The sequence below is a fragment of the Halomonas sp. C22 genome, from assembly GCF_007655045.1.
GTDB lineage: Bacteria > Pseudomonadota > Gammaproteobacteria > Pseudomonadales > Halomonadaceae > Vreelandella > Vreelandella hamiltonii.
This window is the reverse complement of sequence record NZ_VBVC01000001.1, coordinates 226,649-340,062: the sequence shown is the minus strand read 5'-3', so window position 1 is coordinate 340,062 and position 113,414 is coordinate 226,649. Positions and strand designations below refer to the sequence as shown.

106 protein-coding genes (2 of these 106 running past the window's edge) are annotated in these 113,414 nt (G+C 59.9%); 48 read left to right on the top strand and 58 right to left on the bottom strand.

Going from position 1 to position 113,414, the window contains the following annotated elements; translation table 11 throughout:
* Together FEU76_RS01620 and FEU76_RS01615 are read right to left on the bottom strand one after the other, a co-directional pair.
* A protein-coding gene (locus FEU76_RS01620) for a DUF294 nucleotidyltransferase-like domain-containing protein (RefSeq protein ID WP_144979809.1) crosses the window boundary here: on the bottom strand, nt 1-1,707 show its 5' portion. The gene continues 204 nt to the left of window position 1, outside the view; 1,707 of the gene's 1,911 nt are visible here — the first part of the coding sequence; the start codon lies at nt 1,705-1,707; the stop codon falls past the left edge of the window.
* A gap of 229 nt (nt 1,708-1,936) precedes the next feature.
* Nucleotides 1,937-2,326, bottom strand: coding sequence for a DUF4168 domain-containing protein (locus FEU76_RS01615; RefSeq protein WP_039175645.1), 390 nt, complete (start codon nt 2,324-2,326; stop codon nt 1,937-1,939).
* Between the two features lie 146 nt (nt 2,327-2,472).
* On the opposite strand from FEU76_RS01615, the gene FEU76_RS01610 reads away from it, so the two are divergent.
* Both FEU76_RS01610 and FEU76_RS01605 read left to right on the top strand, forming a co-directional pair.
* Nucleotides 2,473-3,396, top strand: a complete 924-nt coding sequence (locus tag FEU76_RS01610) for a DMT family transporter (RefSeq protein ID WP_052196320.1) — start codon at nt 2,473-2,475, stop codon at nt 3,394-3,396.
* Between the two features lie 37 nt (nt 3,397-3,433).
* On the top strand, nt 3,434-4,201 hold the full coding sequence (locus tag FEU76_RS01605) for an EAL domain-containing protein (RefSeq protein ID WP_446718789.1): 768 nt from the start codon (nt 3,434-3,436) through the stop codon (nt 4,199-4,201).
* Nucleotides 4,202-4,208: 7 nt separating this feature from the next.
* On the opposite strand, the gene mtgA is transcribed toward FEU76_RS01605, so the two are convergent.
* From mtgA to FEU76_RS01590, 3 genes are all read right to left on the bottom strand, one after another.
* Complete coding sequence (mtgA, locus tag FEU76_RS01600; protein ID WP_039175641.1) at nt 4,209-4,925, bottom strand: monofunctional biosynthetic peptidoglycan transglycosylase; 717 nt, start codon at nt 4,923-4,925, stop codon at nt 4,209-4,211.
* Between the two features lie 12 nt (nt 4,926-4,937).
* The gene (gene fghA / locus FEU76_RS01595; RefSeq protein ID WP_016916326.1) at nt 4,938-5,792 is read right to left on the bottom strand and encodes an S-formylglutathione hydrolase; all 855 of its coding nucleotides are present in this window, start codon (nt 5,790-5,792) and stop codon (nt 4,938-4,940) included.
* Nucleotides 5,793-5,864: 72 nt separating this feature from the next.
* Nucleotides 5,865-6,974, bottom strand: coding sequence for an S-(hydroxymethyl)glutathione dehydrogenase/class III alcohol dehydrogenase (locus FEU76_RS01590; protein WP_144979806.1), 1,110 nt, complete (start codon nt 6,972-6,974; stop codon nt 5,865-5,867).
* Between the two features lie 208 nt (nt 6,975-7,182).
* Between FEU76_RS01590 and FEU76_RS01585 the strand changes: the two genes are divergently transcribed.
* Complete coding sequence (locus FEU76_RS01585; RefSeq protein ID WP_039175636.1) at nt 7,183-8,070, top strand: LysR family transcriptional regulator; 888 nt, start codon at nt 7,183-7,185, stop codon at nt 8,068-8,070.
* Nucleotides 8,071-8,084: 14 nt separating this feature from the next.
* On the opposite strand, the gene FEU76_RS01580 is transcribed toward FEU76_RS01585, so the two are convergent.
* Nucleotides 8,085-9,452, bottom strand: coding sequence for an L-serine ammonia-lyase (locus FEU76_RS01580; RefSeq protein ID WP_039175634.1), 1,368 nt, complete (start codon nt 9,450-9,452; stop codon nt 8,085-8,087).
* A 183-nt stretch (nt 9,453-9,635) separates the two neighbouring features.
* Here FEU76_RS01580 and FEU76_RS01575 point away from each other — a divergent pair, with 183 nt between their 5' ends.
* Complete coding sequence (locus FEU76_RS01575) at nt 9,636-10,277, top strand: hypothetical protein (RefSeq protein WP_144979803.1); 642 nt, start codon at nt 9,636-9,638, stop codon at nt 10,275-10,277.
* A 179-nt stretch (nt 10,278-10,456) separates the two neighbouring features.
* Nucleotides 10,457-12,028: an AbgT family transporter gene (locus FEU76_RS01570; RefSeq protein ID WP_039175630.1), complete on the top strand. Its 1,572-nt coding sequence runs from the start codon at nt 10,457-10,459 to the stop codon at nt 12,026-12,028.
* 100 nt (nt 12,029-12,128) lie between these two features.
* Here the strand turns inward: FEU76_RS01570 and rpoD are convergent, their stop codons facing one another.
* The 3 genes from rpoD to rpsU all read right to left on the bottom strand — a co-directional run bounded on the left by rpoD (nt 12,129) and on the right by rpsU (nt 16,466).
* Nucleotides 12,129-13,985 carry an RNA polymerase sigma factor RpoD gene (gene rpoD, locus FEU76_RS01565; protein ID WP_144979800.1) on the bottom strand — a complete coding sequence of 619 codons (1,857 nt, stop codon included), beginning with the start codon at nt 13,983-13,985 and terminating at the stop codon, nt 12,129-12,131.
* A 230-nt stretch (nt 13,986-14,215) separates the two neighbouring features.
* On the bottom strand, nt 14,216-16,063 hold the full coding sequence (gene dnaG, locus FEU76_RS01560; RefSeq protein WP_144979797.1) for a DNA primase: 1,848 nt from the start codon (nt 16,061-16,063) through the stop codon (nt 14,216-14,218).
* Nucleotides 16,064-16,250: 187 nt separating this feature from the next.
* On the bottom strand, nt 16,251-16,466 hold the full coding sequence (rpsU, locus tag FEU76_RS01555; RefSeq protein ID WP_016416934.1) for a 30S ribosomal protein S21: 216 nt from the start codon (nt 16,464-16,466) through the stop codon (nt 16,251-16,253).
* Between the two features lie 200 nt (nt 16,467-16,666).
* Here rpsU and tsaD point away from each other — a divergent pair, with 200 nt between their 5' ends.
* A complete protein-coding gene (tsaD, locus tag FEU76_RS01550; protein WP_144979794.1) occupies nt 16,667-17,722 on the top strand; it encodes a tRNA (adenosine(37)-N6)-threonylcarbamoyltransferase complex transferase subunit TsaD in 1,056 nt (351 codons plus the stop codon).
* A gap of 9 nt (nt 17,723-17,731) precedes the next feature.
* Here the strand turns inward: tsaD and FEU76_RS01545 are convergent, their stop codons facing one another.
* Nucleotides 17,732-18,301: a glycerol-3-phosphate acyltransferase gene (locus FEU76_RS01545; protein WP_039175619.1), complete on the bottom strand. Its 570-nt coding sequence runs from the start codon at nt 18,299-18,301 to the stop codon at nt 17,732-17,734.
* A 104-nt stretch (nt 18,302-18,405) separates the two neighbouring features.
* Here FEU76_RS01545 and folB point away from each other — a divergent pair, with 104 nt between their 5' ends.
* Both folB and folK read left to right on the top strand, forming a co-directional pair.
* Nucleotides 18,406-18,786, top strand: a complete 381-nt coding sequence (folB, locus tag FEU76_RS01540; RefSeq protein ID WP_039175618.1) for a dihydroneopterin aldolase — start codon at nt 18,406-18,408, stop codon at nt 18,784-18,786.
* Entirely contained in the window at nt 18,783-19,328 is a 546-nt protein-coding gene (gene folK, locus FEU76_RS01535; protein ID WP_144979791.1) for a 2-amino-4-hydroxy-6-hydroxymethyldihydropteridine diphosphokinase, read from the top strand. The genes folB and folK overlap by 4 nt, the downstream gene beginning before the upstream one ends.
* Here the strand turns inward: folK and FEU76_RS01530 are convergent.
* The gene (locus FEU76_RS01530) at nt 19,325-20,443 is read right to left on the bottom strand and encodes a polynucleotide adenylyltransferase (protein ID WP_096921361.1); all 1,119 of its coding nucleotides are present in this window, start codon (nt 20,441-20,443) and stop codon (nt 19,325-19,327) included. The genes folK and FEU76_RS01530 overlap by 4 nt on opposite strands.
* Nucleotides 20,443-21,258, bottom strand: a complete 816-nt coding sequence (locus FEU76_RS01525) for a symmetrical bis(5'-nucleosyl)-tetraphosphatase (protein ID WP_144979788.1) — start codon at nt 21,256-21,258, stop codon at nt 20,443-20,445. Before FEU76_RS01525 ends, FEU76_RS01530 begins: the two co-directional genes overlap by 1 nt.
* A 201-nt stretch (nt 21,259-21,459) precedes the next feature.
* On the opposite strand from FEU76_RS01525, the gene FEU76_RS18525 reads away from it, so the two are divergent.
* Together FEU76_RS18525 and FEU76_RS01520 are read left to right on the top strand one after the other, a co-directional pair.
* On the top strand, nt 21,460-21,636 hold the full coding sequence (locus tag FEU76_RS18525; protein ID WP_186299072.1) for a hypothetical protein: 177 nt from the start codon (nt 21,460-21,462) through the stop codon (nt 21,634-21,636).
* Nucleotides 21,636-23,099 carry a GMC oxidoreductase gene (locus FEU76_RS01520; protein WP_144979785.1) on the top strand — a complete coding sequence of 488 codons (1,464 nt, stop codon included), beginning with the start codon at nt 21,636-21,638 and terminating at the stop codon, nt 23,097-23,099. The genes FEU76_RS18525 and FEU76_RS01520 overlap by 1 nt, the downstream gene beginning before the upstream one ends.
* Before the next feature lie 15 nt (nt 23,100-23,114).
* Here FEU76_RS01520 and apaG read toward each other — a convergent pair whose 3' ends face one another.
* The 5 genes from apaG to FEU76_RS01495 are packed head-to-tail and all read right to left on the bottom strand — an operon-like array spanning nt 23,115 to nt 28,906.
* Complete coding sequence (gene apaG / locus FEU76_RS01515; protein ID WP_144979781.1) at nt 23,115-23,492, bottom strand: Co2+/Mg2+ efflux protein ApaG; 378 nt, start codon at nt 23,490-23,492, stop codon at nt 23,115-23,117.
* Entirely contained in the window at nt 23,489-24,316 is an 828-nt protein-coding gene (gene rsmA / locus FEU76_RS01510) for a 16S rRNA (adenine(1518)-N(6)/adenine(1519)-N(6))-dimethyltransferase RsmA (RefSeq protein WP_039175608.1), read from the bottom strand. The genes apaG and rsmA overlap by 4 nt, the downstream gene beginning before the upstream one ends.
* Before the next feature lie 26 nt (nt 24,317-24,342).
* On the bottom strand, nt 24,343-25,386 hold the full coding sequence (gene pdxA / locus FEU76_RS01505; protein WP_039175605.1) for a 4-hydroxythreonine-4-phosphate dehydrogenase PdxA: 1,044 nt from the start codon (nt 25,384-25,386) through the stop codon (nt 24,343-24,345).
* On the bottom strand, nt 25,386-26,423 hold the full coding sequence (locus tag FEU76_RS01500; RefSeq protein WP_096921365.1) for a peptidylprolyl isomerase: 1,038 nt from the start codon (nt 26,421-26,423) through the stop codon (nt 25,386-25,388). The genes pdxA and FEU76_RS01500 overlap by 1 nt, the downstream gene beginning before the upstream one ends.
* 35 nt (nt 26,424-26,458) lie before the next feature.
* Nucleotides 26,459-28,906 carry an LPS-assembly protein LptD gene (locus tag FEU76_RS01495; RefSeq protein WP_096921366.1) on the bottom strand — a complete coding sequence of 816 codons (2,448 nt, stop codon included), beginning with the start codon at nt 28,904-28,906 and terminating at the stop codon, nt 26,459-26,461.
* 70 nt (nt 28,907-28,976) lie between these two features.
* Between FEU76_RS01495 and FEU76_RS01490 the strand changes: the two genes are divergently transcribed.
* From FEU76_RS01490 to speD, 4 genes are all read left to right on the top strand, one after another.
* The gene (locus tag FEU76_RS01490) at nt 28,977-29,987 is read left to right on the top strand and encodes an aminoglycoside phosphotransferase family protein (RefSeq protein WP_144979778.1); all 1,011 of its coding nucleotides are present in this window, start codon (nt 28,977-28,979) and stop codon (nt 29,985-29,987) included.
* Nucleotides 29,984-30,640: an N-acetylmuramate alpha-1-phosphate uridylyltransferase MurU gene (murU, locus tag FEU76_RS01485; RefSeq protein ID WP_144979775.1), complete on the top strand. Its 657-nt coding sequence runs from the start codon at nt 29,984-29,986 to the stop codon at nt 30,638-30,640. Before FEU76_RS01490 ends, murU begins: the two co-directional genes overlap by 4 nt.
* A 110-nt stretch (nt 30,641-30,750) precedes the next feature.
* Entirely contained in the window at nt 30,751-31,170 is a 420-nt protein-coding gene (locus FEU76_RS01480; RefSeq protein ID WP_144979772.1) for an OsmC family protein, read from the top strand.
* 228 nt (nt 31,171-31,398) lie between these two features.
* On the top strand, nt 31,399-32,193 hold the full coding sequence (gene speD / locus FEU76_RS01475) for an adenosylmethionine decarboxylase (RefSeq protein ID WP_016916304.1): 795 nt from the start codon (nt 31,399-31,401) through the stop codon (nt 32,191-32,193).
* Between the two features lie 93 nt (nt 32,194-32,286).
* Here speD and lpxL read toward each other — a convergent pair whose 3' ends face one another.
* From lpxL to FEU76_RS01415, 12 genes are all read right to left on the bottom strand, one after another.
* Nucleotides 32,287-33,198, bottom strand: coding sequence for an LpxL/LpxP family Kdo(2)-lipid IV(A) lauroyl/palmitoleoyl acyltransferase (lpxL, locus tag FEU76_RS01470; protein WP_039175592.1), 912 nt, complete (start codon nt 33,196-33,198; stop codon nt 32,287-32,289).
* A gap of 12 nt (nt 33,199-33,210) precedes the next feature.
* Complete coding sequence (gene alr, locus FEU76_RS01465) at nt 33,211-34,311, bottom strand: alanine racemase (RefSeq protein WP_144979769.1); 1,101 nt, start codon at nt 34,309-34,311, stop codon at nt 33,211-33,213.
* Between the two features lie 200 nt (nt 34,312-34,511).
* Entirely contained in the window at nt 34,512-35,486 is a 975-nt protein-coding gene (gene rpoS, locus FEU76_RS01460; RefSeq protein ID WP_039176022.1) for an RNA polymerase sigma factor RpoS, read from the bottom strand.
* A gap of 152 nt (nt 35,487-35,638) precedes the next feature.
* Entirely contained in the window at nt 35,639-36,673 is a 1,035-nt protein-coding gene (locus tag FEU76_RS01455) for a peptidoglycan DD-metalloendopeptidase family protein (RefSeq protein ID WP_039175589.1), read from the bottom strand.
* 56 nt (nt 36,674-36,729) lie between these two features.
* Complete coding sequence (locus FEU76_RS01450; protein ID WP_446718791.1) at nt 36,730-37,641, bottom strand: DUF368 domain-containing protein; 912 nt, start codon at nt 37,639-37,641, stop codon at nt 36,730-36,732.
* Nucleotides 37,642-37,679: 38 nt separating this feature from the next.
* Nucleotides 37,680-38,357 (bottom strand): protein-L-isoaspartate(D-aspartate) O-methyltransferase, encoded by a 678-nt coding sequence (locus FEU76_RS01445; RefSeq protein ID WP_039175586.1) that lies wholly within the window; start codon nt 38,355-38,357, stop codon nt 37,680-37,682.
* Nucleotides 38,344-39,090, bottom strand: a complete 747-nt coding sequence (gene surE / locus FEU76_RS01440) for a 5'/3'-nucleotidase SurE (RefSeq protein ID WP_144979766.1) — start codon at nt 39,088-39,090, stop codon at nt 38,344-38,346. Before surE ends, FEU76_RS01445 begins: the two co-directional genes overlap by 14 nt.
* Before the next feature lie 21 nt (nt 39,091-39,111).
* Nucleotides 39,112-40,152: a tRNA pseudouridine(13) synthase TruD gene (truD, locus tag FEU76_RS01435; protein ID WP_144979763.1), complete on the bottom strand. Its 1,041-nt coding sequence runs from the start codon at nt 40,150-40,152 to the stop codon at nt 39,112-39,114.
* Nucleotides 40,145-40,633: a 2-C-methyl-D-erythritol 2,4-cyclodiphosphate synthase gene (gene ispF, locus FEU76_RS01430; protein WP_039175581.1), complete on the bottom strand. Its 489-nt coding sequence runs from the start codon at nt 40,631-40,633 to the stop codon at nt 40,145-40,147. The genes truD and ispF overlap by 8 nt, the downstream gene beginning before the upstream one ends.
* Nucleotides 40,633-41,358 carry a 2-C-methyl-D-erythritol 4-phosphate cytidylyltransferase gene (ispD, locus tag FEU76_RS01425; RefSeq protein WP_144979760.1) on the bottom strand — a complete coding sequence of 242 codons (726 nt, stop codon included), beginning with the start codon at nt 41,356-41,358 and terminating at the stop codon, nt 40,633-40,635. Before ispD ends, ispF begins: the two co-directional genes overlap by 1 nt.
* The gene (gene ftsB / locus FEU76_RS01420) at nt 41,355-41,720 is read right to left on the bottom strand and encodes a cell division protein FtsB (protein ID WP_016916293.1); all 366 of its coding nucleotides are present in this window, start codon (nt 41,718-41,720) and stop codon (nt 41,355-41,357) included. The genes ispD and ftsB overlap by 4 nt, the downstream gene beginning before the upstream one ends.
* Nucleotides 41,721-41,764: 44 nt before the next feature.
* On the bottom strand, nt 41,765-42,937 hold the full coding sequence (locus FEU76_RS01415) for a GNAT family N-acetyltransferase (RefSeq protein WP_144979758.1): 1,173 nt from the start codon (nt 42,935-42,937) through the stop codon (nt 41,765-41,767).
* Between the two features lie 144 nt (nt 42,938-43,081).
* On the opposite strand from FEU76_RS01415, the gene FEU76_RS01410 reads away from it, so the two are divergent.
* The 4 genes from FEU76_RS01410 to FEU76_RS01395 all read left to right on the top strand — a co-directional run bounded on the left by FEU76_RS01410 (nt 43,082) and on the right by FEU76_RS01395 (nt 49,750).
* On the top strand, nt 43,082-44,437 hold the full coding sequence (locus FEU76_RS01410; RefSeq protein WP_144979755.1) for an aldehyde dehydrogenase family protein: 1,356 nt from the start codon (nt 43,082-43,084) through the stop codon (nt 44,435-44,437).
* A 72-nt stretch (nt 44,438-44,509) separates the two neighbouring features.
* Nucleotides 44,510-47,131, top strand: coding sequence for a GAF domain-containing protein (locus FEU76_RS01405; protein ID WP_144979752.1), 2,622 nt, complete (start codon nt 44,510-44,512; stop codon nt 47,129-47,131).
* Nucleotides 47,128-48,897: an EAL domain-containing response regulator gene (locus FEU76_RS01400; protein ID WP_039175575.1), complete on the top strand. Its 1,770-nt coding sequence runs from the start codon at nt 47,128-47,130 to the stop codon at nt 48,895-48,897. The genes FEU76_RS01405 and FEU76_RS01400 overlap by 4 nt, the downstream gene beginning before the upstream one ends.
* On the top strand, nt 48,887-49,750 hold the full coding sequence (locus FEU76_RS01395; RefSeq protein WP_039175574.1) for a MurR/RpiR family transcriptional regulator: 864 nt from the start codon (nt 48,887-48,889) through the stop codon (nt 49,748-49,750). Before FEU76_RS01400 ends, FEU76_RS01395 begins: the two co-directional genes overlap by 11 nt.
* 8 nt (nt 49,751-49,758) lie before the next feature.
* On the opposite strand, the gene FEU76_RS01390 is transcribed toward FEU76_RS01395, so the two are convergent.
* Nucleotides 49,759-50,118 carry a RidA family protein gene (locus FEU76_RS01390; RefSeq protein ID WP_039175573.1) on the bottom strand — a complete coding sequence of 120 codons (360 nt, stop codon included), beginning with the start codon at nt 50,116-50,118 and terminating at the stop codon, nt 49,759-49,761.
* A gap of 99 nt (nt 50,119-50,217) precedes the next feature.
* The gene (locus tag FEU76_RS01385) at nt 50,218-50,694 is read right to left on the bottom strand and encodes an Lrp/AsnC family transcriptional regulator (protein WP_039175572.1); all 477 of its coding nucleotides are present in this window, start codon (nt 50,692-50,694) and stop codon (nt 50,218-50,220) included.
* Between the two features lie 219 nt (nt 50,695-50,913).
* On the opposite strand from FEU76_RS01385, the gene FEU76_RS01380 reads away from it, so the two are divergent.
* From FEU76_RS01380 to FEU76_RS01365, 4 genes are all read left to right on the top strand, one after another.
* The gene (locus FEU76_RS01380; protein WP_144979749.1) at nt 50,914-52,608 is read left to right on the top strand and encodes a 2-isopropylmalate synthase; all 1,695 of its coding nucleotides are present in this window, start codon (nt 50,914-50,916) and stop codon (nt 52,606-52,608) included.
* Between the two features lie 117 nt (nt 52,609-52,725).
* Nucleotides 52,726-53,109, top strand: coding sequence for a fluoride efflux transporter CrcB (gene crcB, locus FEU76_RS01375; protein ID WP_144979746.1), 384 nt, complete (start codon nt 52,726-52,728; stop codon nt 53,107-53,109).
* Complete coding sequence (gene crcB, locus FEU76_RS01370) at nt 53,106-53,498, top strand: fluoride efflux transporter CrcB (protein WP_144979743.1); 393 nt, start codon at nt 53,106-53,108, stop codon at nt 53,496-53,498. Before crcB (FEU76_RS01375) ends, crcB (FEU76_RS01370) begins: the two co-directional genes overlap by 4 nt.
* Nucleotides 53,495-54,466, top strand: coding sequence for an arsenic resistance protein (locus FEU76_RS01365; protein ID WP_144979740.1), 972 nt, complete (start codon nt 53,495-53,497; stop codon nt 54,464-54,466). Before crcB (FEU76_RS01370) ends, FEU76_RS01365 begins: the two co-directional genes overlap by 4 nt.
* A 9-nt stretch (nt 54,467-54,475) precedes the next feature.
* Here FEU76_RS01365 and FEU76_RS01360 read toward each other — a convergent pair whose 3' ends face one another.
* Nucleotides 54,476-55,966 (bottom strand): SulP family inorganic anion transporter, encoded by a 1,491-nt coding sequence (locus FEU76_RS01360; protein ID WP_144979737.1) that lies wholly within the window; start codon nt 55,964-55,966, stop codon nt 54,476-54,478.
* A 494-nt stretch (nt 55,967-56,460) separates the two neighbouring features.
* Here FEU76_RS01360 and FEU76_RS01355 point away from each other — a divergent pair, with 494 nt between their 5' ends.
* The gene (locus tag FEU76_RS01355) at nt 56,461-57,474 is read left to right on the top strand and encodes an isocitrate dehydrogenase (RefSeq protein ID WP_144979734.1); all 1,014 of its coding nucleotides are present in this window, start codon (nt 56,461-56,463) and stop codon (nt 57,472-57,474) included.
* 131 nt (nt 57,475-57,605) lie between these two features.
* The gene (locus tag FEU76_RS01350; protein WP_144979730.1) at nt 57,606-58,874 is read left to right on the top strand and encodes a PAS domain-containing methyl-accepting chemotaxis protein; all 1,269 of its coding nucleotides are present in this window, start codon (nt 57,606-57,608) and stop codon (nt 58,872-58,874) included.
* Between the two features lie 39 nt (nt 58,875-58,913).
* Here the strand turns inward: FEU76_RS01350 and FEU76_RS01345 are convergent, their stop codons facing one another.
* From FEU76_RS01345 to FEU76_RS01335, 3 genes are all read right to left on the bottom strand, one after another.
* Complete coding sequence (locus FEU76_RS01345; RefSeq protein ID WP_039175565.1) at nt 58,914-59,564, bottom strand: peroxiredoxin; 651 nt, start codon at nt 59,562-59,564, stop codon at nt 58,914-58,916.
* 125 nt (nt 59,565-59,689) lie between these two features.
* Nucleotides 59,690-60,697, bottom strand: coding sequence for a CNNM domain-containing protein (locus FEU76_RS01340; protein ID WP_144979727.1), 1,008 nt, complete (start codon nt 60,695-60,697; stop codon nt 59,690-59,692).
* A 120-nt stretch (nt 60,698-60,817) separates the two neighbouring features.
* The gene (locus FEU76_RS01335; RefSeq protein WP_144979724.1) at nt 60,818-61,924 is read right to left on the bottom strand and encodes a CobW family GTP-binding protein; all 1,107 of its coding nucleotides are present in this window, start codon (nt 61,922-61,924) and stop codon (nt 60,818-60,820) included.
* A 123-nt stretch (nt 61,925-62,047) separates the two neighbouring features.
* On the opposite strand from FEU76_RS01335, the gene FEU76_RS01330 reads away from it, so the two are divergent.
* A complete protein-coding gene (locus FEU76_RS01330) occupies nt 62,048-62,701 on the top strand; it encodes a DUF1826 domain-containing protein (RefSeq protein WP_016916278.1) in 654 nt (217 codons plus the stop codon).
* Between the two features lie 108 nt (nt 62,702-62,809).
* Here the strand turns inward: FEU76_RS01330 and FEU76_RS01325 are convergent, their stop codons facing one another.
* From FEU76_RS01325 to FEU76_RS01315, 3 genes are all read right to left on the bottom strand, one after another.
* Entirely contained in the window at nt 62,810-63,490 is a 681-nt protein-coding gene (locus FEU76_RS01325) for a Fe2+-dependent dioxygenase (RefSeq protein WP_144979721.1), read from the bottom strand.
* Between the two features lie 11 nt (nt 63,491-63,501).
* On the bottom strand, nt 63,502-65,847 hold the full coding sequence (locus FEU76_RS01320; protein ID WP_222114771.1) for a TonB-dependent receptor: 2,346 nt from the start codon (nt 65,845-65,847) through the stop codon (nt 63,502-63,504).
* Nucleotides 65,848-66,090: 243 nt separating this feature from the next.
* A complete protein-coding gene (locus FEU76_RS01315; RefSeq protein WP_144979718.1) occupies nt 66,091-68,028 on the bottom strand; it encodes a diguanylate cyclase in 1,938 nt (645 codons plus the stop codon).
* Nucleotides 68,029-68,384: 356 nt separating this feature from the next.
* On the opposite strand from FEU76_RS01315, the gene FEU76_RS01310 reads away from it, so the two are divergent.
* Nucleotides 68,385-69,656: a PAS domain-containing methyl-accepting chemotaxis protein gene (locus FEU76_RS01310; RefSeq protein ID WP_144979715.1), complete on the top strand. Its 1,272-nt coding sequence runs from the start codon at nt 68,385-68,387 to the stop codon at nt 69,654-69,656.
* A 35-nt stretch (nt 69,657-69,691) separates the two neighbouring features.
* Here the strand turns inward: FEU76_RS01310 and FEU76_RS01305 are convergent, their stop codons facing one another.
* Nucleotides 69,692-70,264, bottom strand: coding sequence for a TetR/AcrR family transcriptional regulator (locus FEU76_RS01305; protein ID WP_157779945.1), 573 nt, complete (start codon nt 70,262-70,264; stop codon nt 69,692-69,694).
* A gap of 151 nt (nt 70,265-70,415) precedes the next feature.
* Nucleotides 70,416-71,372: a sulfurtransferase gene (locus FEU76_RS01300; RefSeq protein ID WP_144979712.1), complete on the bottom strand. Its 957-nt coding sequence runs from the start codon at nt 71,370-71,372 to the stop codon at nt 70,416-70,418.
* A gap of 191 nt (nt 71,373-71,563) precedes the next feature.
* Between FEU76_RS01300 and FEU76_RS01295 the strand changes: the two genes are divergently transcribed.
* From FEU76_RS01295 to FEU76_RS01285, 3 genes are all read left to right on the top strand, one after another.
* Nucleotides 71,564-73,879, top strand: a complete 2,316-nt coding sequence (locus FEU76_RS01295) for a PqqD family peptide modification chaperone (protein WP_144979709.1) — start codon at nt 71,564-71,566, stop codon at nt 73,877-73,879.
* Between the two features lie 54 nt (nt 73,880-73,933).
* Nucleotides 73,934-74,182 carry a hypothetical protein gene (locus FEU76_RS01290; protein ID WP_144979706.1) on the top strand — a complete coding sequence of 83 codons (249 nt, stop codon included), beginning with the start codon at nt 73,934-73,936 and terminating at the stop codon, nt 74,180-74,182.
* Between the two features lie 73 nt (nt 74,183-74,255).
* The gene (locus FEU76_RS01285; protein ID WP_144979703.1) at nt 74,256-74,813 is read left to right on the top strand and encodes a DinB family protein; all 558 of its coding nucleotides are present in this window, start codon (nt 74,256-74,258) and stop codon (nt 74,811-74,813) included.
* 71 nt (nt 74,814-74,884) lie between these two features.
* Here FEU76_RS01285 and FEU76_RS01280 read toward each other — a convergent pair whose 3' ends face one another.
* The 3 genes from FEU76_RS01280 to FEU76_RS01270 form a co-directional block, all read right to left on the bottom strand.
* Nucleotides 74,885-75,964: a L,D-transpeptidase family protein gene (locus tag FEU76_RS01280; protein WP_144979700.1), complete on the bottom strand. Its 1,080-nt coding sequence runs from the start codon at nt 75,962-75,964 to the stop codon at nt 74,885-74,887.
* Nucleotides 75,961-76,758, bottom strand: coding sequence for a prolipoprotein diacylglyceryl transferase (lgt, locus tag FEU76_RS01275; RefSeq protein ID WP_144979697.1), 798 nt, complete (start codon nt 76,756-76,758; stop codon nt 75,961-75,963). Before lgt ends, FEU76_RS01280 begins: the two co-directional genes overlap by 4 nt.
* Before the next feature lie 602 nt (nt 76,759-77,360).
* Nucleotides 77,361-78,053, bottom strand: a complete 693-nt coding sequence (locus FEU76_RS01270; protein ID WP_144979694.1) for a c-type cytochrome — start codon at nt 78,051-78,053, stop codon at nt 77,361-77,363.
* Nucleotides 78,054-78,247: 194 nt separating this feature from the next.
* On the opposite strand from FEU76_RS01270, the gene FEU76_RS01265 reads away from it, so the two are divergent.
* The 4 genes from FEU76_RS01265 to FEU76_RS01250 all read left to right on the top strand — a co-directional run bounded on the left by FEU76_RS01265 (nt 78,248) and on the right by FEU76_RS01250 (nt 80,203).
* On the top strand, nt 78,248-78,802 hold the full coding sequence (locus tag FEU76_RS01265) for a carboxymuconolactone decarboxylase family protein (RefSeq protein WP_039175545.1): 555 nt from the start codon (nt 78,248-78,250) through the stop codon (nt 78,800-78,802).
* A 63-nt stretch (nt 78,803-78,865) separates the two neighbouring features.
* Entirely contained in the window at nt 78,866-79,432 is a 567-nt protein-coding gene (locus FEU76_RS01260; RefSeq protein ID WP_039175543.1) for a sigma-70 family RNA polymerase sigma factor, read from the top strand.
* Nucleotides 79,429-79,884, top strand: a complete 456-nt coding sequence (locus FEU76_RS01255; protein ID WP_039175542.1) for a thioredoxin domain-containing protein — start codon at nt 79,429-79,431, stop codon at nt 79,882-79,884. The genes FEU76_RS01260 and FEU76_RS01255 overlap by 4 nt, the downstream gene beginning before the upstream one ends.
* A gap of 109 nt (nt 79,885-79,993) precedes the next feature.
* Nucleotides 79,994-80,203, top strand: coding sequence for a zf-HC2 domain-containing protein (locus FEU76_RS01250; protein ID WP_313955424.1), 210 nt, complete (start codon nt 79,994-79,996; stop codon nt 80,201-80,203).
* Between the two features lie 216 nt (nt 80,204-80,419).
* On the opposite strand, the gene FEU76_RS01245 is transcribed toward FEU76_RS01250, so the two are convergent.
* The 5 genes from FEU76_RS01245 to FEU76_RS01225 form a co-directional block, all read right to left on the bottom strand.
* A complete protein-coding gene (locus FEU76_RS01245) occupies nt 80,420-80,887 on the bottom strand; it encodes an S-ribosylhomocysteine lyase (protein WP_039175540.1) in 468 nt (155 codons plus the stop codon).
* Nucleotides 80,888-80,938: 51 nt separating this feature from the next.
* On the bottom strand, nt 80,939-81,289 hold the full coding sequence (locus FEU76_RS01240) for a putative quinol monooxygenase (RefSeq protein WP_016916271.1): 351 nt from the start codon (nt 81,287-81,289) through the stop codon (nt 80,939-80,941).
* Nucleotides 81,290-81,350: 61 nt separating this feature from the next.
* Complete coding sequence (locus FEU76_RS01235; RefSeq protein WP_096921391.1) at nt 81,351-82,028, bottom strand: haloacid dehalogenase type II; 678 nt, start codon at nt 82,026-82,028, stop codon at nt 81,351-81,353.
* A 140-nt stretch (nt 82,029-82,168) separates the two neighbouring features.
* Nucleotides 82,169-83,602: an aspartate aminotransferase family protein gene (locus FEU76_RS01230; protein WP_144979688.1), complete on the bottom strand. Its 1,434-nt coding sequence runs from the start codon at nt 83,600-83,602 to the stop codon at nt 82,169-82,171.
* Nucleotides 83,603-83,788: 186 nt separating this feature from the next.
* Nucleotides 83,789-85,285: an NAD-dependent succinate-semialdehyde dehydrogenase gene (locus tag FEU76_RS01225; protein WP_096921392.1), complete on the bottom strand. Its 1,497-nt coding sequence runs from the start codon at nt 85,283-85,285 to the stop codon at nt 83,789-83,791.
* Between the two features lie 365 nt (nt 85,286-85,650).
* Between FEU76_RS01225 and FEU76_RS01220 the strand changes: the two genes are divergently transcribed.
* On the top strand, nt 85,651-86,871 hold the full coding sequence (locus tag FEU76_RS01220; protein WP_144979685.1) for a GGDEF domain-containing protein: 1,221 nt from the start codon (nt 85,651-85,653) through the stop codon (nt 86,869-86,871).
* Here the strand turns inward: FEU76_RS01220 and FEU76_RS01215 are convergent.
* The 3 genes from FEU76_RS01215 to doeA are packed head-to-tail and all read right to left on the bottom strand — an operon-like array spanning nt 86,866 to nt 89,615.
* A complete protein-coding gene (locus FEU76_RS01215) occupies nt 86,866-87,348 on the bottom strand; it encodes an Lrp/AsnC family transcriptional regulator (protein WP_096921394.1) in 483 nt (160 codons plus the stop codon). The genes FEU76_RS01220 and FEU76_RS01215 overlap by 6 nt on opposite strands.
* A gap of 8 nt (nt 87,349-87,356) precedes the next feature.
* Nucleotides 87,357-88,388 (bottom strand): N(2)-acetyl-L-2,4-diaminobutanoate deacetylase DoeB, encoded by a 1,032-nt coding sequence (gene doeB, locus FEU76_RS01210; RefSeq protein ID WP_039175530.1) that lies wholly within the window; start codon nt 88,386-88,388, stop codon nt 87,357-87,359.
* 27 nt (nt 88,389-88,415) lie between these two features.
* The gene (gene doeA, locus FEU76_RS01205) at nt 88,416-89,615 is read right to left on the bottom strand and encodes an ectoine hydrolase DoeA (RefSeq protein ID WP_039175528.1); all 1,200 of its coding nucleotides are present in this window, start codon (nt 89,613-89,615) and stop codon (nt 88,416-88,418) included.
* Nucleotides 89,616-89,911: 296 nt separating this feature from the next.
* Between doeA and FEU76_RS01200 the strand changes: the two genes are divergently transcribed.
* The 4 genes from FEU76_RS01200 (at nt 89,912) to FEU76_RS01185 (ending at nt 93,926) form a co-directional block, all read left to right on the top strand.
* Nucleotides 89,912-90,847, top strand: coding sequence for a 2-hydroxyacid dehydrogenase (locus tag FEU76_RS01200; RefSeq protein WP_039175527.1), 936 nt, complete (start codon nt 89,912-89,914; stop codon nt 90,845-90,847).
* 127 nt (nt 90,848-90,974) lie between these two features.
* Complete coding sequence (locus FEU76_RS01195; protein WP_446718788.1) at nt 90,975-91,691, top strand: hypothetical protein; 717 nt, start codon at nt 90,975-90,977, stop codon at nt 91,689-91,691.
* Nucleotides 91,692-92,624, top strand: a complete 933-nt coding sequence (locus FEU76_RS01190; RefSeq protein ID WP_096921398.1) for a lysine exporter LysO family protein — start codon at nt 91,692-91,694, stop codon at nt 92,622-92,624.
* Nucleotides 92,625-92,696: 72 nt separating this feature from the next.
* Nucleotides 92,697-93,926: a nucleoside recognition domain-containing protein gene (locus FEU76_RS01185; protein ID WP_144979679.1), complete on the top strand. Its 1,230-nt coding sequence runs from the start codon at nt 92,697-92,699 to the stop codon at nt 93,924-93,926.
* 1 nt (nt 93,927) lies between these two features.
* On the opposite strand, the gene FEU76_RS01180 is transcribed toward FEU76_RS01185, so the two are convergent.
* The gene (locus tag FEU76_RS01180; RefSeq protein WP_144979676.1) at nt 93,928-94,941 is read right to left on the bottom strand and encodes an asparaginase; all 1,014 of its coding nucleotides are present in this window, start codon (nt 94,939-94,941) and stop codon (nt 93,928-93,930) included.
* A 33-nt stretch (nt 94,942-94,974) separates the two neighbouring features.
* Nucleotides 94,975-96,438: an alanine/glycine:cation symporter family protein gene (locus tag FEU76_RS01175; RefSeq protein ID WP_039175516.1), complete on the bottom strand. Its 1,464-nt coding sequence runs from the start codon at nt 96,436-96,438 to the stop codon at nt 94,975-94,977.
* Between the two features lie 324 nt (nt 96,439-96,762).
* Here FEU76_RS01175 and FEU76_RS01170 point away from each other — a divergent pair, with 324 nt between their 5' ends.
* Together FEU76_RS01170 and FEU76_RS01165 are read left to right on the top strand one after the other, a co-directional pair.
* Nucleotides 96,763-96,972, top strand: a complete 210-nt coding sequence (locus FEU76_RS01170; RefSeq protein WP_144979673.1) for a type II toxin-antitoxin system VapB family antitoxin — start codon at nt 96,763-96,765, stop codon at nt 96,970-96,972.
* Entirely contained in the window at nt 96,969-97,349 is a 381-nt protein-coding gene (locus FEU76_RS01165) for a type II toxin-antitoxin system VapC family toxin (RefSeq protein WP_144979670.1), read from the top strand. Before FEU76_RS01170 ends, FEU76_RS01165 begins: the two co-directional genes overlap by 4 nt.
* A 207-nt stretch (nt 97,350-97,556) precedes the next feature.
* Here FEU76_RS01165 and FEU76_RS01160 read toward each other — a convergent pair whose 3' ends face one another.
* The 3 genes from FEU76_RS01160 to FEU76_RS01150 form a co-directional block, all read right to left on the bottom strand.
* Entirely contained in the window at nt 97,557-99,749 is a 2,193-nt protein-coding gene (locus FEU76_RS01160; RefSeq protein WP_144979667.1) for an OsmC domain/YcaO domain-containing protein, read from the bottom strand.
* 108 nt (nt 99,750-99,857) lie between these two features.
* Complete coding sequence (locus tag FEU76_RS01155) at nt 99,858-100,742, bottom strand: alpha/beta fold hydrolase (RefSeq protein WP_144979664.1); 885 nt, start codon at nt 100,740-100,742, stop codon at nt 99,858-99,860.
* Nucleotides 100,743-100,772: 30 nt separating this feature from the next.
* On the bottom strand, nt 100,773-101,657 hold the full coding sequence (locus tag FEU76_RS01150) for a LysR family transcriptional regulator (protein WP_144979661.1): 885 nt from the start codon (nt 101,655-101,657) through the stop codon (nt 100,773-100,775).
* A gap of 119 nt (nt 101,658-101,776) precedes the next feature.
* Here FEU76_RS01150 and FEU76_RS01145 point away from each other — a divergent pair, with 119 nt between their 5' ends.
* The gene (locus tag FEU76_RS01145; RefSeq protein WP_144979658.1) at nt 101,777-102,787 is read left to right on the top strand and encodes a zinc-binding alcohol dehydrogenase family protein; all 1,011 of its coding nucleotides are present in this window, start codon (nt 101,777-101,779) and stop codon (nt 102,785-102,787) included.
* 106 nt (nt 102,788-102,893) lie between these two features.
* Nucleotides 102,894-103,697 (top strand): helix-turn-helix domain-containing protein, encoded by an 804-nt coding sequence (locus FEU76_RS01140; RefSeq protein ID WP_039175504.1) that lies wholly within the window; start codon nt 102,894-102,896, stop codon nt 103,695-103,697.
* On the opposite strand, the gene FEU76_RS01135 is transcribed toward FEU76_RS01140, so the two are convergent.
* On the bottom strand, nt 103,694-104,296 hold the full coding sequence (locus tag FEU76_RS01135) for a TetR/AcrR family transcriptional regulator (RefSeq protein WP_144979655.1): 603 nt from the start codon (nt 104,294-104,296) through the stop codon (nt 103,694-103,696). The two genes, FEU76_RS01140 and FEU76_RS01135, sit on opposite strands and share 4 nt — an antisense overlap.
* A 191-nt stretch (nt 104,297-104,487) precedes the next feature.
* On the opposite strand from FEU76_RS01135, the gene FEU76_RS01130 reads away from it, so the two are divergent.
* From FEU76_RS01130 to FEU76_RS01105, 6 genes are read left to right on the top strand one after another with little or no spacing between them, the layout of a single operon-like run.
* Nucleotides 104,488-105,693, top strand: coding sequence for an efflux RND transporter periplasmic adaptor subunit (locus FEU76_RS01130; RefSeq protein ID WP_144979652.1), 1,206 nt, complete (start codon nt 104,488-104,490; stop codon nt 105,691-105,693).
* Nucleotides 105,690-108,791: an efflux RND transporter permease subunit gene (locus FEU76_RS01125; RefSeq protein ID WP_144979649.1), complete on the top strand. Its 3,102-nt coding sequence runs from the start codon at nt 105,690-105,692 to the stop codon at nt 108,789-108,791. Before FEU76_RS01130 ends, FEU76_RS01125 begins: the two co-directional genes overlap by 4 nt.
* Nucleotides 108,788-110,218: an ATP-binding protein gene (locus FEU76_RS01120; RefSeq protein WP_096921408.1), complete on the top strand. Its 1,431-nt coding sequence runs from the start codon at nt 108,788-108,790 to the stop codon at nt 110,216-110,218. Before FEU76_RS01125 ends, FEU76_RS01120 begins: the two co-directional genes overlap by 4 nt.
* Before the next feature lie 13 nt (nt 110,219-110,231).
* Nucleotides 110,232-110,936 carry a response regulator gene (locus tag FEU76_RS01115; RefSeq protein ID WP_016916247.1) on the top strand — a complete coding sequence of 235 codons (705 nt, stop codon included), beginning with the start codon at nt 110,232-110,234 and terminating at the stop codon, nt 110,934-110,936.
* A gap of 50 nt (nt 110,937-110,986) precedes the next feature.
* Nucleotides 110,987-111,670 (top strand): response regulator transcription factor, encoded by a 684-nt coding sequence (locus tag FEU76_RS01110; protein ID WP_039175495.1) that lies wholly within the window; start codon nt 110,987-110,989, stop codon nt 111,668-111,670.
* Nucleotides 111,667-113,082: a sensor histidine kinase gene (locus FEU76_RS01105; RefSeq protein WP_144979646.1), complete on the top strand. Its 1,416-nt coding sequence runs from the start codon at nt 111,667-111,669 to the stop codon at nt 113,080-113,082. Before FEU76_RS01110 ends, FEU76_RS01105 begins: the two co-directional genes overlap by 4 nt.
* Here the strand turns inward: FEU76_RS01105 and FEU76_RS01100 are convergent.
* A protein-coding gene (locus tag FEU76_RS01100; protein ID WP_227407639.1) for an AbrB family transcriptional regulator crosses the window boundary here: on the bottom strand, nt 113,024-113,414 show its end. Its footprint extends 581 nt past the window's final position; 391 of the gene's 972 nt are visible here — the last part of the coding sequence; the start codon falls outside the window, past its right edge — the gene reads right to left on this strand; it ends in the stop codon at nt 113,024-113,026. The genes FEU76_RS01105 and FEU76_RS01100 overlap by 59 nt on opposite strands.

Here is a 113,414-nt window from a genome sequence, read left to right as displayed (position 1 = left end):
ATAGCTCAGCTTGTCGCTGACCCCGGTGGCCAACAGCTGGGTCTGGCTGATGTCGTTCAGCCGCTGAAAAGAGTTCTGCGCTTTGGAGCCACAGGCCAGCGCATGCACACGAATCAGGTCTACCATGGGCGCCGTACCACGCCGCTTGAGGTTGATGGAGTTGTTGTGCTTGCCATCCTTTTCCATCACGAACGTGCGGAAAAAGCCCAGCGGGGGCGTACGGTTCAAGGCATTACGCGCCATGGCGGCCAGAAACAGCGGCGACTGGGGTGCCGTCTGGGCGATCAGGTCCTGAAGCGCTTCCACGTAGTGTTCTTCGCCATAGATACTGTCCAGGTCGAAAAAGATCGAGCTGTGCAGCAACCTCTCCGGAGTTGGGTTGGCCATCCAGTCCTGGAAGTAGCGTTTCCACACGCTCAGCGGCTGGCGCCACTGGCGGTTGGTGGCCATGACATCGCCTTTGCAATAGGTGTAGCCACAGGCGGCCAATCCATCGCTGACAAAGGCTGCCAGCGCCTGGAAATACGCGTCGTGCTCGTCCGGGTCGAAATCATCGGACAAGATCAGCGCATTGTCCTGGTCCGTCACGATGCTCTGCTCGTTACGCGCCATGGACCCATTGACCATGAAGCAGTAAGGCACCGGGGGTGGCCCCAGCGACTCTTCGGCCAACTCCAGCAAACGGCGGGTAAAACTGCGCCCGATGGTCGATAGCGCGCTGCCCACCATCTGTGAATTGGCCCCCTCCTGCACCATCCGTGCAAAGGCAGCGCGAACATCGGGCAACAGCTTGGCCAACCCTTGGGCGCTGGACTGGTTGAAAATATTGCTGACCAGATAAAGCCCGCTATGGGTCTCGTAGCGAATGATATCGGAAAGATGCACCACACCTACCGGGCGCTGGCGATACAGCACCGGCAAGTGATGCACGTTACTGCGCAGCATCACCAGCATGGCCTCGTAGACCGTGGCATCCGACTGGACGGTAATCAACCGCTCTGATACCACATCGCCCACGGGCGTGGAGGGCGCCAGCCCTTCAGCCACTACCCGCGTGCGGAAATCGCTGTCGGTGAGAATGCCGCACATCTGCCAGGTCTTGCCTTCGCTGTCCTGAAAGCTGTAGCGAGGATGATTGCTCCCCTCATCGATCACCAGTACGGCCGATGCCTGGGCAGCGCTGATCTGCTGTGCCGCCTGCTGAACGTTAGTGGTGGACTCCACCATCACCGGATAACGTGTCACCAGCTTGCGTATGCGCGTGACCATCATGTCGTTGGACTTTTTCTGCTGCTCGGCAGCGGTCTCCAACCGAGGCCGCTCCAGCTCCACGAAGTCGGCAAACTCATCGTCTTCCTCACAGAGCCGCTGGAAAACGTCGTTGGGTATGAAATAGATCAACGTATCTTCGATGGCCTTGGCAGGAAAGCGCACCTTGTGGTTACGCAGCAGGCTGAAATGACCGAAGATGTCTCCTTCTGCCAGGCGATTGTAGAGTTCGCCCTGCCGCCGATACACTTCTACTGCCCCACTGCGGATATAGCACAGCTCATCGAGGGTGGCGTCCAGCTCGAGAATGTCGCTACCCGTCTTGAAGTAACTCACCTCCACCCGGGCGGCAATGGCGTCCAGTAGCTCATCGGACAGCCCATCGAATGGCGGGAACTGTCCCATGTGCTGGCGGATTTCCAGAAGCTCCACGTCCATACGCTCTCCTGCAGAGGCTCAAAGGGTTAATGATCAGCCATTTAGTGTGGCGTGTGCGTCGGTAGAGGACAACCTTTCAGCCTGGGTGAACCACGCAAAAAAAAGCCCAGCGCGTTGGCGCTGGGCTTTTGGACCACAGAACAGGCAGGTACTTCGCACGTTAAGGAAAATCTGGCACTATCCTGCAGGTCTCGATGGTTCACCACCGCCAGAGGCGGTGGCAACAGGCTTATGACTGGCTAGCCATTTCCTGTACACGCTGCATCATTTCCGGATCCTGCTGGATGGATTGACCGATAGCATTGAACGTGTCGACGTCCAGACCGCTGTCTTCGACCACTTCGATCATGCGGTCATTGGCTTCAGCGCGAACTTCCTGTTGGGCAGCTTCGTCTTCTGCTTCCTGCAGACGCTGTGTGTACTCCTGAGAGATCACGGCGATTTCTTGAGAAGCATCGGCGAACTGCTGTAGCTGCTGATCAGAAAAATCCTGTGCAGGCGCCTGCTGAGTCGCCATCGGATCTTGTGCCGGGTCCTGGGCTTGCTGGGCGTGGGCAGTGCCCGCCATCAGGCCAGTGGCAAGGAGAGCAGCAGAGAACAAAGCAGTCATACGTTGCATGGTAAGAAACCTCATTGGCGCGTTATGAATGTGCACAGTGTGACGCGTGGTTCAGGCACAGGTTCAATCTTTTATGTAAAAACACGTTACAAGAAGAACAGAAAGTAACAACAACAGATAAACAACACGCTGGCAATAGGAGCTTTATGTCTAGCCATTTCAAGGCCTTGCAAAACATGCACGGCCATTCGCTCGCGCTGGCCGCCATGCCTGGGCTCTTCGTGCTGTTATGGAGCACGGGGTTCATTGGTGCCAAGTTTGGCCTGCCCTACGCCGAACCCTTCACGTTTTTGTTTATCCGCTTCGTGTTGACGCTGCTGCTGCTCGTACCGCTGACCTTGCTGATGCGCATTCCATGGCCGAGTTCACCAAGGCTATGGATGCATATCGGGATATCGGGCCTGCTCGTGCATGCCACCTATCTTGGCGGCGTATTCTATGGCATTTACCTGGGAATGCCAGCGGGTCTGGCGGCCTTGCTGGTCGGCTTGCAGCCATTGTTGACCGCCGCCTGTGCAGGCCCACTGCTGGGCGAACGCCTGGGCGCGCGACAATGGCTGGGCCTGGCACTGGGGCTGGTAGGCATCTGCCTGGTGCTGGGCAGCAAGCTGGAGTTTGGCAGTTCGCTGTTCAGCGGTTTTGGCATGGGGGCACTGGTCAGTGTACTGGCCGCATTGCTGGGTATTTCACTGGGCACGCTGTACCAGAAACGCTACTGCACCAGCATGCCGCTGCTGTCGGGTGCAGTGATTCAGTACCTGGCTGCAGGCACCCTGCTGGGCTTGGGCGCGCTGTTGTTCGAGACCCGCTCCGTAGCGTGGAGCACGACCTTCCTGCTGACGCTGGGCTGGCTCGTGCTGATTCTGTCAATTGCCGCTATCCTGTTATTGATGGCCTTGATAAAAAAGGGGGAGGCTTCCCGCGTGGCAAGCCTCTTTTATCTGGTGCCTCCCGTGACCGCGCTGCAGGCGTGGTGGTTATTTGATGAGCGGCTGCCACTGATGGGGCTCATCGGCATGGTCATTGCCATCGCTGGGGTGGTGATGGTCGTCAAATCCGCCAGCAAATAACCCTAATAATTTTGATCGTTCCAGGGCTTGGAAGAACATGACAGCACAACCTCATTGCGCCAGGATAAACGGCGTCTGCAACCGCTGCGACACACCGGTACCTTTCGCGTTTACCATGGCCTTTCAGCCCATCGTGGACGTAGCACGTCGTGAAGTGATCTATTACGAAGCGCTGGTACGAGGCATCAACGGTGAGTCCGCCTTTTCCATTCTGGAGCAGGTGACCGACGACCTGTTGTATCGCTTTGACCAGGCATGTCGGGTCAAAGCCATCGAGTTGGCCAGTGAGCTGGGGATGGCGGCGCGTCTCTCGATCAACTTTCTTCCCAATGCCGTCTACGAACCCGAAGCCTGTATTCAATCTACCCTGGAGACATCACGCCGGGTGGGCTGGCCCACCGAACGGCTGAACTTCGAAATCACCGAAACCGAACGGGTGGTCGACCGAACACACCTGCGCAACATCATCGATAGCTATCGCCGCATGGGGTTCACCACGTCGCTGGATGATTTTGGCAACGGCTATGCCAACCTGGACCTGTTGACCGATCTGCGACCGGATACGCTGAAGGTAGACCGAGAGCTGGTCATGGGCTGCGACGGCAATCCACGGCGGCAGGCCATTCTCAAGAGCCTGGTCGCCCTGGCGCGCACTCTGGGCACCCAACTGGTGGCCGAAGGGGTCGAGACACGGGCGGAGTCACGCTGCCTGCTGGCCTTGGGCATTTCGGTACAGCAGGGGTATTACTTCGCCAGGCCACAGGTAGGCGTGCTGGCCAGCGTGGCTGACGAGCAATACGATTGAAGAAGGTTCAAAGCCGTTCGAGGTAAGCCGTGCCGCCCAGATTACGCATCTGTTGGCGGATCCACTGGCCGCGGCGCTCGACCTGGGCGTCGGGTCGCGATGCGCTGCGAGTGCGCGGGCTAGGCAGGATGGCCGCCAGCAGGCTGGCCTGGCGCTCGGTCAAGGCACTTCCGGAAGCACCAAAGTAGTGGTCGGCGGCAGCTTCCAGCCCAAACACCCCGGTATCCCACTCGGCCACGTTCAGGTACACCTCCAGAATCCGCTGCTTGCTCCAGAAGGTTTCGATCAGCAGGGTGAACCAGGCTTCCAGCCCTTTGCGCAGCCAGCTGCGCCCACTCCATAGGAAAACGTTCTTGGCCGTTTGCTGGCTGAGCGTACTGGCTCCCCGCAGCCTCGAGCCATCGCGGCTGGCCTCCCAGGCACGACGCAGCTCCACCACATCGAAACCACGATGAATCGGGAAGCGTTGGTCCTCGGCGGCAATCACCGCCAGCTTGGCGTTATTCGAGAGATTGTCCCAGCTACGCCACTGGCGCTGGATGGTGATGGGTTCGCGATGGACCCAGCTTTGTACCTTGCGCTCCACCATCACCATGGAACCCGGCGGCGGCACGAAGCGAAACAGCCACACCAAGGCCACTGAGAGCAGCACAAAGGCCAGCGCGCCACGCCAAACAAGACGCCAAAGCAGACGAAGAACTCGGCGCAGCGCGCGATTGACCATGTCTCGGTACCCTTAACGTTTCATGAGGTGTTCCGCATGATAGCGCAAATGGTCCTCGATGAACGAGGCGATGAAGAAGTAACTATGATCGTAGCCTGGCTGACGGCGCAGCGTTAGCGGGTGATCATGCTCGGCGCAGACGGCTTCCAGACGCTCGGGCATCAGCTGCTCTTCCAGGAACTGATCGGCTTCTCCTTGATCGATGAACAACCGTTGCCGGGAAGCGCCATTGGCCACCAGCTCGCAGGCATCGTACTGGCGCCAGCGGGTCTGATCTTCCCCAAGGTAGCTGGTGAAGGCTTTTTGCCCCCAAGGGCAGTTCATCGGGTTCACGATCGGCGCAAAGGCCGATACCGAACGGAAGCGCCCCGGATGACGCAGCGCCAGAATCAATGCACCATGCCCTCCCATGGAGTGCCCGCTGATCGACTCGCGACCATTGACCGGAAAATGCTGACGCACCACGGACGGCAGCTCTTCGACCACGTAATCGTACATGCGGTAGTGAGGCTTCCAGGGCGCCTGGGTGGCGTTCACGTAGAAACCTGCGCCGGACCCCAGATCGTAGCTTTCATGCTCGCCGGGCAACTCCGTGCCGCGCGGGCTGGTATCCGGGCACACGATCGCCACGCCCAGCTCTGCCGCAATGCGATGCGCGCCGGCTTTCTGCATGAAGTTTTCGTCATTGCAGGTCAACCCCGACAGCCACCACAGCAGGGGCACCCGCTCGTTTTCGGCTTGTGGCGGCAGGTACACCGCAAAGACCATGTCGCAGTCCAGGGCTCGGGAGTAGTGGCGGTAGCGCTTGTGCCAACCGCCAAAACTGCGGTTTGCCGACACCAGTTCCAACGTTTCACTCATGCTCATGGGCAGGCTCCTTAAACAGTGAAACGCGGCGGGTTGCCCCGGCCGCGTTCTTTCAGGCTGCTTTCATCATACTCAGTAATGCAGAACGGTACGAATGCTCTTGCCGGCATGGAGCAGGTCGAAGGCTTCGTTGATCTTCTCGAAGGGCATGTCATGGGTAATGAAGTCGTCGATGTTCAGCTCGCCGTTCATATAACGGTCTACATAACCCGGCAGCTCGCTACGCCCTTTCACACCGCCAAACGCAGAGCCTTTCCATACCCGGCCGGTAACCAGTTGGAAGGGACGCGTGGAGATCTCTTCACCGGCACCCGCCACGCCAATGATGATCGACTCACCCCAGCCCTTGTGGCAGCACTCGAGGGCAGAACGCATCACGTTGACATTGCCGATGCACTCGAAGGAGTAGTCCACGCCACCGTCGGTCATGTCGACGATCACTTGCTGGATCGGGTCGCTGTAGTCTTTCGGGTTGACGAAGTCCGTCGCCCCGAACTGCTTGGCCAGCTCGAACTTGTCCGGATTGACATCAATGGCGATGATCTTGGCGGCCTTGGCCATCACGGCACCCTGGATCACCGCCAGGCCGATCGCCCCGAGGCCAAACACGGCAATGGTGGAGCCCGGCTCGACCTTGGCCGTGTTCAACACGGCACCAATCCCTGTGGTGACACCGCAGCCCAGCAGGCAGATCTTGTCCAGCGGCGCTTCCTTGGAAACCACGGCCAGCGAGACTTCCGGCAGCACGGTGTACTCACTGAAGGTGGAGGTGCCCATGTAGTGGTGCAGCATCTTGCCTTCCAGCGAGAAGCGCGATGTGCCATCGGGCATGACCCCTTTACCTTGGGTAGCGCGCACGCTGCCACACAGGTTGGTCTTGCCGGACAGGCAGAATTTGCACTTGCCGCACTCAGCGGTATACAGCGGAATGACGTGGTCGCCCGGCTTCAGGCTGGTCACGCCTTCGCCCACTTCCTGCACGATACCCGCACCTTCGTGGCCCAGTACCGCCGGGAAGTTACCTTCCGGGTCGGCGCCCGACAAGGTATAGGCATCGGTATGGCAGACGCTGGTGGCCGCCATCTTCACCAGCACCTCGCCCGCCTTGGGGCCTTCCACATCGATGTCGACCAGTTCGAGCGGCTTGCCCGCTTCGAGTGCAACCGCAGCACGTGATTTCATGCAAATCTCCCCGAGGTGTTGCGCAGCGACGTTCACTGCCTGGGCGCAACAGCGCTCGATAAAGTGGATGGATAAACGTGCTTGCAGTGTAGGCCAGCTAGGCGAAAGGGATAAAGCGGGATACACTCACAAGATTATTGCCACTGAGCAACAATCGCGTTACTCATTCGCTGCCACCCTTCACCGCCAGATGCACATGAGGAGCGCCATGCAGCGCTGGGATCGTATCGAAGCGTTCGTGGAAGTCGTACGGCTCGGCACCTTTTCGGCCGCGGCTCGCCACTTGAAGGTGTCCACCTCGCATATCAGTCGGCTGGTCAGCCAGTTGGAGAATCAGCTGGGCGTTCAGCTGCTGTATCGCACCACACGGCAGATTCGGCTGACCGATGCCGGGGCCTTGTACGTGGAGCACTGCCGCCATTTGTTCGATGGGCTGCGTGATGCCGAGCAGGCGATCAGCGAGCTGCAGGCCAAACCCCATGGGCTACTGAAACTGACCTCGGCAACGACCTTCGGCGAGCGCTACGTTGCCCCGCTGGTCAATGATTTCCAGCGCCTGCACCCTCAGCTCGAAGTACACATGCACTTCACCAATCGCCCGGTGGAGTTGATCGAAGAGGGTTTCGACATCGCCATTCGCATGGGGGTACTGAAAGACTCCAGCCTGATTGCTCGGCGGCTGTGCGAACGCCGCGAATACGTGGTGGGCTCACAGGCCTATTTTCGTCAGGCACCCCGCCCCCACACGCTGGGCGAGCTGAGCCAACACCGCTGCCTACTGGGGTCGCGCCCCAACTGGCTGTTCGAAGTGAACGGCCAGCGGCGAGAGGTCAAGGTGGAGGGATGCTGGAGCGGCAACTCGGGGCCTGCCCTGCTGGATGCGGCCCTGAAAGGGCTGGGCCTGGCTCAGTTGCCGGATTACTACGTCGCTCCGCATCTGGCCAGTGGTGAACTGATCTCGGTGCTGGAACCCTTCCAGCACCACGATACGGCGGTGTGGGCGGTCTACCCGCGCCACCGCCACTTGTCACCCAAGATTCGTCAACTGGTGGACTATCTGGTGGCCAATATCGGCCGCACCCTGCCCCAGGCCTGACACGCGCTGCCGGATTAACACTCGATGGCGTTGACCGCGAGCCCTCCCTTGGAGGTCTCCTTGTATTTGTCCTGCATGTCGCGTCCGGTATCGCGCATGGTCTTGATCACTTTATCCAGCGAGACGAAGTGGTCGCCATCACCATGCAGCGCCATGCGGGCGGCATTGATGGCCTTGACCGACGCAATGGCATTGCGCTCGATACAAGGGACCTGCACCAGCCCCGCCACCGGGTCACAGGTCAGCCCCAGGTTATGTTCCAGGCCAATTTCCGCAGCGTTTTCTACCTGCCGCGGCGTACCGCCCAGCACTTCGGCCAGCCCGGCCGCCGCCATGGCGCACGCCGAGCCGACCTCTCCCTGGCAGCCCACCTCCGCCCCGGAGATCGAGGCATTCTTCTTGCACAGTATGCCCATGGCGCCCGCCGCCAACAGAAAATCGACCACGTCGGCATCGCAGGCGTCGGGTTCGAACTTCAGGTAATAGGCCAGCACCGCCGGAACGATACCGGCAGCCCCATTGGTGGGCGCCGTGACCATCCGCTTGCCGGCCGCGTTCTCTTCATTGACGGCCAGCGCAAACAGGTTGACCCAATCCATCACGCTGAAACTGCTGACGATCAGGCGCTGCTGGGCGGGCGGCGAAAGCAGTTGCTGATGCAGGGCGTTGGCGCGACGGCGCACGTTCAGCCCGCCAGGCAACCGCCCGGTGGCTTTCAATCCGTTCTCGATGCTGTCACGCATGGCGTGCCAGATCTTCAGCAGTTCGGTACGGATGGTGTCTTCGCTGCGCCAGGCTTTCTCGTTTTCCAGCATCAGCTGGCTGATACGCAAATCATTCGCCTGGCACAGTGCCAATAGCTCGTTACCCGATTCGAACGGATAAGGCAGCGCCGTCTTGTCCTCATCCAGCCCGCCCTGATCGGCACAGGCCTGGTCGACATAGAAGCCGCCGCCCAGCGAGTAGTAAGTGTTGGTCGCGATGACCCGCTCTTGCTGGTAGGCCGTGATCACCATGGCATTGGGATGAAAGGCCAGACAGGTCTCGTCCCACTCGATGTCTCGCGCACGGTCGAAGGGCAGCGAATGCCCATTGGGCAGCGTCAGTGGCGTCCCGTCGTCCAGCGCCGCCAGGCGTCCGGCAATGCTGTCGGGCTCGATGGACTCGGGCATTTCACCCATCAGGCCCATCACCACCGCATTGTCGGTGCCGTGGCCTACCCCAGTCGCGGCCAACGACCCGTGCAGCCGCACCACCAGCCGTGACACTGGCGCTTCCGGCAACGCCATCACGAAATCCCGCGCCGCGCGCATGGGCCCCACGGTATGCGAGCTGGACGGGCCAATGCCTATCCGAAACAGATCAAAGACGCTAATGGCCATGGTGACATCCGCCCCTCAACGGTCGTTATTGCTTTCATGTCGTTACTTTGCAGTGTAACCCGCCATTCGTCGAGATATTCCTGGCACGTTCGACGTGTCAGCACAGAAAAGTGACGATATAATGAACATCCATTCATGTATGTTTGTTGTTTGACTGATCTCGCCTGACGTAGAGGAACCGTGATGCCACCCTCCTGGCCTATTGATTTTCGCACTGCGCTGCTGCGCGCGACACTCTATATACTCTTCATCGGAGGCATCGCCCAAGGCGCGTATCTGGAAGCGTTGTATCTGCCTACCGTGCGCTATACCGAGCTGGGGTTCACCGAGCTGACCCAGACCTTCATTCTGATCAGTTGCTGCACCCTGCTCCTCTACGTACGCCATGTGCTGAAAGTATGGCCCACGGTGACCCTTCTGCTGCTGGCCTTCCTCGCTGCCTCGCTGGTGCGTGAGCAGGACTACTTTCTCGATGAGTACGTCGCACGGCATACCTGGAAAATCCTGGTCGCCATGATCATCCTCCCCTCACTGGCCTGGGTCGTGTACCAGCGCCAGCATTTTCTGGAGGAGTTTCGCCACTTCAGCAATAGCTTTGCCTTTGGGCTGTTTGCAGGCGGCGTACTGGTTACTTATGTATTTTCACGTCTTTATGGCAGGCAAGTGTTTTGGCGCGCCGTATTGGAGGAGCAATACGTCCGGGTTTTCAAGGATGTGGCAGAAGAAGTGGTCGAGCTGCTGGGCTATAGCCTGATTCTGTTTGCCATGATCGAGCTGCTCCTGCTGGCCCGACGCCTGCACCTTGCTCGCCAGAAAAGCGCCTGACACCCTGCCAATAGGTTCTTTTTGCCGTCTTTGAGAGCACCGCCAGAGACGGCATTTCATTTTTTACATCCCGCTATACGTAAAGCCATTTGCGCCCCCTTGACCATCCACGTAGTGTCGTCCCCCACACCGCTTTGGGCAATTTTGCTAAAAAACAACCAACTGACGACACAAACGTTATGAATACACCAAACAATCGTGAAAATACGCTAAAACGCGGGGCGTTCACTCGCTTCCTGGATAGCGTCGAATGGCTGGGCAACTTGCTGCCTCACCCGGTGACACTGTTCGCCATCCTGTGTGTGCTGGTGGTGGTCGGCAGCGGCATTGCGGGGGCGCTAGGGGTATCGGTAGCCGACCCACGCCCAGCCAATGAAGGCGAGTGGATTGCCGTCAATTCATTGCTCAACGCCGAGGGCCTGCGCCGTCTGGTCACCGAAATGGTGACCAACTTCACCAGTTTTGCGCCCTTGGGTACCGTGCTGGTGGCCATGCTGGGGGTGGGTGTGGCCGAGCACTCGGGCCTGCTGTCGGCCAGCATGCGCGCGCTGGTACTCAACCGCTCACCGCGTATCGTCACCTATGCCGTGGTATTTGCGGGCATCATGTCGAACATGGCAGCCGAGCTTGGCTATGTGGTGCTGATTCCGCTGGCGGCGATGATCTTTCATTCGCTGGGCAGACATCCGCTGGCCGGTCTGGCAGCCGCGTTTTGTGGCGTCTCCGGCGGCTACAGCGCCAACCTCTTGATCGGCACCGTCGACCCGCTGCTCTCGGGCATCACCCAGGAAGCCGCTCGTCTGCTGGACCCGGCGTATATCGTCGGGGCCGAAGCCAACTGGTTCTTCATGTTTGCCAGCACCTTTTTCGTCACCCTGATTGGCGGCCTGGTCACGGAGCGCATCGTCGAGCCGAAGCTGGGCAAGTTCGATACGGCCTATGCCGACAGCGATATCGATCAGCAGCGTATGGAGGGCCTGTCCGACACCGAAAAGCGGGCACTGAAGGGCACCGGCCTGGCCACTCTGGCACTCATCGCCCTGGTGGCCATCATGGTGGTGCCTGAAGGCGGCATTCTGCGCGACCCCGAGACCGGGCTGATCAGCGGCTCCCCCTTCCTGCGCGGCATCGTGGTGATCGTGGCCGTTTCGTTCAGCGTGCTGGGCTTCATCTATGGTCGCCTGGCAGGCACCATGCACAATGACCGCGACGTGGTGAACGCCATGGCCAAGAGCATGAGCAGCCTGGGCCTCTATATCGTGCTGGTCTTTTTTGCCGCTCAGTTCGTGGCGCTGTTCAACTGGAGCAACTTTGGCACGGTGACCGCCATTGCCGGAGCCGACCTGCTGGAGTCTCTGGGGCTGCGCGGGCCTGGACTATTTGCGCTGTTCATCATCATGTGCGCCTTCATCAACCTGTCGCTGGGCAGCGCCTCGGCGCAGTGGGCCGTGACGGCACCCATCTTCGTGCCCATGCTGATGCTGATGGGCTACGCCCCGGAAGTGATTCAGGCCGCCTACCGGATCGGCGACTCGGTCACCAACCTTATCACCCCGATGATGAGCTATTTTGGGCTGATTCTGGCCGTGGCGACCCGCTACCGCAAGGATATGGGCATTGGCACTCTGGTAGCGCTCATGCTGCCTTATACCCTGTTCATGCTGATCGGCTGGAGCCTTCTGTTCTTCCTCTGGGTATTCGTACTGGGTCTGCCCGTAGGACCGGGCTCCGCGACTCACTACACCCTGTAAAGGCTTCAACAAAAGCGGCAAGGTGCTACTGGCACCTTGCCCAACAGCCGCCCACAAAAAAGCCCGCCGTGTTTCCACGGCGGGCTTTTTCGAGCGACGCTTACTCGTCCAGGAAGGAACGCAGCGGCTCGGAACGGCTGGGATGACGCAGCTTGCGAAGCGCCTTGGCTTCGATCTGGCGGATCCGCTCTCGGGTCACGTCGAACTGCTTGCCGACTTCTTCCAGGGTGTGATCGGTATTCATGTCGATACCGAAACGCATGCGCAGCACCTTCGCTTCGCGAGCGGTCAAACCACCGAGGACGTTACGGGTCGCTTCGATCAGGCCTTCGCCGGTCGCCATATCGATGGGCAGCAGCATGGTGCTGTCCTCGATGAAGTCGCCCAGGTGAGAGTCATCGTCATCACCAATCGGCGTCTCCATGGAGATCGGCTCCTTGGCGATCTTGAGCACCTTGCGCACCTTGTCTTCCGGCATTTCAAGACGCTCGCCCAGCTCTTCAGGCGTCGGCTCGCGGCCCATTTCCTGCAGCATCTGACGAGAGACACGATTGAGCTTATTGATGGTCTCGATCATATGGACCGGAATACGAATGGTCCGCGCCTGATCCGCGATGGAGCGCGTAATGGCCTGACGAATCCACCATGTCGCGTAGGTGGAGAACTTGTAGCCACGGCGATACTCGAACTTGTCCACCGCCTTCATCAGACCGATATTGCCTTCCTGAATCAGATCCAGGAACTGCAGGCCACGGTTGGTGTACTTCTTGGCGATCGAGATCACCAGACGCAGGTTGGCCTCGACCATCTCTTTCTTGGCCCGGCGCGCCTTCGCTTCACCGATGGAGAGCTTGCGGTTGACTTCCTTCAGGTCCGCCACCGTCAGCTGCACCATGTCTTCCTCGAACGCAATCTTGCGCTGAGAACGTGCGATGTCGGCACGCAGTGGCTCAAGACGGTCGGCATACTTGGGCTGCGCTTCCTGGAAAGCGTCCAGCCACGACGAATCCGACTCATGCCCCGGGAAGGACTTGATGAAGGTCTTGCGCGGCACCTTGGCTTTCTTGACGCACAGCTGCATGACCGCCTTTTCCTGGGCACGCACCTGCTCCACGCTGATGCGGATCTGCCCCACCAGACGCTCGAAGTGCTTGGGCACCAGTTTGATGGGCGAGAACAGCTCGGCCAGACGTGCCTGCTCGGCCTTCAGCTCGCTACTGCCACGGCCAAACTTGGCCAGCGCCGCTTCGACGGCAGCATTCTGCTCACGAATCTGCTCGAAACGCGCCTTGGCTTCTTCTGGGTCCGGGCCACCTTCGCTGGCGGTGGTGTCCTCGTCATCGTCGTCATCGTCGCTGTCGATATCGTCGTCATCGCTCATCTCGGTATCGACTTCCGGCTCGGGGGCTTCCGCTTCAGCCACCCCGGGAATACCTTCATCGGGGTCGATGAAGCCGGAGAACAGGTCGGAAAGGCGCCCTGGCGCCTCCTCGTCCTGGGTCGCGTCGTAGGCTTCGAGGATGGAGGCAACGGCACCGGGCAGGTACGCAAGCGCCGACATGACTTCCCGCGTGCCCTCTTCGATCCGCTTGGCGATTTCGATTTCGCCTTCACGGGTCAGCAGCTCCACCGTACCCATCTCACGCATGTACATGCGGACAGGGTCAGTGGTGCGACCGACGTCGCTTTCCACGGCGGCGAGTGCCGCAACGGCCTCTTCCGCAGCGGATTCGTCCGCGGAGTGATCCGACATCATCAAAGTGTCTTCATCTGGCGCTTCTTCAACGACACTGATACCCATGTCGTTGATCATGCCAATGATGTCTTCCACTTGATCCGGGTCGGCGATATCCTCGGGTAGATGGTCGTTGACCTCGGCATAGGTCAGGTAGCCCTGTTCCTTGCCGCGCGCGATCAACTCCTTCAGACGTGACTGCTGCTGCGCATTTCCAGCCATAGAAACCCTATCTCGACGAAGAAGAATGAAACACCTGGGGCGCTGAATCGATTAAACTCAACAAGCCGAACAGTATAGCGTAAATAGCTGGATTTTTTCCAGCGAAACGTATTTTCGCGATCATTCAGGTGTGTTAGGTTGTTCGGTTAGCCAATACTTGGCGGCATAACCTCTATGTGGCCCTGAAGTTCGAGATTTCAACCCCTCACCTCTTGCAACCACCTTGTGCATTAGCGGCCCTGGGTCAATTCCATCACCAACCCGGCCAACCGCTGCCGCTGCTCCTTATCCAGCTTTTGCCCTGAGCGCTCCAGCGCCAGCAAGGCATCGTACTCTTCCTGCGGCGAACGCTTGCGCTGCTTCTCGACCAGGTGTTCGACCAGTCCGGTCAGCTCGTCCTCGCGGGTCGCCCTGGGAATCAGCAGCTCACGCGCGGCCAGCTCTGCCAGCACGCGCCCTTCATCACTGCCCTGAAAGTGCGCCAGTACCACCTGCGGGCTGCGGTAGCGTCCGGCGCGGAGCAGGGCAATCAGGTCACGGCACAGCGATGCCTGAGGATCCTGGCCAGGCAGCCAATCCTGCGCTTCCGGCAGAACGGCCACCAGCGTCGGTTCATGCAGCAACAGCTGCACGATACGCCCTACGGTGGAGAGCGCCCGCGAGGTGCTCGCCTGACGCAATGGCCGACCACCGCGCGGGCGAACCTGCTCTTCCGGCGCCGCCTGCGCATCGACCGGCTCCCACTGCGGCGACACCCTGGAGGCTGCTGCCACGCGTTTGTCCAGCAACCCCTGCAACTGCGCCTGGGACAGCCCACTTCGCTTGGCGAGCGTCTCCAGCAGCAGCGACTTCAGCATGCCTTCCGGGACCTTCTGCAGCGCCTCCAGCACGTGACTGGCGAAGCGCTCGAGCCCTTCCACGGTCTGCAAGTCGCGCCCTTGGGCAGCCTGCTCGAACAGAAACTCCGACAGCGGCATGGCACAGGTCACGCGGTCTTCGAAGGCCTCGCGACCCTCGCGGCGTACCAGCGAATCCGGGTCATCCCCTTCCGGCAAGAACAGAAACCGTGCCTCGCGGCCATCGATCATCTGCGGCAGCGCGGTTTCCAGCGCACGGCTGGCTGCCTGACGCCCGGCGCGGTCACCGTCGAAACAGAACACCACGCGACTGACCAGGCGGAACAGGCGCGTCAGGTGGTCTTCGGTGGTGGCGGTGCCCAGCGTGGCCACGGCGTTATGAATGCCGTACTGCGCCAGCGCCACCACGTCCATGTAACCTTCGACCATCACCAGCTGTTCCAGCTTGCTGGTCGCCTGACGCGCTTCGTACAAGCCGTACAGCTCGCGCCCCTTGTGGAAGACGGGCGTCTCCGGCGAGTTGAGGTATTTGGGCTGCTCATCCCCCATGACCCGACCGCCAAAGGCGATGGTCCGACCGCGCAAATCGCGTATCGGAAACATCACTCGGTCGCGGAAGCGATCATAAGTGCGCCCAGTGTCCTCGCGGTGAATCAGCAGACCGTACTCGATCTGCACCGACTCACCGATGCCCTTGGCGCTCAGATGCTGCTTCAGCGCCTCCCACCCGCCGGGGGCATAGCCAATCCCATAGGTGGTCATCACGTCTGGCGAAAGGCCACGCCCCTGCAAGTAGCGCTGGGCCGCCTGCCCCTCCTGCATCTTCAATCGCTCGCGATAGAAGCTGGCCGCCACCTCGAGAAGATTGACACCTTCCTTGCGTTTTTTCTCCCGCTGCTGGGCACGCGGGTCGTCCGCCCCTTCCCTGGGCACGTCCAGCCCCAGCCGCCCGGCCAGCTGCTCGACCGCCTCGGGAAAGGGCAGCTTGTCGTATTCCATCAAAAAGCGTAGCGCATTACCGTGGGCACCACAGCCAAAGCAGTGATAGAACTGCTTGTCGGCACTGACGGTAAACGAAGGTGTTTTTTCCTGATGGAAAGGACACAGGCCGGAAAAATTACGGCCCGCTTTCTTGAGCTGTACGCGCTCCCCCACCACCTCGACCACGTCGACGCGGCCAAGCAGATCGTCGATAAATCGCTGTGGAATTTGACCTGCCATGGGCTGAGGGCATCCTCGCGCAACACGCTTGTGGGCGGGTCTAACGTCATCAGGCCACGCGCCTGATCACCTTAAACCGCGTAAAACAGACAACACGAAACGAAAAACAAACGGCCACCTGGTGGCGGCCGCTTGGCATCCCTCTTGAGACAACCAGCCAACTGCTCTGGCTCTCTCCAGGTACGGATCAATAGAGCCGTTCGAAACGCTTACGCTCACGCTGCAACTTCTTGGCGTGACGTTTTACGGCAGCTGCCGCTTTGCGCTTGCGCTCAGCAGTCGGCTTCTCGTAGTGCTCGCGACGACGTACTTCAGACAGAACGCCAGCTTTTTCGCAAGAACGCTTGAAGCGACGCAGGGCGACGTCAAACGGCTCGTTATCACGTACTTTTACAGAAGGCATTAAGCACTCACCTACCTTAAGGAGTCTTGAGTTCGGATAGTACGCACACCGAACAAGACGGTGTACGACCCAGTTTTACAGCGCACAGTAGTCTAGTCGTGGTTGGCCATCTTTGCAAATGCTTACGCCCAGCGGGCGCTACAATGCTAGACTAGCCGGTTTCGAGTACCTGCCTTTTCAATCAGATGAGTGCTTTTGCCATGCGTGTACTGGGCATCGAGACATCCTGCGACGAAACCGGCGTCGCCATTTACGACACGGCCTACACCGGCGGCCAGGGTCTGCTGGCCGATGCCCTGTACAGCCAGATCGCCATGCACGCCGAATATGGCGGCGTGGTGCCCGAACTGGCCTCTCGGGATCACACACGCAAGCTGCTGCCGCTGATCGAACAGGTATTGAAAGAGGCCGATCTTTCCCGCCACGACTTGGACGGCATCGCCTATACGGCGGGCCCGGGATTGGTGGGTGCGCTGATGGTCGGTGCCAGCACCGCACATGGCATGGCCAGGGCGCTGAACATTCCCGTACTGGGGGTGCATCACATGGAAGGCCACCTGCTGGCGCCCATGCTGGAGGAGGAGGCTCCTGCCTTTCCCTTCGTGGCCCTGCTGGTCTCCGGCGGCCACACCCAGCTGGTGGAAGTACAGGGGCTGGGTTGCTATCGACTCCTGGGCGAATCGGTAGACGATGCGGCCGGTGAGGCCTTCGACAAGGCCGCCAAGATGCTGGGCCTGGCGTACCCAGGCGGCCCGCTGGTGGCCAAACTGGCCGAACAGGGCGACCCTAAGCGCTTTCGCTTCCCGCGCCCCATGACCGACCGCCCCGGGCTCGACTTCAGCTTTTCAGGCCTGAAGACCCACACCTTGACGACGATTCGCCAGCTGGAAGCCGCAGGCGAGCTGGACGAACAGGCCAAAGCCGACGTGGCACGCGCCTTCGAAGAGGCCGTCGTGGATACGCTGGTCATCAAGTGCCGCCGAGCCCTGGACGAGACCGGCCTGAAACGCATCGTGATGGCGGGTGGTGTGAGTGCCAATACGCGGCTGCGCGAGCGCCTGGCCCTGGAGACCCAAAAGCGCCAGGCTCGGGCCTATTACCCACGTGGGCGCTTCTGCACCGACAATGGTGCCATGATTGCCTATGTGGGCGCCCAGCGTCTGGCGGCAGGAGAGCGCGACGACAGCGGTATCATGCAGGCTACACCACGCTGGCCACTGGACACGCTGACAGCGCCCCTCAGCACCACCCGATAAGCCGTTGGCCTATTTGCGCAGCGGGGGCTCTTCCCCCTGCCGCCAGCGACGAATATTGAGCACATGACGGGTCAGCACCAGCAGGCTGAACCCGCCCACCACGATCATATAGTCAGGCGCCAGCCAGGCGCACAGCAGGGGCGCCAACAGCGCGCTCGCAACCGACGCCAGCGCGGCGGTACCCAACCGCCATGCCATCAACGCCCAGATGGCAGCGCTGAGCAGCGCGACGCTGGGCACCAGCACCAGCAACACCCCGAAGGCGCTGGCGACGGCCTTGCCGCCTCGAAACCCATACCAGAGCGGGAAGCTGTGGCCCAGCAGCACCGCCAGCCCTACCAGACCCTGCCACATAATCGGCAAGGCCAGCCACTTGGCAGCCAAGACCACCGGCACCGCCTTCAAGGCATCCAACGCCAGGGTGGCCGCCGCCAGCCGAGGGCCATACAGCCGTAACACGTTGGAAAACCCGGGGTTACAGGAACCGCAAAAGCGCGGATCGGCCACGCCTGCCCAACGGCAGACGCTCACCGCCGCCAGCCAACTGCCGCTCAAGTACCCCATGACGATCCACAGCATCCCCTGCTCACCCTGCCCCTCATCAGCCAGCGCCGCCGCCTGAACTGTCGTTTATGGTCGTCCTCAAGTACAATCGCCCGCTTGTCGACGCTGGGGAATGGCCTGTGGACCGCATATTGATTGAAGCACTCACCGTAGAAACCGTGATTGGCGTATACGATTGGGAGCGCACCATCACGCAATCGCTTAGCCTGGATCTCTCCCTGGCCACGGACATCCGGCCTGCCGCCGCCACCGATGATTTGCGCCTGACTCTCGATTATGCCGCGATCTGCCAGCGAATCCAGCAGTTCGCCGACGAGCATCAGTTTGCGCTGGTCGAAACCTTTGCCGAGCGGCTGGCCGCCAGTTTGCAGCACGAGTTCCCGATCAGCTGGCTGCACATGCGTGTGCGCAAGCCCGGCGCGGTGCCTCAAGCAGCCAGTGTCGGGTTGGAAATCACCCGTGGCAGCCTGCCAAAAAACCGCAAGGATAGCGACCCATGAACCTGGTGACACTGAGCCTGGGCAGCAATATCGACCCGGAAAAGCACATCCGCCTGTGCCTGGATGCCCTGGCAGAGACGTTTGGCGAACTGCAGATATCGCGCATTTTCGAGAGCGAACCCGTCGGCTTCAAGGATAGCCGCAATTTCTACAACCTGGTGGTGGCGTTCCATAGCGACTGGTCCGTGGCCAGACTGCAGGCTTGGTCCAAAGCATTGGAAATGGCCCACGGGCGGACGCCCGACATGGTCAAGTGCAGCCCGCGTGCTCTGGATATCGATCTGCTGACCGTGGGGGACGCCTGCGGCGTGATAGATGATGTGGCCCTGCCGCGGGCTGAAATCACCCAGAACGCGTTCGTACTGCAACCCTTGGCCGAGCTGCTGCCCGACGAACGGCACCCCCGCTGTCATACGCCTTATGCCACGCTGTGGCAGCGTTTCACCTTGGGTCGTCAGCGGCTGTGGGCCATCGACTTTCAGTGGCAGGGGCGCTTCGTTTCCCAGGCCGACCCCTTGCCGCGCAAGCTCCACGCGCGCTAAAGCGCTGCGGCCACGGCCTCGCGCCGCCGTTGACGCAGCGCTTCTCCCAAGGCTGCCCCTCGATAGCCTTCCCCCATCAACACCTGAGGGCTGACCGCGCAGGCGGCTTGCCAGGCCGCCTCCAGAACGGGGCGCAAGGCCGGCGCAAGCCGCTCCAGCAACTGCAATTGCGCGCTGACCTGGGCAGGCTTGCGCCAGCCATCCAGACGCTCCAGCCAGCACAGCACTTTCTCGGCTTCCAGCGGGGCTGCCAGCAGCGCCTTGGTCGAGGCGGCATGGCGTGCCAGCTGCGCAACGCTATTGGGCAACTTCAAACGCACGGCCAGGGCTTCGCGCTGTGGCTCACTCAGCACCGACACCAGCAGCGCATAGCGCCAGTGCGCCAGCGGCGGCTCGCGCTGTTCGGGAGCTGCCTGCATGGCCTCCAGGGCCTGGGCCAGACACGCCTTCGCTGCCAGCTCAGGCCACCACGCCGCCAACGCATCACACGCGGCCAGGGTCGTGAAATAGCACTCGGGGCTGGGTTCGGCCAGCGCCTTCTCGGTCTCGACCCACACGCGCTCGGCTGCCAGATGCGCCAGCTCTCCGCTGCGGCTGACCGCGCGCATCAGGGCCAGGGTATCCGGCGCAACGGCAAAGCCCATGGAGGCATAGCGGGCTAAAAAACGCGCAGTACGCAGTACGCGCAAGGGGTCTTCACTGAAGGCGGGGGAGACATGGCGAAGCCAGCGTTGCTCGATGTCCCGCTGTCCGTGATAAGGGTCGGTCAAATGCCCATCCGCCGCCTGGGCGATGGCATTGATGGTCAGATCCCGACGGGAGAGATCCTCTTCCAACGTCACGTCGGGGCTGGCGTGCACCTCGAACCCGCCATACCCGTGGCCCGACTTGCGCTCGGTACGCGCCAGCGCGTACTCCTCCTGGGTAGCCGGGTGCAGGAACACCGGAAAATCGCGCCCGACGGGTTTGAATCCACGCTGCTGCATCATTTCGGGGGTTGCCCCCACCACCACCCAGTCGTGATCCACCACGGGCCACCCCAACAGCTCGTCCCGCACGGCCCCACCCACGCGGTAGACCTCCAGCCCTTGGGTGTATGCATCCAGCTGAAACATCAGCGGCCTCCCTGCTGGCTGGGCACACTGACACGCTGGCCGCTCTCCAGCACCAGCGCGCTCAGAGAACCACCCCACACGCACCCGGTATCGATCCCGTGCACATCCACCTTCGCGCCAGGGGTACGCCCCTCCAACGCCGCCCAGTGGCCAAACAGCAGGCGCAGATCGTCGGCACGGGGAAACTGGAACCAGGGCGCAAAGCCCGCAGGCGCGCTCTCCAGCCCCTCCTTGGCAGCAAAATCGAGCCGCTCCTGGGCATCGATGAAGCGCATCCGAGTGAACACATTGACGATACAGCGCAGCCTGTCCATGCCCTCGAGCTGGTCGTGGAAGCGATCAGGCTGATTGCCGAACAGTTGGCTCAGGAAAGCTCCCGCCTGCTCGCTGCCCAGCGCTGCTTGTACTTCTCCGCTCAGCGCCAGCGCCTGTTCGGCACTCCAACTGGGCAGCAGCCCGGCGTGGGTCATCAGCGTGTTATCGGCCTGTACCGCAAGAGGAAGGCTTTGCAGCCAGTCCAGCAAATCGTCACGGTGGGGCGAAGACAGAATGTCGTCCAGCGTGTCGTGGCGCTTGAGCTTGCCGCCCCCCCGTGCCACCACCAGCAGGTGGAAATCGTGGTTCCCCAGCACGCTGCGTGCGGCGCTGCCCAGCGCTTTCACTTCCTGCAGGCAGGCCAGGGAGCCAGGCCCCCGGTTGATCAAATCGCCCACCAGCCAGAGCGTATCGCGGGCGGGATCAAAGCTGATTTTATCCAGCAAGGCGACAAACTCGGCATGACATCCATGCAGGTCGCCAATGATATAAGTGCTCATGGGTAAAGGCCTGTTGACTGATTCAATGTTGGCGTCGCGGGGCCGTATCGGTGACCACGCATAAACCGCTGGAGCAATCGCCGTGCATATCCCACTATAACGTTAGCGACTCGGCAACCCCTGGCAGGCCTATCTGACAAGCCCTGACAACCACCGGGGGTGCGATTCGCGCACGACTGGCCACCACAAGGATGCCCCGCCATGCCTGCCTCTGCCTTGCCCGACGACGCGCCCCTGCGTCTTACCCGGCGCGATGCGCTCAAGACCTTCACCCTGATCACGGGCGGCACGTTGGTCGCGCTAGCCTACTCACCGCTTTTGCAGGCCCGGCCGGTAAAGCAGGTGAATGGCTGGCTGCTGCATGAGGATGATCGCTAATGTATGTGGCGTTCGAAACCCTTGCGGCCCAGACCGCGCCCCCTGCCCCGCCCTATGACCTGTGTATCGTGGGGGCAGGCGCTGCGGGCATCAGCATCGCGGTGACGCTGGCCCAGCGTGGCCACCGCATTCTGCTATGCGAAGGGGGCGGAGCCTCGTACAGCGAACGCTCCCAGGAGATCTACCGAGGCGAGGTGGTGGGCGACGCCTACCCGGCGCTCGACGGTGCCCGTTTACGTTACCTGGGTGGCTCCACCAATCACTGGGGTGGCGTTTGCCGCCCCCTCGACCGCCACGATTTCGTCGCCAAGCCTGCCGCCCCCGAGACGGGCTGGCCCATCACCCATGACGCGCTGGCCCCCTACTACGCTCCGGCAGCCACACTGCTCGACCTGACACCGCCGCCAAATGACAGCCCGCTGGTCGGCTCCGGCTTCGAGCGCATTCATTTTTCACTGGGCAACCCGGTACGCCTGAAAGACAAGTATGCGCCTGCCTTGAACGCCGCCCCTACGCTGGACTACTGCCTGGATGCCAACCTGACGGGCATCGAGCAGGAGGCAGGCCATGTACGGAGCATCACGCTGCGCAGCTTTGCCGGTCAGCAGTGCCAGGTGCGGGCGCGCTATTTCGTGCTGGCCTGCGGCGGCATCGACAACGCTCGGCTGCTGCTGTGGCTGAACCAGCAGACCCAAGGGGCGCTGATTCGCGATGCCACGACGCTGGGTCGCTACTGGATGGAGCATCCCCATGCATCGGTGGGTCAGGCGCTGCTGTTCAACCCCCAGGCGGTGGGCATCGACCCCGAATACAACGTGTTCCTTTCGCCTACGCCCACGGCCCTGCGTCAGCGTGGGCTCCTCAACTGCGGGCTGCGGCTCCACCGCATGAGCCCGGAAGGCACGCAGCAGCTCATCGACACGCTATCGCTCACGGCTCCGGCGCTGGGGCAACAGATTGCCGCTCGGCATGCACGCGGTGAACGTATGCATGGCGTCATTCTGCGAGCCGCCTGGGAGCAGGAGCCCCGTTTCGACAACCGAGTGGCGTTGAGCGAAGAACACGACGAATTTGGCATACCGCGCAGCCGCCTGTTCTGGCGGCAGTCCGCGCTGGATTACCACACCATCCGCGACAGCCTGATGCTGTTCGGCGAGTACCTGATCGACCAGGACATTGGCCGCTTGCAGTTGGCCGACTGGCTGGCCTCGCCTACGGTGCAGTTCCCTGTTGAAGGCGAGCTGGCCGGTCGCCACCACATGGGCGGGACGCGCATGAGCCATCGAGCCGAGCAAGGGATCGTGAACAGCGACTGCCGACTGTTCGATCAGCGCAATCTGTATATTGCGGGTTCCAGCGTCTTCCCAAGCGTCGGCCATGCCAACCCGACCCTGACCATCGTCCAGCTGGCACTGAGGCTATGCGACCATCTGCATGCCCAACTGACCCCACCCGCGGCCTGAGCCGAGAGTGAGGCGTCAATGCAGCTGGCGGGGCACCGCTAACCGAAAAGGCGAGACGGGCACATCGAACGCCCGCTGGGTGTAGGTGTTCAACAAGGTGTAAGCACCCTCCATGACACCTACCGGGGTTTGCAGTATCGCTCGGCTGGTATAGCGGAACCGTTGCCCCGGGCCAATCAGCGGCTGCTGACCCACCACGCCCTTGCCGCGCACTTCCTGGCTCTCGCCATTGCCCTGGGTGATTTTCCAGTAGCGTGCCATCAGCTGCACGCTATGGGGGCTTTGGTTGTGCACCGTCACGGTATAGCTGAATACGTAGCGGGCCTCGCTGGCACTCGACTCGGCGTCCTGAAACTCTGGCGTGACGCTGACCTCGATCTCCAGCCCGCTCACGCGTCACCACTCCGCTGTTCCACGTCCTCATTGGCGGCCACATGATTGGCGATGGTCACGTATTCCGCCACGGTCAGGGTTTGCGGGCGCCGGGCAGGGTCGATGCCCAACGCTTCCAGGGCCTCTGCACTGACCCGCCCCTTCAGGTTGTTGCGCAGCGTCTTGCGGCGCTGCCCAAAGGCCAGCTTGACCAGCTCGAAAAGCAGGGCCGGATCATCGGCCACCTGGGGTAGCGATGCATGGGGCGTCAGCCGCACGATGGCGGAATCGACCTTGGGGCGGGGCACGAAGGCTTCCGGTGGCACGATGAACAGCTGGTCCACCTGACAGTAATACTGCGCCATCACCGAGAGCCGCCCCCAATCGGTACTGCCGGGCTCGGCCGCCAGGCGCTCCACCACCTCTTTTTGCAGCATGAAGTGCATATCGGCGATGGCTGACCCCATGGTCAGCAGGTGCACGATCAGCGGCGTCGAAATGTTGTAAGGCAGATTCCCCACCACGCGCAGCGGCTGACCGTCGCCCTTGAGGGCGGCAAAATCGAACTTCAGTGCGTCGCCTTCGTGAATCACGAATTCGGGGTAGTTGAAAAACTGCACCCGCAACCCCGGAATCAGATCTCTATCCAGCTCGATGACTTCCAGCTTGCCGGTCGCTTCCAGCAAGGGAGCAGTGAGCGCGCCCTGGCCGGGACCGATTTCGACCAGCCGATCGCCTTCACGCGGCCCGATGGCACGGACAATCCGTGAAATGATCCCGAGATCACGGAGAAAGTTTTGACCGAAGCGTTTACGAGCACGGTGCTGCTGGGGCACTTGAGACATCTAACAGTGTTCCTTGGAGGGTTGATTCATGGGGCGGCCTGAGAGGAGGCACGCTGGGTGGCCAGCCGCTGGGCGAGTGCCACCGCCACGCCCAGGCTGGAGGGGTTGGCAATACCGCGGCCTGCCAGGTCCAGCGCCGTGCCATGGTCTACCGAGGTGCGTACCAGCGGCAGCCCCAGGGTGATGTTGGCAGCCTGACCAAAGCCTGCGTATTTTAGCACTGCCAGGCCCTGGTCGTGATACATCGCCAGTACCGCATCGACCCCCGCCAGATGGCGTGGGGTAAACAGGGTATCGGCCGGAAACGGGCCTTCCACGTTCAGGCCCTCGGCACGCAGCGCCTGCAGGGTGGGCGTGATGATTTCCAGCTCTTCGCGGCCCAGGTGGCCATCTTCACCCGCATGGGGGTTGAGCCCACACACCGCCACCCGAGGCTGGGCAATGCCGAATTGACGCTGCAGGTCCGCCACCAGTAGACGGCTGATGCGCGCAATACGCTCACCGGTGATGGCATCCGCCACATCGCGCAGCGGTAGATGGGTGGTCACCAGAGCAACCCGCAGGTCGCTTTCGCCCTGCCACTGTGGCGACGTGGCGTGCAACGCAGCGTCCGTGGCCAACAGCATGACCACCTCATCCACGCCGCAGGCGTCCCGCAGCCACTCGGTGTGGCCCGTGAAGTGCGGGTAGCCACCTTCGATGATCACGCCCTTGTGCAGCGGGGCAGTCACCATGGCCGCCGCGTGTCCGGCCAGGCAGGCATCCACTGCCGTCTGCAGGGTGTCCAGCACATAGCCTGCATTGGCAGGGTCCAGCACGCCGGGCGTGGCCGGTGCGCGCAAGGCGACCGGCCACACCACCAGGCGCCCTGGCGAGGAGACCTGCTGGCTGCCCGGCTCGGCGACCACGATCTCCACCGTGAGCGCGAGCAACGCCGCCCGCTGGGCGAGCAGCGTCGGGTCACCTACCGCCACGGTGTTGTTCAGACGCCCCTGGGCCGCCAGCATCAGCGTCAGCTCGGGGCCGATACCGGCGGGCTCCCCGGTGGTGATCAGCAGCGGCAGCGACATTACAGGCGAATGTCCACGAAGGCCTGTTCGCGAATTTCACGCTGCCATACTTCCAGCTCTTCATTGGCACGACGCTGGAAGATGGCCTGGCGCACCTGCTCGCGACGGCTCTCTTCGGTCACGTCCTGACGGCGACGCTCCAGCACTTCGATCACGTGGTAGCCAAACTGCGAGCGCACCGGCTCGGACAGCTGGTTGGGGCCGAGCGAGTTCATGGCCTCTTCGAAGGCAGGCACCGTCTGGCCGGGGCGCACCCAGCCCAGGTCGCCGCCGTTCATGCCGCTTCCCCGGTCATCGCTGAGTTCACGGGCAACGGTGGCAAAGTCTTCGCCCTGCTGCAGGCGCTGGCGAGCCTGCTCTGCACGGCTACGCGCTTGCGCTTCGTCACGGGTGGGCGTCAGCTCGACCAGCACGTGGCGCGCGCGGGTCTCTTCGATGAACGACTGGCCCTGCTGAGAGGGCTGCTGCTCGAGAAAACGTTCCACTTCCCGGTCCGACACGGAAACCCGCTGGCTGATCTGACGCTGCTGCACCTGGCGCATCAGCATTTCGCGCCGTACTTCCTCACGCACGCTGGCCAGACTCATGCCATCGGCTTCCACGGCATCGGCAAACTGGTCCAGGCTCATGCCATTGGACTCGGCAATGGTACGCAGCTGACGGTTAAGCTCGGTGTCGTCCACGCTCAGGTTGGCACGGCTGGCCATCTGCAGCTGAATTTCGTCCATCACCATGCGCTCCAGCACCTGCTGGGCCAACTGGCTGCGGGGCGGCAGTTGCCCGCCTTGAGCGGCCGCCTGCTGTTCGATTTGCGCGATGCGGTCGTTCAGCTCGCTGCGCATGATGACACCATCGTTGACAACGGCCACGACGCTATCCAGCGGCTGACGCTGCGCGGATTCGAAGCTCTGGGCCTGAACGCTCAACGGTACCAGGGCAGCACCGGCACCCAGGCACAGGGTCATCATGGTGCCCGCCGAAAGCAATCTTGCCCGCTGGGAGAGCTTGCGGGTCCGCAGGGTCTTTCTGATCGTCATAAAAAGTCTCTTTCAGTCGCCATTCAAGGTGATCGTTAAAGGGGTGTGGGGCGGTAGCCAGGGATCGCCTGCTCAAAGTAGCTGTCGGCCTGTTGACCAACACCGCCAAGACCACGGAAGACAAAGCGCAAGAACAGCCCACGGTCACTAAAGTCGTCTTCCACTCTGGCGGTATCGTTGTCGTCTATCCACTCCCGCCAGACAAGCTGTACGCCGTAGCAGCAGTCGTTCCACTGCAAGCCCGCCAACTGCTCCAGAGGACGATCGTTGGTTTGATCGTGCAGGTAGCGGCCAATCAAATCAATCCTTGGGCTGGCTTTCCAGGCCAGCGACAGGTCCCACTCTTCACGACTGTAGTCGCGGAAGCCGTCGTCGCCGGGCACCACGGAAGGATCGAACCCTTCGATCTCCCAGCGGTAGCCAAGGTTCACTACGTGGCCGTCCGGATGGCGATAACGTACATCGACACTGGAGCGTTCGGTCTGCTCACGCTCGTCGTCGTAGAGCCATTCATAGCCCGTGCTCCAGCGGTCGTTGATCTGCCAGTCCAGACGGGTCACCAGCGGCGAGCGGTCTCGCGTGGCCTGATAGCGGCTCAGCGGATTGGCATTGGGAGCATCCTCCGGTCGCGGCGGCAGCGTGCTCGGGTCACCGTCACTGTCGATACGCCGCTCGGCAAAGTAGAGGCTCTGGCCAACGCCCAGCGTCAAGCGATCACGCCCGGCGCTGTCTTCGATCAACCGAGACTGCACGCCCAACGAGACGCGATTCAGATCACCGACCCGGTCAGCCCCCGAGAAGCGGTGCGGGGACCAGAGCTGATCCCAGGAGAATGCCCGTTCACGGCTATCGAAGTCCGGCAGCTGGGTCTGGTTGGTACGCGGCACGTAGGCGTAGTTGATACGGGGCTCGAGAGTCTGGCGATAGTCACGCCCGCCCAGCTCAAGCTCACGCTCGAAGACCAGCCCACCGTCGATGGAGGTGATGGCGACGCTACGCGAGGGCGACGTATCGCGGTCCGTGATACGGTCGCCGTAATCCAGTTCGTAGGCGGTATGCCACAGCTCGCTGCGCGGTTCGATATAGCCCCAGGGCTGCTCATAGCGCCAGCCCACGCTGGGGGTCAGGTGCAAGCGGGTACCAATGGCGGCTTCCCGCTCGGGGACCCGCCGTTCGTCCACGTCACGCCAAAAATAGGTCGCGTTGGAGCGCCACTGGGTATAAAACCCGCTGCCCAGCTGCCAGTCCGAGTTGGCGGTCAGGCTGGGCAGACGGTAGAAAGGGCGATCGGTATCGCTGAGCGGGTCTTCCAGGCGCTGAAACCCCTGGGCCCTGGCGTCCAGCTGCCAGCGCTCGCCGCGGTAGTCCACCTGCGCCAGGCGCTCCATGCTGACCCGGTCACCGCTGCCGAACTCACCCCCAAAGTCGTCGAAATAGCGCCCATCGCTGGCCGCTCCGTAGCGCAATTGATAGTCGCTACGCGGGGCCAAGGCACCGGCGTGCTGCGCATCGATGTACCAGCGCTCTTCGCCTTCGAAGCGATTGTCTCCGGTGCTGCTGCCACCATCGCTGCCCAGGAAACCACCCTCCACGATCCCCTGGCTTTGCTCGAACAGGTAGCGATACTCGCCATTGAGCAGCAGCCCACGGTCCGACATCCAGCGCGGTGTAATGGTGGCGTCATGGTTAGGCGCAATGTTCCAGTAAAACGGCTGAGCATAGTCAAAGCCGTCACTGGAGAAGCTCAGCGTGGGCGACAGCAGCCCCGTGTGGCGGCGGTCATCGATGGGAAAACGCAGCCAGGGCCAGTAGAAAATCGGCACGTCCTTGACCTGCAGGCGCGCGTGGCGTGCCGTGCCGAATCCGGTGGCCTGGTTCAACTGGATATCGCTACCCACCAGCTGCCAGCTGTTGGCACCCGGATCACAGGTAGTGAAGGTGGCATCGCGCAGGCGATACTGCTCTTCTCCGGTTTGCTCCAGTTGACTGGCCTGACCGCGCAGGTGCTGGTCATAGAGCACGTAATGGCTATTGCGCAGCGAGGCGCGATCTTCGTTGAGCATCAGCGTGGCCTGTTCACCACGCACCATGGCCTGACCGTCGCGGATGACCAGATCACCTTCGGCATCGACGCGCTGGCGGTCCGCCGGGAGAAATACCTGATCGGCCTGCAGTTCGGTATTGCCACGACGCAAGACCACATCGCCGCGCAGCAACGCTTCGCCATCCGCGGCATAATCCGCTTCATCGGTTTCCACCGAGAGCGTTTCCGGGTTCTCTTGCGCGGACAAACGATAGTCGGGCATCACATAGCGCCCACGACACAGCTGTTGACGTGCTTCGTCCTGCCCCCAGGGCTGCCAGTCCAGCGCGTCAGCCGACAGCGGCTGGCCCTGAGCCACCGCTGACAGCGAGGCACCGGCGAGCACACTGCCCAACAGCGTTTGCGCAACCGGAGTGGTGCGCGAGATTCGCTTGCCCATGTTCGTTATCCTTGGCATCCAGAATCGGTATTATACAGCCCGCATCATGCCCGACCAGCAAGGAGCTTGCATGTCCTCTTCCAGGATCGACGCCCTCACCCAGTGGGCAGCGCAGCATCATGGCCTCGCGCCCGCGCATATTCAATTGGCACCGGCGGGCGGCGACGCCAGTTTTCGGCGCTATTTTCGCCTCACGCTCCCCGATGGCAGCACACGCATCGTCATGGACGCGCCGCCCGCCCAAGAGGACTCGGCGCCTTTCGTGGCCATCGGCAAACGCTGGCATGCCGCCGGGCTAGCGGTCCCCTGCATCTATGCCAGCGACCTCGACGAAGGATTCCTGCTGCTGGAGGATCTGGGCGATACCCCGCTTCAGGACACCTTCACGGACCCTGACAGCACCCGTCAGCGCCACCTGGAAGCCATGGCGCTGATCGCTCAGTTGCAGAATCGCGCCGACCCTGCGGCGCTACCCGCCTACGATGAGGCGCTGCTGGGGCGTGAACTCGACCTGTTCCCCGAATGGTGCCTGGAACGTTGGCTAGGGCTGGCCGCCCCCGAGTCGTGGCCCGCGCTGCGTCAGGCGTTGATCCATAGCGCGCTGGCACAGCCCGTGGTCAGCGTACATCGGGACTTCGATGCCATGAACCTCATGTGCCAGGATCAGCAACTGACGATGATCGACTTTCAGGATGCCGTGGCTGGCCCGCTCAGCTACGACCTGATCTCGCTGCTGCGGGGGCGTTACTGTCGTTTCAGCGCCAGCCAGTTTGCCGAGCTGGTATCGCTATTCTACCAGCAGGCTCGCCAGGAGGGGCGACTGCCCCGCACTACCTCGGAAGCGGAATTTCTGGCCCAGTGCCATGCCATGGCGGCCCAGCGTTCGCTCAAGGTACTGGGCATCTTCTGCCGATTGACGCTACGCGACGCCAAGCAGGGCTACCTGGCCCGCCTACCCCACTTCCTCGCTCACCTGGAAGACAGCCTGGCAGCCCTGCCTGCCCATCAGGGGTTTGCCGAGTGGGTCAGCAGCGAGCTGCGCCCCGCCATCATGCAGCGCCTGGCGGAGCAGAGCACATGAAGGCCATGATCCTGGCTGCAGGCCTTGGCAAGCGCATGCGCCCGCTTACCGACCACTGCCCCAAGCCGCTGCTGCCCGTCGCGGGCAAGCCGTTGATCGTGCATCACATCGAACGCCTGCGGCAGGCGGGCATTCATGAGTTGGTCATCAATGTCAGCTATCGTGCCGAGCAGATCATGGCCGCCCTTGGCGACGGCAGCGCCCATCAGGTATCCATCCAGTGGAGCCACGAGCCATCTCCGCTGGAAACCGGCGGCGGTATTCGCCAGGCACTGCCGCTGTTGGGAGAATCTCCTTTTCTGTTGATCAACGGGGATGTGTGGTGCGACTACCTGCCGGATGCTGCCGCGCTGGCCGCCGAGGATCTGGCGCATCTGGTGCTGGTGGACAACCCGGTGCAACACCCTGACGGCGACTTCGCGCTGCATCAGGGCCGGGTGGCGAGCGCTGGAGCGCCACGCCTGACCTTTGCGGGCATCAGCCTGCTGCGCCCCGCTCTGGTGGCCAGCGAGCCGCCAGGGGCGTTTGCCCTGGCGCCGCTGCTGCGTCAGGCCATGGCCGAAGGGCGTGTCTCGGGCGAGCATTTCGCTGGCCACTGGGTAGACGTGGGTACGCCAGAGCGTCTGGCGGTGCTGGAACGACACCTTGCCTGACGGGTTTGCGATAGAGGACGTGCAGGCGACATGGAGAGAAGCCGTGCGTCTGCGCCTGGAAATGTTATGCTGCGCGACCTACCTTTCGTCGCCAGCATGAGGAGAGCAACGTGAAAGCACGGGTAACATGGACCGATGGACGCCAGTTCGTGGCGGAATCTGGCAGCGGGCACAGCGTTGTGATCGACGGCCCGCCTGACCACGGTGGCCGAAATACGGGGCCTCGCCCAATGGAAATGCTGCTGATGGGCATGGGCAGCTGTACCGCTTTTGATATTCTCAACATTCTCGACAAGGCACGGGCAGAGGTCACCGACTGCGTGGCCGAGCTGGATGCCGAGCGCGCCGATGAAGTCCCCGCCGTCTTCACCAAGATCCACGTCCACTTCGTGGTCACTGGTCGCAGCCTGAAAGAGAAGCAGGTCCAGCGTGCCGTGGAGCTGTCGGCCGAGAAGTACTGCAGCGCCTCGATCATGCTGGTCAAAGGCGGTGTCGACATCACTCACTCCTATGAGATCCGCGAAGCTTGAGCCGTCATGGGTCGGCTGGCCACGCGGGTGACGCTGCAGCATCAAAAAAAATGGCGTGGCTGGATGCAAGCCACGCCCTGGGCGGGCATAATACGCCCGCTTGTTTTTCCCTTTACTGCGTAGTGCGGGGTCGTCTTCACGGCGGCTGCGTTAGCACGGTGACAAGTGTTTATCGGTTCCGGCGCTGGCTCGTCGGGGTGTCCTCATCTGCCATAGGGAGGTTCGGAAGTGTCAGATAATCTCCGACTCCACGGGTTCAACAACCTGACCAGCTCTTTGAGCTTCAATATTTACGACATCTGTTACGCCAAAACCGAAGAGCAGCGTGCGGCTTATATCGACTATATCGATGAGCTTTACAACGCCGAACGTTTGACGCAGATCCTGAAAGACGTCACCAACATCATTGGCGCTCATGTACTGAACATCTCGCGTCAGGATTATGAGCCCCATGGCGCGAGTGTGACCATTCTGATTGCCGAGCACGAGCTGGATGACCCGACGCCAGGGCAAACCGAGCCAGGACCTGGCCCGCTGCCGGAAACGGTCGTGGCCCACCTGGACAAAAGCCATGTGACGGTACACAGCTACCCCGAGTCGCACCCCGACAACGGCATCAGCACCTTCCGTCTGGATATCGATGTATCCACCTGTGGGCATATCAGCCCATTGAAAGCGCTGAACTACCTGATCCACAGCTTCGACTCCGACATCGTCACCATGGACTACCGCGTGCGCGGTTTCACCCGTGACGTCGATGGCAAGAAGCTGTTCATCGATCACGACATCACCTCGATTCAGGACTATCTGGCAGAAGATACCAAGCAGGCCTACCAGATGATCGATGTGAACGTGTATCAGGAAAACATGTTCCACACCAAGATGCTGCTCAAGGACTTCGAGCTGGACAACTACCTGTTCGGCACGTCGCGCCGCGACATCACCTTCGAAGAAGCCCGCGATATCGAAGGCCGTCTGCGCAAAGAGATGCTGGAAATCTTCTACTCGCGCAATCTCGACTGAGGTTGCGGGCAAAAGATTCCTTCAGCACAACGCAAAGCCGCCCTTTCGGGCGGCTTTTTTCATGCTCGTTCAGTGCGCCAACCCCAGGCCGCGCTAGTAAAACCCGGCGTCGCCTTCAGGGCGCGTCTTGAAGCGCCGGTGCAGCCACAAGTACTGCTCGGGGTGCTTGCGAATGGCCCGTTCGATGAATTCGTTCACTCGGGTGGCATCGGCCACTTCGTCGCCGCTGGGGAAGCCTTCGAAGGCGGGCAGACATTCGATGGTGTAGGTACGGTTGTCCGGGTTGCGGTGAAACATCAGCGGTACCACCGGCGCTCCGGTCATGCGGGCGATCTTGGCCGTGAGGCGAATGGTGGCCGCCTGCTGCCCAAACAGCGGAGCGAAGACGCTGACATCGCGACCGAAATCCTGGTCCGGGGAGTACCATACGATATGCCCCGCCTTGATCCGCCGCACCACGCCACGCAGGTCGTGACGGTCGATGGCCTGGCCGAAAATGCGCGAGCGTGCCCGGGTCATGAAGCGTTCGAACAGCGGGTTGTTATGGGGGCGATAGACCACGTCCGCCGGGAAAAACAGCGAGTGCAGCGCGCCACCCAGATCCAGCGTCGAGAAGTGAATACCGACCACCAGCACGCCCTTGCCCTGAGCTTTGGCATGGGCCAGGTGCTCCTGGCCATGATAGGCCACGCGATGACGCAGGCCTTCGGCATCGCGACACCAGCCGGTGGCGGTTTCCACCAGCCCGATACCGTTGGCAATGAAGGTTTCCTTGACCAGCTGGCGCTGCTGCTCGGCGCTTTTCTCGGGAAAGCAGAGCGCCAGATTGGTGGCCGTGATGTGCCGCCGACGCTTGGCAAGCCGCCACGCCAGCAGGCCTATCATCTTGCCTACCCAAAGCTTGACCCGCCAGGGTAACCAGGCCGCCACGTACATGGCACCAATGGCCAGCCAGGTAGGCCAGTAGCGGGGGTGCGCAAAGGAGCGCGGATAAGATTTCGACATACGAATAACCGTTTAGACGTTGGCACCATGGTACTGCCGAGGCGCTCTGGGCAGCACGCCGGTCAGCAAGGTATAGCTGATGGTATCGCAGTGGCGGGCCACTTCGTCCACCGACAGCACGCTGCCCTGGGTAGCGCGCCCCCACAGCACGACTTCGCTACCGATGGCGGCGTCGGGCACCTCGGTGACATCCACCGTGAGCATGTCCATGGAGACTTTACCGGCGATGGGGCAGCGCTGGCCGTTGACCAGTACCGGCGTGCCATCCACGGCATGGCGATCATAGCCATCCCCATACCCTGCGGCGACGACGGCAATTTTCGAGGGGCGTGGGGCCTTCCAGCGTCCGCTGTAGCCCACTGGTTCGCCGACGGCCAGCTCACGCAGGGCGATGATTTCCGAGCGCAGCGTCATCACCGGGCGCAGCTGGCGGGTCAGCTCGCTGGCCACTTCCAGGGGGTCACTGCCATACAGCATGATACCCGGCCGATTCCAGTCGCCATGGGCGACTGGCCGAGCCAGGGTGGCAGGTGAATTGGCCAGGCAAAGCGGTGCTTTCAGCGTTGCCGCCAGGGCCTGCAAGACGCCCATCTGGTGTTCGAAGTAGCTGGCATCCTGGGCATCGGCGTTGGCGAAGTGGCTCATCAGATGCAGTGCCGTAACCTGTGGGGCACTGTGCAGACGCTGCCATACCGCAGTCGCCTCCTGAGGAGAGAACCCCAGCCGGTGCATGCCGGAATCGACCTTCAACCAGACGGGAATCGGCCGCTGCGGGGCATAGGCCAAAAGCGCCTCTACCTGCCAATGGCTGTGCACGCTGATCCACAGGCCATGATGGTCGACCAGCGCCAGCTCGTCAGCGGTAAAGATACCTTCCAACAGGATGATGGGGGCCTTGATGCCGCCTTCACGCAGGCTCAGTGCTTCTTCGATACAGGCCACCGCAAACGCAGGCACCTCGGCTTCCAGGGCGTTGGCACAGGCCAGCGCACCGTGGCCATAGGCATCGGCCTTGATGACGGCGACCGAGCGGCTCTGAGGCGCGCAGCGGCAGGCCAGCTGGTAATTGTGACGCAGCGCGTCCAGGTCAATATGGGCCACTAACGGGCGCATGGCTATCTCACTTATCAGAGCGCTCGTACGACAGCGCGGTGCTGATAATCCGCACGGCTAGCGAACGGATATGGGTTTAGCGGGCGTTACCCGATTGCCAGACAGGCTGGCTATCAAAAACAGCGCACCGAGTGAAATGCTCGGTGCGCTGTAGACTAGCATGTCGAACGTGCTGGCCGGGCCAAGTGGCTTCGACGAGGCTACGCCTCGAAAATCGAATCCAGAGAAAGCCCCTGTTTTTCCAGCGAGCGTCGCAACTTCTTTAACGCTTCTACCTGGATCTGACGAACACGCTCGCGGGTCAGACCGATTTCGGCACCCACTTCCTCCAGCGTGGCGGCTTCATGCCCACGCAGGCCAAAGCGACGCACCACCACCTCGCGCTGTTTCTCGCTGAGCTCGTCCAGCCAGTGGTCGACATGCTCGCGCACGTCTCCATCCACCAGGCATGCTTCCGGACCCAGCACATCATCGTCGGTGAGGGTATCGATGAGTGGCTTGTCGCTCTCGCCGCCCATTGGGTAGTCCACCGAGGAAACACGTTCGTTGAGCCCCAGCATCTTCTTGACGGTCTCGACCGGCTTGTCGAGATGCTCGGCAATCTCTTCTGCGGTGGCTTCGTGGTCGAGCTTCTGGGTCAACTCACGGGCGGCACGCAGATAGATGTTCAGCTCCTTGACCACATGAATCGGCAGACGAATGGTGCGCGTCTGGTTCATCAAAGCGCGTTCGATGGTTTGCCGAATCCACCAGGTGGCATAAGTGGAGAAGCGAAAACCCCGCTCGGGGTCGAACTTTTCCACCGCGCGGATCAGCCCGAGGTTGCCCTCTTCGATCAAATCCAGCAGCGTCAAACCTCGATTCAAATAGCGTCGGGCAATCTTGACCACCAACCGCAGGTTGGACTCGATCATCCGCGAGCGCCCCAAGGCATCACCCTTGCGCGCCAGACGTCCGTAATAGACCTCTTCTTCCGGCGTCAATAGCGGCGAAAAGCCGATTTCATTGAGGTAGATCTGGGTAGCATCCAGACTCTGAGTGGATTGGCGATCGTCTCGACCAAGCGCTTTCTCGAACTCTTCCTCCTCAGCCGTGGCATCGTCATCAGCCTCGTCCAGCGCCTCCTCAACCTCGTCGAGGTCGATCTCCTGTAGGTCCTTCTCCAGCATACTCATGGTCATACCCCCGTTGTCTCGCCTATCCGCCATTCGAAAAAGTCAGGGTGGTCGCACTTCCTGTGCGCGTGCACCTTATTGTTATATGACGCCTTAGTTAGCTGTCCGGGTTACCTTGATCGAGCTAATACGTTACCTTCAGAGCATGATGCCTAGCGAGCTGGCAAATAGTCGAGCGGATTCTGTGGCTGGCCATCGCGGCGCACCTCAAAATGCAGCTTGACGCTATCGGCGTCGCTATCGCCCATGGTGGCAATGACCTCACCCGCCTCGACGACATCATTCTCTTTGACACTCAAACTGTCGTTGTGTGCATAGGCGCTGAGATATTGATCGTTGTGCTTCAACAATATCAGGTTACCGTAGCCGCGCACACCGCTGCCCGCGTACACCACGATGCCAGGTCCTGCTGCTCGCACAGGTTGCCCCTTTTGCCCCGCGATATCAATCCCGGCGGTGATACTGCCGCCTTGGCCAAACTCGCCGGTCACTCGACCATCGGTGGGCCAGCGCCAGTCGACGTTATCGACAGGCGTGAAGGTGCGCGACGAACGATCCTGGCGAGCGGCCTGGGCGGGTTGTGCCGCAGGCGTTGGCTCTGGCGTCGCTGCGGGCGCAGGCTCTGGAGCCGGTTCGGGCTCGGGCTCGACGGCAGGTGCCGAGGGCGGCTCAGCAGCGACCGACTCGGGCGGCTCTGGCGAGGCAGGCGGGGGCGTATTGGCAGCCACCTGCTGCGCGGCTTCCACGGCGCGGGGTTCGGCCGTCAAGCGCTGGTTACGCTCGATGGCGCTCTCATCGGGCAGCAGCCAGTCCAGCTCCTGCTCGTTACTGGCAACGGCCGTGGCCTGGGGCTGCAGCCCGGTGGCCACTACGCCACGGGAAGCCGTGGCAGGCGCCTGGCTGGGTGCCGTGCTGGCACCCGCGCCTTCGCGCAGGGCGATGGTCTGCCCCGGCTGAATCTGATAAGGCGGGCTGATGTTGTTCAAGGCCGCCAACTGGCGGTAATCCAGGTTGTGCTGCCAAGCAATACCGTACAGAGTATCGCCTGCCTTGACGGTGTACTGAGGGGTATTTTCAACCACGCGACGGGCTTCACTCAAATCGCGTACCTGTGGCGCACCCTGCTGTTGGTTGGCACAGCCGCTGATCGCCAGCGCCAACACCGACACGATAAAAACCTTACGCATGCAATCCCTACTCCTTTTCAATGCCGTGCGCTCACACTCGATGATTCGATTCCCGCTCAATGGCTCGGGGTTGTTGAGCGTGAGGAATGCGTCACTGCGCGACGATTCAATAATACGACCAGCAGTGCTCCAAAGACCATCAACGATACGACACCAGCGACCTGCGCGGACTCGCCGGTCAGCACGGCGTAGTCGCTGGGTAACAGATAGCGATAGGCCAGCGGTATCATTTGTCCATCCGAGCCCAGCTGGTAGCGTAACAGCTCGCGCCAGGGCCAGAGAACCGGCAACGAACCGACGATGAACCCCAGCAACAGCTGCAAGGTTGCCCCATGATAGCGTTTCAATAGCCATGACAGTAGCCGTGAGGACAGGGCAAGTCCCAGCAGGCAACCCATGCCGAACAGGATGATGATACCCAGATCGAAGCTGCGAATCGCGCCCATGATGGTGCCGTAGAGGCCCATGGTGAGCAATAGAAAACTCCCCGACACGCCCGGCAGCAGCATGGCGCTGATGGCGATGGCGCCTGCGACCACCACGACCATCGCTTCATTACCGATCATCAACACCAGGGGCATCATGCCCGGCAGCAGTTGAGCCAGCAGCAACCCCAGAGTGAGCGGCAGCAGATAGGCTATTTTCCAGCGCTCCCCCGCCTGCCCGACGACCAGCCCCGAGGCCGCCACCAGCCCGAAAAAGAAGCCTTGCAGCAGCAGTGGATGGGCCTCCATGAGCCACAGCGCCAAGTGCGCGACGCTGAACAGGCTGATGGCGACACCGGCCAGCAAAGGCATCAGGAAGGCCAGATTGAGGTGGACATAAAGCCCACGCAGCCCACCGCGCCGCCAGGCCCCCAGGGCGCTGGGGCCAAATTGCTTGATGGTGTTGATCAGTTCTTCATAGATACCGGTAATGAACGCAATGGTGCCACCGGACACCCCGGGAACGGCATCGGCGGCTCCCATGCCAGCGCCTTTGAAAAACAGTCCTATCGTTCGACGCTTCAATCCACGACTCCTTGCAACAGGGGAACAAAGCGCACGGGTTCGAGCCGGCGCTTTTCAAATGCACAGCCAATGCGCTTGACCTGAGTCAGCCACTGGCTGCCGTCGGACTCTTCCAGCGGCGCAATCAATACGCCTTCTGGCGTCAACTGCTCGAGCAGTACCTGAGGCAGCGTTTGCGCACAGGCAGTGAGCAAAATCACATCGAAAGGGGCGGCTTCCGGCCACCCTTCGCCCCCATCGGCCACGGCCAGCGTCGCCGGGGCATCCAGCCGCCATAGTCGTTCGGCGGCACGCTCGTGCAGCGCGTGGATGCGCTCGACGGAGTAAAGGGTGTCGACCAGGCGAGACAGAATCAGCGTTTGATAGCCAGAGCCCGTCCCGACTTCCAGAACACGCCGGGGCGATGCCTTCAAGACCAGCTCGGTCATGCGCGCCACGGTCAAAGGCTGCGACAGGGTCTGCCCAAAACCAATCGGCAGCGCGGTGTCTTCATAGGCACGGTGTGCCAGCGCTTCGTCCACGAACAAATGACGTGGCTCACGGGCCATCACCTCCAGCACCCGCGCATCATGCACGCCCTGCTGCTGCAGGCGTTCGATCATGCGATCTCGGGTGCGCTGAGAGGTCATGCCACGACCTCTCAACTCGCCGGGGGATAGATCAGGCAAAGGCATCCAACCAGTCCTGTACATCGCGGCGCGCCGGATGGCGCGTCAGGTCAGTTTGCAACGGGGTGATCGAGACATAGCCCGCCTCGACCGCCGCAAAATCGGTATCCTCGCCATCATCGGCGTTGGCCGCCACGGGGGCAATCCAGTAGCGCGTGCGACCACGGGGGTCTTGTACCGGAACGGGCTTCTCGGCAGGACCACGATACCCCAAGCGGGTCACCTTGAAGCCTTTGATGGCTTCCCAGGGCAGATCAGGTACGTTGACGTTGAGCAGCGTACGCGGCGGCAACGAAAGGCGGTCGGCGGCCCCCACCAGGCTGGCCGCCACGTGAGCGGCCGTAGCGAAGTGCTGGGTGCCGCACAGCGACATGGCGATGGCCGTCATGCCCAGGTTACGGCCCTCCATGGCGGCGGCTACCGTCCCGGAGTAGAGCACGTCATCGCCCAGGTTGCTGCCATGATTGATGCCGGAGATGACCAGGTCTGGCCGTTCGTCCCACAGCCCGTTCACGCCCAGATAGACGCAGTCGGCCGGGGTGCCATCGACGCTATAGAAACCGCTGTCCAGTGGGGTCAGCGACAGCGGCCGAGACAGTGTCAGCGAATTGCTGGCCCCGCTACGATCGCGGTCAGGGGCAACCACGCGCAGGTGCGCATGGGCCGTGAGCGCATCATGCAGCGCCTTCAGGCCGGGGGCGTGAACGCCATCGTCATTGGAAAGCAGCAGTCGCCGCATGTCGGTCTCCTTACACGTGCATCAGGCGGTGTCGGGGTGGTCGATCAACTCGCCGATCACCGCCGTGGCAAAGCTGCCTCGCGGCAGGGCAAACGAGAGTAGCACAGCGTTGTCTTCATGGGTGATGCTGGGCGATATCAGGCAGGCGCGCAGGGCCCGCTGGGCTCGCTTGACGCCACTTTTTTCAAGCCCTTCACACAGCGCTGGATGCCGCTGTCGAAGCAGAGTTTCATACTTCGCCGCCGCCCCCTGCGCCAATTCACCAACGCCCCACAACACCCCGGTGGGATGAAGGTCCATCGCGGCGGCCCGCTCGATCAGCGCCTCATCCACTGATTCGACGGCAAACACGCTCTGGGTGCCTTCCAGCATCAGCGTGTCGCCTGCCAACGGGCAGCACCAACTGCCCTCCTGCAAGCGCACGCTGAGCAGTTCGTTGAACAGAAAGCTGCGGGCGGTGGAGAGCATCATGCCCTGGCGGTCATCGCGTTTGCGCCAGCCCTTGGCCAGCACCGCCTGGGCTCGCTGCAAGTTGCGGGCACCCGCGCCAAAGCGCTGATGGCCAAAATAGTTGGGTACGCCGTGACGGCACAGTGCTTCCCAACGCGCGGTAAAGTCTTCCCGCTGCACGGCGTCGCCACTGAGCCGCAGTTGAAAATGGTTGGTGCGGTGCACGCCGCGCTTCAGCTTGCGCGGGTGGCGCGCCTGCTCCAGCACCTGAATGCCCAGCTCGGCCAGGGCACCTGCCAGCCCTTCAGGCGCTTGGCGCCCCGGCAGATGTACGCTGAGCCACTGCCGCGTGACGGCGACCCGGTCTTTCATTCCTGAGTAGCCGATGTCGCGCTGTCCCACGCTGCATAGTCGGCTGAGCTGTCTGACCACCTCCAGCGTGGTCAGGTTGCGCTTCTCCACCCGCAGCCAGAGATGCTCGCCCTGCCCTTCGGGGATGAAGTCGAGCTGCTCGTCGACCCGAAAATCTTCCGGCGCGGTGCGGTAGTGGCCTGGGGCGGGCGGGCCGAAATCGGCCGTCAGGCTGCGCTGCCAATCAGGAAGTTCAAGCATCCGCTGACGCTCGCGGGGTCAGCAGCACTACTGCCTCGGCGGCGATACCTTCACCCCGGCCGGTAAAGCCCAGCCGTTCGGTGGTGGTGGCCTTGACGTTCACCTGGCCCAGGGCGATTTCCAGATCCTGGGCAATGACGGTTCGCATGGCCTGGATATGAGGCGCCATTTTAGGGGCCTGCGCCATCAAAGTGGCATCTAGATTGCCCACCTCGTAGCCGGCATGGCGCACCAGCGACATGACGTGACGCAGCAAGCCACGGCTATCGGCGCCTTTCCAGGCGGGGTCGGTATCCGGGAAATGATGGCCGATATCGCCCAGCGCGCAGGCACCCAGCAGCGCATCGCTGATGGCATGCAGCAGCACATCACCATCGGAGTGCGCCACGAACCCCTGCTCGAAGGGCAGCGCGACGCCTCCAATCATAAGATGGTCGCCGGGTCCAAAGCGATGCACGTCAAATCCATGGCCAATTCGCATTAGGCGCTCCTGTTGCCGTTATCCGCCATCGACGCGGCGGTTTGTTGAGTGTGTAAGATGGCGCCCGCCAGCGCCAGATCGCCGGGGTGGGTCACTTTCAGGTTGTCGCGACGACCGTTGACCAGCCGCGGGGCCTCTCCCAATGCTTCGACGGCAGAGGCTTCGTCGGTGACCAGCGTACCGTGCTGTACAGCCTGCTCCAGGGCGCGCACCAGCAGCGCATAACGAAAGCCTTGCGGAGTCAGCGCATGCCACAGCCCGTCGCGGGGTTCGGTGCGCAGGCTGCACTGATCACCTCGGTCACGCTTCATGGTGTCGGCCACCGGCATGGCCAACAGCGCACCGGCCGAGTGGCTCTGGATGGCCGCATGCAGCGCCAGCAAGTCCTGCTGGGTGATACAGGGGCGCGCCACGTCATGCACCATGACGATGTCATCCGCACGAGCGGGAATGGCACGCAGCGCGTTGAGCACACTATGCATGCGCTCCTGGCCGCCATCGACCCGCTGCCAGCGCTTGAACGGTACGCTATGCGGGTCGAACCAGCCGTCGTCGCGATCGAGGCAAAGCACCAGATGGGCCTCGGGAAAGGCCTGGGCTAGCCTGGCCAGGGTATGGGCCAGGATCGGCTGCCCATCAAGCGACAAATACTGCTTGGGCCGATCAGCCCCCATGCGCTTGCCCTGCCCTGCGGCGGGCACCACCAGCCAGAGCGTTTCACTCATGGCTCACCGCCTTCGCGCTCACGCGGTGGAATGACTCCCGGCTGGGCGATCAACCCCGCATGAATCCCCAGCAGCTCGTTCTCGATGGCGACACCAGGCACCCAGAAAAATTGCTCGTCGGAACGCACCATGCCCATATCGCTGCGTGCACGCTCTTCGATGGCGGCCAGCCCGGTTTTCAAGTCCGTGACCTCGGCCGCCAATCGGGCGTTACGCTCGCGCAGGGGCTGATTGGCCGCTTCCTGTTCAGCCACACGCTCTTCGACCCGCTGAAGGTCGCGCCAGCCGCCGTTGCCCAGCCACAGTTGGTACTGCATCAGGCCAAGCACCGCCAGCAGTATCACCAAGAGCCATCTGTGCATGAGAGTGTTCCTGTATAAAAGCCAGAGCGGCGCGCATTATGCCATCAAGCCGCAGGGTCCTGCGACGCCAGAGGCGACTTATAGGGTAAAGACTGGCTGGCCGCCTGCCGATACGCCTGAACATGCTCGGCTTCCTGCTGGCAAAACTGCCCTACTCCGGCAGCCAACCCGGGGTGAACGATGTAGTGCAGCGAACGTACGCGCTGCGGGGCAAAGCCACGCACCAGTTTGTGCTCTCCCTGCGTGCCGGGGTCGAACAGCGTCAACCCGGCTTCCAGGCAGTATTCAATGCCTTGATAGTAGCAAGCTTCGAAGTGCAGGCAGTCAGCGACCACTTCGCTTCCCCAGTAACGGCCATAGAGGGTCGTGGCATCCTGAAAACAGAGCGCCGCTGCCACCGGGCGGTCTTCCAACCGGGCCTGGATCAGCACCAGCGACTCGGTCATGGTATGACGCAGGCGCTCGAAAAAGGCGTGATTCAAATACGGTGGGCGACCACGCTCATGGTAGGTAATGGTGTAGCAGCGGTAGAAGTGCGCCATGTCTGCGTCACTGATCTCACTGCCCACCAAACGCGTCAGGGTAATCCCCTGTTCGGCCACCAATCGGCGCTCACGTTTGATCATCTTGCGGCGCTTGGATGCCAGCGAGGCCAGAAAGCCTTCGAAATCCCCAAACCCCTGGTCATGCCACTGAAACTGTACGCCTTCACGAGTGATGAGCTGCGGCCACTGGCGTTGCCAGGCGCCCACCTCCTGCTCATGGGCAAACAGCAGATGCCAGCTGGAGAGCCCCAGGGATTCACACAGCTGCTCGATGCCCTGGGCCAGACAGGCGTATACCTCAGCAGCAGGTGCCTCCTCGGCGATCAGAGTGCGTGGCCCAGGCACGGGGGTAAACGGCACCGCACTCAGCGCCTTGGGGTAATACTGCCCCCCTGCCCGTTCCAGCGCGTCGGCCCAGCCCCAGTCGAACACGTACTCACCGTAGGAGTGGTATTTGCGATACAGAGGCAGCGCCCCGACGAGCTGCTGCCCTTGCCAGACGCACAGATGACTGGGCTGCCATCCCGTGGCAGCACTGACCGAGCCGCTTTGCTCCAGCGCCTGGAGAAACGCATGACGCATGAACGGCTGACCCGGCGCAGCCAATGCATCCCACTGGCTTGCCGAAACAGCCTCGATGGCAGGTAGAATGGTCAACGACAGAGAAGGCATGACAACTCCCAGGGCACGGGCAGACGCCGTGGATGGCTTACTTTACCATTAACGATGTGAACAATTGTCAATGTCTGGCGTCGAGGGTTTCCCCCTCTATAACCTGCCAGTATGGTCAATGTCGAACGATTCCAAGGAGTGGCCATGAAGCGTGATCTCACGACCCTACTGACCGCGCAGCGGGAAACCGCCGCCACTGCGCCCTACCCGACCCTCGCCATTCGGCGTGAGCGTCTGGCACGCTTGGCACTCATGACACGGCGCCATCAACGGGCGATCATCCAGGCGATTCAAGCGGATTTTGGTCAGCGCAGTGAAGTGGAAATTCGCCTGGCCGAGATCAGCTCGGTGCTGCACGCCATTCGCCACGCCCGCCTGCACTTGTGGCACTGGATGCGCCCGCAAGCCGCCACCATGCCTTGGCGACTGTGGCCAGCCCGTGCACGCATCTCGCCCCAGCCGCTGGGCGTGGTGGGTGTCATGTCCGCCTGGAACTACCCCTGGTGCCTGGCGCTGATGCCCACCGTGGATGCGCTGGCTGCGGGTAATACCGTGCTCCTCAAACCCAGCGAGCAGGCGCCGCATACCAGCGCGCTGCTGGCCAAGCTGGTGCCGCAATACTTTACCGATGACGAGTTCGTGGTGATCGAGGGAGGCGAGGACGTGGCCGCCGACTTCAGCGCGCTGCCGTTCGACCACCTGATCTTTACCGGTTCGAGCCGCGTGGGCCGCCTGGTCGCAGCCGCCGCTGCGACCAACTTGACCCCAGTGACGTTGGAGCTGGGCGGCAAGTCGCCTGCACTGGTCGCCAGCGACGTGGATATGGAGAGCGCTGCCGAGGCCATCGTGTTCGGCAAAGGATTCAACAACGGTCAAACCTGCCTGGCTCCCGATTATGTTCTTGTAGAAGCCAGCCGCCTGGAAGCGCTGATCAAGGCACTGGAGCGGGCCATACGCCAGCAGCGCCCCACCGCCAAGGAAGCCACCGGCCATGTCAGTGAACACTTCGCCACACGCAGTGAGCGCCTGATCGAGCAAGCGCGTGATCAAGGCTGCCGCGTGATCGATCACGGCTCGCATGCTCCCGCGCTGGTGATCGACCCCCATCAGGGGCTTCCTCTGATGCAAGAGGAGATCTTTGGCCGTGCCTTGCCGATCATCAGCGTACAGCACCAGAAGGACGCGCTGCGCTTCATCAACGCTCGCCCAGCGCCGCTGGTGCTCTATGCTTTTACCCATGACAAAGGATTGCAGCAGCTACTGCGTGAGGGCACTCGCTCGGGCGCGTTGGTGTTCAACGAAACATTGCTGCACCACGCCGTGCCTTCGCTTCCCTTCGGGGGGGTCGGTGAAAGCGGCATGGGGGCTTATCATGGCCGCCACGGCTTCGAGCGTTTCAGCCATATGCGGGGAGTGTTTTATCAAGCCAAACGCGCCAACAGCCGCTGGCTGCGACCGCCTTATCGCCGCTGGCTGCTGAAATTGCTCAGGCTCGGCTAAAGATTACAGGCCAACGCCCGATATTTATCTAATATGCTTTGATTGCATACGCTCACACACTCAGGAAATGCCATGCACGCGGCCGACTTACCAGACAATGAATCTCAGCGCCTGGCTGCCCTGCATGGGTTACACGTTCTCGACACTGCAGACGACGAAGGCTTTGCACGCCTGACGCAGCTGGCCTGCGAGCTGTTCGACGTACCCACGTCGCTGGTGTCGCTGGTCGACCGTGACCGGCAGTGGTTCAAGGCGCGTCAAGGGCTCGATGCCTGTGAAACCAACCGTGAAGTGTCGTTCTGCGCCCACGCCGTGGCGGCCGATGCACCGTTGGTGGTGGAAGATACTCACGAGGACGAGCGCTTTTTCGATAATCCGCTGGTCACCGGGGCTCCCCACATACGCTTTTATGCGGGCCACCCTCTCCGGCCTGCTCAAGGGATGGTCGTGGGCACGCTGTGCCTGATCGGCCCCGAGCCACGCCCATTTTCCGACCGTGACCGCCGGCTACTCGAACAGCTGGCAGGCCAGGTCGATGAGCTGCTGCGTCAGCATCAGATGCGCTACCACCTCTCCCAGACGAATCTGCGCTACCAGACACTGTTCAATGGTAGCGCCACGGGCATCGTACGCATCGACCGCACAGGCAAGGTGCTGAGCATCAACCCCTATGCGCTCAGCATGCTGGGCTACGCACACCATGAAGTGGTAGGCCATAACGTGGCCATGCTGACCCCGACTTCTTTCAGGCATCGGCATGACGGCTTCATTGCGCATTTTTTAGCGGGCGGTGACCCCAAGGTGATTGGCCGTGGCCGGGAAGTCGACGCACTGCACCAGCAGGGCCACACCGTACCGGTGCATCTCGCGGTCAATGCCATTGCCGATGAAAAGGGGGAAATCGTCGAGTTTCTGGGCATCCTGACCAACTTGACGGATGTGCATGCCGCCACCAAGCGCATGCACAAGGAGCAGAGCCTGCTCAAGGTGTTGCATCAGGGTATCACCGACTATCAGGCGCTGATGTCCGGCGAGCAGCTGTGGACGTTCCTGATGGAGGCACTGCGCGAGCTGACCGACAGTGACTACGCCCTGATCGGCGAAGTGCTCCCCACGGACACCACCAGTGCCTTGAAGATCCACGCCATCACCGATCTGTCCTGGAACGACGAGTCGCGCCACCTGATGGAAATGCTGCGCAGTGGCGACATGACCCTGACCAATCCGGACTCGCTGCTTGGGCGGGTGTACGCCCATGGCGAAACGGTCATCACCGATGACGTCTATGGGCACAACAAGCGGGGCGGCTTCCCTCCCGGTCACCCGCGGCTGGACAACTACCTGGGTGCGCCCATTTTCAGTGGCGACCAGTTGATTGGCATGTTCGCCATCGCCAACAGCAGACAACCGCTGGACCAGTCGCTACTCAACTGGCTGCAGCCCTTCACGGATACCTGTGCCCTGCTGATCAATCTTTATCGGCAAATGGCCGAACGCGAACAGGTCGCTCTGGATCTGGCCACGGCCCGTGACCAGGCTGAAAAAGCCAACCGAGCCAAGAGCGACTTCCTCTCTTCGATGAGCCATGAGCTGCGCACGCCACTGAATGCCATCATCGGCTTTGCCCAGTTGCTGGCCAAAGGTCGACGAGACCCGCTGAGCGAAAAGCAGCAGCGGCAGGTAGGCCAAATCGAGAAGAGTGGCCAGCACCTGCTGAGCCTGATCAATGAGGTGCTGGACCTGGCCAAGATCGAATCTGGGCACATGAGCCTGTCCATCGAGACCATTGCCCTCGATCGCTTGCTGGAAGATGCTGCCAGTACACTGGAAGCCAGCATCGAAGCCGCAGGCATTCACTTTCAGCGCCCGACCCTCGACTCGAGCTGGGTCGTGCAGGCAGATTACACCCGCACCAAACAGGTCCTGCTGAACCTGCTCTCCAATGCCATCAAATACAATCGCCCTCAGGGCAGTATCACCCTGGAGGTGGTGCCCCAGGCACCGATGCTGCGCGTCAGCGTGACCGATACCGGAAAAGGCATCCCTGCCGAACGTTTGGAAGAGTTGTTCGAACCCTTCAATCGGCTGGATGAGGAGCACGGCGTCATCGAAGGGACGGGCATCGGCCTGGCCATTACCCGTGAGCTGGTGGAGCGAATGGGGGGGGCCATTGGTGTGGACAGCCAACCCGAACGTGGCTCCACCTTCTGGTTTACCTTGCCCATGGCAGAAAAAAACACCGCCGAGCCTTCCTCGGCGGTGTCGGCAACGTTGGGAGACACTGCCTCACAGAGCAGCTACCGCCTGCTCTATATCGAGGATAACCCCACCAACCAGAAGCTCATGGAAGATATCGTGGACGACTACCCACACGTCCAGCTGCAAACCGTGTCCAGCGCCGAGCTGGGGCTTGAAATCATGCGCTACTCGCCGCCCGACCTGGTATTGATCGACATCAACCTGCCAGGCATGAGCGGTTATCGAGCGCTGGAGATCATTCGCCACGATGAGCAACTCAAGCATCTTCCCGTCATTGCCCTGTCGGCCAACGCCATGGAACGGGACATTGCCCGAGGCCTCGAGGCTGGCTTTGCCGACTACCTGACCAAGCCCATCGACCTCGACAAGCTCTCCGCGACCCTGAGCCACTATCTGGCTGTCGCCCCCGCCCACTCTCCAAGGATGGCCACATGACCCTGATGAGCAAGCGCTTACTCATCGTCGACGACAACAGCATCAACGTCGAGCTGCTGCTGGACCTGCTGGACGATCACGGTTTCGACCACGTGCAGGGAATCAGCGACCCTCGCCAGGTGCTGGGCCTGTGCCAACAGCAGTTGCCCGACCTGATCCTGCTGGATATTCGGATGCCCTACCTGGATGGCTATGGGGTCATGTCACAGCTGCAGGCGCACTTCGGGGCTCAGATGCCGCCAGTCATCGTACTGACCGCCCAGATCGATGACGAAACACGCCATAAAGCGCTGAGCATGGGGGTCCGTGATTTTCTCACCAAGCCCTTCAAGCATGACGAGGTGCTCCAGCGCATTCGCAACACGCTGGATGTGGAACACCGCTATCAGGTGCGCGACAAACAGGCCGAGACCCTCGAACAGATGGTGGCCAAACGCACCGAAGAGCTGGACCGCCAGTCGCGCACCGACCCCATTACTCAGTTGCCCAATCGGCGAGCACTGACCCAGACGCTGCAGGAAGCCGCCAAGGCAGGCGACGACACTGGCCTGCTGTTCATCGCTCTGGATCATCTCGACGATGTGGTACGCCTGCACGGCTACAGCGTTGCCGATCAGCTCATGGTGCATATCAGCCATCGGCTCCACGCCCAGCTATGTGAACGCTGCACCCTGGGCGTATGGGGCGGCAGTGAACTGCTGGTCATTGCCGATAGCAACGACCTCAAGGCCCTGCGCCAGCTGGCATCCAGGCTACTGAGCTGTTTCGATCAGGATCAGGCAGTGGGAGACCTGCTGCTGCCGCTCAATGCGCGCATTGGCATCAGTTGGGCGCAGGGCCCGTTCGACAGCGAACGGCTGGTGCACAAGGCTGCTCTGGCGCTACCCCAGTCAGGCTCGCTGCGCATTCAAAGCTACAACGAAACGCTGGAAACCCAGCAGCGCCACCGCCTGCACCTGCAGCAGGCCATTCGTGGGGCGACCCAGCGTGGCGAGATGTCGTTGGCTTTTCAACCCAAGCTGTCGCTGGCCACCCAGCGGGTGCTGGGCGCCGAAGCGCTGTTGCGCTGGCACCATCCCGAGTTGGGGCATGTCTCGCCTGGCGATTTCATTCCCCTGGCCGAGGCCAGTGGCGATATTCTGTCGATTGGCGAATGGGTGCTGGAAGAGGCCATGCGCCATATTGCCCAGTGGCGGCAGCAGGGCCTGCTGGACGATGACTTCCATATCGCCGTCAACGTGGCTGCGCGCCAATTGGCACGCAAGGATTTTGCCGAGGCGCTGCTGGCGCGACTCGCCCGGCACGGGATTCCGGCACGCTTTTTTGCGCTCGAAGTGACCGAGTCTGGCCTGCTCAGCGACCTGGATAACGCACGTATCCAGTTGGCCCAGTTGGCGGATGTGAATATTGCCGTGGCCATCGATGATTTTGGCACCGGCCACTCATCCCTCGCTTATGTGAAGACCCTGCCTTTCTCGACGCTGAAAATTGACCGGGCCTTCGTCATGGATCTGGAAAAGGACGCCGTGGATCGTCACCTGGCCTTGACCATCACCCAACTGGCCCATGCGGTGGGCTGTGACGTCGTCGCCGAGGGCATCGAAACGGCTGCCCAGGCCGACTATTTGCGCTCGATAGGTTGCGAAGCGGCGCAAGGGTATTACTATGCTCGTCCACTGCCTGCAGATGAGTTTTATCACTGGTGCAGCCAGTGGACGCCTCGTTTACCCTCAACGCCTGCCACGGAGTCAGTCAATGGCGCATGACCTGCTAGACCGCCTAAGGGAACGTCTCGAAGAGCTGAATCGTTCGGAGCGCAAGGTGGCGAACGTGATCCTCGACGACCCGGCAGCCGCCACCAGCCTGAGCATTGCCAGCCTCGCCCAGGCGGCCAGCGTCAGCGAGCCTACCGTGAACCGGTTTTGCCGCAACTTCGGCGCCAAGGGCTATCCCGATTTCAAGATCAAACTGGCGCAGAGCCTGGCCGGCGGAACGCCTTACGTGACTCGTGCCGTCGAGCCCGGCGATACGGCCACTCAGTACACGCACAAGATTTTCGGGGCTACCATTGCCGCCCTGGACGAAGCCCAGCGCGAGGTGGACATGGCCGCCGTCGAGCGCATGGTGGATTACCTGACCCAGGCCAAGCAGATTCACTTTTTTGGCTTAGGTGCCTCCGGCGCCGTGGCCCAGGATGCGCAGCACAAGTTCTTCCGCTTCAACTTGCCGGTCATGGCATATGTGGATGTGCTGATGCAACGCATGGTGGCTGCCGCCTGCCATACGGGCGATGTGGTGGTGATCATTTCCTACACGGGCCGCACGCGGGAACTGGTCGATATCGCCAAGGTAGCCCGCGAAGCAGGCGCCGTGGTGCTGGGGATTACCGCACCGGACTCTCCACTCTCACGGGAGTGCACCGCGACCCTGGAAGTCGCCACCCCCGAAGATACCGACCACTACATGCCCATGACCTCCCGAATGATTCAGCTCACCCTGATCGATGCGCTGGCCACGGGGGTCACCCTCAGGCGCGGCGAAGATTTCTTGCCGCACCTGAAGAAGATCAAGGACAGCCTGCGCGATACCCGCTTTCCGGCCGAAAAGCCCATCAAGTAACGTGGCGACTACGCATCTACCGCCGTGGTCACGGTAATCTCGACTTTCAACTCATCGGCAGGCATCGGTGCACACACGCAGGTGCGTGCCGGTGCATGGCCTTCCGGTACCCAGGCATCCCAAACCTCGTTCATGGCCGCAAAATCGCTGCCCTCCTTGAGGTAGATCGTCGCACTGAGCAACTGCTCGCGGCTGGAGCCGATCTCCTTCAATAGCGCATCCACCCGCGCCAGCATGCTCTCGGTCTGCTCCTTGATATCGCCATGGCGCGCCTCGGGGCCCGCCACCTGACCACACAGATACGCTACGCCACCATGGATCACGGCACGGCTCATGCGGGCTTTTGTATCATGACGCTGAATACTCATGGTTCAATCTCCTGTATCGATAAAAAAAAGCAGTGTAAACCGCCAGCAAGCCACTGCCTATGCCATATCGAACTGCCCGGTCATATCGAACAGCCCGTCTCAGGTAGGTACCGGGCGGTGCTCAAAGACACGGCGCAACACAAAGCTGGTATGCGCCCCCGTGACCCCTTCGATCCGATTGATGACATGCAGCAGCAGATGCTGATAGTCATCCATGTCCTTGACCAGAATCTTGAGCTGAAAGTCGGCCGCTTGACCCGTGATGATCAAGCACTCCACCACGTTGGGGATGTCACGCACGTGGCGCTCGAAGTTATCGAAGCGCTCGGGGGTGTGTTGATCCATGGAAATATGCAGCAGCGCCATCAGCTGATAGCCCAGCGGCCGAGCGTCCACCACGGCCCGGTACTGAGTAATCAGCCCATGGGTTTCCAGCGCCCGAACCCGGCGCAGGCAGGGGGATGGCGAGAGGCCTATGCGTTCGGCCAGTTCCTGGTTACTGATGCGCCCTTCCTGCTGAAGGATATCCAGGATACGACGGTCATAACGATCCAGCGTCAGGGGAGTCACCGACATGCTCGACAGCCTCTACTAATGAAATCCATAAACCCGCCATATTCTGCCACTTTTTCTGCCCACTGGCCTATTTTCGCAATAACCTTTCGCGGCATTCTGGTTACACTAGCATGGCTGCCAAAAGCAGCTGCTCCCAGGGCCTCTTACCCGGAGGCCTGGCACGCGGCTCACGCCACAAGCGGCCGCCTCAAACAACCTCATGCTTTCAGGAAACTCACCATGTCTGCCTTCGATCATCGCAAGTATCGCCCTGCCCCGCGGGTACCCGCGTTCAATCGCCAGTGGCCCGACCGGGAACTGACCCACGCTCCCATCTGGGTGAGCGAGGACCTGCGCGATGGCAACCAGGCGCTACTGGAGCCAATGACCGTCGAGCAGAAGCAGCGCTTTTGGCACCAGATCATCAAGGTCGGTATCAAGGAAGTGATGGTCGGCTTTCCCTCCGCCAGCCAGCCGGATTACGACTTCGTGCGCTGGTTGATCGAAGAGGACCAGATTCCCGATGACGTCACCATTGCGGTGCTGGTGCAGTGCCGAGAGCATTTGATCGAGAAAACGTTTGCCTCGCTGGTGGGCGTCAAGCGCGCCATCATCCACCTGTACAACTCCACGTCGACCATTCAGCGCGAACGGGTCTTCGAGATGGACCGCGACGGTATTACCGACATCGCCGTTCAGGGCGCCACCTGGGTCAAGACCCATGCCGCGCAGTACCCCAACGTCGATTGGCGTTTCCAGTACTCCCCTGAAAGCTTCTCCAGCACGGAGATCGATTTTTCACTGGCCATTTGCGAAGCGGTCATGGATGTGTGGCAGCCCACGCCGGACAACCCGTGCATTCTCAACCTGCCCACCACCGTGGAAGTGGCAGGCCCCCACCACCACGCAGACCAGATCGAGTACTTTTGCCAGCATATCAGCCGTCGGGATAGCGTGATCATTTCGGTACATACCCATAACGACCGGGGCGGCGCAGTGGCTTCTGCCGAGCTGGCCCTGCTGGCCGGTGCCGATCGCGTAGAGGGCACGCTGCTGGGCAACGGCGAGCGTACCGGCAACATGGATATCGTGACGCTGGCCATGAACCTGTATAGCCAGGGCATCGACCCGGCGCTGGACCTCTCCAATCCCGATGAGATCATCCAGGTCGTGCATGAGTGCACCGGCATCGCCATTCACCCCCGCCACCCCTGGGTGGGCGAGATGGTCTACACCGCATTTTCCGGCAGTCACCAGGATGCCATTCGTAAATCGCTCAAACACCAGAAGCCCGATGAGCCGTGGCAAGTGGCCTACCTGCCCATCGACCCCCATGACATCGGCCGCGACTACCAGGCAGTGATCCGGGTCAACAGCCAGTCAGGCAAAGGCGGCATGGCCTTTTTGCTGGAGCGCGACTACGGCATTCACCTGCCCCGCTGGATGATGCTGGCACTGGCCCCCCACGTGCAGAAAGAGAGCGAGCGGCGCAACAGCGAGCTCTCCAGCGCCATGGTCCGCCAGGTGATGTTCGATCAGTTTGCCCTGGATGCCCCGCTCTCCCTGGCGGATTACCGGCTTTCCAAAGGTCACCAGGAAGGCATCGACATCACCCTGTGGCACGGCACTGAAACGCTGCGCCTTTCCGGCACGGGCAACGGAGCCATGTCATCGTTCACCGACGCCTGGAAACAGCATACCGGCAGCCACGTGGCCATTCTGGACTACAGCGAGCACTCACTGGGGGGCAGCAGCGAGGCCAATGCCATTGCCTTCGTGCAGCTGAATATCGACGGCCAACGGGTATGTGCCGTGGCAGAGGACAGCGACACAGTGAGTGCCTCGCTCAAGGCCGTGCTGTCAGGCATCAACATGGCCAGCATGGCGGCATCCAGCGAGGCCCCCGTCGAGCACTCCTCCATGGCCACCGCTTGATCTTCGCCAGTTGCGACATGACGGTTGAGGCATAAGAGCAAGCAAGGCCCTTTCTCAGGGCCTTGCCGAACATGCTACACTTTTTGACCTTGATTCTGCTCTCCACACGAGGCCACCATGGACACTGGCATGGTCAGTCTTTTTCTGATTGCGCTGGGAGGCGCGCTTGGCGGCATGGGCCGCTTTGCCGTGTCCAATGCCGCCGCGAAACGGCTAGGCAAAGCCTTCCCCTGGGGTACGCTCATCGTCAATGCCAGCGGCGCGCTCGTGGCGGGCTGGCTGCTGGCACGTTATGGCTTGCAGCATCACGACCCCACATGGATATTCGCCATCATCGGCCTGCTGGGCGGCTATACCACCGTCTCCTCCTTCAGCCTGCAAACCCTGGAGCTGTACCAGTCCGGCCAAGCCGCTCGGGCGGCACTCAACGTTGCCAGTACGTTAGGTCTGGGGCTTTTGATGGCTACCCTGGGCTGGTGGCTGGGCGGGGGGTTGTCATGAACGCCTATCTGGCCGTTGGGCTCGGCAGCGCCGTCGGCAGCCTGCTGCGCTACGGGGTATCACTGGCCTCCCTGGCAGCGCTTGGCAGCTATTTCCCCTGGGGCACGCTACTGGTCAATGTCGTGGGCTCGCTGCTGATCGGCTGGCTGGCAGCCACCGCCTCGCGCTTTCCTCACCGAGCGCTGGCACGCCACCAACCTCTGCTGGTGGCAGGCTTTTGTGGCGGCTTCACCACCTTTTCACTGTTCAGCCTGGAAACGCTCTACCTCGCCCAACAGCCCCAGTGGTGGCTGGCACCGCTCTACGTGCTGGTCAGCGTACCGCTATGGCTGCTGGCCGCCTGGGCCGGAGAGCGCTGGGCGCTTGCCTCATCGCCTGCGGCCGAATGAAAGATATTCTGGAACGGCAGCAGTGCTGGCTGTATCTGTTTGGCATTGGCTTGGGCATAAGCGCAGGACTATGGGCTCCCGAACGCATGGCCGTGCTGGAGCCATTGCTTTGGCCGTTACTGGGTGCGCTGCTCTACACCACCTTTACCCAAATCCCCCTGCTCGCTATTCGCCAAGGCCTTCAGGACAAACGTTTCATTGCAGCACTGCTGGTGGGCAACTTCATCGTGATTCCTGCCGCCGCAGGCTTGGCAGCTTTATGGCTGCCCCTGCCACCCGCCCTATTGGCTGGCGTACTGCTAGTGCTGTTGGTGCCTTGCACCGACTGGTTCATCACCTTTACTCATCTGGGCAAAGGCGATACGGGCCGCGCCATTGCCGCCACGCCGCTACTGCTCCTGATACAAATGATCGCCCTCCCCGTCTATTTATGGTGGCTATTGGGCATAGAGTGGCTGAACATCGCCCTATCCACAGCACTGATCAGCGCCTTTGTGGGGCTGATCGCCACCCCACTGCTGCTTGCCTGGCTGACGGAGCGTCTGGCGGAGAGCTCAGCAAAGGCTCAACGCATCACACAAGCCATGGGATACTGCCCGGTACCACTGCTGGCGGTCGTCGTGTTCATCATCGCGGCATCGCAAGTGGCCAACGTGGTGGCGCTGACCCAATGGTTGCTGCCATTAGGGCTTCTGTTTAGCGGCTATCTCCTGCTGGCGGGGCTCTTGGGCCGAGCGTTAGGACAACTTTTCTCACTCCCGACCCGCAGCGCACGCACCCTGGCCTTCAGCTTTGGCACACGCAACTCCTTTGTGATGCTGCCAATCGCCCTCACTCTGCCCAATGGCTGGCAAGCTGCCGTGGTCGTGATCGTCTTTCAATCCCTCGTCGAGCTGTTCGGCATGGTGGGCTACCTTCGCTGGGTGCCAGGCAAGCTACTGCCTGACGCCCATGCACGCCATCGCTGAACGAGATACTCAGTGGCTACCCATCAGCTTTTCCACTGCTATCGGGTCGTTGTGCACTGCATAGCGATCCACCACGGTGGCACTGGCATCGTTCAGCCCTATGAGCTCCACTTCCGCACCTGCACGACGGAACTTGATGATGACTCTATCCAGCGCCTGAACGGCCGTCACATCCCAGAAATGTGCTCTAGATAGATCAATGATCACTTTATCGAGACGCTCTTTGACGTCGAAGGCAGCGGAGAAACGCTCGGCGGAAGCAAAGAACACCTGTCCTACCACGTGATATTCACGCAGGTTGCCAGCCATGACGTCTGTCGAGCCAACGTACATGATATTGCCAACCTTGTTGGCAAAGAAAAGCGCCGCCAGCAGCACCCCAACAAACACGCCAATGGCCAGATTGTGTGTACCTACGGTGACTACCACCGTTGCCAGCATGACGACATTGGTGCTCATGGGGTGTTTTTTAAAATCACGTACCGACGCCCAGTTAAAAGTGCCAATCGACACCATGATCATGACCGCCACCAGCGCCGCCATGGGAATTTGCGAGACCCACTCCGCCATGAAGACCACCATCAGCAGCAGCAATATGCCCGCGATGAGGGTGGATAAGCGCGTGCGACCACCGGATTTGATGTTGATCACCGATTGGCCAATCATGGCACAGCCCGCCATACCGCCCATCAGGCCGGCACCAATGTTGGCGGCGCCCTGGCCTTTGCACTCGCGATTCTTATCGCTGGAAGTGTCGGTGAGGTCATCCACGATCGTGGCCGTCATCATCGATTCCAGCAGCCCCACGACCGCCAGCATGACCGCATAAGGGAAAATGATCATCAGCGTTTCAAGAGTCAGCGGCACGTTCGGCCACAGGAAAATGGGCAGCGTATCCGGCAGTTCGCCCATATCGCCGACGCTGCGAATCTCCATACCGCTGACCATGTACACCACGGTCAATACCACGATGCACACCAGCGGTGACGGAATCGACTTACCCACCACCGGTAAATAGGGGAACAGATAGATGATGCCCAGCCCGGCGGCCGTCATGGCGTAGACATGCCAGGTCACGTTGGTGAGCTCCGGCAACTGGGCCATGAAAATCAGAATCGCCAGCGCGTTCACAAACCCGGTGACCACCGAGCGCGAAACGAAACGCATCAGCTCCGCCAGCTTCAGGTAGCCCGCGATGATCTGCAATACGCCCGTCAATAGCGTGGCAGCCAGCAGATACTCCAGGCCATGCTCTCTCACCAGCGTGACCATCAGCAGCGCCATCGCTCCGGTGGCGGCAGAAATCATGCCTGGGCGGCCACCGGTAAAGGCGATGATGACGGCAATACAGAACGAGGCATACAGCCCCACCTTGGGGTCGACGCCAGCAATGATCGAAAATGCGATGGCTTCAGGAATTAGCGCCAGCGCGACGACAATACCTGAGAGCGTGTCGCCTTTGATATTGGAGAACCACTCTTGCTTGCTGAAAAGTGCCATTCAGGGAGTCCATGGTTTGAGGGTGATAGACATTGCACACCAAGGCCGCACAGAGGCAGCAAGTGGGCATAGCGTTGTCAAAGTTTGTGGGGGAAGCTACCAAACGAAGACGCCAACGCGCCGATAGCCAAATAACGGCAACGGAGTGCCATGGCACCGAGATGACATGAAGAGCGTCATGGCGCCGAAAAGGAAGGAAAACCTAGGGTGGAGTCATCAACCCTGATGTCGGCAGAAGGATGGCTGCCATGGTGTCGTTCATTGCAAGATAAACCTTGTTGGTCTTTTGTCGCTTCAGACGAGGCAGAGGCCGCCGAGGGCCCGGCTCGCTTTGAGCGCGGCATTTTATCAGCAAACAGGGGCTTTCGCACCCACCCACCCTAGACGTTTAGACGATGACCCGTCCCCTAAGTATCGCTTACCATGGCACTCAATCGGCAGGCCTGCCGCCTGTTCTTCATCCTTTTTCAACCACTTCACGAGAGGATCCGCACATGAGCCAAACGGTAGCAGTGATCAAAGGCGACGGCATCGGCCCCGAAATCATGGACGCCACCCTGAAGGTGCTGGAGGCCCTGGAGTGCGGGCTGACCTATGAATTTATCGATGCAGGACTGGTCGCGCTCGAGAAACACGGCACGCTGGTGCCTCAAGCATCGCTGGATGCCATCGAGAAACACGGTATCGCCCTGAAAGGGCCGCTGACAACGCCGATTGGCAAGGGCTTCTCCTCCATCAACGTTCAGTTGCGCCGTCATTTTGACCTTTATGCCAACGTTCGCCCGGCCATCAGTTTCCCTGGCACGCGCTCACGCTACGATGGCATCGACATGATCACCGTGCGGGAAAATACCGAAGGTGCCTACCTCTCCGATGGCCAGGAAATGGTGGACGACGGCAATACCGGGCTTTCCGTGATCAAGGTGACTCGCCAGGGCTCCGAACGTATCGTGCGTTACGCCTTCGAGCTGGCCAAGCAGAACGGGCGTAAAAAAGTGACGGCCGTCCACAAGGCCAACATCATCAAGACCAGTTCCGGCCTGTTTCTGGATGTGGCCCGGGAAGTCGCCAGCGAGTATCCCGAAATCGAGTTTCAGGAAATGATCGTGGATAACGCCTGCATGCAGCTGGTCATGAACCCGCACCAGTTCGATGTAGTGGTAACCACCAACCTGTTTGGCGACATTCTCTCGGACCTGTGCGCCGGGCTCGTGGGTGGGCTTGGGCTCGCCCCAGGCGCCAACATCGGTGAAAAAGCCGCTATCTTCGAAGCCGTACACGGCTCTGCTCCGGACATTGCCGGCAAGAACATGGCCAACCCCTGTGCGCTGCTGCTGGCAGCAGCACAAATGCTGGACCACTTGGGCATGCAGCAAAAAGGAGACGCCATACGCCACGGCATCCGAGCGGTGCTCGAAACCCGCCGTGACATGGTCACGCCCGACATGGGCGGTACCGGCACGACGGCGACCTTCGCTCAAGCCTTGGTGGAGCAGGTCAATCATTGATAATTATTAAAATAGATACCTGACATTACCAATGTGACATTTTGTGCCATAACGATACAAAACAGTGTTTTCTATAGGAAACTGGTCTATTCTAGGAGCGTTTACAATAACGCTCCCGGAATTTTACGGCCATGCTCACCTCCCTGAAGTCCGACCAGCTGCGCAGTGCGCTGTCTCAACATACCGCTTGTATCTACTTTACTCCTGAGGGTGTCATCCAAGATGCCAGCCACTTGTTTCTGAGTACGGTAGGTTATTCACTGGCGCAGGTTAAAGGGCAGCACCACCGAATGTTCTGCTTTCCCGAAGATGCCAACAGCCCGGAGTACAAAGCTTTCTGGCAAGCGCTGGCGTCAGGAGAGAGCCAGCAGGGGCGCTTTCGGCGGGTAAATGCACAAGGGGAAGAGGTCTGGCTGGAAGCCACTTACCTGCCGATCAAGAACCGCCGTGGCAAGGTGGTGCAGGTGTTCAAGGTGGCCAGCGACGTGACCGAGAAACACCAGAGGGCGGCACGAGAGCGGGCCATTCTGGCAGCGCTCGACAGCTCCATGGCGGTCATCGAGTTCACCCCTGATGGCTACATTCTGGAAGCCAACCACAATTTCGAGCAGGCCATGGGCTATCCGCTGAGCCGCATTCGCGGTGAACACCATCGCCTGTTTTGTGAGCCCCTGTTTTATCAACAGCACCCCCACTTCTGGCAAGAGCTGGCCCGCGGCGAGTTCAAGCAGGGCAAGTTCGTCCGGCTCAATGCCCAAGGGCAGGTGGTCTGGCTGGAAGCGACCTACAACCCCATCTTCGATGCCGAAGGACGCGTGGTCAAAGTGGTCAAGTTCGCCACCGACATCACGGCAGAAATGACTGCCACCGAGGCCGCCAAGGCAACCGTCGGCAGCGCCAGAACGTCATCCAGCCAGACCGAGCGCATTGCTCAAGAAGGGCTTTCACACCTGCAGAAGGTGATCGCAGACTCGCAGCAGGCTGCCTCGACGCTGGTAGAGGCACAACAGCTCATCAATGCGCTCAATCAGCAGGCAGCACAGATCAACAGCATTACCGCCTCTATTGCGCGGATTGCCAGTCAGACCAATTTGCTGTCGCTGAATGCCGCCGTGGAGGCTGCACGTGCCGGTGAACAGGGGCGAGGTTTTGCGGTAGTGGCCAACGAGGTGCGCCAACTGGCCAAAGGCTCCAGCGATGCAGTCAGTGAAATCACTCGGGTGCTCAAGGAGAACAACGCCTTGGTGAGCCGGACGACGCAGGCCATGCAGCAGGTGGTGGAACAGGGCCAGAATAGCCAGAATAGCGTGAAGGAGATCGAGGCGATCGTTAACGAGATATTGCAGGGAGCGCAAAGCGTATCTCACTCGATCGAGCGACTCGCGCTCGAAGCGAGCTGAGCCACCCCGCCAGCTCAGGCTGGCGGGGCGTGCTACGGTTTAGCGCAGTTTGGTTTTACGCAGGTACGGCAGTACCGCGTCGAATTCACCAAATTTCTGCTGAGCAGCTTCATTGGAAACGCTGGGAGGAATGATGACATCCTGCCCTACACTCCAATCCGCAGGCGTGGCCACGCCGTGCTTGGCGGTGGTTTGCAGAGCATCCAGCGCGCGCAGGATCTCGGCAAAATTGCGTCCGACGGTCATCGGGTAGGTCATCGAGAGCTTCAGCTGCTTGTCCGGGCCAATGATGAAAACCGAGCGCACCGTCGCGCTATCGGCAGGCGTGCGTCCATCGGGCAAGTAGGCGTCTTCCGGCAGCATGTCGAACAGCTTGGAGACCTTGAGCCCTTCATCGGCGATGATAGGGAAGCTCACAGCACTGCCGCTGACGGTCTCGATATCGCCCGCCCAGCGCTTGTGATCCTCGACACCGTCCACGGACACCCCGATCACCTTGGTGCCACGCTTTTCCCATTCAGCGCTCAGGGTAGCCACCGCGCCAAACTCGGTGGTGCAGACAGGAGTGAAATCCTTGGGGTGGGAAAACAGAATCGCCCAGCTATCGCCTATCCATTCATGAAAGCGAATCGGTCCCTGGCTAGTTTCCGCTTCGAAGTCAGGTACAACGGCATTGATACGTAGTGACATGGTGGCTCCTCAAGTAAGGGTATCCGGTTTTCATACCTTATATGACTTTACCGCCCTTCACTATAGAACTTTTTGAGCTAAGCAGGTAAACGGCGTTCATGATGGAAGCACACAAATGCCCGCGCTCACTTAGCTCTTTTGATCCAACGCTGCTTTGCGAAGTGGCGAAGGTTGGTAACGCTGTCTGTCTCATCCACAATATCCTGACCCAGGATAGTCTCGATGATGTCTTCTAATGTAATAAGACCCACGAACGTGCCATGCTCATCGTAAATCACACGCATGTGGAGGTGATCCTTGAGCATCGAGGTAAAGACCTGCTCCACGTTACTGGTGACATCAACGCTGCCAATGGGGTGCATGAGTTCACGCATCGTGCTGGCATCATCAGCATGGTACATGTCCGATTTATGTACATAGCCAAACGCCAGTTCACCTCCATCCATGACAGGAAAGCGAGTAAACGAAGACTTTCCATGTTTCTTGTCGAATTCATGCACGGTCATACTTGGCGGCACGGTTTCACAGACCGTACGAGGCGTCATTGCTTGACTCACGGCAATATCATGCAAATTCAACGTATTGATAATTGTACGCGACTCATCGGCATCCAGTACCTTTTCTTCCAGCCCTATTTTAGCCAACACTTTAATCTCGTCGCGCAAATCGACATCATGTTCCGACTTGCCCAAGCGTCGTGTCATCAACTCCGACATCCAAATAAAAGGCAACAAGCCAACGATCATGATATTTAACAAACGAGGCAATAAAGGTGCGATATTGCGCCAATAAGTAGCGCCTATTGTTTTAGGGATGATTTCAGAAAGCACCAGGATCAGTAGCGTCATGACTGCCGAGACGACGGCGATGGATGCTTCACCAAACACGGTGGCTGCCTGAGCCCCTACGGCAGTGGCTCCAACGGTATGCGCTATGGTATTGAGCGTCAAAATAGCGGCAAGCGGGCGATCTATGTTGCCTTTTAACTTTACCAGCGCTGCATGCAAACGTGGTTTATGATCTTTTTGCTTGGCAATGTAACTTGGTGTGATGGATAAAAGCGCAGCCTCTAGTATTGAACAAAGAAAAGAGACGGCAATCGCCAAGGTGGCGGTGATCAATAAGAGGAGCATGGCAGCCTGAGGCAGTGAGTGGTAGAGGACTTATATTCCCTCGAAGAGCAAGCTGTCAATAGATTAGCGTTTTTTTGAGTCTCGGACTGGCGCCTAGCCCCGTATGCAATGTGATCACCCTCAGTCTGCCACCAAGTCATCCGACGAGGATGGTATCGTCCCGTTGAAAAACGTATATAGCTGACGCACCGTCTCCGGAGAGACGTTATGGGTAATGAACACGAACCGGGAGACCTGATCGCTGACACAGTGAGCGGGTAACGACGCCGGTGGGTGGAAGATATGCTGCACGCCATGCAGCGCCAGCGGTGTGTCTCGCCCTTGCAGATGCACGATGGCTTTCATGCGCAGCATCCTGTCGCCCATCATGGCCATCAGCAGATCCAGCCAGTTCTCCAATGCTTCCGGCCTGATACGCTCCTCTACGCTGAAACAGAAGGACTTGATCTGATCGTCGTGATGCGCCGACACAGAGGGCGGCGCCAGAGGAGCAAGGCTCTGCTGCTCACCAGAATCCTCAGGCTGCCCACTGGCCAGCGAGGTGGTGTGATAGCTCGCCGACTTGAGCCAGCTTTCCACGCGATATCGACCTGTACCCGCCTGATAGAGCCCGGCGCCTACCAGCAGTTCAGGGTTCAGGTTGCCGGATAGCACCTGCCACTGTTCAGCCGCCGGATTCAGCGTGGCCAGTTGATTGGCCAGTGCCGAGAGAAGATGTTCATCGACCAGATCGGTCTTGGTGATCAATAGCCGATCGGCCACGGCCACTTGGCGTTGAGACTCTCGATGGGTGCGCAACGTGGCATCACCGTTGGCGGCATCGATACAGCAGATCACGCTATCGAGCTGAAAGCGGTGCGCCAGCCAATAGTCCGTCATCATGAGCTGCAATAACGGGGCAGGATCCGCAAGGCCAGTGGTTTCGATCACGACACGCTCAGGGGCAGGCTTGCCTTTCGCGGCCTGAGCGTCGAGGGCCTGTTGCAGGGTACGGCTCAAGTCGCCCCGCAGCGTACAGCACAGGCAGCCGCTGCTCATCTCGACGACCGCCTGCTCATCGCTATGGGTCAGCAACTGGTGGTCGAGCCCTATTTCTCCAAACTCATTGATCACTACCAGCGTATTGCGCATGGAGGCCTGACGAACCCAGCGATTGAGCAGCGTGGTCTTGCCACTGCCCAAAAAGCCCGTCAGGACGTTGACGGGGATCAGCGTCGTATCATGCATGGCAACCTCTTGCGTGTCTTGGCGGGCACCGAAGGGAAGCCCCTTGCCCTCTGTGGCCACTCATTATAAATATGTTATAACATATCAACATGAGCACAAACAGATTTTACCGAGGAGCCCATCATGACGCCGTTGCTCTCAACGCCGACCCAGCCTCTACCCTCTCATGCCGCCCAAGGGCATGACATCAGCGTCCTGCCACAGATTTTTGAAGCGCCTATCAATATTGCCATTTTTCAGCGCAAGCTACCCGCCGAGCTGGCAGTAAGCGCCAATGCACAGTCTCAGACCACCCGCGATTGGCACTATGCCTGGCTGGGAGCGCCGGAAGAAGCCTTCATGGCCGACCTAAAACGCAAGCTGCCCTCCCCTGAGGCAGGCGATGCGCTGGTGGAAGATGTGGCGACCATTGCCCAGGCCATTGCCTACCTGTTCGATACCGACAGCGTCGGTATTCGCCTGCGCCTGCTCACGGCGGCCATGTGCCCCCGCTTTCACTGCGATAACCTGGGGGTACGACTGGTGTGCACCTACTCAGGACCGGGCAGCGAGTGGCTGCCCAATGACGCGGTCAACCGACAAGGACTGGGCGCCCCGCACCCCGACCGCCCCGAGATCGTGCTGGATGAGAACGCCATACAGCGGCTGGAACCCGGCGATATTGCCTTGATCAAGGGCAGCGCCTGGGAAGGTTCAGAACAGCATGGCCTGGTGCATCGAAGCCCCGCCCTCCAAGAGGGTCAAAAACGGTTACTGCTGACCATCGACCCTGCCTGATAGAGGCCCAACTAAAAAAGCCGACCCGGACAGGTCGGCAATTCATCGAAACAGTCGCGAGCCCCTCTGCACGGCTTGTCACTCAGGAGATGGTCTCGGGCCCGGGCGTCAACATTCGGACCACATTCTGACCAGGTTGTTGTAGGTTCCCGTCAGGGCTACCAGCTGCGCGTGCTGCTCGCCCTGTTCTGCCCGCATGACGCGCAGTGCGTTATCCATTTCATAGAGCAGGCGGCGTTGCTCCGTGTCCCGAATCAGGCTTTGCATGAACATGTAGCACCCCAACCGCTCACCCCGGGTCACCGGGGTGACCTCATGCAGCGACCCCGAGGGGTAAGTGACCAAACTCCCCGCAGGCAGCTTTATGGACTGTTCGCCAAAAGTGTCGATGATCCTGAGCTCCCCGCCTTCGTACTCGTCAGGGTCGGACAAGAACAAGGTCGCTGACACGTCCGTACGCAGGTAGCTACCGTCTGGCAGCGAGCGCAACGTACTGTCGATATGCTTTCCATAATGGCTATCGTCGACCGTATAGCGATTGAAGTTGGGCGGAATGATCTTGAAAGGCATGACCGCGCTCATGAGCTCTGGCGTCCGATTGAGCGCGCGCATGATGAGGACACGCAGGTCTCGCAAGACCTCGGATCCTTCCGGGATTTGCAGATTCTTCTTCACCTGTTTGGCCTGGGGGCCTGCACTGATGCCGCGGGCCCACTCTGCCAGCTGTAGCTGGCGGCGCACTGCCGCCAGCTCATCAGGTGTCAGAATATCGTGGAAACTGACAATCATGATGTTCGCTCTTAAAAATCGTAGCGTAGGGTCGCAATGGCATGTCGGCCTGGTCCCGGAATACCTTGTGCGCCTCCCTCGGCCAGCTGGGAAATATACGCCTTGTCGGCCAGGTTAAACGCATTGATGCGCAGCTGCAGCTCCTCGGTAAAGCGGTAGGCCGTCGACGCATGGAACAGGGTGTAGCCATCGATCTCGACCTGACGGCGACGTGCGCCGGGTTCCGACGCCACGCTGCTGGTCTGGCTAGCCACATGCTCCATACCACCACCAATGCTCCAACGCGAGGTGACGTCATAGTCGGACCAGACGTTGAAGGAGTGACGTGGGGTGCCGCCCAGGCTGGAACCCACTTCCCAAGGATTGTTGGAACGACGTACTTCAGAGTCCATGTAGGTGTAGCTGGTATACAAATCCCAGTCAGGCGTCAGGCTGCCCATGGCCCCTATCTCGAAGCCATCCACGCGCTGTTCACCATCCAGCACCTGCAACAGGTCGCCCCCTCCTTGAGCCGGTGTGCGGGCGTTGGTCTTGTCAGTGCGAAACAGTGCAGCACTGAGTAACAGGTTATCGGCGACGGTCCACTTGGTACCCAGTTCGTAGGCAATCGTACGCTCGGGATCCGTATCGAAAGCAGACGCATCGATGATGTCTTCACGGCCGCCCTGGGTGGCATCTCCCCCACCGGCCAGCTGCACCAGGCCACGGTCGAAAGTGCCCGTCACGTCGAACGACGTGCCCACCGAGGCGTAAACGGTACCATTTTCAGTGGGTTTGAACACCAGCCCCAGATTACCGCTCCACTCACTATCCGAGCGTGAGACGGGGCCGATGGGGTCATCGTACCCCGTATCCGTGGCCGTCGATTTGACATGATCCCAGCGAATGCCCGTGTGCAGGTCCCACTGGGGCGACAAGGCCGCCACATTCAGCGCATAGAGCCCTACCTGCTCCGACTCCAGCCGATGCTGAGTGCCATCATAGTAAGCCACGGGGCGGACACGAGGTTCTGGATCGAAGAGCGATGTACGCGGGCCGCTTTGATCAGGACGACGGTCATTCTTGATATCGACGTAGCCAACCTCTGCTCCCAACACAAGATCGTGGCCTATCTGGCCCGTATCAAACGAGAGTAGTACATCGGTTTGATTGAAAAACGACGTATCCGTCTGATCGCGCGGCTTCAGGTCACCCTGCACCTGGGCCTGTGAAAAATCTCCACTTCCCCAGGCAGCGGCTGGCACCTTGATACGTGGCGACGAGGTAATGGAGTCGTTTTCGACTCGACTGGCACGAAACTGGTTACGCAGGCTCAAACGGTCGCTGACATAGTGCTCCACCGCCACGCCTAGCTGATCGACATTGATCTTCTGATAGTCGTCGACATGCCCATAGAAATTGCTGTAATCGAGCCCCGGCGGCACCCTGCCGGTATAGTAACCATCGCCAGCGCGCTGACCACTGGGCGTGCGGCCATTACTCGCCAGGTTGGCAGGGTCACCACTGTAGCCTTCACGGTCGATGGGGATGCCCTGATCAGGAATATTGTTCTGGCGTGTGTGCAAGAAATCCACTGCGACCTGCGTATCCTCTTGCAAGCCCCAGACGTAAGCGGCATAGACGCCATGGCGGTCCTGTTCGACTACGTCGCGCCCATGCCCATCCTGAGTGTGGTGCATCAGGTTCAGGCGCAGCGCGCTGTTATCATCGATACGCCGATTGAAGTCACCTGTCAGACGAAACAGGTCATCCGTGCCCACGGACGTTTCAATACGATTGCGGTCCTCCATGAGAGGCTGCTTGGTCACGAAGTTGATGGTGCCCCCTGCCGAACCACGCCCGGAGAAGGCAGAGTTCGGTCCCTTGATCACTTCTATTTGCTCTACATAGAAAGGATCACGGAAGTAGTTTCCCAGGTCGCGACTGCCATTCAAATTGAGGTCATCACGCGCGTTGAAGCCGCGAATCTTTAGCTGATCACCGCCCGGGGGATTGCCCTCCCCCGCCTGAAGACTGATGCCCGACACGTTTCGCAGCGCATCTCGCAGTTCCGTCACGTTCTGATCTTCCAGCAGATCACTTGTCAATACCGTCACGATGCGCGGGGTTTCCTGAACGCTCCGCTGATACTGGACGCTATCCATGAAGGTGCCTCGATAACCGGTCACGGTCACCGTATCGAGCGCCGGCGTCGCTGATTCACTACTTTGCGCTTGCGCATGGCTACCCACCGTGGCCAGCAGGCAAGCGCTGGCCGTCAGCCATTTGCGCAAGTGCAGCGAACCACGCTGCCGAGAGCCACCTTCGGCGTGAGTATGGATAGCGCTGGAGAGCGTCTTTTTTCTGGTCGTTAGCATGATGCGTTCCCTTGGAAGGTGTTAAGTCGTCGTGTGCCAGCCCTTTGCGTTCCACTAGAAGGGATAGGGCGTTTTGTTATTTGCAACAAAATACCAAATAACAAACATTATGCAAACAATAAGGATTAACATTCTCATTGGTAGCGTGCTAACTATGCGCTTGAATTAGCGAGAAAAAACGACTGGAAGAGTTCACGAGGCCAGGAAAACGACCGGAAAGTAGCCTTCTGGAAGGGGCATTTCTCAATGAGACAAGGGGGCGCTACTGGGCATATGCCACTTCACTCGATTGCGGCCATCGCGTTTTGCACGATACAGGGCAAGGTCGGCGCTGCGCAGGTCGCTTTCCCACTGTGCAGGGGCGCTTTCAGGATTCACCTGACAGGCTCCAATACTGACGGTGACGCTCACCAGGCCTTCACTGGTCACGATGGGTGTCAAGGCCACCGCTTTGCGCAAATGCTCCAGCGAACAGCCCTCTTTGGTATCGTACATCCCTACTCCAAATTCCTCTCCTCCCAAGCGTGCGACCAGATCATCGGAGCGCACGCTACTGCTAAGGCGGAAAGCGACCTCTTGAAGCACCTCATCGCCCACCTGGTGCCCATATTGATCGTTGATCGTCTTGAAATAGTCGATATCGATGACGGCAATGCAGAAGCTTCTGGCCACGCTGGCAGCATGGGCATAGAACCCTTGGATACGTTCGATAAAAGCACGCCGATTAGGCAGTTTGGTCAACACGTCCGTTTCAGCCAGATAGCGCAACTTACGCTCGGCATCGAGTCGCGACTGCTCGACCTCCAAGGCGTAGAACAGAGCCCCTAACGTATCCAGAAGCGGCTGCAAGAAAAGCGCGTCCTCTTCGGAATAATCTTCTTCCTTGTTGGCCAGTCCAATCATGCCGACGGTCTCTTCACCGATCTTGATAGGAAGGCCCAGAAAGCGCTTGAGGGGAGGATGGCCAGCCGGCGTTCCCCGTGACGCATGGTGGCGTCTGGGCTGGTTGGCCATGACCACGTTACCCGACGTCACCACGTGGCCAAACAGGTTATCGAGATTATTGAAAAACAGCTCGCCGCGCTGATAAGCACGGTACTGTTCATTGGTTTCTTCACTCCAGCTAATGTTCGTCAGCGCATGAATGAACAAAGTCTTGCCATGACCTTCCTGTTCCACGACTTGGCCAATCAGGCCGAACTGGCTCTCTGCCAAGGCAAGCAATTCATCGAACACCAGCTCGCAGGAGTGACGAATGTTTTTTTCCTGGAGGAAGACGCTCTGCGCACGATTCATGAAATTCAGCAGTTGAACCTGCTTGTACTCGCGCAGCTCGATACGTTTCTTTTCGCTGATATCACGAATCACGCAGGTCATGCGCAGTGGGCGGCCTGCACTGTCGTTGGCCACGGTACGTCCATAAGTGTTGACCCATAGCCAATGACCCTCCGCATGGCGCAGCCGATACTCCACATTCAAGACGGCGCTTTCATCTGCCAGATGGGCACGTATGGCATTGTTGAGCCGCGCATAGTCGTCACTATGTACCAAGCCTTTCCAGAAAGACGACCGGCTATCCACCTCATCGCGCTCAAGCCCTAGCAACTCGCACCAACGTTGATTGAAGACATTATGGTCATTGGGAATTTCCCAATCCCAGACGCCAACATCAGCGGCCTCGATCATCAATGAAAAATCTGCGCTGCTGACCTTGGCGCGCTGCTTGTCGATGAGACGGATGTAATCACTGATGAAAAAGCTGAGCGATTCTAAAAACTTGAGGTCTTTGGCGGTCAGCGTATTGGGCCGATCATCGATCAGGCACACGGCGCCGACCTCACGCCCCCCCGCCACCAATGGCACACCTGCATAAAAGCGAATATACGGGCTGGAGAGCACGAGGGGGTTATCGCAAAAATCCGGATGCTGACTGGCATCCTCGATGACCAGCGGAGCGCGCAGTTCAACGACGTGGCGACAGAAGGCATCCTCGAGGGAAGTGAAATCCACGTCCAACCCCGCTTTGGCGATAAACCACTGCTTCTGGCCAAGCACCGAGATCAATGCAACGGGGAACTCGAAAAAGTCTGCCAAGGAGGCAATCAGATGATCCAGAGCATCCGACTCATTCTCCTGCGTGAGCTTGTACTTACTGATGTGCTGCCAACGTTGATTTAGCATGCTCGCCTCGTGTCACTGGCCCGCAATACGTTTCACTTACCGCTTCCAACGTAGACTAGCGACCCTTTGGCTTGGCGTCTTCCACCGGATTTTGAATAAACCTCAAGCAAAGCGTCACCATCTTTATTTATCAGCAACTTATAGAAAAACAATTCACTTTTTTAACATTTATAATTGAACAAATATGATACAAGCCCTGCTATATTGTCAAACATAACCTCATACCAATGAGTGAATGACAGGACAGCATGCGGCTAATATAAATTAGCTCAAAAGCAGTTGCTGTGCCATGGTTAGCTTAGGAGCCTCCCCTTGCCCTCTCTTAAGCAAGCTAACAGTCTATAGAGAAGGAAAATATGGATACCCATTTTTTCAATGCACCGCTCTATCATGCGTTACTCGGCCATACCGCCTGCATTCTGTTCACGCCAGAGGGGATGATCAAACATGCAAGCCCTGCGTTTCTCAAGGTCATGGATTGCCAGTTGAGCGCGATCAAAGGGCAGCACCATCGCATCTTTTGTGACCCTACAGACGCTCAACAGCCAGCGTACCAGCAGTTCTGGCGTTCACTGGCATCGGGGGAGAGTTTCACCGGGCGATTCCGGCGTTTCAAAGACAGCGGTGAAGAAGTGTGGCTGGAAGCCATGTACGTGCCGATCACCAACTATCGCGGCACGGTAAAGAGCGTGCTCAAGATTGCCAACGATGTCACCGCAAGACATCAAAAGGCTCAGCGCCAGGAAGCCGTATTGAAAGCCTTGAATGCCTCGATGGCCGTCATCGAGTTTACTCCCCAAGGAGAAATACTCGAGGCCAATGAAAACTTCGAAGCGGCTATTGGCTACCGTGCCAATCAATATGTGGGGCAACACCACCGCATGTTTTGCCACGACAACTTTTATCGTGAACATCCCAATTTCTGGGCGCGTTTAGCACAAGGGCACTTCACCAAAGGCCGGTTCGAGCGCAAAACCGCGCAGGGCAATAGCATTTGGTTAGAGGCCACGTATAACCCCGTCAAGGATAGCGATGGCAATGTCGTAGAAGTCGTCAAGTTTGCCAGCGACATCACCCCCTTGGTCGAGAAGGTCAATGCCACGTCGGGTACCATCAGTTCCGCTCAAAGCAGCACTTCGCAAATAGAGCGCACCGCGAAGGACAGTCTGGACCACCTGGATGAGATGGTCAAAGGCTCTGAGCAGGCAGCCCAGACATTGGCACAGGCACAAGAGTTGATCGATGCTCTGCACAAGCAATCACAGAGCATCAACAAGATCACGGAATCGATTGCCAGTATTGCCAGCCAAACCAACCTGCTCTCTTTGAACGCTGCCGTAGAGGCCGCCAGAGCTGGGGAGCAAGGTCGCGGGTTTGCCGTCGTAGCCAATGAAGTGCGTCAGCTAGCCAAAGGAGCCTCAGAAGCCGTCGAGCAGATCACCCGTGTCTTGAAAGAGAACAGCCATTTGGTGGAGCGCACGACGCAAGCCATGCAACAGGTGATTCAACAAGGCAAAGCCAGCCAATCCAGCGTCAGCGAAATCGATGCCATCGTGAACAAGATTCTGCAGGACGCCCGCCATGTCGCCCACTCCATCGAGCAACTGGCTGCTGACACGCATATTTGAGCAGAACGTTTTCATGCACAGGGACGTGCACCCTCTTATCCACCCAAGCCTCGTAACACATGTTCAACTTGTGATTTGGCTTGTTGTTGAGTCGCGCCACTTTTGAGCAGCAGCCGTAAGCCTGACATCGAGAGCGTCAAAAAGTACGCCAAGCTTTGTGCATCGTACTCTTCGGAAATAGAGCCTTCTTGCTGCGCTTGTGCGATCACCGTGACAAAAAACGCGGTAATCGCCTGCACACTCTGTCTGGCTGCTTGTGATTCTGCGGTCTCGCTGTTGCCCAGTTCAGTCGCCGAATTAAAAATCAGACAGCCTAGGGCGGCTTGCTCGCTCTCGGCCTGCTCGGCGGTGCGTGTCAGCAAGCGTTCGATAAAGCACCAGGCGCTCTCTTCTTGAGCGAGCGATGTGGTTAACTGTGCCAGTAACTGCTCCCGATAGCGGGACAACGCTTTAGTGAACAGCGCTTCTTTGTTGCCGTAGGTATGGTAGAGACTGCTACGGGAAATCTTCATGGCATCCAGCAAATCACGCAGCGATGTATGGTGATACCCCGAACGCCAAAACGAATGCATGGCAGCGCTTAACGCCGCCTCTGGTTGATGCTGCATCGGTCTTCCAACGCTCATGTGTCTACCTCACTGCCTGCCTAACTGATTAGCCGCCTAATATATCATGCGGGCGGTGCCGCTCGCTCTGAGCCTGTCTGCCCAATTCATAAAAATGCCCGCACGAGTTCGTACGGGCATAGAGGTAAAAAGCTTAATTAAGCAGTTCACGTACCTGTTTAATGCCTTCACGGGCAAGCTGTACCGGGCGGGAGTCGCTGATGGTCCAGGCGGCCATAGAGCCGTCGTACATGGCGATATTCTCAAATCCGGCCACTTCACTGAGCACGAACCAGTCGGTCGCCGCCCAATGTCCGGTATTGCAAAACGCAATGGTGCGCTCACGACTGTCGAGGTCGGCTTCATTGATGCGTGATTGCAGACCATCAACATCCAGATAGTAAGCACCGTTTTGTACATTCAAGTGGCTTTGGTGCGGTAGGCTTCGCGCGCCTGGTATCGTGCCTGCCACTCGCGCGGCGGGTGATTTATTCTCACCAGAAAAATAGTCAGAGGGTCGTGCGTCTACCAACTGCGCCTGCTCTTCTCGTGCTGCCTCTACCTCTTCCGTGCTGGCCACTAACTGCTCACGTAACGACGCTTCGAAGTTGGTCGAATCAAAGACATCCGGCTCGCCGGTAACCACGTCATAGCCCTGCTGCTGCCAGCCTGCAAAGCCACCGTTCAAAATCGCCACGTCATCATGACCTAATACTTTCAAGGTCCAGTAAATCCTTGCTGCACTGCCAAAGTCCGTCGGCCCTGTGCCAGCTGGCACAATCACCACGTCGCTGTCGTTGCTGATTCCTAAGCGACCAATCAATGCTTCCAGGTCATCGACCTCGGGCATCAACCCCGCCACGCTGTCACGGGTTTCACGCCAGCCATCATCGGTATAGCTGGTGTAGCGGCTGCCCGGTATGCGCGCTTCTCGAAAGCTATCTTCATCCCCGCCGTTATCGATGGAGGAGCGAACGTCCAAAATCACTAGGGATGGTTCATCTTTGTGGGTATCTAACCACTGCGCGTCCACAAGGGGCGTCATTTCCAACGCTTGAGCTTGGGCAACCACACTGAAGACACCAACGGCACTGATAACGCTGCGTTTCATGGAGACAACTCCTCTGCCAGGAAGGAACGATTGGTACAATACTCTTATCATGCTCTATAAAAAGAGAAGCTGACAATAGAGTTTGGCTATATGGCACTCGCCAAGGGCACAAGAAAATAATCTGCGTGACGCTGTAAGTATTTTGAAAGTGGCCTCACTGAACATCAGCACAATGCAACAGGAGCACTGCCATGCCGCCTTCCACCCCACGCGCGTCTGAGTCAGCGCCCACCTTTTGGCTCAGCGGTAAGCGCCATGCCGAGCAGGATCATTTTTTCCGTCGCACCTTAGAAGCTCAGCAGTGGAAGGAAGGGGATGAATGCCACTGGCAGGCTGCTTGGGTAACCGGCATGCCTTTGAAGCGTGCTTTCCAGCACACCTCTCCCACGTGCAAAATGAACCATATTCCTGGTAATGCGGCGCTCACCGTCAAGAGCCGCTTGCACGAAAGCCTGAGCGGCTTGCGCGAGCGCATGCGTCACGCCTTCGGGGATGACCATGAGACCGTGGCGCGGCTAGACTTTTTTCCACGTGCCTATGAAATGCCTCACGACTACCCGGCCTTGATCGAAGATGCCTCGGCCAACCCGCATAAACACTGGATTTTAAAGCCCACCAACGCTTCCAAAGGGCAGGGAGTTCGTGTTCTCAAGGACCCCACCACAGCCCCTCTCACCCCCAACTGGCTGGTGCAAGAGTACGTCGCGAACCCGCATACCATTCGCGGGCACAAGTACGTGCTGCGTCTTTATATGCTAATCGCCAGTATCGATCCGCTGCGGGTGTACCTGTATGACCAGGGATTTGCCAAGCTAGCCTCTGAGCCCTGGGACCCCGACGACATCGACAACCCCTTTAGTCAGTTAACCAACCCAGATATCAATGCCTTGAATATCGGGGCTGAGATCCCTGTCGAGTTTATTGATCTGGAACGCTACCGAGAGTGGTTGCGCGATCAGGGGAATGATGACGACGTGCTGTTCCACCAGCTGCGGGATCTTGCCACGCTCACTGCGCTCTCGGCAGCGGATACCATGCGGTTACGCACCCAAGAGGATGGCGCAGACCCTATGGGCTGTTACGAGCTAATTGGCTTGGACTGCTTGGTGGATGATCAACTGAAGCCGTGGATCTTGGAGTGTAATTTAAGCCCGTCGCTCGGTATCTGCGCGAAACCAGAGCATGGGGGTACCGTCGAAGAGGCGGTGAAAGGCGCCCTAGTGAGCGATATGCTCAGCCTTGTAGGGCTCTACCCACGGGTGACAACCCCCTATATAGACGCAGAAGCGCTGGCCGCTGAACGCAAGCGGTCAGGAGGGTTTGTGCCTCTCTATCCTGCGGCCACCTTAGAGGCCACGCTGGGTTACTTACCGTTCATCGGACTCCCCAGCCTCGCCGATTACCAGCTGGCTTCACCTGAGCTTCAGCAAGCTATCGCGTTTCGTGCCTACGGGGTGAGTGAGCTGATTGAAGGCGACCAACTGGCGCTTTATCACCACCCAAGCGGCCTCTACTACCAGTTAAATGATAGCGCTGCCTTGATGTGGCTAATGGCTAGCGAGGGCGAGTCTATCGAGCAGATGATCGCGCACCTCACCGCCGCCAGCGGGGGGCAAATAGCAAAAGAGCAGTTGATGTCCGACCTATGGGCAACGTTGACCCCTTGGTATCAGCACGGTCTCTTGACACTGCATACGGCTACTTCAGACGAGCCCAAGGTCTATTCAGAGCGCACAGCATCTACCGCGTGGCAAACCACTTTTTATTTTGCAGGGCGGCAGTGGCTATTAACGGCCCCTAGCGGTGCTATCGCGGAGCATTTAGCGAGCGCCTTATCGCCATTGGCGAAAGGCGTGCATGACGCCGCCTTACCCGCCGAGCCTTTACACCTATTAGAAAGCGCCAACGGTTACTGCCTCACCAACCATAGCCGCGTCATCAGTGCTCGCCTTAAACGGCCCGATATTCTGGATGCCATCACCCGCTACTGCATGAAGACTGCGTCTCGTGCGGGCGAGTTAACGCTCGACATCGCGCTACTAGGCAATACCCAGCAGCAATTCGCCTGCGTGTTACCCGCCCAAATATCCCCAGGCGTACTCGACACACTGGCGCAAGTGGCCACGCAGCACGGCTTGAGCGTCACCCGTGGGGCACGACTGTCCCCCCAGTCACCCACGCGCCTTGTTCCACTGAATCTTCCGCTCAGTGATCATAGTTGGGCGCCTCTGCCTCATCAGCCGTTAGAGACACCTCCTATCGTCATCGTCCTCTCCGCGGATGCTGACACGCTGTCCGAGCCGCTCTCTTCTTTGTCTTTGCTAGGCGCGCTGTTACCGACAGCGTATGAAACAGAACACCACCTCAGCGTCGAATCGCTTCAGGCATTGCAAACGCTGTGTCAGCGCTCAGAGCAGGTATCACTCAGCTTGGCCTCTCAGGGTCATGATCTGGGCGCATGGCTGAGCCGCCACGTATTACAACCCACTTCCCATGCCGCTGTGTAGCGGTGGGTAAGATGCGCTATTTGGCGCAATAATCGCGACCATAGGAGAACGACCATGTCTCAACATGAAGCAAAACGCCGGTTACTCAGCCGTTTGAGCCGTCAGTTTGGCTACACGGCTCCCGCCCTCGCGCTGGTAGCGAGCGGTTTGGCGTTTCAAGCCCACGCTGATGAGCCGACCGACAGCATGACTAACGTTCAGCAAGCCCCCATGATGCTAGCGGAAGGCGGTGCTGAAGGCGGCGGTGAAGGCGAACGACCAGAAGGTGAAGGAGAAGCCGAAGGCGGCGCTGAAGCCGGTTAACACTGTACCGACTGCTTAATCCGTTGTGCTGAGCTGGTGCTTCGACCAGCTCAGCTTATGAGGAGCCTTCGCTATGCCCGTGACATCGCTGCCCGTCTCAAAATGCCAATTTCCCTGCCAACCGTTGGTTGAAGAGAACACGCTCTCGCTCACACAGCTGCAGTCGCTCGTGGCCTCTCTTGCTAGCACGTCGTATAGCCAACTATTTGGCAGCCAGTCAGTGGGAAAACATGTTCGCCACATCATAGAGCACTACCAAACGCTGCTGGCGGGATATGCTAACGCGCCCCATGTGGACCAGATTGATTATGAGCAGCGCCCACGAGAAGAGGCACTAGAAGAGAACCCAGCGGCAGCCGCCAATACGATTAACGCGCTACGAAGCGCTCTTCACGCATTGAGTAATAAGCCCACGGATACCCCCTTGATACTGAACTATCCCGTTGGCCATGAGGGCCATGCGTATCCGCTCGCCTCTAGTTTAGGAAGAGAGTTGGCGTTTCTTACCAGCCATACGGTGCATCACATGGCACTGATTCGCTTACTGTGCGACTCCCTGAGTGTCACGGTACCTAAAGACTTTGGTGTTCACCCCTCCACGCTGCGCCATTGGCGGCAACACGATCATTAAATAGCGTGTTACCAAGCAGTGATCGCGTACCGCCATGGCACCGAAGTGCCATGGCGCTCTATCCAGTCTCCTTACCCATAAACACAATGCGTTGCATTGGTCTGGCCGATCATTTGGTAAATATCCATATCGGTGACCGGCTCAGCATCTTCCTCTTCAGACGCATAGAGCGAGGAAAGTGACCAAATCTGGTCGTCTGATTGCTCGAACCACTGGTTCACCTTGTCGGCATCTAATAAAGCCAGCTCGTCTTCCGCTATTAACGACTGAGAAAGCAGCAGCGCCTTCAGCGTTTCCATGTTGGCTTGTTCATCGTCAAGGGTGTTGAACACCTGCACGACCACATCACCCTCTTGGCCACGGCCTACCTTAATAGGCTCATCAATGATATTGACCTGCGTTCCCGTAGGCACGTTATCGAAAATTGAGCCAATGTCTTCCGGATACATCCGTATGCACCCTCGGCTGGCCCGCATGCCAATGCCGTCGGGTTGGTTGGTACCGTGGATTAAATACCCAGGTATATCCAACAAAATAGCATGCTCACCCAGCGGGTTATCTGGCCCAGGCGGCACCACGGCGGGTGCGGGTTCGCCGCGTGCCGCCGCCTCTTCACGCATGGAGCGCGGCGGGTACCAAGCAGGATTTTCAAGGCGCATGGTCGTTTGTGTGATACCCAATGGCGTATCGTAGCCATCACGACCGATACCTATAGGATAGGTCTCCACCCAAGGGGTTTCCCCTTGAGGCACATCTGGATAGTAATAGAGCCTTAATTCCGCCACGTTGATGACGATGCCCGTGCGTGGCACATTGGGCAGAATGTGTTGCCTTGGAATGGTGACAGCCGTCCCTTCCCCAGGCACCCAAAGGCTCACCTCGGGATTGGCTGCACGGATCTCTTCGTAGCCCACTTTGTGCGTTCGTGCGATATCAATCAGCGTGTCTTCTTCATTAGCAAGCACTTGATAGTATTGACCGATGACATCGCCACTGTCAGGCAGCGGATAGTGGTGATCGGGCACCGTCGTTTCCTCTGCACTCACCCATATCGGCCACGTCAACACGCTCAGTAATGCGGCGTTACGTACCGCCGCGACACCCTGTTTCAACATCACTCTTTTTACCTTCTGACGCATAACAGCACTCATTGTGTTACCTCCTTAACATTGGCAGCAGGCTGATAACGTGACCACAGCATTAACCCCAGCCCCCCTACTATCATCGGTAGCGTAAGCGCATGACCCATGGTGACCCAGTCGAAAGCGATAAACCCAAGATGGGCATCGGGCATACGCACAAACTCCACCGCAAAGCGGAATACGCCATAGCCGAATAGAAATGCCCCGGATAGCAATCCCCTTTGACGAGGACGACGTGATAACCAGAAGAGCACAACAAATAGCACCACTCCTTCTAGCAGCATCTCGTATAGCGCAGAGGGATGGCGTGGCTCAGGCCCTAGCTGCGGGAAGATCAGCGCCCACGGCACATCCGTCACACGGCCCGGAAGCTCTTGATTAATAAAGTTGCCCAACCGCCCAGCGCCTAAGCCAATGGGCACAAGAGGAGCCACAAAGTCAGCGATATCGATAAACGCCAGTCGCTTTTTGCGCGCAAAAAAGAGCGCTGCCGCGATCACGCCAACGAGGCCACCATGGAAGCTCATGCCTCCATCCCATACCTGGAATACCCACAGCGGGTCGCTTAACCACTGCTCAATGCCATAGAACAGGGCGTAGCCCAATCGGCCGCCAACAATCACGCCAACAGCGCCATAAAAAATCAGATCACTAATGTCATCTTTACTTAGGCCCAAGTCGTCGGCACGCCAACGTCCCAACCACCATGCAGATAAGAACCCCACCACATACATTAATCCGTACCAATGAATCACCAGTGGCCCAAGCGCCACGGCAACGGGGTCAATCTCCGGATAGTCCATTGCTTTCTCCGTTTTTCTAACAGGCATACCGTGATATCACGGGGTATCCCCATGAACGCCAAGCGGTATGAAAAAGCGTTTAAGGTGCTAGAAAGACAAGAAAAAGCGGGGAGGTTTCTCTAATTGCTCAGGAAGGGATTGCGGGTAAGGCACCTTCATCAACCCTTGTGGGGAAGGTGTTAGCACAGGGCCTGACATCGCGCAGGCACTCGCAGGTGCAAAGGGAGAACAGGAGGCGTCGGTATGCTCGGCGGCCTGCTCTAAGGCAGAGAGAGAAAGACAGTCGGCGTCAGCCACACTAGACACTGACACAGACGCATCGACTAAGCAGCTGCCTTTGACAATGCTGCTCACACTGGCTCCTGATAGCATAACGATGACCACCATCATCATGGCAGCCAGTTGCTTAGCTAGTCCGTTACGCATTTTTCGCCATGTCAGCCAACCTTCGATGTCTAGCTACCAGTGTCTTTTAGCCATGCCCTCTTTACCCAAGCGAGCAAACGCGAGTGAATGTTTTTACCACAAAAAGAACAGTCAGTCCAAAAGGAGACTTTCAGCTCAAGTCTAAAAGCCGCCCTACTTCTCTAAAACCTGCGGGTCTACCTATTACAGTGCCCGTCTGCCTCGTCTGCGAAGCGTTGCTGTGCGTGCACCACATACGCCGCCAAGGCCGCTAGCTCTTCAGAATCCCAAGGGAGTGGGTCCGCTGCCATAGGCGCTACCATGCACAGTTGAACCATTTCGTCGGCATGAACGGTCTCCATGCCAAACATGTTGGTTCCCATGGCGACGGGATGAGGAAACGGCTGCTGAAAGCTCGTTTGAAAACCGACATCGCCTTTTGCGCCATGGCAGCTTGCACATGAAAGTCCATTGGTGCTCAGCGAAACATCGTTAAAAAGCGCTTCGCCGCGCTCAATGAGCGATGCCGGGTTATCGCCACGCTCATCATACTGCGGCGTATAGCCGTCAGGCCTTCTCACCAACGCTGCTTTAGGGTGTGAGGCTGCCTTCCCTTCCCCTTCTGCTTCGGCTTCCCCCTCTGCTTCTGCTTCACCTTCTGCCTCGGCTTCGGCTTCGGCTTCTGCCTCGGGGCTTGCCTCCGCCGAGCGGTGGCTGCTCGCCAACATGACGCTTTTAGATGACGCCTCTTCTGCCAAAACGGTTTGTTGCGCCGTGAATGTTTGGAACATAACGCCGCCTGCTACCAAGGCAATGGCAGGGGCAGAGTAGCAAAGCTGTTTACGCAGACGGTCAAGCAATTGGCTACGTAGATCACGATCTCGGCGCATAGCGATCACCTGTCGATAGAATTGTTATTGGAGCATGCGCTTCTCTGTGATCGAGCTATAAACATCCTTACACACGTCACTCAAAAAAGAGCATTGCCTTTTTTGAACCGAATGTTCCATAATCTAACAGCGCTCAGGCATGACACCTTACGTGATGCCTTCACCGATTATTCATCGTACAGAAGGAGGTTGTAATGGCTGATTTTCCGCTTCACACCACGGATAGTGCTCCTGAAGCTGCCAAAGCCAACTTGCAGGCTGCCGAGAAAAGAATGGGCTTTTTGCCCAACATTTTTGCCAAGATGGCAGAAGCACCTACCCTGCTGGAAGCCTACCTCACGCTTGATGGCATCTATGCCAAAACAAGCTTGAGCCCCGTCGAGCAACAAGCGGCTTTGCTGGCCATCAGTGCTGATAACCAATGCTCTTTTTGTGTCGCAGCTCATACGGGCGGTATCAAAAAAGCAGGCGCGGATGATGAATTAATTAAAGACTTACGCTCTCGCAAGACCCCCAACGACGCGAAAATTGCGGCGGTGACCCGTTTTGCTCGTCATCTAAACGCACAACGCGGTTGGGCAGAACAAACAGAAATCGATGCCTTTTTAGAAGCGGGTTTTTCGCACCAGCAAATCTTAGAACTGGTCATTGCCTGTGCGTTAAAAACGCTGTCTAACTACACGAACCATGTCGCTGGAACACCACTTAACGAAGAGCTAAAGCCACTTGCTTGGAAAGCTGACACTTAAATCGATCTCTGTGGCCGCCACAGCGGCCACTTCGATAACCGTTCTCTAGGGATACACCTGACGATGACGCTGTTACCTATGGATGATCACATCGCCGCCCTGCGACCAAAACTTATTTCCTTTGCACGGTTACAGCTACGAGATCACACGGCAGCGGAAGACATTGTTCAAGATACGCTCATCACTGCGATTGAAAAACAAGACACCTTCAGCGGCCGGTCTGCCTTTGAAACATGGGTGTTTGGGATTTTAAAAAACAAGCTTCTTGAACGAATACGATACGAACGCCGCTACATTTCATGGCAAGACGAAGAGTATAGCGACGAAGACTCCTTCGAGAACTTGTTCAAAGAAAATGGACGATGGCAAGCCGCCAGCAAACCTAAGTCCTGGGGTGAGCCTGATCAAATGTTAGAAAATGCGGCTTTCTGGCAATTGTTAGATACCTGTTTAATCGCCCTTCCTGGCAACACAGCCCGTGTTTTTACGATGCGCGAACTCATGGATCTCACCACGCAAGAAATTTGCCAAATACTTTCGCTGAGTGAAGCGAATTGCTGGGTCATCTTACATAGAGCAAGGCTCAAATTACGTGCTTGCATTGAAAAAGGCTGGTTAATAGAGAAATGAAGAAGACGTCAAAAAAGGCAAACAAGCCGCTAAAGAAAGGCATCAAATTCCGCAAGCTGATGCGCAAATCAGCCATCCTTCTCGCCTTCTTGGCGGTCCCCATTGCTTGGCTAATCGCTAACGAACAGTCGGCTCGACAAGAATCAGACTTGAGCATCCTGGGAAGTGGTCAGCCGGTGGCGGTACAAGTGCATGATCACAGCTGCCCACTGTGCCAACGTCTCAGAACGAATGCGGAGCAAGCGCTGAACGAAATGGAGCAGCCTCCAGCTTGGCGCATTGCAGATATCAACACCACCAGTGGTGCCGATTTTGCGCATCGATACGGAGTGGGCCACGTCACGATTCTTCTCTTTGATGGGAAAGGAAATCGCCAGCAGACCATCGAAGGTGTTACTTCCTCACACGATTTACGTAGTGCTTTCGAAAAGCTTATGCAATCGAGCCACTAGAGCCAAACATACTTATCTGATTAATTTAAATATTATGGTAAGGTAAGACACCAAAAATACACAAAGTCAACCTAAACAAGCATCTTCCCAATACACCATAAAAAACTCGATGGAGGACACAGGTATGATGATGTGTAGAGAAGCCACTCGACTAATGTCACTGAGAATTGAGCAGCCACTAACATTTCAACAGAAAGCTCAGCTAGCACTGCATCTTTCAATGTGTGGAGCATGTCGTCTCTGTGACAAGCAGTTTCGTTTTCTACACGACTCATTCAATCGCCACCCCAGTAAACATGGCGACATTAATAACAAGTAAAGTGTAAGCATCCAGCCACTAACAAGTGACTAGATGCTTACACTTTTAATGATATATTACCCATACAGCCCATCACCGAATTCATGCGTCAAGTCGATAACGCTAGTATCATCAAGCCTTCCTGTGAGCATATTGAACATAGAACCTGCATACACTCTCTTACGAAAACGCCCCCAATGAAGGGGGCGTTTGGCGTTCTAGACTAACGCCAGGGTCTTACGCAAACACCTCAGTCCACTCACCGCGCTTGGCCAGCAGGTTACGCGCCAGTTCCTGGGCACCTTCCAGGCTGTGGCTGGCGGCCCAGCCGCACTGCATCTCATTGCAGGCAGGCACTTCGGTAGCGGTCAAGACGTCGTTGAGCGTCTGCTCGATGATCGACAGCACGTCGTCGTAATCGTCGTGGTTGATCAACGCGATGTAGAAGCCGGTCTGGCAGCCCATCGGGCTGATATCGACGACTTTATCGGTATGGTTGCGCGACAGCTCTGCCATCAAGTGCTCCAGGGAGTGCAGCGCAGGCATCTCCATGTGCTCCTTGTTGGGTTGGCAGATACGCAGGTCGTATTTGTGGATACGGTCGCCGTGCTGGCCTTCCTTGATATCGGCCAGACGCACATAGGGGGCCTTCACCTTGGTGTGGTCCAGGTTAAAGCTTTCGACGTTCATCTTTTTTTCGGTCATGTTGGCTCCGTAGTCGCTCTCGTTCGCGGGGCTATTCTACACGTTGTGCACTCATGACACCTTGGGGGCATCGAAATTCCACGGCTCATCGGTGTAGACACATACGTTGGCGTCTTCGATGTCGCCATCCGGCGACTCGACGTGCTGGGCGAAGAATTCCTGGATCTCTTTACGCTGGCAATGCGCTTCGAACTCTTCACGGCTGGCCCAAATCTCGTGGAACACGATGGGGTAGCTGGTGCCTTGGGCAAACGGGTTATCGATCTGGCGAGTCACTGTGTACAACAGGCAAGCATCTTCACGATGGGCGTTGGGCTCAAGACTTTGCAGTGCCTTGAAGACCGCTTCTTCTTTGCCTGGCTTGGGTTTGAAGCTGGCAGTGCAATAGATTTTTTTCGACATGCTGTCTTCCAGATAGGGGGAATCACGACTCATTATGCGACCAGGATGTGCAGATACCAACCTATGGCACCATACGATCAGCCAACATTTCCAGATCAGACACCGTCATATCCGGCTCGCCACCCCAGGGGTCGAAGGGCGCATCCGATTGGCGGCGCACCCAAACACTGCGCAGGCCCGCTTGCGTGGCACCAATCACGTCAAAGGCGTTGCTTGAAATCAACCAGGTATTTTCTGGGCGCGCTTCAAGCTGACTGCGTAAATAAGCGTACACGGCGGGGTCGGGTTTGAAGCGTTTGATATCGTCCACACTCACCACCGCATCCATATGGCGCTGCACGCCTGCACGGCTCAAGAGCTGGTTCACTGCGTCTGATGTGCCGTTAGAAAACGCCACGCAGCGAATCCCTGCATCGCGCAGCTGGTCCAGCGCAGGCACTACATCGGGGAATGCGGGCAGTTCTGTATACACGGCCATCAAGTGGTCGTGATCGTTATCGGATAGCCCGGCTTGCAGCGCACGGTTCGTAAATACCAGCGCTTCGCGAGTACAGTCAGAAAACGGCACGTAGGCCCCCATTAACCCGCGGCGAAAGCTGTATTCCAGCTGTTTTTCGCGCCAACGCTTGGCGAACTCAAGCGCTTGTGAGGTATCTTTCAAGCGTCGTTCCAGCTCAACGGTGACGCCCTGAGTGTCAATCAACGTGCCGTATACATCAAAGGCGAGTACCGGTTGCATGGTGAGCGTCTCCTCAACGATCAACGTTCTATTGTCTATTTACACTGTCCAGCTATTCACACTGTTCAGCATAGACGCCACGATCAAAAACAAAAACGCCGCTGCATCGGCAGCGGCGCTTAAACGGATAAAGCAGGCGATTAAACGGTAAAGGCAGCTTCTTGCTGACCCGTTTTCAGATCACCCGAGCGCACCAGCTCATCGGTCACGCGGTCGATGGCACGCTTGGCACGGCCAATCATCTCGTCTACTTCTCCACGGTTGATGATCAGCGGCGGCGCAAAGCCGAGGATGTCGCCCTGGGGCATGGCGCGGGCAATCAGGTTCTCTTCCATGGCCGCAGCCGCGACGCGCGGGCCAACTTTCAGCACGGGGTCGAAGTGCAGGCGCTGCTTGGCATCCGGTGAGAACTCCAGCGCCGCCATCAGGCCAACGCCGCGCACGTCGCCCAGCAGCGGGTGACCTTCGAAGGTGGCTTTCAGCTGCTGCTGAAAGTAAGCGCCGGTTTCTGCCGCGTTGCCCACCAGATTCTCGCGCTCGATGATATCCAGATTGGCAAGGCCAGCAGCACAGCCCAGAGCGTGGCCGGAGTAGGTCCAGCCGTGGCCGATGGGGCCGAATTCGCCGGTGCCCTGCTCCAGCACTTTCCATACCTTGTCGCCGACGATGACGCCGGACAGCGGCTGGTAGGCACTGGTCAGGCCTTTGGCGATAGTGATCAGGTCAGGCTTCATATTGTAGTGGTGGCTGCCGAAGTCGGAGCCGGTACGGCCAAAACCACACACCACTTCGTCGGCAATCAGCAGCACGTCGTACTTGTCCAGTACCGGCTGAATCGCTTCCCAGTAGCCTTCCGGCGGCGGCACGATACCGCCAGTGCCAAGTACCGGCTCGCCGATGAAGGCAGCCACGGTGTCCGGCCCTTCCTCCAGAATCATGGCTTCCAACTTGTCCGCGCAGTAGGCAGAAAATTCGAGCTCGGTCATGCCATGCTGCTCGGCGGCACGCAGGTAGTAGTGCGGCGCTTCGGTATGGCGAATGGTATCGATGGGCAGGTCGAAGTGGTCGTGGAACGCCTTCAGGCCAGTCAGCGAGCCAGACGCGATGCCTGAGCCGTGGTAACCGCGCATGCGCGAGATGACCTTTTTCTTCTGCGGGCGGCCCAGCACGTTGTTGTAGTAACGCACGATCTTGAGCTGGGTTTCGTTGGCATCAGAACCCGACATGCCGTAGTAGACCTTGGACATGTTGAGGCCTGCGATTTTCAGCACGCGCTCGGAAAGCTCGATTTGCGGCTCGTTGGAGTGGCCCACGTAGGTGTGATAGTAGGAGAGTTCCAGCGCCTGTTTATAGATCGCTTCCGCCACTTCGGTGCGGCCATAGCCGATGTTGACGCAGTAAAGGCCCGCAAAACCATCGATGAACTCGCGGCCATCCTTGTCCACGATGTGGATGCCTTTACCGCCGGTAATCACGCGGCCAGGCAAATCACCATGGGCAAAATCACGCAGGTGCGTAGAGGCGTGGAAGGTGACTTTGCGGTCGCGTTCGATCAGATCCTGATGCAAGCTCATAATGCTCTCTCTGTACGATAAACCTCCCCACAGTTGGGGAGGATATTTTATCTTTGGTGACTGACTTAATGATGGGCACCTCGCGGTGCCTTCGCCCGGCAGAGCCGGCCTCCCACAGAGCCCATTCAAGCGCCTAACGGGGGTTGTGGGAGGGCGCTTCAGCGCGCGATGCTGTGGCTCCCAAACCTAGCTACCCGACACCGAACCCAGCGCGCCCAGGCAGTAGTACTTCGTTTCCAGATACTCGTCGATCCCCGTCGCGCCACCTTCACGGCCAAGGCCGGACTGTTTGACGCCGCCGAAAGGCACGGGCGGCCCGGTCATCTTCACCGAGTTGACGCTCACCATGCCGTACTCCAGCGCGCGCATCAGCTTCCAGATGCGGCGAATATCATGGGTGTAGATATACGCGGCCAGGCCATACTCGGTGTCGTTGGCCATTTCGATGACTTCGTCGTCGCTACTATAAGCGGTAATGCCAGCCACCGGGGCAAAGTTCTCTTCCCGCCATACCTTCATTTTTGGCGTCACACCGGTCAGTAGTACCGGCATGAAGAAGTTGTCGCCCGGCGCTTGGCTTTGGTCGCCTGCGATCAGGGTGGCCCCTTTCGAGATGGCATCATCGACAATCGCAGCCGCTTTTTCGACCGCTTGGCGGTGAATCAGAGGGCCAAGATCCACTTCGCCGTGCAGGCCGTTGCCTACGGTGAGTGCCGCCATGCGCTCGGTGAACTGGGCAACGAACTCATCGTGAATGGATTCGTGTACCAGAATACGATTCGCGGCAAGGCAATCCTGCCCGGCGGTTTGGAACTTCGCGGCCACGGCAGCGTAGGCCGCTTCTTTGGGGTCCATATCCGGCCCGACGATAAACGGTGCGTTGCCGCCCAGCTCCAGCGAGAGCCGCTTCACGGTGTTCGCGCTCTGCTCGATAAGCAGACGGCCAACACGGGTGGAGCCAGTAAACGAGAGTGCACGAATACGCGGTTCGCTGCACAAAATCTTGGAGACTTCCGCAGGCTCGCCTAGCACTACGTTGAAGATGCCTTCGGGAATGCCCGCTCGCTCGGCGAGTTCTGCCAGCGCCAGCGCCGAGAACGGCGTTTCGTTGGCGGGCTTTACAATCACCGGGCAACCTGCGGCCAGCGCGGCGGCGGCCTTGCGGGTGATCATCGCCAGCGGAAAGTTCCACGGCGTAATCATCGCAGCAATGCCCACCGGCTCTTTAATCGTGCCGAGCGATGCATTGGGAATGTGGCTCGGGATGGTCTCGCCGTAGGTGCGCTTGCCCTCTTCCGCGAACCAGCGCACAAAGCTTGCGCCATACTCCACTTCGCCACGAGCATCGGGCAGTGGTTTGCCCTGCTCCAGGGTCATGATGGTAGCGAGGTCTTCGCGGTTGGCTTGAATGAGGTCGTACCACGCCAGCAGACGTTCGCAACGCTCATCGGCGCGCAGCGCCCGCCAGTGGACGAATGCCGCTTCAGCCGCATCCACCGCCGCCGTGATTTGATTCGCTTCCAGCAGCGGAATATGACCAATGGCTTCGTTGGTTGCCGGGTCGTACACGGCCTCTTCACGGCCACCTTCGCCATGGGTCCACTTGCCGTTCACATAAGCGTACTGACGGAACAAGCGTGGATCTTCCAGGCGTTTCACAAGGGCAGTGGATAGTGTGGTCATGACTCTTCTCCAGGAGGCTGCCACGACGCTGAGAGCAGGTAGTGGCAACGACCGTGACGCTACAAGAAAGGGGGGTTCAGCTGCCGCTCTGCGGGCTTGCTGCAATGCCTGTAGCGTAAGGGAGATAGCCCACGAAGTGTTTTTGAAAGTGAACGTTTAAACGCGGGATTTTTTTGTGGAACGGGCATTTTCACGCGTTTTTTTTGGGTGACGCACGTCCTGCCATATAACTTGTACAAGAATATAAAATATTGTGGCAAATGATGGCTGCCGCCTTCTGTCAGGGCGATTCTGACGTAATATGAGATCTAGTCACGCACCTGAACTTGCCGCTGGCCTCTGCTTGCCGCTCAAGAGATAACGCCGTGTATCGACTTGCCTACTTTAAGCAGCTCTCCGAGCATATCGGCCACCTGACCGTTCGCGAACGCTACGATCAGGATCGCCATGAGACACGGCTGCGCTCGATGAAAATGCTCACGGGCTGGCTCGCGCTGTTTTATTTTTCGTACACATTGGTGGATATCTACTTGCTCCCCGATATCGCCTTGCGCTCTTTGGCGATGCGCTTTCTGCTGATGGGGCCCGCCACCCTTCTGCTATTTTCCTATTATCGACGTCCCGTGCCCATCCGCCAGAAAGAGCTGGCCGGGGTACTGGTGGTCTGCTTGGGCACGGTGGTGTGGTGCGCCATTTTATTGGGTTCACAAGACCCGGACGTGCTGGGCTACTTCTACGCAGGGCTCGTCTTTTTGCTGGTGATTACCATCGTCTCAACACCGCCCTTCGAATATAGCCTTTATGGTTCGCTGTTCATCTTTACCTGCCTGTACAGCACGATATTCTTCTTGCCTGGGGCTCATCCTGACTATGTGATGAACCACCTCTCCTTGGGCGTTCCGGTGCTAGTACTCTCGCTCATGGCAAACTATCGATTCTCATCCGAATCATTGCGGCTTTACCTTGAAAACACACGCGTGGAGCAGCTGCGTACCGAGTTGGCTGCCCGGAATGCCGAACTGGAGAAAATGACCTACCTGGACCCCCTGACCGGGCTTGCCAACCGCCGGGGACTGGTGCGCTTTGCCTCCACCTTGACGCAGCCTGATACGCCACTGGCAGTCGCTGTCATCATCGTCGATGTGGATCACTTCAAAGCCTTCAACGACTTTTACGGTCATTCCGAGGGGGACCGCTGCCTACGCGCGGTGGCAGGTGCGCTTCAGGCAGCCTGTCAGGGCAGCGGTATCGTCTGCCGGTTTGGTGGCGAAGAATTTCTGGTATTGAGCTGCGAACACGCCACCGTGGCCAACGCCGTGGCGCTGGCCGAGCGCATTCGACTGAAAGTCGCTCATCTAGGAGTGGCTCATGCCCCGACCACCGAGGGTAAAGTGACCGTGAGCGTGGGAGTATGCGCAGGCTCTGTGGCCCCTGATACACACATTGACAGGCTCATCAAAGCGGCCGACGACGCGCTGTACGAGGCCAAGCGTGAAGGCCGAAATCGCGTCAGGTCGGGCACGCTCGCCAGCCCTGGCAGTAACGTCTCTCCTGACGAGACCATTGGAACTCAGCCAACCTTATAGCGGGCTGCACAAATCACTATCGATGGCGATGGACTGGCGTTTGACGGTTTTGGTGACGATATAGGTGAAATAGCGTTCGATCCCCGCCTCGGATACCAGCCACTTGTCCATTAGCCGCTGGTAGCTGTCGATGGTGCGGGCCTCGAACTTCACCAGATAATCGACGCCACCGCCCACGGCCACACATTCGGTGACCTCGGGGGTAGCCATCACGAGCGCTTCAAAACGGGCAAAGCTTTCGGCGTTGTGCTGCTTGAGCTCGATCTGCACCCACACGGGGTTGCGCGGCACCAATACCTCCGCATTGATGCGTGCCGTGTAGCCTTCGATCACACCCGCCTTCTCCAGGCGCTTCACCCGCTCCCAACAGGGGCTGACCGAGAGATTGATCGCCTCGGCCAGCTTCGACTTGGTGATCCGCCCGTCCCGGGAGAGGATATCGAGGATTTTTAAATCATAGCGATCCAGTTTCATCATGCCGGGGGCTATGCCTCCAGGCGTTCGACAACGTCGGCAATCACCGCCAGGGTGTCACCCATATTGATCAGCGAAGGGGCTCGACGCGCCATCAGAATGCCGTCGCGCTCGGCCTGGTACGCCACTGGCGCCGACCCGCTGCGGGTCATGTCATAAACATAGGCAATGGTCTGGCCCTTCTTCACTTCGTCGCCCAGTGCCACCAGCAGCTCCAACACACCGGCGTGCTGGCTCTGTACGTAGCAGCTGGCGTCCGGCATATCCAGGTACATCTGCCCGCCTTCGGGCATCTCCACGTTGCCTTCTACCAAACCGTAATGAATCAGGAAGTTGCGCACGCCGCGCTCGGCAATGGCGATGCTTTGCGGGGTGGAAGTACCGCCGCCGCCAAGCTCGGTGGCCACGAATACTTTGCCCTGACGTTCGCAGGCGGTATCGAAAAGCTTTTCGGCGTCCAGCTCGAACATCACCATGGCATAAGGCGCACCGAAGGCCTTGGCGCCTTCCAGCGCCGCCTGCTGCTGGTGTTTGTCATCCAGTAAGTGAGACGCACCAAACGGCAGGATATCCAGCGTGCGGCCACCAGAGTGCAGGTCGAGCACGACATCACTCATGGGCACCAGCACCCGGGTGAAGTAGTCGGCAATTTGTGAGGTCACCGTGCCGTTAGGGTCGCCGGGAAAGCTGCGGTTCAGGTTGCCTTTGTCCATCGGTGAGGTGCGCTTGCCAGCCATCACCGCCGGGGTGTTCATGCAGGGCACGATGATCACGCGGCCAGTGACCTCCTCGGCCTTGAGCGCCGAGGAGAGCTTGAGCAGCGACGTTATGCCTTCGTACTCGTCACCATGGTTGCCCCCCGTCAACAGGGCCGTGGGGCCTTCGCCATTCTTCACCACGGTCACGGGAATCATCACCGCCCCCCAGGCAGACTCATCAGTGGAGATCGGCAGCTTCAAAAAGCCGTGCTGCACGCCGTCGGCGTCGAAGTCGACGGTGGCAGAGATGGGGCTGGGCCGTAGTGAGTTCGGTTGAAGCGTCATGGTGAATCCTTTTTATTGAACGACCGGCTACTTCACGAACAGCTGGCGGGGGAAGTTTGCCAGCGTTTCGCAGCCGTCTTCGGTAATCAGTATGCTTTCGGTAATTTCCAGCCCCCAGTCATCGACCCACAGGCCCGGCATGAAGTGAAAGGTCATGCCCGGCTGCAGGATCGTCTCGTCCGAGGGACGCAGGCTCATGGTGCGCTCGCCCCAGTCGGGGGGGTAAGAGATGCCAATCGGATAGCCGCAGCGCGCGCCACCGCGGTCAAAACCGTACTTGTCCATGGCTGCGCCCAGCGCCATGGCGATATCGGCCGTGCGATTGCCGGGCTTGGCAACGGCCAAACCGTTTTCGATGCCTTCCAGCAAGGCCGATTCGGCGCGGATGAAGTCAGTGGGCGGCGTGCCGAGGAACACGGTGCGCGACATGGGCGCATGGTAGCGCTTGAACACCCCGGCAATTTCGAAGAAGGTGCCTTCACCATTGCGGAACGGCGTATCGTCCCAGGTCAGGTGTGGCGCCGCCGCATCCTTGCCCGTAGGCAGCATGGGCACGATGGCCGGGTAATCACCGCCAAACACCTTGCCGTTTTCGTCGATGAACCCTTCGATGCCCACGCGATAGATTTCAGACACCAGCTTGCTCTTGGGCAGCCCCGGCTCGATCACTTCCAGAATGCGCGAGTGCATGCCTTCGACGATCTTGGCGGCGACCCGCATATAGGCAATTTCCTGGGGAGACTTGATCGCCCGGCACCAGTTCACCAGCGCGTTGGCATCCATGAAGCGCGCGTGGGGAAGCTCCTTGAGCAGGCTTTGGTAAGCCTTGGCGGAAAAGTAGTAGTTGTCCATTTCCATGCCCACCACGCCGGTGTGCCAGCCACGGTCGGGCATGATCGACTGCGCCAGATACTCCATCGGGTGCATGTCAGGGTTCTGGACGTAGTAATCCGGGTAATAGGTGATGTTATCGGGGTGAATCCAGCAGGTGCGCAGCGCGCCATTGGCATCCATACGGCGACCAAACCACACCGGCTCACCCTCCAACCCCACCAGCACGCACTGGTGCACGTAAAATGACCAGCCGTCGTAGCCGGTCAGCCACGCCATGTTGGAAGGGTCGCTGACGATCAACACATCAATGCCGCGACCGGCCATTTCAGCACGCACTTTCCATAAACGGCTGGCGTACTCTTCACGGGTGAAAGGCAGGGAAACCTCTGTCATCGGGCAACTCGCCAATAAAAGATCACTTAGAACCAGCGCCCGCGGTAAGGCGCGCCACTGGGCCACAGGATCGACCTGGTCACCGCCGCTGCTGGCCCGCCAATGTCGCCTTGCCCCGATACTAGCACCCCTCCTTGGTCAGCGGTCAAAGCCTTTATGTCAAAAATTGCATAGACCGTTAACATCGCTTCTAACGAGGCGTTGGCCGTGAAGCGACGCGCTTGCCGTGGGTTGCGGTCTTCGGGTTCTCTCGCTCATGATAGAGCTTCCCCAAAAGCCGCAGCTAAGGAGCCTTCATGAAAATTGTCGTCCATATCGACAATGCAGCGCAGTGGCAGGCCGCTATTGCCGACGCATTGCCCCAGGCCACGGTATTGACCAGCGACGCCCCGGCCAGCGAGCGGCTCAATGCCGATTACCTGGCCGTCTGGAAGGCACCGGCCCATTTGCTGCAGGAGCAAACGCACCTGAAAGGCATCATCAATCTCGGGGCTGGCGTCGACCACTTGCTCAATACGCCGGGCCTTCCTGAAGGCGTGCCCATCGTCAAACTGCGCGACGCGGGCATGAGCGAACTGATGGCCGACTACGTACTATACGGCGTGCTGCACTTCTACCGCAGCATGGACCGCTACCGCGAGCAGCAGGCCCACGCCCAGTGGACGCCGCAGCCAGTCGCCGACAAGGCCGACTGGCCGGTAGGCGTGCTGGGGCTCGGGGCCATTGGTGGCTACGTGGCCAGTGCGCTACAGCAGGCAGGGTTTCCGGTCTTGGGGTGGAGCCGCTCTGCCAAACAGATCAGCGGGGTACGCTGCCTGCACGGTGACGAGGGCCTGGACCAGCTGTTAAGCAAGGTGCAAAGCGTCGTGACCATCCTGCCGGATACCCCGGCCACTCGGCATATCCTGAACGCCGCCCGGCTGGCGCAACTTCCGCCAGGGGCAAGTGTTATCAATCCGGGGCGCGGGAGTCTGATCGACGAACAAGCTCTGTTGAAAGCCCTTGGCACGGAACAGCAGCCAGGCCACCTGCGCGGTGCGCTGCTGGACGTCTTCCACGAAGAGCCGCTGCCTGCCAATCACCCGCTGTGGCAACACCCCAAAGTGATCGTGACGCCGCATATGGCGGCCCCGACTCCGCTGAACGACGCCATCGATCAGGTCATTTCCTATCTGCATGCCTTCGATGCCGGTGAGCCTCTCGCCACCGTCAACCCCGATGCGGGCTACTGACGCCCATGGCTCGGCACGTTATACTTTGCCAAGCGTGATCGTTTGCTGAGAACGGGCCAGCGACGCTGTGGAACCAAGGGCTGACACAAAGGTTCTGAGGATCATATATTCAATGGAGGAATGGCCTTTGCGTCACGTCAACGTAACTGCGGCTCGCCGCTGGCTGAGCATCACTGTGGGTGCCCTGAGCGTGTCTGGCATGACAGCCGCCCTCGCAGAGCAACCCATCGAAGACTCCCCGTGGGCAGCGCCCCAACCGTTCGAAGCTCAGTACCGGCTGGAGATTCGTGGTTGGCCCGGCGCGACCATCACCCACACCCTATCCAACGAAGGCCTGCACTGGCTGAGCGACATGAGCTTTTCAGTCGCCGTGGCGCGCGGGCAAGAGCGCAGCCGCTTTGCAGTGGACGATGACACCACACGCTCGCTGCTCTACAACAGCAGCTACTCGCTGTTTGGCGTGGGCGACAGCTACCAGTTGAACGAAGCCGATATCCACTCGCTGGACCGCCAGACGGCTCTGTTCGACCTGTCACGGCGGGTCGGCCATGAAGACTGCACCCAAGAAGCACCTTGCGATATCTCGTTCATGGACCACCGAGGTCGAGACGAGCACTTCCAGTACTACCTGAATCCCCCGGCCAGCGTCAGCGTCCCCGCTGGGGAGTTCGACGCTAAGCAGGTCACCTTGGTAGATGCCGAGAAACCCGACCGTCACCTGGTGATCAATTTTCACCCTGACTGGCCCGGGCTGATCCTCTCTGCGGAGTACCAGAAGGAAGGCAGTCGCCAGACCGCCATCACCATGACACGCTTCACGCCTGCCGAGGGTAAAGAACTCTAGATGCTCTCTGGCTTATTGATCGTACTGTTGCCGCTGTTTCTGGGCTATCTGGTTCGCGTTCGTTCCACGTGGTGGCTGAACCTCATCAACCGAGCCGTCAGCGGCTCGGTATACTTGATACTGCTGTTCATGGGAGTGAGCCTGGCGGGGCTTGAAAACCTGGGTAGCCAGCTGTCTCGCCTCGGGGGCAACGCCCTGCTGCTGTTCAGTATCACCACCCTCTTCAATCTTGCCGCCCTCTGGTGGCTTTCCAGGCGCGTACGCCTGAGCGCGGGGAACTCTCCCGTGGTCAAGGACGCCCCCACCAGCAAACTGGCGGCCATGGGCGGCTCGCTGATGCTCGTTGCCGTGGTGGCGGGTGGCGTGGCGCTGGGGCTGCTGCTCGGCCCTGTGCTGGGGGAAACGTTGTATACCACGGCGGACTGGCTGGCAGAGTGGGTGCTCTACGTGCTGCTGGTGTTGATTGGCTGCCAGCTGCGCAATTCGGGCATGCCGCTCAAGCAGATTCTGCTCAACCGTCTGGGGCTCGCCATTGCGGTCACCCTGGCGCTCAGCTCGCTGTTGGCAGGCTTGGCCGCCGCCCCCTTGCTCTCGCTGCGCTGGAATGAAGGTCTGGCCATGGCCTCCGGGTTTGGCTGGTATTCGCTGTCGGCCATTCTGATTGGCGACCAGCTCGGCCCGCTGATGGGCGGCGTGGCGTTCTTCAACGACCTGACCCGCGAGCTGCTGGCATTCATACTGATTCCGCTGGTCATCCATCGCCACACCGCGCTGGCGATTGGCTATGGCGGGGCCACCTCCATGGACTTCACCCTGCCCGTGATTCAGCAGCATGGCGGCGTGGCCTGTGTGCCCATTGCCGTGGTCAGCGGCTTTATCCTCTCGTTACTCTCCCCGCCGCTGATTCTGTTCTTTCTTTCGCTGTCGGGTTAGCGTGATCGGGCGCTCCTTGGGTAGGATACGCAGCTAGCGTATTGCTTCGATCATCAAGGACGCCCACCCACCATGCTCAACGGAATCTGGTTAAGCTTTTTCATTGCCGCCTTTGCGGCATCGCTCTGGCAATGGCTGGTGGGTGGCGACAGCGAGGTGTTTGCCCGCCTGGTGCAGTCGCTGTTCGATATGGCAAGGGTCAGCGTCGATATTATTCTGGTGCTGCTGGGCACCATGACGCTGTGGCTGGGTTTTCTGGCCATTGCTGAAAAGGCGGGCTTGATACGCCTGCTGGGGCGAGTGCTCGACCCGCTGTTCTGCCGCTTGATGCCCGAAGTGCCCCGCGGCCACCCGGCCATGGGGCTGATCAGCATGAACTTTGCCGCCAACATTCTAGGCCTGGATAACGCTGCGACGCCCATTGGCATCAAGGCGATGCACTCACTGCAAACCCTGAACCCCAGCCGCGATACCGCCAGCAATGCGCAAATCCTGTTTCTGGTACTGAATACCTCGTCGCTGACCCTGCTGCCCGTCACGATCTTCATGTACCGCGCCCAGCAAGGGGCGGCAGAGCCGACGCTGGTGTTCCTGCCGATTCTGCTGGCGACCAGTGCGTCCAGCCTCGCCGGGCTGCTGGCGGTGGCCATCATGCAGCGTCTGAAGCTTTGGCAACCGGTGGTGCTGGGGTACTTGCTGGCCGCTGCGCTGGCCCTGGGGCTTTTGATCGCCACGCTGGCGGGGATGTCGGCTCAAGCGCTGGCCGCCGCTTCCACGCTGGTTGGCAACCTCACGCTGTTCAGCATTGTGATCATGTTCCTGGTCGTGGGCGCGCTGCGCGGCGTGAAGGTGTATGACGCCTTTATCGAGGGTGCCAAGGAGGGCCTGAGCTTTACCATCACCCTGCTACCCTACCTGATTGCCATGCTGGTGGCCGTTGGGGTGCTGCGCGCCAGCGGCGTACTGGATGCCGGGCTTGGCGGCATTCGCTGGCTGGTGGAAGGCATTGGCTGGGATACCCGCTTTGTCGATGCCCTTCCCACCGCCTTTGTAAAGCCACTCTCCGGCAGCGGCTCCCGCGCCATGATGATCGAGACCATGAACACCTTTGGTGTCGATAGCTTCCCAGGGCTACTGGCCGCCACGTTCCAGGGCAGCACCGAAACCACCTTTTATGTGCTGGCGGTCTACTTCGGCGCCATTGGCATTAGCCGCATTCGCCATGGACTGGGATGCGCCCTGGTCGCCGATGTGGCAGGCATCACCACCGCCATTCTGGTGTGTTACTGGTTCTTTGGCTGAATCAGCAAGACCGTTCGCCACGAATCGCTGCGCTGAGTGCTTTGCGCAGCGCTGGCCCAGAAAGCCCACGGCCAAGCAGAACGATGAGTTTGGCCACGGCGGCTTCCAACGTGATGTCTCCTCCAGCGATCACGCCCGCCTGATTGAGCGCCGCCCCGGTGGCGTAGGCGCCTTGAATGACCTCTCCCTGAGCGCACTGCGTGACGTTGAGCAGCGCCACGCCCCGCTCATGGGCCGCTTTCAAGGCGTCGAGCAGTGCACCGTCAAAGCTGGGCGGGTTCCCCACGCCGTAGCTGTGTAGCACCACGCCTTTCAGCGTGTCGTCTGCCAATAGCGCTTTTGCGCGCGTTAGCGACATGCCTGGGTGCAACGGCAGCACCGCTACCGCCTCGTCATCGAGTTCGATGGGAGCAAAGTTGGGCTCCCCGCTGAGCAGCGCCGAGGGCTGGGGAAAGGTGATGCCAATGCCGATCTCGGCAAGCCAGGGGAAGTTGGGGGAATCGAAAGCATCCAGACCTTGAGTACGCACCTTGCGGGCGCGGTTACCGCGCAGCAGCCGGTCATGGAAGACCAGGCTCACTTCGCAGGGTGTGGCCGGATGAGCCGCCAGCTGTAGCGCGCTGACCACGTTGTTCAGCGCGTCGCTTCTGGGCTCACCCAGCGGAATTTGAGAGCCGGTGAAGATCACCGGCTTGTTCAAGGCCTCGAGCATGAACGACAGCGCTGACGCGCTGTAGGCCATGGTATCGGTGCCGTGCAGAATCACGAAGGCATCGGAGGCCTGCCAGTGGGTTTCCAGCGCCGCCACCAGCCGATTCCACGCCTCGGGCATCAGCTCGGCGCTGTCGATCAGCGGCTGCATTTCCACCACCTCGAAGGCAGGCAGCCGGTAGGGGTCACCCAGGGCAAGATGCGCCGCCAGGCGCTCGGCCAGCCCCGCGCAGGGCACATAACCTTGTGGCGATGGCTGCATGCCAATGGTGCCACCCGTGTAAAGCATGAGGACGCGGGGCATGGGGACTCCTTATCGAATTGAATACAAACGCACTTACTTCGCGGGCGCGCTTTCCAGCCGCTGCTTCAGCGCTTCGGCCTCTTCTGGCTCCAGCTCCCAAGCTTTGGGGTCCAGATCGAGATCAGGATGCTGGCTGGCATCGAAAATCGGCTGTTTGATGCCCTGACGGCGCTGGCTGTCGAAATCGTTCAGAATGCGCAGGCCGCACTTGAACAGCAGAATCAGTGCAACGAGGTTGGCCACTGCCAAGAGGCCCATGGTCACATCGGCGAAGCCAAACACGGTGCCTAGATCGGTGGTCGCGCCCCAGCACACCAGCAGTACGATCGCCACCCGGAAGGCGTTGAACAGGTTCTGGTTGTCACGGCTGAAGAAGTTCAGGCTGTTTTCGCCCAGGTAGTAGTTGTAGAGGATGGTGCTGAAGGCAAACAGCAGCAGCGCCAGGCTCACGAAGGTGCGGCCCCACTCGCCGACGTGGTCTGCCAAGGCAGCCTGGGTGAGCGCGATACCTTCGACACCCGCCCCGGCGGCGGGGTCATACACGCCGCTGAGCAGAATCAGAAACGCCGTGGCCGAGCAGATGATCACCGTATCGATGAACACCGAGAACGCCTGCACGATGCCCTGGTTGGCCGGGTGAGGCACGTACGCCACGGCAGCCACGTTGGGCGCACTGCCGAGGCCCGCTTCGTTGGAGAACAGGCCACGCTTCAAGCCCATCATGATGGCAGCGCCAATCCCGCCGCCCACCAGCGGCTCAAGGCCAAAGGCACTCTTGACGATCAGCGCCATTACCGCAGGGATCTCACCCAGGTTCATGGCAATGACCAGCAGCGCCACGGCGATATAGCCCACGGCCATGAAGGGCACCAGGAATTCGGAGATGCGGGCAATCCGCTTGATGCCGCCGAAGATGATCAGCCCCACCAGCATGGCCAGCGCAATACCGCTGTACAGTACCGGTACGCCGAAGGCATCGCCAAACGAAGTGGCAACGGCATAGGACTGCAGGGCGGTAAAGGCGAAACCAAAGGTAATCAGCAGCAGTACCGAGTAGAACGCCGCCAGCCAGCGCCACTGTTTGCCCAAGCCTTTGACGATGTAGTACGCCGGGCCACCGCGGTAAGTGCCATCACCTTCCGCCTGCTTGTAGGTTTGCGCCAGGGTGCACTCCAGGAAGCTGGTCGCCATGCCCATCAAACCGACGATCCACATCCAGAAAATCGCTCCCGGGCCGCCCAGCGTAATCGCCACGGCCACGCCGGCGATGTTACCGCCGCCCACGCGCCCCGCCACCGATAGCACCAGCGCCTGAAACGAGCTCAAGTGGCCATGCTGATTACGCTTGAAGGCTTGGCCAGAACCCAGAATACGAAACATCTGACCAAAATAACGAAACTGTACGAAGCGGGAGGCAACGGTAAAACCGATACCAACGCCCACCAGTAAAACGAGCAGGACCTTCCCCCAGAGGAGGTCGTTGAGCATATCGAGCATGGGATAGTCTCCGCATTTTTATATTGGCGTTATGGTTGTGATCGCGTCTTTGTTTGCGATTGAGAGGCGCGGAAAGTGTTGTACCAAGCCAAACACGGGATGACGTTTGGCGCAGCGATGCAGTTGGTTGCACTCACTGCGCCAGTGGATGCATCACAGTGCATCAGGCGTATACAGCCCCGCGAGATGATGACCGCTAGAGAGAATGTGCCGAGCAGTCATCTGATGATGTTACTGCGATGCCCACTTGTGAAGATGCACCGATTGACGTTAAATGACATCAATATCGATGCAAGCGAGTGCACGACCAGGCAGGAGTGAACGATGCGAACCACTGTTACCATTGACGATGAGCTCTACGAGCAAGCATTGGCGTTTGCCGAGCCGGGAATGGATAAACCGTCAGACCTCTTTCGCGAGGCCATGAAGACCTATGTCCGCGTGCAAGCCGGTCGACGTCTTGCAGCCTTGGGTGGGACTGTGCCAGAGATGCCCGACATACCCCGCCGTCGCGAGGCGCCTTCAACGCAATGAACGTGCTAGTCGACACATCGGTCTGGGTGGATCATTTCAGAAAACGAAACGATGCCCTGATCGAATTGATCGAAAAAGATCTTGTGCTCAACCACCCCATGGTTTTAGCTGAGCTTGCCTGCGGGACACCTCCCTCCCCGCGCACTCAAACGCTAAAGAGTGTTGCCCTCTTGCGGCCCTGTCATCAGGCTAGTTTGTCGGAGGTGATGGACTTCATCGAACGTGAAAAGCTCTATGGCCTGGGCTGCGGCTTAGTCGACATGTGCTTACTTGCCTCAACACTTATCACGCCCGATACGCAGTTATGGACGCTAGACAAGCGTCTCGCGGATATGGCGGACAAGTTCGCTGCGGCCTACCGGGTCGCGGTACATTGAGAGCTGATCACAGTGTCCGTTTGAAAAATAGCCACCATCGATCAAAATTGCTGTAGGCATGGCTTCTTTTCCTTCTTTAAACGAAAAACGCCCCAGGGGTCGGCTTATCCCGAGATATGTGGGAAAGCTTACTGCCTAGGGCGTGGATAACGCTTAGCTTACGGGGTGCTTAATACATCGTCAACCCCTACATCCGTAACATCATTATCAGGGGCACGCAATGCCCGCGTTTGCCGCCCTGGCCGCGTGAAGCTTCTTGTAGCTTTCGATGAGGCGCTGGTGGCGCTCCAGCCCCTCCAACTGCATGTTGGTGGGAGTAAGGCCGTGGAAGCGCACGCTGCCATCCACCGAGCCAACCACCGCCTCCATGGTGGCTTCGCCGAACATGCGCTGGAAGTTGGGCAGGTAGTCGTCCAACGCCAGCTCGTCGTCCAGGGCAATCTCCAGCACCGCGTTCACGGCTTGATAGAACAGGCCACGCTCGACGGTGTTGTCGTTGTACTGCAGGAACATCTGCACGCAGTCCAGCGCCTCTTCATGGCGGCCAAGCGCCAGGTAGACCAGCAGCTTCAGCTCAAGGATGGTCAGTTGCCCCCACACGGTGTTCTCGTCGAACTCGATACCGATCAGCGTGATGATATCAGCGTGGTCGTCCATCTGACTCTCTTCCAGCCGCTCGACCAAGTCGGTCAGCTGTGCGTCATCCAGGCGGTGCAGGTTGAGGATATCTTCGCGGTAGTCCAGCGCCTTGTTGGTGTTGTCCCAAATCAGGTCTTCGATGGGGTACACCTCGGAGTAGCCCGGCACCAGAATGCGGCAGACCGGCGCGCCTAAGTCTTCGTGTACCGCCATGTACACTTCCGCGCCCAGCTCTTCGAAAATACCGAATAGGGTCTCGGCTTCTTCCTCGTTGCTGCCAGAGAAGTCCCACTCGCTGAACTCGAAGTCGGGCTTGGCACTGAAGAAGCGCCAGGAGACCACGCCCACCGAGTCGATAAAGTGCTCGACGAAGTTGTTCGGCTCGGAGACGGTCTGCGAGTTGAAGGTCGGCAGCGGCAGGTCGTTCAGGCCTTCGAAGCTGCGGCCCTGTAGCAGCTCGGTCAGGCTGCGCTCCAGCGCCACCTCAAAGCTTGGGTGGGCACCGAAGGAGGCAAACACACCGCCGGTACGCGGGTTCATCAGCGTCACGCACATGACCGGGAACTGCCCGCCCATGGAGGCATCCTTCACCAGCACCGGGAAGCCCTGGGCTTCCAGGGCATTGATGCCCTCGACAATGCTGGGGTACTTGGCCAGCACTTCTTGCGGTACGTCGGGCAGGGTCAGCTCCTGTTCGAGGATCTCACGCTTCACTGCCCGCTCGAAAATCTCTGAAAGGCACTGTACCTGAGCCTCCACCAGCGTATTGCCCGCGCTCATGCCGTTGCTGAGGAACAGGTTTTCGATCAGGTTGGAGGGGAAGTAGACCGTTTCGCCGTCGCTTTGGCGCACAAAGGGAAGCGAAACGATGCCCCGGTCTTCACGGCCCGAGTTGGTATCAATCAGGTTCGAGCCACCCAGCTCGCCTTCCGGGTTATAGATCGCCAGGCAGTGCTCGTCGAGAATTTCGGCGGGCAGCTCGTCATTCGGCCCCGGCTTGAACCACTTCTCATTGGGGTAGTGCACGAATTCGCTGTTCGCGATCTCTTCGCCAAAGAACTGATCGTTGTAGAAGAAGTTGCAGCTCAAGCGTTCGATGAACTCGCCCAGCGCAGAGCACAGCGCGCTCTCTTTGGTCGCGCCTTTGCCGTTGGTAAAGCACATGGGGGACGCCGCATCGCGGATATGCAGCGACCACACGTGAGGCACGATATTGCGCCAGGAGGCGATCTCGATCTTCATACCGAGGTTCGCCAGAATCGCGCTCATATTGGCGATGGTCTGCTCCAGCGGCAGGTCCTTGCCAGGGATAAAGGTGCTGCCGCCCTCGGGTGCCCCCATCAGCAGCGCCTGGGCGTCTTCGTCGATGTTCTCGACCACCTCGATCTGAAACTCGGGGCCGGTCTGGATGACCTTCTTCACCGTGCAGCGGTCGATGGAGCGCAGAATGCCTTCGCGATCTTTTTCCGAGATATCTTCCGGCAGCTCGACCTGAATCTTGAAGATCTGCTTGTAGCGGTTTTCCGGGTCGACGATGTTGTTTTGCGACAGGCGAATGTTCTCGGTGGGAATATTGCGCGCGTTGCAGTACACCTTGACGAAGTAGGCGGCACACATGGCCGACGACGCCAGGAAGTAGTCAAACGGGCCAGGGGCCGAGCCGTCGCCTTTGTAACGAATCGGCTGGTCGGATATGACCGTAAAATCGTCGAACTTGGACTCCAGGCGGAGGTTGTCGAGATAGTTAACTTTGATTTCCATAAGCGGGCGTCCGGAGTAATGAGTGTGCCTGAGCGCCAACGCATCAGGCGAATGGCGGCCATTATCCAGTTTTTTGCCCGCTTCGTCTTGGGCAGTCGCTTGAATCGCTTATTGCGGATCCAGCAAGAACGGCAGCGCTTCCTCCAGCAGCATGTCAGGAATCTCTTCGGCGATATAGTGGCCGCAGGGCAGCGCCTTGCCCTCTACCTGGGTCGCTACCTTGCGCCACTCGCCCAGCGCATCGAAGCAGGCTTCAATCGCACCTTCGGCACCCCACATCACGTTGATCGGGCAGGTGAGTTTCACACCCGCGTCGATATCCGCCTGATCGTGCTCTAAATCGATAGTCGCGCTGGCGCGGTAATCGCCGCAGATGCCGGTGGCCGTACCGGGAAGCGACAGGCAGCGCTCGTACTCTGCCAGCGCTTCCGGGGCGAACGGTGCCATACCTGCGCTGCGGGCGCCCATCACGCTTTTCAGGTACTGCTCGGGGTCGGCTTGAATCAGCATTTCCGGCAGCGGCTGAGGGCGAATCAGAAAAAACCAGTGCCAGTAGCTGCGGGCAAACGCCTCATTGGTGCCACGGTACATGGCCAGCGTGGGGGCGATATCCAAAAGCACCATGCGCTCGATCCGCTCGGCGTAATCAACGCCTAAACGATGCGCCACCCGCGCGCCGCGGTCGTGGGCCAGTACTTTAAACCGCTCAAAGCCCAGCGCGCTCATCAGTTCAGCCATATCGGCGGCCATGGTGCGCTTGGCGTAATTGAGATGCTCTGCGTCATCGTCCGGCTTGCCGCTGTCGCCGTAGCCGCGCAGGTCGGCGGCAATCACCGTGAAGTGCTGGGCAAGCGTGGCCGCCACTTTGTGCCAGATCGTATGGGTCTGTGGGTGCCCGTGAAGCAGCAGCAACGCCGGGCCGCTACCCCCCATGCGGCAGGCAATATCGACGCCGTTAACGCGGCGTGTCTGTTTTTCAAACCCTGTAAACATGGCTAGCTCCTCGCGGATAGATGATGCTCTTCACTTGGCGTCCTCTTGTAACCGTTCGATCAGAAAGTCTTTCAGCGCGACCACGGCGGGCGTGAGCGACAGCCGATGCGGGCAGACGAGATACAGCGGCGCGGGCTCGGTAGGAAACGCAGCCAACAGCGCCACCAAGCGGCCTGCATCGAGGTCTGCCTGAACATCCAGGCGAGATTTATAGGCAACGCCCTCTCCCGCCAGCGCCCAGCGGCGCACGCACTCAGCATCGTCGCTCACCCGATTGCCCTGCACGCTGATACGCTCACTGCCGAACTGCCACTGGTCATGCACCCGCTCACCAAGATTGAAGCAGAGACAGTTGTGCTGGCGTAGTTCATCTGGCGTGGCGGGCTCGCCGTGGCGCGCGATATAGCGAGGTGCGGCGCACACCACCCGTTGGTTATCATCTTTTAGCGGCAGGGCTACCAGGCTGGAATCCTCCGGCACGCCGTAACGCAGGGCAATCTCTACTGGCTGGCGAAACAGATCGCTCACTCGGTCGCTGACCCGAAGCCGCAGACGCAGCTGCGGATGCAGCGCCATAAAATGGTCCAGCCAGCCCAGCAGCACGTTGCGGCCCAGATCTGAAGGCATGGAGAGGCTGAGCTCTCCCGCGATCTCCTGGCGTTCGCGGTGCAGCTCTTTTTCCCCTTCGGCAAGGGCGCTCAATGCCGTTTTCGCATGCACTAAATAGTGCGCCCCGGCGGGTGTTAGCCGCAAGCTGCGGGTAGAGCGTACCAGTAGCCGCGTGCCCAACACGTCTTCAAGGCGTTTGATTGCCACGCTAGCCACTGCCGGGGTAATCGCCAGCTCCCGCGCGGCGGCGGAAAGGCTGCCGTGCTCGGCGGCATAGACAAGCACATTTAGGTCATCGGTACGCATGGAGCAATAGCGCCCTTATTTTCAAAAAAAATTGGAAACTGTTAGCTACATTAGCCCTCTTTTTCATAAAACGACACCCAGGCATGATGTCGCCATTCATCATCGCTTGGAGAACGACCATGAAAGCATTCGCGTTTACCAAAAGCCTGCCGATCGACCACCCAGACGCCCTACACGCCGTCGAGCTGCCGCTGCCCACACCCGAGCCCCACGATATTCGCGTCGCGGTAAGCGCAGTTTCCGTCAACCCGGTGGATGCCAAGGTGCGCAAAAGCGCGCTGCCCGAAGGCGGCGAGCCGCGGGTGCTGGGTTACGACGCGGTAGGCGTGGTCGATGCCGTGGGCAGTGCAGTCACTCGCTTTCAGCCGGGTGACCGGGTGTGGTACGCGGGCAGCATTGCGCGCCAAGGCTCCAATGCCGAGTACCAGCTGGTCGATGAGCGTATCGCCAGCCTGGCGCCGAAAAGTCTGTCTGACGTCCAGGCAGCGGCTCTCCCTCTCACCGCCATTACCGCCTGGGAGCTACTGTTTGACCGCCTGGAACTGGGCCTGCGCGACACCAAAGGCAAAACATTATTAGTGGTAGGTGCTGCCGGTGGCGTTGGCTCGATTCTGATTCAGCTGGCCAAGCAGCTCACCGATATCACCGTGATTGGGACGGCCTCACGCCCGGAAAGCCAAGCCTGGGTCACGTCGCTCGGCGCCGATGCGGTGATCGACCACCGCCAACCGCTGGATGAAGCGCTCAAAGCCGCAGGCTACGAGCAGGTGGATATGGTCATCAGCCTTAACCAAACCGATCACCACTTCGAGGCGATCATCAATGCCTTGAAGCCCCAGGGCAAATTGGCACTGATCGATGACCCGGAGCTGATCGACGTGCGTAAACTCAAGCTCAAGAGCCTGTCACTGCACTGGGAGCTGATGTTCACTCGGCCTTTGTTTACTACCGAGGACATTGCCAAGCAGCACGACCTATTGAGCGAAGTTGCCGCCATGGTGGATAGCGGCCGTTTGACCACGACGCTTGGCGAGGTACTTGGCCCCATCACTGCCGACAACCTGACGCGTGCCCACGCGCTGATCGAGAGCAACCGCACCGTAGGCAAGCTGGTGCTGGCGGGGTTTTAAGCACGCGCGCCGATCATTTCAAGCCAGCTTGAGGTATCAGCCGTTGCACTCTTGGGCGCAAGGCGGCACATTAGCCGCCACCGCCCAAGAGCCCCGAGTCACGCCCATGCACGATGAATTTGTGGCCAATTTGCGCCTGCTGTGCAGCTACTACCCGTCGATTGCCGACGTGTGCCGCCGCCTGCCGATGAACCGAGCGCAATTCAACCGCTACTTGAGCGGGCGCTACTATCCCAGTCATGCGGCGCTCCAACGAATATGCCATTTTTTTGGCGTCACCGCAGACGACATTGCCCTCCCCCACCAGGATTTTCGCGCCCTGGTACAAACCGGCCAGTTGAGTGCTGATACGGCAAGCCCCACGCTGCCCTGGCCCAATGCGCTGGTGCAGCGGGGCAGTGAAGGCTTGGAGCGCTACCTTGGGCGCTACTTCGAGCTTTACCACTCCATGTCGCGCCCTGGTCATATCATGCGTACGCTGGTGTGTCTGGAGGAGCGCGACGGCGGCGTGGTGTATCAGCGCACCGAACGCATGCCGGTGGCCCCCGGCAAACGCCCCTGCCATAACCGCTATGTGGGAGCGGCAGTCAAACTCGCGGACCGACTGTTCTTGATCGACCACGAAACCCTGAACGGTCACGAGATCACCCAGACCATTCTGTTTCCCAGCTTTCAAAGTCAGGTAACGCGATTGACGGGGCTGAAGATGGGCGTGGCAGACAACAGCGAGCGCATGCCCTGCTGTGTGAGAGTGGTGTATCAGCGGCTGGATGAACAGACCAGCCTGCGCGAAGCGCTCGCCCAGTGCGGGCTACTGGCACTGGACGACCCATCCCTGGATGCGGCGCTACTGGCCGCCATTCAGAACGATATCGCCGCGGGGGAGTATCATTTTCGTGCGCGCCATTAACGTGACGGTGGCGTCGCAGTCGTCAGCACGTGGGAAAACAGAATGGCTTCGAACTGCTCCATGGGAGCCAGGGACTTGAGCGTCTTGGCGCGCAGGATAGCACCTTCCCACCCCGAGAGAATGAAGCTGGCCAGCGTGTCAGGTGACAACCCTTCCGGCACGCTGCCGTCTGCCTGCGCCTGGCTCAAGCACGTGACCAGGCGTTTTTCCCAGCGCTGGAAGACCACGTTGAGCGCATCGCGGAAGGTATCGTTTTGGCCCGCCAGCTCCTGCCCCAGGTTGCCGATCAGGCAGCCCGTGGAATGGTCACAGTCGAGCATATGCGCCCTACCTGCCGCGAAGTAGCGACGCAGACGTTCGAGGGGCGGCACGGCCGAATCTTCCATCAAGGTAGCCAGATTGGCATCGTATTGGCTGGCAAACCGCTCGATCACCGCCAGACCAAAGTCCTCTTTACTGGCAAAATAGTGGTAAAACGAACCCTTGGGTACACCGCAGGTTTTTAAAACGGCATTGATACCCGTGGCGTTATAGCCCTGCTGGGCAATCAGCTCAGCGCCGGTATCAATCAACTTATCGCGCGTGGCGGTGTTTTTCATAGCGTCATGCAGACCAGGAAGTCTATGGTTTTTCACGTCAATGATGACAGGTATCGGAAACCGCGTCAGCGTTTGGGTTGCACGCTATTTGCACAATGCTTGCCTAATCGCTGCGTAGGAATCGGTGATGCTAGCATGATCTTGCCACTTCTCGGGCATTTTTGCCTTCAGCCAATGGATACCCCCCGGCCATGACTCCACCTCGCTCTTTTGCCTCCTCACAGCAAGGCCGCCTGGGCCTGGGTGCCCTGGCCGCCTTGCTGGTACTGGCAGGCGGCCTTGCCGTGGCCTGGTGGATCATCAGCCAGCCACCCAGGGTAGAGCGCAGGCCACCGCCGCCGCCCGTGCCCCCGGTGGTCGACGTGATGACCGTCGAGCAGCGCCAACAGTCGCCTACCCTGAGTGGCTTTGGTCGTGTCGAAGCGGAACAGTCGACGCTGCTGGCCAGCCGCGTGGCCGGGCAGCTGGAACGTTTTGCCGAAGGCGTACTGCCCGGCCGTGTGGTCGAGCAGGGAGCACCGGTGGCTTACATCGACCAGGCCGACCTGCAGCTGGCGTTGGAGGATGCCCAGGCTCAACTGGCAAACGCCGAAGCCCAGCTGGCCCTGGAGCAGGCCGAACAGCAGCGCGCCCGCAGTGAGTACGAGTCGTTCGGCAGGCAGCTGAGCGCCGAACGGCGAGCGCTGGTGCTGCGCGAACCCCAGCTGCGCCAGGCCCAAGCGCAGTTGACCCAGGCGCGCGTGGTCCGCGACCAGGCGGCGCTAAACCTGGAGCGAGCCACCCTCACGGCGCCCTGGCGCGCCATGGTTCAGGAGCGCCTGGTGGGGGCTGGCAGCCTGCTGGGCCAGGGCACCGAAGTGCTCAGCCTGGTGGGTGTCGAGCAGTTCTGGGTACGTGCTTCGCTGCCCGGCGATACGTTGGCCTGGCTGGAGAGTGGCGGTCGCGTCACGCTCACCAGCCAGGGCTGGCCTGACCAGGCCGAACGGGAGGGCGAGCTGCTCTCCGTGCTGCCCAACCTGGAAGAGAACGGCCTGCAGGCCCAGCTGCTGATTGCCGTGAACGACCCATTGGCCCTGAATCATGAAGGTCCCGCCCTACGGCTGGGCGACGTCATGCGGCTCACCTTCCACACCCGCGCCCAGGAGCCGCTGATCAGGCTACCCTCTGCCGCGCTTCGCCCCGGCGAGCAGGTCTGGTGGGTGGACGACGACAACCGCTTGCGCAGTACCCGCGTCACTCTCGCTTATCGCGGCCAGGATGACGTACTGATCCGGGAGGGCCTGGAAGCGGGCCAGCGCGTGGTCATTGCAGGCCTGGCGCAGCCCCGCGAGGGGCAGGAAGTTCGCCTGCGCCAACGTGGCGACACCCCGGCACGTGATCAGGAGAGCGCTCAATGATGCGTAAAGGCCCGTTGGCGTGGATGGTGGATCACGGCGTTGCCCCCAACTTGATGATGGTGCTGTTCATCGTGGGCGGCCTGATGGCCTCGATGGCCATCAAGAAAGAGGTCTTTCCGGAGTTCGAAACGGAAATCGTCCAGGTCTCCATCAGCTACCCAGGCGCCACCCCGGAAGATATCGAGCAAAGCCTGCTGCTGCCCATGGAAGCCGCCATCGCCAACGTGGAAGGCATCGACGAGATGACCGCCAGCGCCAGCGAAGGCAGCGGTGTGGTCAGCGCAACGCTGATCGACGGCGTGGATGTGATGCGCGCCTACCAGGACATTCAACAAGCCGTGAATGCCATTACCACCCTGCCCGCCGCTGCCGACCCGCCCCGCATTACTTTGGCAGGCCGCTCGCGCAGCGTCGTCAGCCTGCAGGTGTACGGCAGGGTGGGCCAGGAAGCCCTGCACGACGCCGCCGAGAACGTACGTGCCGAGTTACAGGCCACCAGCGGCATCTCCCGGGCAGAGCTCTCCGGCAACCGGGACCGGGAAATCCAGGTGCACCTGGACGATGAAGCCATCGAGCGCTACGGGCTCGATCATCAGCAGTTGGCCAGCCGCATCGCCGCCGAAGCACTGGATCTGGCCAGCGGCCAGTTGACCACCGCCGAGGGGGAATGGCTGATCCGCTACCAGGGGCGCCGCAATAGCGCCGAAGAGTTCGCCGAGCTGCCCATTCTGAACACGGCCCAGGGCTCGCCGGTGCTGTTGCGCGACATTGCCCAGGTCAGTGAAGGCTTTGCCGAAACCGACCGGGAGGAGTTCTACAACGGCCAGCCGGGCATCTCGGTGGATGTGTACCAGATCGGCGGCCAAACCCCGACCAGCATTTCCAACGCAGTAAGCGGCGAGCTGGAACGGCTGCGCGCCAACCTGCCCGACGGCGTGAGCCTGGACATCGCCCGGGACAGCTCGGAGGTCTACGAAGACCGGCTCGGCCTGCTGCTCAAGAACGCCTGGATGGGCCTGGCGCTGGTGCTGGTGCTGATGGCGCTGTTTCTCGAAGCGCGACTGGCGTTCTGGGTGACGCTGGGCATTCCCACGGCGTTTCTGGGGGCCATGCTGTTCCTGCCCTGGATAGGCGTCTCGCTCAACATGATGTCGATGTTCGCATTCATCATTGCGCTAGGTATCGTCGTCGATGACGCCATCATGGTGGGCGAGAACATCTACAGCTATCGCGAGGAGGGTTACTCGTTGCGCGATGCGGCGGTCAAGGGCGCCCAGGAAATTGCCACGCCGCTCACCTTTGCGATCCTGTCGAACATCGTGGCCTTCCTGCCCCTGCTGTTCCTGCCCGGCTTTTTGGGGCTGATCTTTGCCACGGTGCCGGTCGTGGTGATCACGGTCTTCGTGATCTCGCTGGTGGAGGCTCTGCTGATCCTGCCCGCACACCTGGCCCACGCCAGCAAACCGAGGCAAACGCCAGCCTGGCAGCGCCCTCTGGAGGCCGTGCGGCTACGCATGCAGCAGGGGCTGCACCATTTCACCTACCGGCGCTTCGAGCCCTTTCTGCAGGGTGCACTGAACCAGCGTCTGCTGACCGTCTCGCTGGGCGTGGCGCTGCTGGCGATCACCCTGGCATGGGCCATGAGCGGCCGATTGGGCTTCTCGTTGATGCCCCGGGTCGAATCCGACCAGGTGCAGGCCAGCGTCACCCTGCCGATTGGTAGCCACATCAGCGTCAGCCGCGAATTGAGCCAGCAATTGCTGGACGCCGCCACGGCCCTGAGCGAGCGTGAAGAGGGGTTGAGCTTCACCAGCACCCGTAGCCGTCTAGATGGCGAAAGCCTCTCCGTCCGCCTCGACATCGCTTCGGAAAGCCTGGAGAGCTGGCCACCCTCACGCATTGCCCGCGAGTGGCGTGAACTGACCGGCGATCTGCTGGGCGCGCAATCGGTCCGCTTCGAATCCGACTTTGGCGGCCCCGGCAGCGGCGCCGCGCTGAGCCTGCGGCTTTCGCACCCCAATACCCAGGTGCTGGAGGCAGCCGCCACACGATTGGCCGAACAGCTGGCGGAGTACGGGCTGACGGACATCGACAGCGGCCTGGGCGACGGCAAGCCACAGCTGGAAATGCGCCTGTCGGCCGAAGGCCGCTCGCTGGGGCTGACCGGCAGTGACTTGGCACAGGCCCTGCGTGGGCCGCTGCAAGGCGCCACCGCCGTCGAGCAGTTCATCGGCCGCCGAGAGGTCAGCGTCGAAGTGCGTTTACCGGAAGCCTCTCGCGATAGTCTCAGTGAGCTGTACCGGCTTCCCGTGCGCACCCCCGAGGGGCTCAGCGTGCCGCTGTCGCGGGTGGCCGACATCACCCTCAGCCAGGCGTCCAGCAGCCTGCAGCGCATCAACGGCCGGCGCATCATCACCGTCACTGCCGACTCCGAGGGCGACCAGGCCATCAATCAGGTGCTCGCCACCTTGCAGGAGGATGTCTTTCCCATCCTCAGCAATACCTGGCCGGGCCTCGAAGTCAGCATGGGTGGCCGCCAGCAGGATACCGCCGACAACCTGGCCACGCTGCGCAAGGCCATGTGGCTGATGATTGCGGCACTCTATGCCCTGCTGGCGATTCCCTTCCGAAGCTACTTGCAGCCGCTGCTGGTGATGGCCGCCATTCCATTTGGTATCGTGGGTGCCATCGGGGGCCATATGCTGATGGGCTTTGGCTTGTCGATCATCAGCCTGCTGGGCATGCTGGCGCTGTCCGGCGTGGTCATCAACGATGCCCTGGTGCTGATCGACTACGCCAACCGCAAGCGGCGCGAAGGCATGGCGCCTCGGGAAGCCATCGTGGCCGCCGCCACACGCCGATTGCGGCCAATCATGATGACCACACTGACGACCTTCCTGGGGCTGGCACCGATGATTCTGGAAACCTCGCGACAGGCACGCTTCATGATTCCCATGGCCATCTCTCTGGGTTTTGGCATGCTATTCGCCACGGTCATTCTGTTGGTTCTGGTGCCCTGCCTCTATCTCAGCCTGGAGAATCTGCGCGAACGCCTCAGCGCACCGCCCCCTCCCGAACCCGAGAGGGCTAACCCATGAAGGCGTTACATAGCCTGCGCCAGTGGCGCCCTTCGCGGCTGGGTATGAAGCTGTTCGCGGCCATCCTGAGCGTCAATGTGGCCATTGCCGCCAGCGTATTTCTGGCGGTCACCTACAGTATCGATCGCGGCTTTCTCGACTACCTGAACCAGGCCCAGGAGCGCCGCGCCACGCTGCTGGCCGACGGCCTGATTACCCGTTGGGAAACTCAGAACAGCTGGGCGTGGCTGGAAGAGGCCCCCGACCGCTGGCCCTACATCGTCCGCTTCGAGCTGGGCCAGGAGCATCGTGATCGGCCATCTCCCCTGGGGGAAGCGCAGGATTTCGCTCTGCAGGATGCCGATGGCCACGCCATCATTCCCCCCAGCGATACTCCACGGGGCTCCCGCAACTGGCACTGGATGACCCTCTATAGCGATCTGGCGCCCAATGGCCAGCGTGAAGCCATTGGCGCCCTCGGCTTTCGCCCGCCCCAGGAGATGATGGAGCGCATGGAGAGCCGCTTTCTGGAGCGCCAGCAGCGCAACCTGATCCTGATCGTGGTCTCGCTGGGCCTGGCCTCTCTGCTGCTGGCTGGCGGGCTCTCCTGGTGGCTGGGCCGACGCACGCGGGCGCTGGCCGGAGCTACCCTGCGCCTCACCGAAGGCGACTACCATACCCGCTTGCCCGAACGCGGCCGCGATGAGCTGTCTCGCCTGGCCCGGGATTTCAACGTGCTGGCAGCCACCTTGGAAGCCAGCCGCGAGGCCCGGGCACGCTGGGTGTCGGACACGGCCCATGAGCTGCGCACCCCGCTGGCCGTACTGCGCGGTGAAATCGAAGCCATGCAGGATGGTATTCGTCCTCTGAATCAGGAAAACCTGAGTTCGCTGGCCCAGGAAGTGGCTCAGTTGGAGCGCCTGGTCTCCGACTTGCGGCTGCTCTCGCAAAGCGATGCGGGAGCGCTGGACATCCAGCTGGCCCCGCTGAACCTGAGCGACAGCCTGGGCAGCCGCCTGACCGACGCCGACCGCTGGCTTGAGCAGAGCGGCCTGAGCCTGACCTGCCAGCTGGAAGAGGACATCATGATTCGCGGCGATGCCCAACGCCTGCGCCAGCTGTGGAGCAACCTGCTGGATAATAGCTGTGCCTATACGCAATCGCCCGGGGCGCTGCGCGTCACGCTCGGCTGCGAGCGCGGTCAGGCCGTCATCGTCTGGCAGGATAGCTCCCCCGGTGTCCCCGACAGCGAGCTGGGGCGGCTCACCGAGCGCCTGTATCGGGTCGAGGGGTCGCGTAACCGTGCCAGCGGCGGTAGCGGCCTGGGCCTGTCGATTGCCAGCGCCCTGGTGAGTGCTCACGGTGGCACCATGGAAGCCAGCGCCTCGACATTGGGCGGGCTGGCCTGGACACTGCGCTTTCCGCTGATTTCTTCTGACCCTTACTGAATGCGAGTTGACCATGACCCAGGAAGCATCCCTGCTGATCGTCGAAGACGAACCCAAAATTGCCAGGCTCATGGCGGACTACCTTGGCAGCCATAACTTCGCCCCCACCATCATCGGCCATGGCAGCGACGTGATGCCCTGGCTCACCCAGCACTCACCGGCGCTGGTACTGCTGGACGTCATGCTGCCCGGCAAGGATGGCCTCACCCTGTGCCGGGAAATACGCCAGCAGTGGCCGCTGCTGCCCATCATCATGGTGACGGCCAAGGTCGAGGAAGTGGACCGGCTGCTGGGTCTGGAGCTGGGCGCCGATGACTACATCTGCAAGCCGTTCAGCCCGCGCGAGGTGGTGGCCAGGGTCAAGGCCGTGCTGCGCCGCAGCCAGGCCATTGCCGAGGCCACCGGCCACACCCCGACCACACGGCAAGCGCCGGTCACCCTGGATGAAGAGGGCTGGCAGGCCCTCGTCAATGGCCAGGACCTGGGGCTCACCGCCGTGGAGTTTCAGCTATTACGCGTTATGATGCAGTCGCCGGGGCGTATTTTCAGCCGCGAGCAGTTGATGGATCACATGTATCGCGACAACCGCATCGTGTCCGAACGAACCGTCGACAGCCATATCAAGAAGCTGCGCAAAAAGATCACCGAAGCCCTGCCCGAGCAGGAAATCATTCGCTCGGTGTATGGTGTGGGTTACAAATATCAGCCCGAAGGGTAAGCCTGGCAGATCAACAGGCGCACTTGGGCACCGCTACGGGTCAATGCACCATGAAAGCGCTCATCGTAGAAGATAACGACAATCTTGCGCGCTCGATTGCCTCGACGTTAGAAGAAGCCAGCTTCACCATCGACGTGGCCTGCGATGGTGAAAAAGCGCTGCTCATGCTGCAGCAAGGGGGGTATGACCTGCTGGTACTGGACCTGGGGCTGCCGCTGCTCGACGGCATGTCGTTGCTGCGCCTGTTGCGCCACCAGCAGAACACCATTCCCGTCTTGATCATCTCCGCCCGCGACACCTTGGACCAGCGCATTTTGGGGCTGGAAGTCGGCGCGGACGACTATCTGTGCAAGCCCTTCTCGCTGAACGAGGTAGCCGCCAGAGCCCGCGCGCTGGTCAGAAGAGCCAAGCATTTTGGCGGTGAGAGCCTGCGCTGCGGGCGCCTGGAGTTCTTTCCGGATGCCATGGAGCTGCGCGTGGACGGCCAGGCCCTCACGCTACACCGCCGTGAGCTGGAGGTCATCGAATACCTGCTGATCAATCAGAATCGGCTGGTCAGCAAGGACCAGATCATCGACCGGCTCTCCTCGACGGATGAAGCCATCAGCTACGCCGCCGTGGAAACCTACATTTCACGTATTCGCAAAAAGATCGGCCATGACTTCGGCCTGAAAACCGTGCGAGGGCTGGGCTATTACCTGGCCCCACCCGCCTCGGAGGAAGGCGCGTCTTGACCCCGACTCCCCGCTCCATCCGCAGTCGCCTGCTGCTGTGGATTGCCTTGCCGTTCACCGCCCTGGCCTTCCTGGCCCTGCTCTCCAGCTACCTGCTGCTGAGCAAGCAGATCAACGAAGCCTTCGACGCCATGCTGCTGAATGCTGCCCAGCGCCTGGAGCGTCGGGTATATACCGCCGATGGCCAGCTACGCATCAACATGCACTACTTCAGCATCAGCACGCTGGGCAGTCGTGGAGAGGGCAAGATTTTCTACCGTATCCGGGAAGCCCAGGGGGGCATGATTGCCGGTTTTCAAGGGCTGGGCGATCCGCCCGACTCCCTCGACGCGCCGCTGTTTTACGACGTGGCTTACGCAGGCAACGAGCTGCGGGCCGTGGCCTTGACCTTCCCTTTTCGCCGCGGGCGTGATGTCGTGGACATCGAAGTCATCGTGGCGGAATCAAAAGAGACCCGGCACTCATTGACCCACGACTTCATGGTCACCCTGGCCGGGCTCACGGCGGTGACCGGGCTGCTGGCGATCACGCTGGCGCTCCTCGCCATCCACCGTGGCCTTGCCCCTTTGAACGCCATCAGCCGCGCACTGCGCCAGCGCTCGCCCCACGATCTGCAGCCCATTCGCGACAGCGTGCCCAGGGAAATACGTCCCCTGACGCAAAGCATCAATTACCTGATGCAACGCATGCAAAGCAGCATTACCAGCACCCAACAGCTCAACGCCGACGTTTCCCACCAGCTACGCACGCCCATTTCAGAGATTCGGGCACTCACGGAAATGACCCTGAAGAGCGAGCAATCACCCGCCAACAGGGCCAACCTGCTGGAGATTCAGCGCATTGCCGAGCATGCCGGGCACACCGTGCAACAGCTGCTGAAATACGCCAAGACCCGCAGTGAGCTGTTCGAACTCACCCAGCTGCAGGCCGTCGACCTGATCGCACTATGCCAGCAGACTTGCCAGCAGGTCGCCACCGGCATTTACCAAAAGGGCCAGGAGCTGGCCTTCGAGCAGCCCGAGGCCCTGCCCTCCATCCATGGCGACCCCATTTTGCTGCAGTGGCTGGTGATCAACCTGATCGATAACGCCAGCCTCCACGCGGGCGGCGCGCTCCCTTACCAAGGCACCATTACCATTGGCCTCACCCATGACGCCGATACGGTACGACTCAGCGTGCACGATGACGGCGTGGGGGTGGACCCCGCCCGGCTGCCGCAGCTCACCGAACGGTTTTTCCGCGATAACGCCCATGCACCGGGCAGCGGCCTTGGCCTGGCCATCGTCGAACAGGTGGCCACTACCCACGGCGCCCAGCTTGCCGTGCGCAATCGCCCTCAGGGCGGGCTGGAAGTCACGGTGGCGTTTCCGGTGCTGCCAGCGTCGTCAGGCGGATCATCAGCGGCGTCATGAAGATCAGCAGCAGCAGCCGCAGAATATGGTGAGAGACCACGTAAACCGGGTCGATCCCCATGACCATGGCGATGACCGCCATCTCCCCGACGCCCCCCGGTATCAGCGCCAGCATCACCGCCACGAACGGCAATGACGTGACGCTGGCCACCAGCCAGGCCATCAACGCGGCCACCACCAGCGCAAAGAGCGCATACAGCATGCCGAACCGCCCTACCCGCACCACCTGTTTCCAGTGGGTGCCTGAAAAACGCGAGCCCACCGAAGATCCCAGCACCAGAAAGGTCACCAGCAGGATTTCATTGGGCAGCGTGTAGGCCACGCCCACATTG

Bases quoted from the DNA above. Each gene is read 5' to 3' on its own strand.
- FEU76_RS01325 (WP_144979721.1), bottom strand. From the start codon at position 63,490: ATGATTGTCAGTTTCCACGATATTCTGACACCTGATGAGCTGGCGGCA.
- FEU76_RS01365 (WP_144979740.1), top strand. From the start codon at position 53,495: ATGAAAGATATTCTGGAACGGCAGCAGTGCTGGCTGTATCTGTTTGGC.
- FEU76_RS01410 (WP_144979755.1), top strand. From the start codon at position 43,082: ATGAAGCGTGATCTCACGACCCTACTGACCGCGCAGCGGGAAACCGCC.
- FEU76_RS01380 (WP_144979749.1), top strand. From the start codon at position 50,914: ATGTCTGCCTTCGATCATCGCAAGTATCGCCCTGCCCCGCGGGTACCC.
- FEU76_RS01530 (WP_096921361.1), bottom strand. From the start codon at position 20,443: ATGTTTCAGCTGGATGCATACACCCAAGGGCTGGAGGTCTACCGCGTG.
- FEU76_RS01280 (WP_144979700.1), bottom strand. From the start codon at position 75,964: ATGAGTGCTGTTATGCGTCAGAAGGTAAAAAGAGTGATGTTGAAACAG.
- FEU76_RS01450 (WP_446718791.1), bottom strand. From the start codon at position 37,641: ATGGGAGCCGCCGATGCCGTTCCCGGGGTGTCCGGTGGCACCATTGCG.
- FEU76_RS01270 (WP_144979694.1), bottom strand. From the start codon at position 78,053: ATGCGCCGAGATCGTGATCTACGTAGCCAATTGCTTGACCGTCTGCGT.
- FEU76_RS01395 (WP_039175574.1), top strand. From the start codon at position 48,887: ATGGCGCATGACCTGCTAGACCGCCTAAGGGAACGTCTCGAAGAGCTG.
- rsmA (WP_039175608.1), bottom strand. From the start codon at position 24,316: ATGTCTCAAGTGCCCCAGCAGCACCGTGCTCGTAAACGCTTCGGTCAA.
- FEU76_RS01170 (WP_144979673.1), top strand. From the start codon at position 96,763: ATGCGAACCACTGTTACCATTGACGATGAGCTCTACGAGCAAGCATTG.
- FEU76_RS01130 (WP_144979652.1), top strand. From the start codon at position 104,488: ATGACTCCACCTCGCTCTTTTGCCTCCTCACAGCAAGGCCGCCTGGGC.
- FEU76_RS01355 (WP_144979734.1), top strand. From the start codon at position 56,461: ATGAGCCAAACGGTAGCAGTGATCAAAGGCGACGGCATCGGCCCCGAA.
- fghA (WP_016916326.1), bottom strand. From the start codon at position 5,792: ATGAGCATGAGTGAAACGTTGGAACTGGTGTCGGCAAACCGCAGTTTT.
- FEU76_RS01525 (WP_144979788.1), bottom strand. From the start codon at position 21,258: ATGAGCACTTATATCATTGGCGACCTGCATGGATGTCATGCCGAGTTT.
- FEU76_RS01350 (WP_144979730.1), top strand. From the start codon at position 57,606: ATGCTCACCTCCCTGAAGTCCGACCAGCTGCGCAGTGCGCTGTCTCAA.
- FEU76_RS01385 (WP_039175572.1), bottom strand. From the start codon at position 50,694: ATGTCGGTGACTCCCCTGACGCTGGATCGTTATGACCGTCGTATCCTG.
- folK (WP_144979791.1), top strand. From the start codon at position 18,783: ATGAACCTGGTGACACTGAGCCTGGGCAGCAATATCGACCCGGAAAAG.
- alr (WP_144979769.1), bottom strand. From the start codon at position 34,311: ATGCGCCCGTTAGTGGCCCATATTGACCTGGACGCGCTGCGTCACAAT.
- FEU76_RS01295 (WP_144979709.1), top strand. From the start codon at position 71,564: ATGCCGCCTTCCACCCCACGCGCGTCTGAGTCAGCGCCCACCTTTTGG.
- FEU76_RS01215 (WP_096921394.1), bottom strand. From the start codon at position 87,348: ATGATGAAACTGGATCGCTATGATTTAAAAATCCTCGATATCCTCTCC.
- FEU76_RS01455 (WP_039175589.1), bottom strand. From the start codon at position 36,673: ATGCGTAAGGTTTTTATCGTGTCGGTGTTGGCGCTGGCGATCAGCGGC.
- FEU76_RS01500 (WP_096921365.1), bottom strand. From the start codon at position 26,423: ATGACGATCAGAAAGACCCTGCGGACCCGCAAGCTCTCCCAGCGGGCA.
- FEU76_RS01610 (WP_052196320.1), top strand. From the start codon at position 2,473: ATGTCTAGCCATTTCAAGGCCTTGCAAAACATGCACGGCCATTCGCTC.
- doeB (WP_039175530.1), bottom strand. From the start codon at position 88,388: ATGACGCTTCAACCGAACTCACTACGGCCCAGCCCCATCTCTGCCACC.
- FEU76_RS01225 (WP_096921392.1), bottom strand. From the start codon at position 85,285: ATGACCACACTATCCACTGCCCTTGTGAAACGCCTGGAAGATCCACGC.
- ispD (WP_144979760.1), bottom strand. From the start codon at position 41,358: ATGAGTGAAACGCTCTGGCTGGTGGTGCCCGCCGCAGGGCAGGGCAAG.
- FEU76_RS18525 (WP_186299072.1), top strand. From the start codon at position 21,460: ATGCCTGCCTCTGCCTTGCCCGACGACGCGCCCCTGCGTCTTACCCGG.
- FEU76_RS01250 (WP_313955424.1), top strand. From the start codon at position 79,994: ATGGAGGACACAGGTATGATGATGTGTAGAGAAGCCACTCGACTAATG.
- FEU76_RS01145 (WP_144979658.1), top strand. From the start codon at position 101,777: ATGAAAGCATTCGCGTTTACCAAAAGCCTGCCGATCGACCACCCAGAC.
- crcB (WP_144979743.1), top strand. From the start codon at position 53,106: ATGAACGCCTATCTGGCCGTTGGGCTCGGCAGCGCCGTCGGCAGCCTG.
- FEU76_RS01590 (WP_144979806.1), bottom strand. From the start codon at position 6,974: ATGAAATCACGTGCTGCGGTTGCACTCGAAGCGGGCAAGCCGCTCGAA.
- rpsU (WP_016416934.1), bottom strand. From the start codon at position 16,466: ATGCCTTCTGTAAAAGTACGTGATAACGAGCCGTTTGACGTCGCCCTG.
- FEU76_RS01200 (WP_039175527.1), top strand. From the start codon at position 89,912: ATGAAAATTGTCGTCCATATCGACAATGCAGCGCAGTGGCAGGCCGCT.
- FEU76_RS01360 (WP_144979737.1), bottom strand. From the start codon at position 55,966: ATGGCACTTTTCAGCAAGCAAGAGTGGTTCTCCAATATCAAAGGCGAC.
- FEU76_RS01340 (WP_144979727.1), bottom strand. From the start codon at position 60,697: ATGCTCCTCTTATTGATCACCGCCACCTTGGCGATTGCCGTCTCTTTT.
- FEU76_RS01110 (WP_039175495.1), top strand. From the start codon at position 110,987: ATGAAAGCGCTCATCGTAGAAGATAACGACAATCTTGCGCGCTCGATT.
- mtgA (WP_039175641.1), bottom strand. From the start codon at position 4,925: ATGGTCAATCGCGCGCTGCGCCGAGTTCTTCGTCTGCTTTGGCGTCTT.
- lpxL (WP_039175592.1), bottom strand. From the start codon at position 33,198: ATGTCGAAATCTTATCCGCGCTCCTTTGCGCACCCCCGCTACTGGCCT.
- ispF (WP_039175581.1), bottom strand. From the start codon at position 40,633: ATGCGAATTGGCCATGGATTTGACGTGCATCGCTTTGGACCCGGCGAC.
- FEU76_RS01490 (WP_144979778.1), top strand. From the start codon at position 28,977: ATGTCCTCTTCCAGGATCGACGCCCTCACCCAGTGGGCAGCGCAGCAT.
- FEU76_RS01135 (WP_144979655.1), bottom strand. From the start codon at position 104,296: ATGAAAAACACCGCCACGCGCGATAAGTTGATTGATACCGGCGCTGAG.
- tsaD (WP_144979794.1), top strand. From the start codon at position 16,667: ATGCGTGTACTGGGCATCGAGACATCCTGCGACGAAACCGGCGTCGCC.
- FEU76_RS01335 (WP_144979724.1), bottom strand. From the start codon at position 61,924: ATGCATGATACGACGCTGATCCCCGTCAACGTCCTGACGGGCTTTTTG.
- FEU76_RS01415 (WP_144979758.1), bottom strand. From the start codon at position 42,937: ATGCCTTCTCTGTCGTTGACCATTCTACCTGCCATCGAGGCTGTTTCG.
- ftsB (WP_016916293.1), bottom strand. From the start codon at position 41,720: ATGCACAGATGGCTCTTGGTGATACTGCTGGCGGTGCTTGGCCTGATG.
- rpoD (WP_144979800.1), bottom strand. From the start codon at position 13,985: ATGGCTGGAAATGCGCAGCAGCAGTCACGTCTGAAGGAGTTGATCGCG.
- FEU76_RS01320 (WP_222114771.1), bottom strand. From the start codon at position 65,847: ATGCTAACGACCAGAAAAAAGACGCTCTCCAGCGCTATCCATACTCAC.
- truD (WP_144979763.1), bottom strand. From the start codon at position 40,152: ATGCTTGAACTTCCTGATTGGCAGCGCAGCCTGACGGCCGATTTCGGC.
- FEU76_RS01165 (WP_144979670.1), top strand. From the start codon at position 96,969: ATGAACGTGCTAGTCGACACATCGGTCTGGGTGGATCATTTCAGAAAA.
- murU (WP_144979775.1), top strand. From the start codon at position 29,984: ATGAAGGCCATGATCCTGGCTGCAGGCCTTGGCAAGCGCATGCGCCCG.
- FEU76_RS01495 (WP_096921366.1), bottom strand. From the start codon at position 28,906: ATGGGCAAGCGAATCTCGCGCACCACTCCGGTTGCGCAAACGCTGTTG.
- FEU76_RS01330 (WP_016916278.1), top strand. From the start codon at position 62,048: ATGACGCCGTTGCTCTCAACGCCGACCCAGCCTCTACCCTCTCATGCC.
- FEU76_RS01150 (WP_144979661.1), bottom strand. From the start codon at position 101,657: ATGCGTACCGATGACCTAAATGTGCTTGTCTATGCCGCCGAGCACGGC.
- FEU76_RS01570 (WP_039175630.1), top strand. From the start codon at position 10,457: ATGAATACACCAAACAATCGTGAAAATACGCTAAAACGCGGGGCGTTC.
- FEU76_RS01265 (WP_039175545.1), top strand. From the start codon at position 78,248: ATGGCTGATTTTCCGCTTCACACCACGGATAGTGCTCCTGAAGCTGCC.
- FEU76_RS01240 (WP_016916271.1), bottom strand. From the start codon at position 81,289: ATGTCGAAAAAAATCTATTGCACTGCCAGCTTCAAACCCAAGCCAGGC.
- FEU76_RS01310 (WP_144979715.1), top strand. From the start codon at position 68,385: ATGGATACCCATTTTTTCAATGCACCGCTCTATCATGCGTTACTCGGC.
- doeA (WP_039175528.1), bottom strand. From the start codon at position 89,615: ATGACAGAGGTTTCCCTGCCTTTCACCCGTGAAGAGTACGCCAGCCGT.
- FEU76_RS01615 (WP_039175645.1), bottom strand. From the start codon at position 2,326: ATGCAACGTATGACTGCTTTGTTCTCTGCTGCTCTCCTTGCCACTGGC.
- FEU76_RS01235 (WP_096921391.1), bottom strand. From the start codon at position 82,028: ATGCAACCGGTACTCGCCTTTGATGTATACGGCACGTTGATTGACACT.
- FEU76_RS01160 (WP_144979667.1), bottom strand. From the start codon at position 99,749: ATGGAAATCAAAGTTAACTATCTCGACAACCTCCGCCTGGAGTCCAAG.
- FEU76_RS01390 (WP_039175573.1), bottom strand. From the start codon at position 50,118: ATGAGTATTCAGCGTCATGATACAAAAGCCCGCATGAGCCGTGCCGTG.
- FEU76_RS01245 (WP_039175540.1), bottom strand. From the start codon at position 80,887: ATGACCGAAAAAAAGATGAACGTCGAAAGCTTTAACCTGGACCACACC.
- FEU76_RS01180 (WP_144979676.1), bottom strand. From the start codon at position 94,941: ATGCCCCGCGTCCTCATGCTTTACACGGGTGGCACCATTGGCATGCAG.
- FEU76_RS01575 (WP_144979803.1), top strand. From the start codon at position 9,636: ATGCCACCCTCCTGGCCTATTGATTTTCGCACTGCGCTGCTGCGCGCG.
- FEU76_RS01125 (WP_144979649.1), top strand. From the start codon at position 105,690: ATGATGCGTAAAGGCCCGTTGGCGTGGATGGTGGATCACGGCGTTGCC.
- FEU76_RS01400 (WP_039175575.1), top strand. From the start codon at position 47,128: ATGACCCTGATGAGCAAGCGCTTACTCATCGTCGACGACAACAGCATC.
- pdxA (WP_039175605.1), bottom strand. From the start codon at position 25,386: ATGTCGCTGCCGCTGCTGATCACCACCGGGGAGCCCGCCGGTATCGGC.
- FEU76_RS01190 (WP_096921398.1), top strand. From the start codon at position 91,692: ATGCTCTCTGGCTTATTGATCGTACTGTTGCCGCTGTTTCTGGGCTAT.
- FEU76_RS01445 (WP_039175586.1), bottom strand. From the start codon at position 38,357: ATGCCTTTGCCTGATCTATCCCCCGGCGAGTTGAGAGGTCGTGGCATG.
- FEU76_RS01585 (WP_039175636.1), top strand. From the start codon at position 7,183: ATGCAGCGCTGGGATCGTATCGAAGCGTTCGTGGAAGTCGTACGGCTC.
- FEU76_RS01120 (WP_096921408.1), top strand. From the start codon at position 108,788: ATGAAGGCGTTACATAGCCTGCGCCAGTGGCGCCCTTCGCGGCTGGGT.
- FEU76_RS01405 (WP_144979752.1), top strand. From the start codon at position 44,510: ATGCACGCGGCCGACTTACCAGACAATGAATCTCAGCGCCTGGCTGCC.
- FEU76_RS01230 (WP_144979688.1), bottom strand. From the start codon at position 83,602: ATGAGCTTGCATCAGGATCTGATCGAACGCGACCGCAAAGTCACCTTC.
- FEU76_RS01255 (WP_039175542.1), top strand. From the start codon at position 79,429: ATGAAGAAGACGTCAAAAAAGGCAAACAAGCCGCTAAAGAAAGGCATC.
- FEU76_RS01285 (WP_144979703.1), top strand. From the start codon at position 74,256: ATGCCCGTGACATCGCTGCCCGTCTCAAAATGCCAATTTCCCTGCCAA.
- FEU76_RS01605 (WP_446718789.1), top strand. From the start codon at position 3,434: ATGACAGCACAACCTCATTGCGCCAGGATAAACGGCGTCTGCAACCGC.
- FEU76_RS01175 (WP_039175516.1), bottom strand. From the start codon at position 96,438: ATGCTCGATATGCTCAACGACCTCCTCTGGGGGAAGGTCCTGCTCGTT.
- FEU76_RS01290 (WP_144979706.1), top strand. From the start codon at position 73,934: ATGTCTCAACATGAAGCAAAACGCCGGTTACTCAGCCGTTTGAGCCGT.
- FEU76_RS01140 (WP_039175504.1), top strand. From the start codon at position 102,894: ATGCACGATGAATTTGTGGCCAATTTGCGCCTGCTGTGCAGCTACTAC.
- FEU76_RS01305 (WP_157779945.1), bottom strand. From the start codon at position 70,264: ATGCAGCATCAACCAGAGGCGGCGTTAAGCGCTGCCATGCATTCGTTT.
- FEU76_RS01545 (WP_039175619.1), bottom strand. From the start codon at position 18,301: ATGCTGTGGATCGTCATGGGGTACTTGAGCGGCAGTTGGCTGGCGGCG.
- lgt (WP_144979697.1), bottom strand. From the start codon at position 76,758: ATGGACTATCCGGAGATTGACCCCGTTGCCGTGGCGCTTGGGCCACTG.
- rpoS (WP_039176022.1), bottom strand. From the start codon at position 35,486: ATGAGTATGCTGGAGAAGGACCTACAGGAGATCGACCTCGACGAGGTT.
- FEU76_RS01345 (WP_039175565.1), bottom strand. From the start codon at position 59,564: ATGTCACTACGTATCAATGCCGTTGTACCTGACTTCGAAGCGGAAACT.
- dnaG (WP_144979797.1), bottom strand. From the start codon at position 16,063: ATGGCAGGTCAAATTCCACAGCGATTTATCGACGATCTGCTTGGCCGC.
- FEU76_RS01185 (WP_144979679.1), top strand. From the start codon at position 92,697: ATGCTCAACGGAATCTGGTTAAGCTTTTTCATTGCCGCCTTTGCGGCA.
- FEU76_RS01115 (WP_016916247.1), top strand. From the start codon at position 110,232: ATGACCCAGGAAGCATCCCTGCTGATCGTCGAAGACGAACCCAAAATT.
- FEU76_RS01520 (WP_144979785.1), top strand. From the start codon at position 21,636: ATGTATGTGGCGTTCGAAACCCTTGCGGCCCAGACCGCGCCCCCTGCC.
- surE (WP_144979766.1), bottom strand. From the start codon at position 39,090: ATGCGGCGACTGCTGCTTTCCAATGACGATGGCGTTCACGCCCCCGGC.
- FEU76_RS01260 (WP_039175543.1), top strand. From the start codon at position 78,866: ATGACGCTGTTACCTATGGATGATCACATCGCCGCCCTGCGACCAAAA.
- FEU76_RS01155 (WP_144979664.1), bottom strand. From the start codon at position 100,742: ATGTTTACAGGGTTTGAAAAACAGACACGCCGCGTTAACGGCGTCGAT.
- FEU76_RS01580 (WP_039175634.1), bottom strand. From the start codon at position 9,452: ATGGCCATTAGCGTCTTTGATCTGTTTCGGATAGGCATTGGCCCGTCC.
- crcB (WP_144979746.1), top strand. From the start codon at position 52,726: ATGGACACTGGCATGGTCAGTCTTTTTCTGATTGCGCTGGGAGGCGCG.
- FEU76_RS01300 (WP_144979712.1), bottom strand. From the start codon at position 71,372: ATGAAACGCAGCGTTATCAGTGCCGTTGGTGTCTTCAGTGTGGTTGCC.
- FEU76_RS01315 (WP_144979718.1), bottom strand. From the start codon at position 68,028: ATGCTAAATCAACGTTGGCAGCACATCAGTAAGTACAAGCTCACGCAG.